Source organism: Candidatus Amarobacter glycogenicus, assembly GCF_016704105.1.
GTDB classification, from domain to species: Bacteria; Chloroflexota; Dehalococcoidia; order Tepidiformales; family Tepidiformaceae; genus Amarobacter; species Amarobacter glycogenicus.
Genome location: NZ_JADJAT010000002.1, coordinates 172,247 through 283,539, shown reverse-complemented (window position 1 = coordinate 283,539; position 111,293 = coordinate 172,247). Strand labels below are relative to the sequence as shown.

At 65.2% G+C, this 111,293-nt stretch carries 119 protein-coding genes and 1 tRNA gene (2 of these 120 running past the window's edge); 57 read left to right on the top strand and 63 right to left on the bottom strand.

Annotated elements, in window-relative coordinates:
• The 4 genes in view from IPG14_RS06145 to IPG14_RS06130 are tightly spaced (at most 46 nt apart) and all read left to right on the top strand, a layout consistent with a single transcriptional unit that may run on beyond the window.
• Positions 1–275, top strand: partial view of a TIGR03560 family F420-dependent LLM class oxidoreductase gene (locus IPG14_RS06145; protein WP_343384244.1) — the final stretch only. It extends 664 nt beyond the left edge of the window; only the last 275 of its 939 coding nucleotides appear in the window; the start codon falls outside the window, past its left edge; its stop codon occupies positions 273–275.
• A gap of 46 nt (positions 276–321) precedes the next feature.
• Positions 322–1,473 carry a 1-deoxy-D-xylulose-5-phosphate reductoisomerase gene (locus IPG14_RS06140; protein WP_343391212.1) on the top strand — a complete coding sequence of 384 codons (1,152 nt, stop codon included), beginning with the start codon at positions 322–324 and terminating at the stop codon, positions 1,471–1,473.
• A 20-nt stretch (positions 1,474–1,493) separates the two neighbouring features.
• Entirely contained in the window at positions 1,494–2,660 is a 1,167-nt protein-coding gene (locus IPG14_RS06135) for a M50 family metallopeptidase (RefSeq protein ID WP_343391211.1), read from the top strand.
• Positions 2,661–2,669: 9 nt separating this feature from the next.
• Entirely contained in the window at positions 2,670–2,954 is a 285-nt protein-coding gene (locus IPG14_RS06130; RefSeq protein WP_343391210.1) for a hypothetical protein, read from the top strand.
• A gap of 8 nt (positions 2,955–2,962) precedes the next feature.
• Here IPG14_RS06130 and nadC read toward each other — a convergent pair whose 3' ends face one another.
• Positions 2,963–3,817, bottom strand: a complete 855-nt coding sequence (nadC, locus tag IPG14_RS06125; protein ID WP_343391209.1) for a carboxylating nicotinate-nucleotide diphosphorylase — start codon at positions 3,815–3,817, stop codon at positions 2,963–2,965.
• Positions 3,814–5,373, bottom strand: coding sequence for an L-aspartate oxidase (locus IPG14_RS06120; RefSeq protein ID WP_343391208.1), 1,560 nt, complete (start codon positions 5,371–5,373; stop codon positions 3,814–3,816). Before IPG14_RS06120 ends, nadC begins: the two co-directional genes overlap by 4 nt.
• A 112-nt stretch (positions 5,374–5,485) precedes the next feature.
• On the opposite strand from IPG14_RS06120, the gene def reads away from it, so the two are divergent.
• The 10 genes from def to IPG14_RS06070 all read left to right on the top strand — a co-directional run bounded on the left by def (position 5,486) and on the right by IPG14_RS06070 (position 11,990).
• Positions 5,486–5,980 (top strand): peptide deformylase, encoded by a 495-nt coding sequence (gene def / locus IPG14_RS06115; protein WP_343384250.1) that lies wholly within the window; start codon positions 5,486–5,488, stop codon positions 5,978–5,980.
• Positions 5,981–5,989: 9 nt separating this feature from the next.
• Entirely contained in the window at positions 5,990–7,342 is a 1,353-nt protein-coding gene (eno, locus tag IPG14_RS06110) for a phosphopyruvate hydratase (protein WP_343391207.1), read from the top strand.
• Position 7,343: 1 nt separating this feature from the next.
• On the top strand, positions 7,344–7,937 hold the full coding sequence (locus IPG14_RS06105; RefSeq protein ID WP_343391206.1) for a maleylpyruvate isomerase N-terminal domain-containing protein: 594 nt from the start codon (positions 7,344–7,346) through the stop codon (positions 7,935–7,937).
• The gene (locus IPG14_RS06100; protein ID WP_343391205.1) at positions 7,934–8,506 is read left to right on the top strand and encodes a DinB family protein; all 573 of its coding nucleotides are present in this window, start codon (positions 7,934–7,936) and stop codon (positions 8,504–8,506) included. The genes IPG14_RS06105 and IPG14_RS06100 overlap by 4 nt, the downstream gene beginning before the upstream one ends.
• A 7-nt stretch (positions 8,507–8,513) precedes the next feature.
• Positions 8,514–8,639, top strand: a complete 126-nt coding sequence (locus IPG14_RS06095) for a hypothetical protein (RefSeq protein ID WP_343391204.1) — start codon at positions 8,514–8,516, stop codon at positions 8,637–8,639.
• Positions 8,636–9,493, top strand: a complete 858-nt coding sequence (locus tag IPG14_RS06090) for a hypothetical protein (protein ID WP_343391203.1) — start codon at positions 8,636–8,638, stop codon at positions 9,491–9,493. The genes IPG14_RS06095 and IPG14_RS06090 overlap by 4 nt, the downstream gene beginning before the upstream one ends.
• Before the next feature lie 37 nt (positions 9,494–9,530).
• Positions 9,531–9,953: a hypothetical protein gene (locus IPG14_RS06085; RefSeq protein WP_343384256.1), complete on the top strand. Its 423-nt coding sequence runs from the start codon at positions 9,531–9,533 to the stop codon at positions 9,951–9,953.
• A 76-nt stretch (positions 9,954–10,029) separates the two neighbouring features.
• The gene (locus IPG14_RS06080) at positions 10,030–10,956 is read left to right on the top strand and encodes a branched-chain amino acid transaminase (RefSeq protein WP_343384257.1); all 927 of its coding nucleotides are present in this window, start codon (positions 10,030–10,032) and stop codon (positions 10,954–10,956) included.
• A gap of 5 nt (positions 10,957–10,961) precedes the next feature.
• Positions 10,962–11,858 (top strand): PH domain-containing protein, encoded by an 897-nt coding sequence (locus tag IPG14_RS06075; protein WP_343384258.1) that lies wholly within the window; start codon positions 10,962–10,964, stop codon positions 11,856–11,858.
• Positions 11,859–11,915: 57 nt separating this feature from the next.
• Positions 11,916–11,990 (top strand) — tRNA-Arg (locus IPG14_RS06070).
• A 9-nt stretch (positions 11,991–11,999) separates the two neighbouring features.
• Here IPG14_RS06070 and IPG14_RS06065 read toward each other — a convergent pair.
• The 7 genes from IPG14_RS06065 to cofH all read right to left on the bottom strand — a co-directional run bounded on the left by IPG14_RS06065 (position 12,000) and on the right by cofH (position 21,199).
• Complete coding sequence (locus IPG14_RS06065) at positions 12,000–12,536, bottom strand: nitroreductase family protein (RefSeq protein ID WP_343391202.1); 537 nt, start codon at positions 12,534–12,536, stop codon at positions 12,000–12,002.
• Complete coding sequence (locus tag IPG14_RS06060; RefSeq protein WP_343391201.1) at positions 12,533–13,903, bottom strand: adenylate/guanylate cyclase domain-containing protein; 1,371 nt, start codon at positions 13,901–13,903, stop codon at positions 12,533–12,535. The genes IPG14_RS06065 and IPG14_RS06060 overlap by 4 nt, the downstream gene beginning before the upstream one ends.
• A gap of 6 nt (positions 13,904–13,909) precedes the next feature.
• On the bottom strand, positions 13,910–14,887 hold the full coding sequence (locus IPG14_RS06055) for an alpha/beta hydrolase (protein ID WP_343391200.1): 978 nt from the start codon (positions 14,885–14,887) through the stop codon (positions 13,910–13,912).
• Positions 14,884–16,200 (bottom strand): CoA transferase, encoded by a 1,317-nt coding sequence (locus IPG14_RS06050; protein WP_343391199.1) that lies wholly within the window; start codon positions 16,198–16,200, stop codon positions 14,884–14,886. The genes IPG14_RS06055 and IPG14_RS06050 overlap by 4 nt, the downstream gene beginning before the upstream one ends.
• Positions 16,197–17,399, bottom strand: a complete 1,203-nt coding sequence (locus IPG14_RS06045; protein WP_343391198.1) for a CoA transferase — start codon at positions 17,397–17,399, stop codon at positions 16,197–16,199. Before IPG14_RS06045 ends, IPG14_RS06050 begins: the two co-directional genes overlap by 4 nt.
• A 50-nt stretch (positions 17,400–17,449) precedes the next feature.
• Positions 17,450–18,676 (bottom strand): MFS transporter, encoded by a 1,227-nt coding sequence (locus IPG14_RS06040; RefSeq protein WP_343391197.1) that lies wholly within the window; start codon positions 18,674–18,676, stop codon positions 17,450–17,452.
• A 72-nt stretch (positions 18,677–18,748) separates the two neighbouring features.
• Positions 18,749–21,199 carry a 5-amino-6-(D-ribitylamino)uracil--L-tyrosine 4-hydroxyphenyl transferase CofH gene (cofH, locus tag IPG14_RS06035; protein WP_343391196.1) on the bottom strand — a complete coding sequence of 817 codons (2,451 nt, stop codon included), beginning with the start codon at positions 21,197–21,199 and terminating at the stop codon, positions 18,749–18,751.
• A 96-nt stretch (positions 21,200–21,295) separates the two neighbouring features.
• On the opposite strand from cofH, the gene IPG14_RS06030 reads away from it, so the two are divergent.
• From IPG14_RS06030 to IPG14_RS05995, 8 genes are all read left to right on the top strand, one after another.
• Positions 21,296–21,715, top strand: coding sequence for a helix-turn-helix domain-containing protein (locus tag IPG14_RS06030; protein ID WP_343384266.1), 420 nt, complete (start codon positions 21,296–21,298; stop codon positions 21,713–21,715).
• A 102-nt stretch (positions 21,716–21,817) separates the two neighbouring features.
• Positions 21,818–22,207: a VOC family protein gene (locus tag IPG14_RS06025; protein WP_343391195.1), complete on the top strand. Its 390-nt coding sequence runs from the start codon at positions 21,818–21,820 to the stop codon at positions 22,205–22,207.
• A 96-nt stretch (positions 22,208–22,303) separates the two neighbouring features.
• Positions 22,304–22,924 (top strand): dephospho-CoA kinase, encoded by a 621-nt coding sequence (gene coaE, locus IPG14_RS06020; protein WP_343391194.1) that lies wholly within the window; start codon positions 22,304–22,306, stop codon positions 22,922–22,924.
• Between the two features lie 4 nt (positions 22,925–22,928).
• Positions 22,929–23,813 carry a CbbQ/NirQ/NorQ/GpvN family protein gene (locus IPG14_RS06015; protein ID WP_343384269.1) on the top strand — a complete coding sequence of 295 codons (885 nt, stop codon included), beginning with the start codon at positions 22,929–22,931 and terminating at the stop codon, positions 23,811–23,813.
• Positions 23,814–23,819: 6 nt separating this feature from the next.
• Positions 23,820–24,431 carry a YfcE family phosphodiesterase gene (locus IPG14_RS06010; protein ID WP_343384270.1) on the top strand — a complete coding sequence of 204 codons (612 nt, stop codon included), beginning with the start codon at positions 23,820–23,822 and terminating at the stop codon, positions 24,429–24,431.
• Positions 24,432–24,507: 76 nt separating this feature from the next.
• On the top strand, positions 24,508–27,747 hold the full coding sequence (locus tag IPG14_RS06005) for a VWA domain-containing protein (protein WP_343388708.1): 3,240 nt from the start codon (positions 24,508–24,510) through the stop codon (positions 27,745–27,747).
• A 171-nt stretch (positions 27,748–27,918) separates the two neighbouring features.
• Positions 27,919–29,529: an amidohydrolase gene (locus IPG14_RS06000; protein ID WP_343391193.1), complete on the top strand. Its 1,611-nt coding sequence runs from the start codon at positions 27,919–27,921 to the stop codon at positions 29,527–29,529.
• 133 nt (positions 29,530–29,662) lie between these two features.
• Positions 29,663–30,304 (top strand): hypothetical protein, encoded by a 642-nt coding sequence (locus IPG14_RS05995; protein WP_343391192.1) that lies wholly within the window; start codon positions 29,663–29,665, stop codon positions 30,302–30,304.
• On the opposite strand, the gene IPG14_RS05990 is transcribed toward IPG14_RS05995, so the two are convergent.
• Positions 30,301–31,779, bottom strand: a complete 1,479-nt coding sequence (locus IPG14_RS05990) for a PLP-dependent aminotransferase family protein (RefSeq protein ID WP_343384275.1) — start codon at positions 31,777–31,779, stop codon at positions 30,301–30,303. The genes IPG14_RS05995 and IPG14_RS05990 overlap by 4 nt on opposite strands.
• 103 nt (positions 31,780–31,882) lie before the next feature.
• On the opposite strand from IPG14_RS05990, the gene IPG14_RS05985 reads away from it, so the two are divergent.
• Positions 31,883–32,689 carry a methyltransferase domain-containing protein gene (locus tag IPG14_RS05985; protein ID WP_343391191.1) on the top strand — a complete coding sequence of 269 codons (807 nt, stop codon included), beginning with the start codon at positions 31,883–31,885 and terminating at the stop codon, positions 32,687–32,689.
• A 74-nt stretch (positions 32,690–32,763) separates the two neighbouring features.
• Complete coding sequence (locus IPG14_RS05980) at positions 32,764–33,096, top strand: hypothetical protein (protein ID WP_343391190.1); 333 nt, start codon at positions 32,764–32,766, stop codon at positions 33,094–33,096.
• Between the two features lie 202 nt (positions 33,097–33,298).
• On the opposite strand, the gene IPG14_RS05975 is transcribed toward IPG14_RS05980, so the two are convergent.
• The 3 genes from IPG14_RS05975 to IPG14_RS05965 all read right to left on the bottom strand — a co-directional run bounded on the left by IPG14_RS05975 (position 33,299) and on the right by IPG14_RS05965 (position 37,007).
• Positions 33,299–34,582, bottom strand: a complete 1,284-nt coding sequence (locus IPG14_RS05975) for an alpha/beta hydrolase (protein WP_343391189.1) — start codon at positions 34,580–34,582, stop codon at positions 33,299–33,301.
• Positions 34,583–34,659: 77 nt separating this feature from the next.
• Positions 34,660–35,316 carry a hypothetical protein gene (locus IPG14_RS05970; RefSeq protein WP_343388714.1) on the bottom strand — a complete coding sequence of 219 codons (657 nt, stop codon included), beginning with the start codon at positions 35,314–35,316 and terminating at the stop codon, positions 34,660–34,662.
• Between the two features lie 344 nt (positions 35,317–35,660).
• Positions 35,661–37,007, bottom strand: coding sequence for an HD domain-containing phosphohydrolase (locus IPG14_RS05965; protein ID WP_343384280.1), 1,347 nt, complete (start codon positions 37,005–37,007; stop codon positions 35,661–35,663).
• Between the two features lie 263 nt (positions 37,008–37,270).
• Here IPG14_RS05965 and IPG14_RS05960 point away from each other — a divergent pair, with 263 nt between their 5' ends.
• The 4 genes from IPG14_RS05960 (at position 37,271) to IPG14_RS05945 (ending at position 41,321) form a co-directional block, all read left to right on the top strand.
• Positions 37,271–37,744 (top strand): CBS domain-containing protein, encoded by a 474-nt coding sequence (locus tag IPG14_RS05960; RefSeq protein WP_343388715.1) that lies wholly within the window; start codon positions 37,271–37,273, stop codon positions 37,742–37,744.
• A gap of 9 nt (positions 37,745–37,753) precedes the next feature.
• Complete coding sequence (locus IPG14_RS05955; protein ID WP_343388716.1) at positions 37,754–39,661, top strand: 2-oxoacid:acceptor oxidoreductase subunit alpha; 1,908 nt, start codon at positions 37,754–37,756, stop codon at positions 39,659–39,661.
• 3 nt (positions 39,662–39,664) lie between these two features.
• The gene (locus IPG14_RS05950) at positions 39,665–40,699 is read left to right on the top strand and encodes a 2-oxoacid:ferredoxin oxidoreductase subunit beta (RefSeq protein WP_343384283.1); all 1,035 of its coding nucleotides are present in this window, start codon (positions 39,665–39,667) and stop codon (positions 40,697–40,699) included.
• A gap of 91 nt (positions 40,700–40,790) precedes the next feature.
• Positions 40,791–41,321 (top strand): CBS domain-containing protein, encoded by a 531-nt coding sequence (locus tag IPG14_RS05945; RefSeq protein WP_343384284.1) that lies wholly within the window; start codon positions 40,791–40,793, stop codon positions 41,319–41,321.
• Between the two features lie 42 nt (positions 41,322–41,363).
• Here the strand turns inward: IPG14_RS05945 and IPG14_RS05940 are convergent, their stop codons facing one another.
• On the bottom strand, positions 41,364–41,798 hold the full coding sequence (locus tag IPG14_RS05940; protein ID WP_343391188.1) for a nitroreductase family deazaflavin-dependent oxidoreductase: 435 nt from the start codon (positions 41,796–41,798) through the stop codon (positions 41,364–41,366).
• 212 nt (positions 41,799–42,010) lie between these two features.
• Here IPG14_RS05940 and IPG14_RS05935 point away from each other — a divergent pair, with 212 nt between their 5' ends.
• The 3 genes from IPG14_RS05935 to IPG14_RS05925 are packed head-to-tail and all read left to right on the top strand — an operon-like array spanning position 42,011 to position 44,137.
• Positions 42,011–42,910, top strand: coding sequence for a LysR family transcriptional regulator (locus tag IPG14_RS05935; RefSeq protein ID WP_343384286.1), 900 nt, complete (start codon positions 42,011–42,013; stop codon positions 42,908–42,910).
• Positions 42,911–42,919: 9 nt separating this feature from the next.
• Positions 42,920–43,510, top strand: coding sequence for a PHP domain-containing protein (locus tag IPG14_RS05930; protein ID WP_343391187.1), 591 nt, complete (start codon positions 42,920–42,922; stop codon positions 43,508–43,510).
• Between the two features lie 57 nt (positions 43,511–43,567).
• On the top strand, positions 43,568–44,137 hold the full coding sequence (locus IPG14_RS05925) for a chloramphenicol phosphotransferase (RefSeq protein ID WP_343384288.1): 570 nt from the start codon (positions 43,568–43,570) through the stop codon (positions 44,135–44,137).
• Here IPG14_RS05925 and IPG14_RS05920 read toward each other — a convergent pair whose 3' ends face one another.
• Positions 44,138–44,638, bottom strand: a complete 501-nt coding sequence (locus IPG14_RS05920; protein WP_343391186.1) for a DinB family protein — start codon at positions 44,636–44,638, stop codon at positions 44,138–44,140.
• An 88-nt stretch (positions 44,639–44,726) separates the two neighbouring features.
• Here IPG14_RS05920 and IPG14_RS05915 point away from each other — a divergent pair, with 88 nt between their 5' ends.
• From IPG14_RS05915 to IPG14_RS05895, 5 genes are all read left to right on the top strand, one after another.
• The gene (locus IPG14_RS05915; protein WP_343391185.1) at positions 44,727–45,371 is read left to right on the top strand and encodes a transglycosylase SLT domain-containing protein; all 645 of its coding nucleotides are present in this window, start codon (positions 44,727–44,729) and stop codon (positions 45,369–45,371) included.
• A gap of 117 nt (positions 45,372–45,488) precedes the next feature.
• Entirely contained in the window at positions 45,489–46,952 is a 1,464-nt protein-coding gene (locus IPG14_RS05910) for an alpha/beta hydrolase (RefSeq protein ID WP_343391184.1), read from the top strand.
• On the top strand, positions 46,940–47,734 hold the full coding sequence (locus IPG14_RS05905) for an alpha/beta hydrolase (protein WP_343391183.1): 795 nt from the start codon (positions 46,940–46,942) through the stop codon (positions 47,732–47,734). The genes IPG14_RS05910 and IPG14_RS05905 overlap by 13 nt, the downstream gene beginning before the upstream one ends.
• Before the next feature lie 44 nt (positions 47,735–47,778).
• Positions 47,779–48,639: a M15 family metallopeptidase gene (locus tag IPG14_RS05900; RefSeq protein WP_343391182.1), complete on the top strand. Its 861-nt coding sequence runs from the start codon at positions 47,779–47,781 to the stop codon at positions 48,637–48,639.
• A gap of 103 nt (positions 48,640–48,742) precedes the next feature.
• A complete protein-coding gene (locus tag IPG14_RS05895) occupies positions 48,743–49,555 on the top strand; it encodes an enoyl-CoA hydratase (protein WP_343384294.1) in 813 nt (270 codons plus the stop codon).
• A 35-nt stretch (positions 49,556–49,590) separates the two neighbouring features.
• On the opposite strand, the gene IPG14_RS05890 is transcribed toward IPG14_RS05895, so the two are convergent.
• Together IPG14_RS05890 and IPG14_RS05885 are read right to left on the bottom strand one after the other, a co-directional pair.
• Positions 49,591–50,169 (bottom strand): AAA family ATPase, encoded by a 579-nt coding sequence (locus IPG14_RS05890; protein ID WP_343391181.1) that lies wholly within the window; start codon positions 50,167–50,169, stop codon positions 49,591–49,593.
• A gap of 6 nt (positions 50,170–50,175) precedes the next feature.
• Positions 50,176–50,481, bottom strand: a complete 306-nt coding sequence (locus tag IPG14_RS05885) for a hypothetical protein (RefSeq protein WP_343384296.1) — start codon at positions 50,479–50,481, stop codon at positions 50,176–50,178.
• A gap of 96 nt (positions 50,482–50,577) precedes the next feature.
• Here IPG14_RS05885 and IPG14_RS05880 point away from each other — a divergent pair, with 96 nt between their 5' ends.
• Both IPG14_RS05880 and IPG14_RS05875 read left to right on the top strand, forming a co-directional pair.
• A complete protein-coding gene (locus tag IPG14_RS05880) occupies positions 50,578–51,231 on the top strand; it encodes a hypothetical protein (protein ID WP_343384297.1) in 654 nt (217 codons plus the stop codon).
• Positions 51,232–51,274: 43 nt separating this feature from the next.
• Positions 51,275–51,484 (top strand): hypothetical protein, encoded by a 210-nt coding sequence (locus IPG14_RS05875; protein ID WP_343388725.1) that lies wholly within the window; start codon positions 51,275–51,277, stop codon positions 51,482–51,484.
• 65 nt (positions 51,485–51,549) lie between these two features.
• Here IPG14_RS05875 and erpA read toward each other — a convergent pair whose 3' ends face one another.
• Complete coding sequence (erpA, locus tag IPG14_RS05870) at positions 51,550–51,939, bottom strand: iron-sulfur cluster insertion protein ErpA (protein ID WP_343384299.1); 390 nt, start codon at positions 51,937–51,939, stop codon at positions 51,550–51,552.
• A gap of 134 nt (positions 51,940–52,073) precedes the next feature.
• Between erpA and IPG14_RS05865 the strand changes: the two genes are divergently transcribed.
• The 3 genes from IPG14_RS05865 to IPG14_RS05855 are packed head-to-tail and all read left to right on the top strand — an operon-like array spanning position 52,074 to position 57,898.
• Positions 52,074–52,523: a hypothetical protein gene (locus tag IPG14_RS05865; protein ID WP_343384300.1), complete on the top strand. Its 450-nt coding sequence runs from the start codon at positions 52,074–52,076 to the stop codon at positions 52,521–52,523.
• Positions 52,524–52,569: 46 nt separating this feature from the next.
• Positions 52,570–57,027: a DEAD/DEAH box helicase gene (locus tag IPG14_RS05860; protein ID WP_343391180.1), complete on the top strand. Its 4,458-nt coding sequence runs from the start codon at positions 52,570–52,572 to the stop codon at positions 57,025–57,027.
• Positions 57,020–57,898 carry a DNA-formamidopyrimidine glycosylase family protein gene (locus IPG14_RS05855; RefSeq protein ID WP_343391179.1) on the top strand — a complete coding sequence of 293 codons (879 nt, stop codon included), beginning with the start codon at positions 57,020–57,022 and terminating at the stop codon, positions 57,896–57,898. Before IPG14_RS05860 ends, IPG14_RS05855 begins: the two co-directional genes overlap by 8 nt.
• On the opposite strand, the gene IPG14_RS05850 is transcribed toward IPG14_RS05855, so the two are convergent.
• Together IPG14_RS05850 and IPG14_RS05845 are read right to left on the bottom strand one after the other, a co-directional pair.
• Positions 57,883–58,875, bottom strand: coding sequence for a hypothetical protein (locus IPG14_RS05850; RefSeq protein WP_343391178.1), 993 nt, complete (start codon positions 58,873–58,875; stop codon positions 57,883–57,885). The two genes, IPG14_RS05855 and IPG14_RS05850, sit on opposite strands and share 16 nt — an antisense overlap.
• A gap of 112 nt (positions 58,876–58,987) precedes the next feature.
• On the bottom strand, positions 58,988–60,421 hold the full coding sequence (locus IPG14_RS05845; protein WP_343391177.1) for a CoA-binding protein: 1,434 nt from the start codon (positions 60,419–60,421) through the stop codon (positions 58,988–58,990).
• A gap of 142 nt (positions 60,422–60,563) precedes the next feature.
• On the opposite strand from IPG14_RS05845, the gene IPG14_RS05840 reads away from it, so the two are divergent.
• Entirely contained in the window at positions 60,564–61,295 is a 732-nt protein-coding gene (locus IPG14_RS05840; RefSeq protein WP_343388730.1) for a TIGR01906 family membrane protein, read from the top strand.
• Here the strand turns inward: IPG14_RS05840 and IPG14_RS05835 are convergent.
• From IPG14_RS05835 to IPG14_RS05820, 4 genes are all read right to left on the bottom strand, one after another.
• On the bottom strand, positions 61,292–61,513 hold the full coding sequence (locus IPG14_RS05835) for an FmdB family zinc ribbon protein (protein WP_343388731.1): 222 nt from the start codon (positions 61,511–61,513) through the stop codon (positions 61,292–61,294). The genes IPG14_RS05840 and IPG14_RS05835 overlap by 4 nt on opposite strands.
• Positions 61,514–61,545: 32 nt before the next feature.
• The gene (locus IPG14_RS05830; RefSeq protein WP_343391176.1) at positions 61,546–61,797 is read right to left on the bottom strand and encodes a hypothetical protein; all 252 of its coding nucleotides are present in this window, start codon (positions 61,795–61,797) and stop codon (positions 61,546–61,548) included.
• A gap of 42 nt (positions 61,798–61,839) precedes the next feature.
• Complete coding sequence (locus IPG14_RS05825) at positions 61,840–62,631, bottom strand: alpha/beta fold hydrolase (RefSeq protein WP_343388733.1); 792 nt, start codon at positions 62,629–62,631, stop codon at positions 61,840–61,842.
• Between the two features lie 82 nt (positions 62,632–62,713).
• Positions 62,714–63,880, bottom strand: a complete 1,167-nt coding sequence (locus tag IPG14_RS05820) for an LLM class flavin-dependent oxidoreductase (protein WP_343391175.1) — start codon at positions 63,878–63,880, stop codon at positions 62,714–62,716.
• 322 nt (positions 63,881–64,202) lie between these two features.
• Here IPG14_RS05820 and IPG14_RS05815 point away from each other — a divergent pair, with 322 nt between their 5' ends.
• Genes IPG14_RS05815 through IPG14_RS05805 form a run of 3 tightly spaced genes read left to right on the top strand, consistent with a single transcriptional unit; the run spans position 64,203 to position 66,188 of the window.
• Positions 64,203–65,177, top strand: coding sequence for a M23 family metallopeptidase (locus tag IPG14_RS05815; RefSeq protein ID WP_343391174.1), 975 nt, complete (start codon positions 64,203–64,205; stop codon positions 65,175–65,177).
• Between the two features lie 53 nt (positions 65,178–65,230).
• Positions 65,231–65,518, top strand: coding sequence for a zinc ribbon domain-containing protein (locus tag IPG14_RS05810; protein ID WP_343388736.1), 288 nt, complete (start codon positions 65,231–65,233; stop codon positions 65,516–65,518).
• A 25-nt stretch (positions 65,519–65,543) separates the two neighbouring features.
• A complete protein-coding gene (locus tag IPG14_RS05805) occupies positions 65,544–66,188 on the top strand; it encodes a DUF402 domain-containing protein (protein ID WP_343391173.1) in 645 nt (214 codons plus the stop codon).
• 1 nt (position 66,189) lies between these two features.
• Here IPG14_RS05805 and IPG14_RS05800 read toward each other — a convergent pair whose 3' ends face one another.
• From IPG14_RS05800 to IPG14_RS05770, 7 genes are all read right to left on the bottom strand, one after another.
• Positions 66,190–67,059 (bottom strand): matrixin family metalloprotease, encoded by an 870-nt coding sequence (locus IPG14_RS05800; protein ID WP_343391172.1) that lies wholly within the window; start codon positions 67,057–67,059, stop codon positions 66,190–66,192.
• Between the two features lie 98 nt (positions 67,060–67,157).
• Entirely contained in the window at positions 67,158–67,640 is a 483-nt protein-coding gene (locus IPG14_RS05795) for a hypothetical protein (RefSeq protein WP_343388739.1), read from the bottom strand.
• 179 nt (positions 67,641–67,819) lie between these two features.
• On the bottom strand, positions 67,820–68,908 hold the full coding sequence (locus tag IPG14_RS05790; protein ID WP_343391171.1) for an acyl-CoA dehydrogenase family protein: 1,089 nt from the start codon (positions 68,906–68,908) through the stop codon (positions 67,820–67,822).
• Between the two features lie 144 nt (positions 68,909–69,052).
• Positions 69,053–71,017, bottom strand: a complete 1,965-nt coding sequence (gene acs, locus IPG14_RS05785; protein WP_343388741.1) for an acetate--CoA ligase — start codon at positions 71,015–71,017, stop codon at positions 69,053–69,055.
• An 82-nt stretch (positions 71,018–71,099) separates the two neighbouring features.
• A complete protein-coding gene (locus IPG14_RS05780) occupies positions 71,100–71,846 on the bottom strand; it encodes a class I SAM-dependent methyltransferase (RefSeq protein ID WP_343384316.1) in 747 nt (248 codons plus the stop codon).
• A gap of 115 nt (positions 71,847–71,961) precedes the next feature.
• A complete protein-coding gene (locus IPG14_RS05775) occupies positions 71,962–73,167 on the bottom strand; it encodes a CoA transferase (protein ID WP_343391170.1) in 1,206 nt (401 codons plus the stop codon).
• A complete protein-coding gene (locus IPG14_RS05770) occupies positions 73,164–74,363 on the bottom strand; it encodes a CoA transferase (RefSeq protein WP_343391169.1) in 1,200 nt (399 codons plus the stop codon). The genes IPG14_RS05775 and IPG14_RS05770 overlap by 4 nt, the downstream gene beginning before the upstream one ends.
• Positions 74,364–74,514: 151 nt before the next feature.
• Between IPG14_RS05770 and IPG14_RS05765 the strand changes: the two genes are divergently transcribed.
• Entirely contained in the window at positions 74,515–75,984 is a 1,470-nt protein-coding gene (locus IPG14_RS05765; RefSeq protein WP_343384319.1) for an acetyl-CoA hydrolase/transferase C-terminal domain-containing protein, read from the top strand.
• Here IPG14_RS05765 and IPG14_RS05760 read toward each other — a convergent pair.
• Positions 75,981–76,991 (bottom strand): lysylphosphatidylglycerol synthase transmembrane domain-containing protein, encoded by a 1,011-nt coding sequence (locus IPG14_RS05760; protein WP_343391168.1) that lies wholly within the window; start codon positions 76,989–76,991, stop codon positions 75,981–75,983. The genes IPG14_RS05765 and IPG14_RS05760 overlap by 4 nt on opposite strands.
• A gap of 98 nt (positions 76,992–77,089) precedes the next feature.
• Between IPG14_RS05760 and IPG14_RS05755 the strand changes: the two genes are divergently transcribed.
• Positions 77,090–78,067 carry a phosphatase PAP2 family protein gene (locus tag IPG14_RS05755; RefSeq protein ID WP_343391167.1) on the top strand — a complete coding sequence of 326 codons (978 nt, stop codon included), beginning with the start codon at positions 77,090–77,092 and terminating at the stop codon, positions 78,065–78,067.
• Here the strand turns inward: IPG14_RS05755 and IPG14_RS05750 are convergent.
• From IPG14_RS05750 to IPG14_RS05720, 7 genes are all read right to left on the bottom strand, one after another.
• Positions 78,049–78,849, bottom strand: a complete 801-nt coding sequence (locus tag IPG14_RS05750) for a protein-glutamate O-methyltransferase CheR (RefSeq protein WP_343391166.1) — start codon at positions 78,847–78,849, stop codon at positions 78,049–78,051. The two genes, IPG14_RS05755 and IPG14_RS05750, sit on opposite strands and share 19 nt — an antisense overlap.
• Positions 78,846–79,937 carry a chemotaxis response regulator protein-glutamate methylesterase gene (locus tag IPG14_RS05745; protein WP_343388747.1) on the bottom strand — a complete coding sequence of 364 codons (1,092 nt, stop codon included), beginning with the start codon at positions 79,935–79,937 and terminating at the stop codon, positions 78,846–78,848. Before IPG14_RS05745 ends, IPG14_RS05750 begins: the two co-directional genes overlap by 4 nt.
• A 10-nt stretch (positions 79,938–79,947) precedes the next feature.
• Complete coding sequence (locus tag IPG14_RS05740; RefSeq protein ID WP_343384324.1) at positions 79,948–80,304, bottom strand: response regulator; 357 nt, start codon at positions 80,302–80,304, stop codon at positions 79,948–79,950.
• Positions 80,305–80,315: 11 nt separating this feature from the next.
• Positions 80,316–80,822 (bottom strand): chemotaxis protein CheD, encoded by a 507-nt coding sequence (locus IPG14_RS05735; RefSeq protein WP_343391165.1) that lies wholly within the window; start codon positions 80,820–80,822, stop codon positions 80,316–80,318.
• A complete protein-coding gene (locus IPG14_RS05730) occupies positions 80,819–81,409 on the bottom strand; it encodes a chemotaxis protein CheC (protein WP_343384326.1) in 591 nt (196 codons plus the stop codon). Before IPG14_RS05730 ends, IPG14_RS05735 begins: the two co-directional genes overlap by 4 nt.
• A gap of 29 nt (positions 81,410–81,438) precedes the next feature.
• Complete coding sequence (locus tag IPG14_RS05725) at positions 81,439–83,541, bottom strand: chemotaxis protein CheA (RefSeq protein ID WP_343391164.1); 2,103 nt, start codon at positions 83,539–83,541, stop codon at positions 81,439–81,441.
• 63 nt (positions 83,542–83,604) lie between these two features.
• Entirely contained in the window at positions 83,605–84,114 is a 510-nt protein-coding gene (locus IPG14_RS05720; RefSeq protein ID WP_343384328.1) for a chemotaxis protein CheW, read from the bottom strand.
• Positions 84,115–84,330: 216 nt separating this feature from the next.
• Here IPG14_RS05720 and IPG14_RS05715 point away from each other — a divergent pair, with 216 nt between their 5' ends.
• From IPG14_RS05715 to IPG14_RS05700, 4 genes are all read left to right on the top strand, one after another.
• Entirely contained in the window at positions 84,331–85,383 is a 1,053-nt protein-coding gene (locus IPG14_RS05715; RefSeq protein ID WP_343388749.1) for a FliM/FliN family flagellar motor switch protein, read from the top strand.
• Positions 85,376–85,726 (top strand): hypothetical protein, encoded by a 351-nt coding sequence (locus tag IPG14_RS05710; RefSeq protein ID WP_343384330.1) that lies wholly within the window; start codon positions 85,376–85,378, stop codon positions 85,724–85,726. The genes IPG14_RS05715 and IPG14_RS05710 overlap by 8 nt, the downstream gene beginning before the upstream one ends.
• A 49-nt stretch (positions 85,727–85,775) precedes the next feature.
• Entirely contained in the window at positions 85,776–86,297 is a 522-nt protein-coding gene (locus IPG14_RS05705; RefSeq protein ID WP_343384331.1) for a chemotaxis protein CheX, read from the top strand.
• A 61-nt stretch (positions 86,298–86,358) separates the two neighbouring features.
• Entirely contained in the window at positions 86,359–86,616 is a 258-nt protein-coding gene (locus IPG14_RS05700) for a hypothetical protein (RefSeq protein ID WP_343384332.1), read from the top strand.
• On the opposite strand, the gene IPG14_RS05695 is transcribed toward IPG14_RS05700, so the two are convergent.
• The 8 genes from IPG14_RS05695 to IPG14_RS05660 all read right to left on the bottom strand — a co-directional run bounded on the left by IPG14_RS05695 (position 86,617) and on the right by IPG14_RS05660 (position 92,866).
• Positions 86,617–87,360, bottom strand: a complete 744-nt coding sequence (locus IPG14_RS05695; protein ID WP_343388752.1) for a DnaJ domain-containing protein — start codon at positions 87,358–87,360, stop codon at positions 86,617–86,619. It lies immediately after the preceding gene.
• Between the two features lie 54 nt (positions 87,361–87,414).
• On the bottom strand, positions 87,415–87,861 hold the full coding sequence (fabZ, locus tag IPG14_RS05690; RefSeq protein WP_343391163.1) for a 3-hydroxyacyl-ACP dehydratase FabZ: 447 nt from the start codon (positions 87,859–87,861) through the stop codon (positions 87,415–87,417).
• Positions 87,861–88,718, bottom strand: coding sequence for a PHP domain-containing protein (locus IPG14_RS05685; RefSeq protein WP_343391162.1), 858 nt, complete (start codon positions 88,716–88,718; stop codon positions 87,861–87,863). Before IPG14_RS05685 ends, fabZ begins: the two co-directional genes overlap by 1 nt.
• On the bottom strand, positions 88,718–89,485 hold the full coding sequence (locus IPG14_RS05680; RefSeq protein ID WP_343388755.1) for a TIGR00282 family metallophosphoesterase: 768 nt from the start codon (positions 89,483–89,485) through the stop codon (positions 88,718–88,720). The genes IPG14_RS05685 and IPG14_RS05680 overlap by 1 nt, the downstream gene beginning before the upstream one ends.
• 6 nt (positions 89,486–89,491) lie before the next feature.
• Positions 89,492–91,021 (bottom strand): ribonuclease Y, encoded by a 1,530-nt coding sequence (rny, locus tag IPG14_RS05675; RefSeq protein ID WP_343388756.1) that lies wholly within the window; start codon positions 91,019–91,021, stop codon positions 89,492–89,494.
• A gap of 124 nt (positions 91,022–91,145) precedes the next feature.
• Entirely contained in the window at positions 91,146–91,787 is a 642-nt protein-coding gene (locus IPG14_RS05670) for a TRIC cation channel family protein (protein ID WP_343391161.1), read from the bottom strand.
• 195 nt (positions 91,788–91,982) lie between these two features.
• Positions 91,983–92,408, bottom strand: coding sequence for a hypothetical protein (locus tag IPG14_RS05665; protein WP_343388757.1), 426 nt, complete (start codon positions 92,406–92,408; stop codon positions 91,983–91,985).
• A complete protein-coding gene (locus IPG14_RS05660; RefSeq protein WP_343384340.1) occupies positions 92,405–92,866 on the bottom strand; it encodes a MaoC family dehydratase N-terminal domain-containing protein in 462 nt (153 codons plus the stop codon). Before IPG14_RS05660 ends, IPG14_RS05665 begins: the two co-directional genes overlap by 4 nt.
• A gap of 117 nt (positions 92,867–92,983) precedes the next feature.
• Here IPG14_RS05660 and IPG14_RS05655 point away from each other — a divergent pair, with 117 nt between their 5' ends.
• On the top strand, positions 92,984–93,847 hold the full coding sequence (locus IPG14_RS05655) for a 3-hydroxyacyl-CoA dehydrogenase family protein (protein WP_343384341.1): 864 nt from the start codon (positions 92,984–92,986) through the stop codon (positions 93,845–93,847).
• Between the two features lie 69 nt (positions 93,848–93,916).
• Positions 93,917–94,204: a DUF1905 domain-containing protein gene (locus IPG14_RS05650; protein ID WP_343391160.1), complete on the top strand. Its 288-nt coding sequence runs from the start codon at positions 93,917–93,919 to the stop codon at positions 94,202–94,204.
• On the opposite strand, the gene IPG14_RS05645 is transcribed toward IPG14_RS05650, so the two are convergent.
• From IPG14_RS05645 to IPG14_RS05600, 10 genes are all read right to left on the bottom strand, one after another.
• Complete coding sequence (locus tag IPG14_RS05645; RefSeq protein WP_343391159.1) at positions 94,201–94,929, bottom strand: MBL fold metallo-hydrolase; 729 nt, start codon at positions 94,927–94,929, stop codon at positions 94,201–94,203. The two genes, IPG14_RS05650 and IPG14_RS05645, sit on opposite strands and share 4 nt — an antisense overlap.
• Before the next feature lie 8 nt (positions 94,930–94,937).
• Positions 94,938–95,462 (bottom strand): AAA family ATPase, encoded by a 525-nt coding sequence (locus IPG14_RS05640; RefSeq protein ID WP_343391158.1) that lies wholly within the window; start codon positions 95,460–95,462, stop codon positions 94,938–94,940.
• A complete protein-coding gene (locus IPG14_RS05635) occupies positions 95,459–96,607 on the bottom strand; it encodes an aminotransferase class V-fold PLP-dependent enzyme (protein ID WP_343391157.1) in 1,149 nt (382 codons plus the stop codon). Before IPG14_RS05635 ends, IPG14_RS05640 begins: the two co-directional genes overlap by 4 nt.
• A gap of 42 nt (positions 96,608–96,649) precedes the next feature.
• A complete protein-coding gene (locus tag IPG14_RS05630; protein WP_343384346.1) occupies positions 96,650–97,378 on the bottom strand; it encodes a Rieske (2Fe-2S) protein in 729 nt (242 codons plus the stop codon).
• Positions 97,379–97,444: 66 nt separating this feature from the next.
• Positions 97,445–97,756 (bottom strand): antibiotic biosynthesis monooxygenase family protein, encoded by a 312-nt coding sequence (locus IPG14_RS05625; RefSeq protein ID WP_343384347.1) that lies wholly within the window; start codon positions 97,754–97,756, stop codon positions 97,445–97,447.
• Positions 97,747–98,253 carry a flavin reductase family protein gene (locus IPG14_RS05620; protein ID WP_343391156.1) on the bottom strand — a complete coding sequence of 169 codons (507 nt, stop codon included), beginning with the start codon at positions 98,251–98,253 and terminating at the stop codon, positions 97,747–97,749. Before IPG14_RS05620 ends, IPG14_RS05625 begins: the two co-directional genes overlap by 10 nt.
• Before the next feature lie 10 nt (positions 98,254–98,263).
• Positions 98,264–98,548, bottom strand: coding sequence for a muconolactone Delta-isomerase family protein (locus IPG14_RS05615; protein ID WP_343384349.1), 285 nt, complete (start codon positions 98,546–98,548; stop codon positions 98,264–98,266).
• 1,420 nt (positions 98,549–99,968) lie between these two features.
• Entirely contained in the window at positions 99,969–100,682 is a 714-nt protein-coding gene (locus IPG14_RS05610) for a hypothetical protein (RefSeq protein WP_343391155.1), read from the bottom strand.
• A gap of 100 nt (positions 100,683–100,782) precedes the next feature.
• A complete protein-coding gene (locus tag IPG14_RS05605; protein ID WP_343391154.1) occupies positions 100,783–100,914 on the bottom strand; it encodes a LuxR C-terminal-related transcriptional regulator in 132 nt (43 codons plus the stop codon).
• 41 nt (positions 100,915–100,955) lie between these two features.
• Positions 100,956–103,883, bottom strand: a complete 2,928-nt coding sequence (locus IPG14_RS05600; protein ID WP_343391153.1) for an AAA family ATPase — start codon at positions 103,881–103,883, stop codon at positions 100,956–100,958.
• A gap of 259 nt (positions 103,884–104,142) precedes the next feature.
• Here IPG14_RS05600 and IPG14_RS05595 point away from each other — a divergent pair, with 259 nt between their 5' ends.
• Positions 104,143–104,331 (top strand): hypothetical protein, encoded by a 189-nt coding sequence (locus tag IPG14_RS05595; protein ID WP_343391152.1) that lies wholly within the window; start codon positions 104,143–104,145, stop codon positions 104,329–104,331.
• 29 nt (positions 104,332–104,360) lie between these two features.
• Complete coding sequence (locus IPG14_RS05590) at positions 104,361–104,909, top strand: hypothetical protein (protein ID WP_343391151.1); 549 nt, start codon at positions 104,361–104,363, stop codon at positions 104,907–104,909.
• Positions 104,910–104,985: 76 nt separating this feature from the next.
• On the opposite strand, the gene IPG14_RS05585 is transcribed toward IPG14_RS05590, so the two are convergent.
• Positions 104,986–105,747 carry a sulfite exporter TauE/SafE family protein gene (locus IPG14_RS05585; RefSeq protein WP_343384355.1) on the bottom strand — a complete coding sequence of 254 codons (762 nt, stop codon included), beginning with the start codon at positions 105,745–105,747 and terminating at the stop codon, positions 104,986–104,988.
• A gap of 47 nt (positions 105,748–105,794) precedes the next feature.
• Positions 105,795–107,246 (bottom strand): hypothetical protein, encoded by a 1,452-nt coding sequence (locus IPG14_RS05580; protein WP_343391150.1) that lies wholly within the window; start codon positions 107,244–107,246, stop codon positions 105,795–105,797.
• A gap of 74 nt (positions 107,247–107,320) precedes the next feature.
• Here IPG14_RS05580 and IPG14_RS05575 point away from each other — a divergent pair, with 74 nt between their 5' ends.
• On the top strand, positions 107,321–107,860 hold the full coding sequence (locus tag IPG14_RS05575) for a hypothetical protein (RefSeq protein WP_343391149.1): 540 nt from the start codon (positions 107,321–107,323) through the stop codon (positions 107,858–107,860).
• 44 nt (positions 107,861–107,904) lie between these two features.
• Complete coding sequence (locus IPG14_RS05570; RefSeq protein ID WP_343391148.1) at positions 107,905–108,954, top strand: LLM class flavin-dependent oxidoreductase; 1,050 nt, start codon at positions 107,905–107,907, stop codon at positions 108,952–108,954.
• Positions 108,955–109,378: 424 nt separating this feature from the next.
• Here the strand turns inward: IPG14_RS05570 and IPG14_RS05565 are convergent, their stop codons facing one another.
• The 4 genes in view from IPG14_RS05565 to IPG14_RS05550 are tightly spaced (at most 50 nt apart) and all read right to left on the bottom strand, a layout consistent with a single transcriptional unit that may run on beyond the window.
• Entirely contained in the window at positions 109,379–110,215 is an 837-nt protein-coding gene (locus tag IPG14_RS05565; RefSeq protein ID WP_343391147.1) for an amidohydrolase family protein, read from the bottom strand.
• 4 nt (positions 110,216–110,219) lie between these two features.
• The gene (locus IPG14_RS05560; protein ID WP_343389511.1) at positions 110,220–110,432 is read right to left on the bottom strand and encodes a DUF2283 domain-containing protein; all 213 of its coding nucleotides are present in this window, start codon (positions 110,430–110,432) and stop codon (positions 110,220–110,222) included.
• Entirely contained in the window at positions 110,420–110,689 is a 270-nt protein-coding gene (locus IPG14_RS05555; protein ID WP_343391146.1) for a hypothetical protein, read from the bottom strand. The genes IPG14_RS05560 and IPG14_RS05555 overlap by 13 nt, the downstream gene beginning before the upstream one ends.
• A gap of 50 nt (positions 110,690–110,739) precedes the next feature.
• Positions 110,740–111,293 carry the 3' end of a competence/damage-inducible protein A gene (locus IPG14_RS05550; protein ID WP_343391145.1) on the bottom strand. It continues 685 nt past the right edge of the window, so only the last 554 of its 1,239 coding nucleotides appear in the window; the start codon falls outside the window, past its right edge; its stop codon occupies positions 110,740–110,742.

The following is a 111,293-nucleotide window of genomic DNA, read 5'->3' as shown; positions in this document are numbered from 1 at the left end:
TCGAACGGAACGTGAACCTGAGTTTCCACATGGCTGCGACGGCATCCGACCTGGAGCGGACGGAGCGCCAGTACCGCGAAACATGGGGCCCTGCGAGCGACGCCATGCGCGGGCGGGGGGTCGTCCTCGGGCTACCCGACCAGGCAATCGACCTCGTGGGGCGCTTCAAGGATGCGGGCGCAGCACGGGTAAACATCGCGCAGCGCCCGCCGCTTGACTGGGACGCGTTGCTGGCCTGGTCGGAGCAGGTAATCCCGGCCTTCGCGGGGAAGTAGCCGGCCCCGCTGTCGCGCTGCTGGTGCGAGCCGTACGATCGAAGGAATGACTGATCGCAAGAAGGTCGCCATCCTCGGTTCGACGGGTTCCATCGGGCGGCAGGCGCTTGATGTGATCAGGCAGTTCCCGGACCGCTGGGAAGTAGTGGCCCTGGCGGCCGGGCGGAATCATGAGTTGCTCGCGGCGCAGATCGATGAGTTCCGGCCTTCGTGGGCGTCGTGGGAGGGAGCGGCGAGCGGCGCCCTGGCGGACGCCATGGAACAGGCACGCAGCAGGCGCTCAGACACGGTCGAGATGGTGCTCGCGTGCGATATTCCGCTTGTTGGGACGGCGGGCGCAGCCGGGCTGGCGCCGACGCTGACGGCACTGAGGGCGGGCAAGCCGGTTGCCATCGCGAACAAGGAAGTACTGGTCATGGCCGGGCACATCGTGCGGCGGGCGATGGAAACAGGAGGGGGCGCCCTCCACCCGGTAGACAGCGAGCATTCCGCGATATGGCAGTGCCTCTGGGGCGAGGAGAGTCACGGTATCCGGCGGATCTTGCTCACGGCGAGCGGCGGCGCCTTCCGGGACTTCGACCGCAGCGCACTGGCCGGCGTGACTGCTGAACAGGCACTTAACCACCCCACGTGGAACATGGGACGCAAGATCACCGTGGATTCGGCGACACTGATGAACAAAGGCATGGAGACGATCGAGGCGATGTGGCTGTTTGACGTCCCCATGGAAAAAGTCGAAGTGGTGTTGCACCGGGAGTCCGTCGTCCACTCGCTGGTGGAGTTCAGTGACGGGAGCGTGAAGGCCCAGCTTGGAGTACCGGATATGCGCCTGCCGATCCAACTCGCGCTGGCGTATCCGGAGCGTATGCCGGCCCCGCCAATGCCCACACTCGACCTTGGGGCGATCGGAACGCTCCACTTCGGGACGCCGGACACCGACCGGTTTCCCTGCCTGAAGCTGGCCATGGAGTCGGGCCGGCGAGGGGGGACGTTTCCGGCGGCGATGGCCGCCGCGGATGAAGTCGCCGTGGAGCGCTTCCTCGCGGGCGAGGTTGGCTTCCTCGACATCCCGGGTATCATCGAAGCCGTGCTGGAGAAGCACGAGCGTGTTGCCGATCCTGATCTTGAGACTGTTCTCGAGGCCGACCGAATCGCTCGAGAGGCAGCCCGCCGGGTTGCCGTGGGGGTTAGCGCTTGATGTTCCTAGCCTTTGACGCCGTGGCAATTGTCCGAGCGGCCGTGCCGTTCCTGAGCCTTCTTCTCATCCTGGTGCTCATCCACGAATTCGGGCACTTCCTTGCGGCGAAGGCCTTTGGGATCAAGGTGCTGGAATTTGGGATCGGCTTCCCGCCGAAAGCGAAGACGCTGTTCACCAAGGGCGGGACTGAGTACTCACTCAACTGGCTGCCGATCGGCGGTTTTGTCCGGCTGCTGGGCGAAGAGGATCCGTCCGACCCGCGGTCACTCGCCGCGGCGCCGCGCTGGCAGCGATTGACGGTGATGGGCGCCGGCGTGGCTATGAACCTGGTGCTGGCCGTCTTCCTGCTCTCGGTCGGGTTCATGATCCCACGGGAGCGGTCGCTCTCGATGGCCCAGATCGTTGAAGTCGCACAGGGCTCGCCCGCCTCCGAGGCGACGATCACCGGCGAAATGCGCGATGGGACTGCCCCGGTGCAGGGGATCCAGCCGGGGGACCTGGTGATCGAGGTCGCCGGCCGAGAGATCAAGAACACCTCGGAAATGGTGTACGCGAGCCGCCTGAACCTCGGTGAGACGCAGGAGTGGATCATCGTCCGGGCAGGCGCGACGCTGACCGCGGAGGTTTACGCCCGCTGGCATCCGCCGGCCGACGAAGGCCCGACCGGCGTGCGAATCGGCGCGCCGCAGACCTGCACGTACAACGAGAACTCCGAGCCTATTTCGTGCGAACTGAAGTACCCGCAGACGGAGAGCGAATGGTTCTGGCCATGGGAGGCATTCCCGAAAGGTGCGAGCTCCCTGGTTGATACCATGGTGCTCACCGTCAACGAGATCCGTGTGCGGGTCGGCGGCGGAGGTGGCGCGAGCGTCGGGGGGGAAGACCAGCCGGCATTTACCGGTCCGGTGGGGATCGCCGATACGACGGGGGACCTGATCAAGGAGGCGGGCTGGCGGCCGCTGATCGAGTTCGCGGCGTTGCTCTCCTTGAACCTCGCCATTTTCAACGCGCTGCCGATCCCCATGCTTGACGGCGGCAGGATGTTCTTCGTCTTCCTCGAGATCGTCCGCGGGGGACGGCGGATTTCGCCGGAGAAGGAAGGCCTGGTCCACTTCGCAGGATTCGCCCTGATGATGGTTGGCGTATTGATTGTCACGTACTTCGACATCGCCCGCCTTGTGACCTGACAGGACGCGATGTTTGCGTTCATCTTCGTGTCGCTCATGGTGGTGACCTGGCTGGCGCTGGGTTTCCTGCCATGGCTGGCGTGGTCGGTGGCGACACGCGGGAACGCGGGGATCGGCATGCTGCCGGTGTGCATGTTCGGGGCCGTCGTCGCCGGACTCGCGGTACCGATGCTGGGTAGATCCGACGGCGCCGGGATGGGGATTAGCGCTGCCGCAGCTGTGGCAGCGGCAGCGGCGTTGCTGGCCCTCCGGCGATTCGCCAGGGCGCCGGAACCCGCTTCCGCGGACCGCTGAGGCGAAGCTCAGAATTCCAGGTCGAGGGAAATGTCGACGCTGCCGGCGCTGTGGGTGAGGGCGCCAACGGAGATCGCGTCGACGCCGGTTTCGGCGATAGCGCGGACGGACTTCAGGTTTACGCCGCCGCTGGCTTCGAGCTTTGCGCGGCCGTGAGTGCGCCGCACCGCCTCGGCCATGTCCGCGTTGGACATGTTGTCGAGGAGAATCCACTCCGGTCTCGCGGCCAGGGCCGCTTCCAGCTGATCGAGGTCATCGATCTCCACTTCGACGGCGACGCCGGGGGTGCGCTGGCGGATGGCGGCAACGCCGTCGGCGAGGGACATTTCGGCGCGGGCGAGTGCTTCACGGTGGTTGTCTTTGATCATTGCCATAGCGGCGAGATCGCGCCGGTGGTTCGTGCCGCCGCCGCAGCGAACCGCGTATTTCTCAAGGTCGCGAAGGCCGGGAGTGGTCTTGCGGGTGTCGAGAATGACGGCGCCGGTGCCGGCGACGGCATCAACGAAGGCGCGCGTGTGGGTGGCAGTGCCACAGAGGCGCTGGAGGAAGTTCAGGGCGACGCGTTCGGCCTGGAGCATGGCCCTGACGCTGCAGGTGACTTCGGCAAGGATGGAGCGCGCCGCGAACCTTCCACCTTCCTGGACGTGGACCGCGAGCCCGGCGGTGGGGTCGAACACCCTGAACGCTTCGAGTGCGACCGGCAGGCCGGCGAGGACGCCATCCTGCTTCGCGAGGAAGCGGGCAGTGCCCCGGAGAGAAGGGGTGACGGCGGCGAGCGTGGTCACATCTTCAGCTGCACGGTCCTCGGCGAGGGCCGTTTCAACAGCAAGACGGATGACGCCTTCCGGAGGCGGCTGGATCATTCGCGCACCCATACCTGCTGGCGGCGCCAGCGAGCGTCGTCACGCGATGGATAGTCACTGCGGTAGTGTCCGCCGCGGCTCTCGGTGCGGGCGAGGGCGGCATGGAGCATGAGGGCGCTGAGCCTCGCCATCTGGCGGCGTTCGAAGGCTGGCCGGGTTGTGGGGGTTCCAGGGTGGTCCCAGGAGTTGATGGTGTCGAGCCCGTCCTGCATCGAGCTGGCGTCGCGTTCGATACCTGCGCTCCGCCACATCAGGTCCTGTAACCGGGCATGAGTCGGGGGCGCCCCCTCGCCGGGTGAGATGGGCGAAAGCGAAGGTGCGGACCGGGCGGCGCCGCCTTCACCGCTTGCGATGTGTTCGACGACGCGCTTCCCGAATACGACGGTCTCCATGAGGGAGTTGCTGGCGAGGCGATTTGCCCCGTGGACGCCGGTGCAGGCCGTCTCGCCGCAGGCGAAGAGGCCAGGGAGCGTTGTGCGGCCGCAGATGTCCGTCCGTACACCACCCATGAGGTAGTGAGCGGCCGGTGCGACCGGGATGGGCTGTGTACGCATATCGATGCCGACACTGCTGCAGAAGGCATGGATCCCGGGGAAACGGGCGGCGAGGTCGACCGATTTCAGGCCCGTGCAGTCGAGGAACTGGCCGTCGGCGTTTTCTCTGCGCATTTCGGCGACGATGGCGCGTGCGACGACATCGCGGGGAGCGAGCTCGCGGAGCGGGTGGTAGCGGGCCATGAAGGCCTCGCCCGCGTGGTTACGGAGGATAGCCCCTTCGCCGCGGACGGCCTCGGAGATGAGGAAAGTCGGTGCGCCCTCGAGGCGGAGGGCGGTTGGGTGGAACTGGTAGAACTCGATGTCGGCGACTTCGGCGCCGGCATCGAAGGCCAGGGCAATGCCGTCCCCGGTTGCCACCTGGGGATTCGTGGTATGCGAGAACAGCTGGCCGGCGCCGCCGGTGCCGAGCACCACAGCGTCGGCTTCGTAGTACTCCGTGGCGCCGGTCTGGAGGGCGATCGCTTCGACGCCGGTCACGCGGCCGCGCTCGACTGCCAGGGAAGTGACGAGGGTGTTATCGAGGACCGTGATCTGAGGGTCGCGGACGGCGGCGCTCAGGGCGGTCTCGATGGCGGCGCCGGTGCGGTCGCCGCCGGCGTGGAGGATGCGCGAGTGGCTGTGAGCGGCTTCCCGCCCGAGTGCGACTTCGCCGCCGAGGGAGTCGAAGGAGACACCGTACTGGACGAGGTCCCTGATCCGGGCCGGCGCTTCTTCGCAGAGGACCCGGGCGGCTTCTTCGTCGACCAGGCCGTCACCGGCCGCGATGGTGTCGGCGAGGTGCTGGGCGGTGGAATCGAGCGGGCCGACGGCGGCGGCGATGCCGCCCTGGGCCCAGCGGGTGTTGCAGTCATCGATGCTGCCCTTGGTGAGGACGAGGACGGGCCCGAGCTTGCGTGCTTCGAGAGCGACGAAGAGGCCAGAGATGCCGCTGCCGATGACGATCAGGGAGTAGCGGCTTCGCGCCGGTGCGGAGACTTCGCGCGGGTTGGGAGCGGGCATGAGAGTTAGTGTAGATCAGACACGAAGTCGTCCGCCAAGGGCGCATCAGGCCCAGTGGCGATACACTACGGCAGGCGCAGCGGCGCACCAGATCGTCCCGGAGCTCGTCCCTTTGGCCATCCTCCCCATTTGCCGTGCAGGCGACCCCGTGCTGAGAGAAAAAGCACGGCGAGTACGGACCATCGACAAGTCGATCCACAAGCTCGTCGAAGACATGTGGGAGACGATGTACGACGCACCGGGCGTTGGCCTTGCCGCGCCACAGGTCGGCGTTTCCCTGCGCGTCGTTGTGATTGACGTTGGGGACGACAACCCGATCGCCCTGGTGAACCCCGAGATCGTGAAGCGTTCGGGCGAGCGGCGATGTGACGAGGGTTGCCTCTCGGTTCCCGGCTACCGCGGGGAGATCACCCGATCAGTGAAAGTAGTAGCGCAGGGCGTCGACCCGTACACGGGCAAAGAAGTCCGGATCAAGGCGGAAGACAACCTGCTGGCTGAAGCGCTTGAGCACGAAATCGACCACATCAATGGAATCCTCTACATCGACTACCTCGCGAGCCCGGATTCGCTCATTCCCCTGAGCGATGCACCGGAAGTGCGGGGCTAAGGAGCAGGCATGTTCATCGAATCCATCGAGGCGCGGGAGATCCTTGACTCGCGCGGGAACCCGACCGTGCATGTCACGGTGATGCTCGCCGACGGCGCCACAGGGACCGCGGCGGTGCCCTCCGGAGCCTCGACAGGAGCCCACGAGGCGGTCGAACTGCGGGATGGCGGAAAGCGGTACAACGGCAAGGGCGTTTCAAAGGCCGTGCGCAACGTGAATACGGAGATCGCGAAGGCCCTCCAGGATTTCCCTGCGACCGAGCAGCGGGCGATTGACCGTGTGCTTTGCGAACTGGACGGGACACCGAACAAGGGCCGGCTGGGGGCGAACGCGATTCTGGGTGTTTCGCTGGCCGTGGCACGCGCTGCGGCAGAATCGCAGGGCCTGCCGTTGTACCGCTACCTCGGCGGGGCGGGCGCACACCGGCTGCCCGTGCCGATGTTCAACATCCTGAACGGCGGGAAGCACGCACCCGATAGCACGGACTTCCAGGAGTTCATGGTCATGCCAGTTGGCGCCGAGACTTTCTCGGAGGGCTTGCGGATGGGAGTGGAGGTCTACCACGCGCTGCATGCGATCCTCCACCAGCGAGGTCTGGCAACATCGGTCGGCGACGAAGGCGGGTTTGCGCCGTCGTTGCCCGGCAACGAGGACGCCGTCCAGGTGGTGGTCGAGGCGATCGAGCGGGCAGGGTACAAGCCTGGGAGCGACGCGGTGCTCGCCCTGGACCCTGCCTCGACGGAGCTGTTCAGCGGCGGAAAGTACGCGCTCGCCAAGGAGAAGCGGATCCTGACTTCGGCAGAAATGGTCGATCACTGGGCTGGCTGGGTGGAGAAGTACCCGATTCGCTCTATTGAAGACGGCCTCGCGGAGGACGACTGGGAGGGCTGGGCGTCGCTCGTCGCGAAGGCCGGTGACCGCTGTCAGCTGGTTGGCGACGACCTGTTCGTCACCAACGTCGAGCGAATCCGGCGTGGCATTTCAGAGAAGTCCGCGAACAGCGTCCTCGTGAAGCTGAATCAGATCGGGACGCTGACGGAAACGATGGAGGCCATCGAGATGGCGCAACGCGCCGGTTGGACGGCGGTAATCAGCCACCGATCGGGCGAGACCGAGGACACGTTCATCGCAGACCTCGCGGTGGCGACTGGTGCCGGCCAGATCAAGACCGGTGCGCCGGCGCGGAGCGAGCGGACGGCAAAATACAACCGCCTGCTGGAGATTGAAGCGGAACTTGGGCCCGGTGCGAGCTATGCGGGCTGGGACAGCATCAAGCAACTCGAGGCTCGGCCCGCCCGCGAGGCAGCGACCCGCGGCCGCGCACCCCGGACCGACCGGCGTCCTCCGCGAGCCCGGCACTGAGATGACTCCCGAAATCCGGGCGATAGCCGACCGGTTCATGTACGAACAGGCGACCGTGAAGCACATCGCGGCGCTGGCGCCGGAAGGCGGCCTCGACCGGGCGGCGCCGGGCACCAGTTGGAGCGTCCGGCAACTGCTTGGTCACCTGGCGCAGTCGCTGAACGACTACGCGGCAATGATCGAGAGGTGGGTCCGGGGAGAATCCCCGATTTCGCCCGGATGGGACCCGGACGCGGTCAACGCGGAGACGGCTACACGGCTGGCCAACGCCAGTCTCGGGGAGTTGATGACGCTGTTCGGCACGGGGATCAATGGGCTCGTGGCGGCGCTTGAATCGATCCCCGATGAGCGGGTGGGTGACCAGTTCGGGCCGGCGCCGCTGATGGAGACCCTCCGCGTGTTCGGCGGTCATTGCCTGGGCCATGCCTTCCCGCTTGTTGATGCCTTGCCGGAGGTGCGCATGGACGCCCTCGTGTTGAACTGGTTGCTCGAGGCGGAAGTGGAAGGGGAAGACCGGGAGGCATGGCAGGCGGGCCTGCTGGCCGAGGCCCGGGAGTACGTCGCCAGCCTGCCGGACGAAGAGGAAGACGAATGACGACACCGGTAGTCCTGGAAGTCATCACGGAACTCGACGGGCACAGGGCACGTTTCGAGGAGTTCTGCCGGTCGCTGTCTCCGGAGGAGCTCGATCGGCAGGCGCCGAAAAGCACCTGGTTCGTGCGCGACTTCATCGCCCACCTTGCGACCATCGACATCCCCGTCGGGGAGATGTTCCGCGCGATCCACCGGGGGGAGGACGCCGGAATGCGGACTCCGGACGGGGCCCGGGTCGACATCGACAATTGGAACGAGCAGCAGGTGGTGGAGCGGCGGAAGGCCGGCGTGGAATCACTGTTGGAGGAAGCGGCGCGGGCGCGACGGGAATTGACGGGTCACCTGAAGGCCCTCACTGAGGAAGACCTCGCGCGGATCCTCAAGTTCGCCGGCGACTCGAAGCGTGCGGCGGCGGAGATCCCCCTGGGCGCGTACCTGCGCGGCTGGTGCAAGCACGACCCGATGCATGCGATCGATATGTGCCGGGCCCTGCCCCACTGGCAGTCGGAGCTGGCGCCGTGGTTCGATGATCCCGTCGTCCAGGGCTACCAGCGGGCGATGAACAAGTAGGGTAACGATGACTCGCCGATTCGCACTCGTTCCCAGTCCGCTCGTCGGGGACGCGACGTTCGGGCCGCTCCAGCCCGAGTCCGTCGTCGATCGGCTCGATGCCCTCGAGGAGATGCTGGAGGTTGACTCATGAGTATTCGCATTTCGCCGCCGAAGGTCTTCCCGATCGCGACGGGAGCAGGCCGCCCGGCTGCGGACGCGGGCGGCAGTCTCGATTCGCACCGGCAGACTTCGTTCGTGCTGGATGGCGACCTCGCTGCCGTTCTCGACGGATTGAACCTGGAAGGTGGAGTCGCGGCGGCCTCCACCGGAGCGAAGTCCCGGACGCAGGCGATGGTCGCGGCGCTCGGGCTCTGGTCCCGGTCCTGGTTGTGCCGGCTCGAGGCGCTGCACGCGGTGCAGTGGGGAAACTATGCAGCGGCGACGCCGCTGGTGCGGTCTGCCGCGGACTTCCAGTCATCGATGCTCTACCTGTTGCGGACCGGCGCGGCGGAGTGGCAGGAGTGGCTCGATGGAGGCGGCATCGCGATCGCACCGGAACACCATGCGACGCAGTTCGCCCTCCATGCCTTTCGCGCCGGTGAAATCCTCGCCGCACACGAGGTTCTCGGGCCACTGTACCGGGCAGCGACTGACCTCTCGCTTTCGCACTTTGGTTCGACGCTGCTCGTCGCGGGGAACGAATCGGGGCCGGACCACGTGGCGATGACCTTCGGCGACCGGGACTTCCACATGGGACTGGCCGAGATCCACCTTGGCTGGTTGACCGACCTCGGGATTGCCCAGGCGGACGCACTGCGCGAGTTTGATGCGGTCTTCGAGATCGGCGACGGGCATTCGCTACAAGGCTGGCGCGAGCGGGCGGGCGCCCTCGCGACGACCTCCCGCTGCCGGATCGAGCCAGTTGAGGTTGATGGGGTGCGGCGGTACCTGGTGCACAATTGGCGAAGGGAGCCGCGTTCGGCGCCCAAGAGACTGCTGCTCTGAACGTCGCCTAACGCCCCGAAGATGTAGCATTTTGCCGATGCGACGTTACCTGTTCGCGGCTGCAATGCTCTTGCCCGCACTCGCCCTGTTCGCCAGCTGCGGTGATGACGACGACACGCCGAAGAGCGGCGGAAGCGACGAGGAGTACCTTGCAGCCATCTGCAAAGGCACCTCCGACTTCTCGAATGCGCTGTTGAGCAAGACGACCGCGGCGGAGATCGCCGACGTGATCAAGGAGTTCATCAAGACGATGAAGTCCACCAACCCGCCGGCCGACCTGGCGAAGTACAACGACGAGTTCGTGCAGTACCTGGAGGACGCGGTCAGTGAACCGACTTCGCTGGTAACGCGGACCCCGCCGTTGCCGCCGGACGATGTGCAGCGGCGGTTGGCGGCCAAAGAGCTGACCGTTGAAGAGTGCAAGGATGGGACGTTCTTCAGCCGGTCGCTGGAGGACTGACCCGACCGGGGAACCGCGGGCTGCCGCTGGTTATACTCATCGCGAACCCGACCATTCCCAGAGGCGAAGGAGCACCATGCCAACACCGTACGCGTATTTCCAGGGCGACATCGTCCCGCTCAGCGAGGCGAAGATCGGGATCATGACTCACGCCTTCAACTACGGGACAGCCGTGTTCGAGGGTATCCGCGGCAACTGGAACGAAGAGGCGCAGACGACCTACCTGTTCCGCACGCGGGAGCACATGCAGCGGCTCGGCCAGAGTTCACACATCCTTGGCATGCAGATGCGAGAGCCGGTTGAGAAGCTCTGTGAGATCGCCGTCGAGCTCGTGGAGCGGAGCGGGTTCACCGAGGACGTCTACCTCCGGCCGATGGTGTACCTCTCGGGGGAAGTCCTCGGAGTGCGGTTGCACAACGTGGACGTGGACACGCTGATCTTCCTTTCGCCGTTCCCCGCCTACCTCCCGGAAACGGCGCGTTGCCACACGAGCACCTGGCGCCGTGTCCAGGATACCGGCATCCCCCCGCGGGCGAAGGTAACGGGCATCTATGTGAATAGCGCCCTGGCGAAAACCGAAGCGAACGCGAACGGCTTCGACGAGGCGATCATGCTTAACGAGAACGGCCACGTCTCGGAGGGCAGCGGCGAGAACATCTTCATGATCCGGCACGGCCAGCTGATCACGCCGGGGCCGGCCGACAACGTGCTGGAGGGCATCACTGCGAAGAGCGTGATGCAGATGGCGGCCGACGACCTTGGCATCCCGATTGTCCAGCGCGAAATCGACCGGACGGAGCTATACATCGCCGATGAGGTGTTCATGACGGGCACCGCAGCGCACCTGACGCCGATCGTGGAGATCGACCGGCGCAAGGTTGGAGAGGGGCGGCCCGGGCCGATCACGAGCCAGCTGAGCGAGCTGTTTTACGACGCAATTCGCGGTAGGAGTGAGAAGTACCGGGCATGGTGCACACCGGCACGCGCACGCATCGCACGCTAGGGCCGGTGGAATTCCAACCGCCGCGGGCCCTTGGCGTGATCGTCGGGGGTGCGTTCGCAGCGTGGGCATTCGTGGCAGCGTTGCTGGCGGGCGCGGTGGCGTTCGGGGCGCCGGCCGAGTTCAAGACGTTCGTGGCGTGGACTGTTTGTGCGTCGGCGGCGGGGCTCGGATTGTTGTTCGCGAACTGGGCGTACGGAGTGTTCGCGCTCAGCTATGTTATCGACCGCGATGCGCTGACCATTCGATGGGGCTTCCGGCGGATCGTCGTGCCGATAGCGGCGATCCAGAGAATGGTCCCCGGGCGGACGCTCGATTCGGCAAGCGTTAAGGGGCTTAACTGGTGGGGCTGCCACGTTGGCGCGGCCGATGTGAAGCGGCTGGGTTTCACGCTGTTCTTTTCGACGCACAGCACTCCCGACGAACTTCTCTACCTGGTAACGACGGGCGAGGCCTACGCGCTGACCGTCCTGGACCAGGCGGCGTTCGCCGAGGAGATCCAGTCGCGGGCGGCGCTGGCCCCAGTTGAAGAGTATTCGCACCGTTCTGCTGCGACGGGGCTGGCGGCAATGCCGTTCTGGCGGGACCGGGTTTCGATGCTGGCGTTGGGGATCGCCGCGCTGGCCTGCGCGGCACTTGGGGGCTACGTGTTCGCCCGGTATCCGGACCTGCCGAACGTGGTGGAACTCAGCTTCCCCGAGCTGGGTGGGATTGTCCGGGTGGGGAACAAGGGGGAGCTGTTGCGCATGGCTTACCTTGGGGCGGGGATACTGGGCTTCAACGCAGCCGCGGGAGTCGTCCTGCATGCGAGGGAGCGGGCTGCCGGCCTCTGGCTGATGGCGGCCTCGGGGCTGCTGCAAGGTGTGCTCTTCGGGGCGGCTGTCCTGGCGTACAGCAGGGCCTGACATGCGCCCGGCGGGCGTGCGGCAAAGCAGCGCAAGGGCTACCATCGGTGGAGAGTTGCCCCCGTAGCTCAGCGGATAGAGTGTCGGCCTCCGGAGCCGAAGGCACAGGTTCGAGTCCTGTCGGGGGTACCAACGATTTGGCTATTCGCCCCACCGGTTTCGGTGCACGTAGTCGGTGGCCGGCAGCCGCGGGCGAGTACCCAGCACGGGGTCGGGGTCGTCGGCGGGGTAGCCGAGAGCGATGACGTTGGCCACCACGTGGCCTTCAGGGAGACCGAGCACTTCGGCTGCCTGTTCAGCGTGATGCATGGACGCCGGGCAACTGGCGATGCCTTCGGCCCAGGCGGCGAGCATCAGGTTCTGGGCGGCGCGGCCGGCATCGAAGGGTCCGCGGAAGATCGCGAACGGTGCGCCAACCACGCCAGCTTCCGGGACGAGTACGAAGACCACGGCAACCTGGCAGGTGGGGATGTGTGGCGTGAAGTTGCCGCACGCGGCAAGACGTTCCTTCTGGGCCTGATCGCTGACGAGGACGAGGCGCACCGGCTGAGCTGCCTTGGCACTCCCGGCCATGCGGGCCGCCTGGACGAGGCGGGCGAGGGTATCGGGAGGGATTGGGCGGTCGCTGAAGCGGCGCGTATCCCGCTTCGAAACGATGGTGTCGTATGTCTCACTCAACGGGGAACCGCCTCTCGCCATTCGACTTTGTACAGCTGTACCGGGGACTCGGCAGCGGCGACATGGGCCTCGCCGCCTTCGACGAAGTGGAAGCCCTTGCCGGACACGAGTTCGCGGACGACGCGCGAGACGACGATTTCGCCGCCCCGGGCGAACGCTGCGAGCCGCGAGGCGACGGTGACAGCATTGCCGTAGAGGTCATCGCCTTCGGCGATCGGCTCTCCCGCATTGATTCCCACGCGGATCGAGAGATGCTCCCCGTGGAGGGGAGCTGCCGCCGAGTTCGCGCGCTGCAGGGCAATGGCGCAGCGGATCGCCTGCTGGGTGGATTGGAACGCGGCGAGGACACCATCGCCGAGAGCTTTCACCTCGTCGCCGCCATGCTCGCGGAGCGTCTCGCGGACGAGGCGCTCGTGCGCACGCAGCACCTCGCGTCCACGAACGTCACCGAGCCGCTGAATCATGGCGGTGTGGGCCTCGAGGTCGGTGTAAAGGATGGTGCGCATGGCGCAGTCATCAACCGCTGAAGGAGGTTGCTGGTCTTCCGCCAGAAAAGCGAGGGAAGCCTCGACGATTGTCTCAGAATCGCCCACGAATGGTGCGACGGACTCGCCGGGCACCAGCGCGAGCCTTGCATCGCGAATCTGGCCTGCCAGGCCCTTCGCCACATCGACGTTCGAGCCGACGAACGCAGGGCGATGGAACACGAGGGTGGGACAGCGGACGTTGGGCAGGTCTTCCCTCGCATCGAAGGCCTGATGATTGGCGAGGTTTTCGAAGAACCGGTCCGGGTCGATGCTCTTCTTGGCCACTTCGACGAAACGGTTTGCGGTATCGCCTTCGGTCCAGCCCACGGCCCGGTGAAAATAGGTGCGGATGTAGAGGTCCTGGTCGACAGCGGCGAGCTGGTTGACGGCCTGGCGCTGCTGGTTCGCCTGTTGCGGGAGCTTGCCGACGACGTCGGCATAGGCGGCGTGGGTGCACCAGAGGATCATGCGTGAGACGCGGGATGGATTGCGGGCGGCGTAGCGGATTGCCATCGGGCCGGCATAGCTGGCCGCGAAGATCGCGAACCGGTCGAGTCCGGCGCGTTCGACGACAGCTTCGAGATCGAGCAAGTGGGCATCGAGCGAACGGTCGGAATCTTCGCGGTCGGAGAGGCCGAGCCCGCGGGCGTCGAATCGCACGACCTGGTGGTGTTCGGCGAACCGTTCGAGGAATTCGCGGAGGCCCGGCATCTCCCACTCGACCTGGAGGTGGCTTAGCGGGAGCACAGGGAGGAACACCACCGGCGGGCCTGCGCCGAGGGTGCTCATTGCGATGTTTACGCCATCACGGGCGACCGCGTATTGGATGATCGGTTCCACAGATCGTCACATGGTACGCGAAGCGTCACACACCGCGTTAAGGAATTCGAGCAAGAGTTGAGTGACTTCTTCGGGGCGCTCCTGCTGCGTCCAGTGGCCGCAACCTTCGAGCACCGCGGACACGCGGAGGTCGGGGACGACCTCGTGGAGGCGGTGAATCGCGGTGGGATTTCGTGCGGGATCTCGCGAACCGGTGACGAAGAGCGCCGGTTGAGCGACGACGGCGTCCGCGAGGTCCGCGGCCTGTTCCCAGTTGCGGTTCACGTTGCGGTACCAGTTCAGTCCGCCGCGAAATCCGGAGTGCCGGAATGCGGCGACGTAGGTCTCGAGGTCTTGGTCTGTGAGCCACACAGGCGGGGCCGCCGGGACGGTGAGCGAATCGAGGAAGCGCTTTCCACGCTGTATCGGCTTGAAACGTTCATCCCGCGGGGCATCGCCGGAGATGGCCCAGATGAATCCCAGGAGGGAGTCACGGACGTTCTGCTCGAACTCGGCTTCGACCAGGCCAGGTTCCTGGAAGTAGTCGACATAGTGGACGAATTCCGGCCCGGCGGCGCTGCGCATCAGTTCGAGGGGCGGCGCCGGCGCCCTTGCGGCGTGAGGCACGCTCAAAGAACCGACAGCGTGGATGCGGCCGGGAAAGCGGAGGGCGCTGTGCCAGGCGACCGGCGCCCCCCAATCGTGGCCGATAACGGCCGCCGGCCCGCCTCCGAAGTGATCGATGACAGCCGCGACATCGCGGGCGAGTTCTTCGAGAGCGAATGCTTCGATGTCCGGTGGCGAGCTGCTTTCGCCGTAGCCGCGCTGATCCGGGGCGACGACCCGGTAACCGGCGGCAACGAGGGGCCCGAACTGGTGCCGCCAGGAGTACGCGAGCTCGGGGAAGCCGTGGAGCAGGACCACGAGCGGTCCGTTGCCAGCGTGATGGACGCGCAGACGGACGCCGTCGCGTTCGACCCAGGTTCGTTGGGTCCCGGGGATCACGCGCCCGCCAACGCTTCCGGCGCGAAGGTCTCGGCGATGTGCCCGGCCTCCCGGAGCTGCGCGATTTCCTCTTCGGAGAGTCCGAGAACCTCCCGGTAGACGTAGTCGTTGTGTTCGGCGAAGAGGCACGGTGGTTCGCGCAGGTCAACTTCGGACTTCGAAAACCGGTAAGCCGGCCGGAGCCAGTCGACCTCGGGATAATCCTCGGTGGCAGGAAGACGCTTCCACGTGCCGGTTGCCGCGAGATGCGAGTCTTCGGCGGCTTCTTTGGCGTTGAGCACGGGACCAGCGGTGACACCGGCTGCTTGAAGGGCGTGGAATAGGTCGTCGCGGTCCTTGTTGGCGGACCACTCGGCGATGCGTGCTTCGAGCTCATCTTCGCGGGTGGCGCGGCCGGTGCGAGCCGCGAGGTCAGGCGTCGTGGCCCACGAGGGACTGCCCAACGCGCCGACCAGCGCGTGCCATTCCGCATCTGAGCGGCAGCTGATGGCGATCCAGCGGTTCGTGCCCGCGGCCGGGAACACACCGTTGGGCACGAACCCCTCGACGCTGCGGTTACCGACGGAACCCTGGGCGCGGCCGTTCCAGGCGGCATCGAGCGCGGCCTGCGGGAACATGTGCATGGACGACTCGACCTGGGCCATCTCAATGACCTGGCCTCGGCCGGTCCTTCTGCGGTGGCGAAGGGCGGCCATCACGGCAACGGCACCGTGCATGCCGCCCCAGAAGTCGCCGGCGAAGATGCTGGTGTTGTCTCCCGGGGAAGAATCACGGTAGCCGCGCAAGACCGACGAACCGGCGACGCTATCGATGTGGGCGCCGTAGCCGCGGCCCTCGGTGTATGCCCCGGTACGCCCGAAGGCGGGCATATGGAGGATGATGGCGTCGGGCCGCAAGTCGCGGATGGCGTCGTCGGTGAGCCCGAGCTTGTCGAGCGTCCCGAGGGCGAGGTTTTCGGCGACGATGTCGCTGATGCGCACGAGCTGGCGGACGATGGCGAGGCCTTCCGGGCGGCGGCTGTCGACGGTGAAGGATTTCTTGTTGCGGAGGACCTGGATGAAGGCCGGGCTGTTGTTCCACGGTCGCGGCCCCGGGTCCGTGGGGTGCCCGGCGATCCATGGGGGGAGCATCTGGGCGATCATCCCGTTGATGCGCGGCGATGCTGCGCGCGTCATCGGGTTCCAGATGTAAGGGTTCTCGACTTTGATGCACTCGGCGCCCATGTCGGCCAGGTACATGGTGGCGGTCTGGCCGGCCCAGACGGCGGTAAAGTCGCAGATGCGTATACCGGAGAGTGGCAGGCGGTCGCTCACGCGATTACTCCTTCGCTGTGCAGGCGATCGATTTCAGCGCTGGGGATCCCTGCTTCGGCGAGGACGGGCCTGGTGTGTTCGCCGAGGCAGGGTGCTGCGGAGCGGATGCGCCAGGGAGTCTCTTCGAGTATGTACGGACGTCCGAGCATGGGCAGCGTGCCGAGCAGAGGGTGGTCAACCTCGGTCCAGACGCCGCGCCCGTGGAAGTTCGTATCCTCCCAGATGTCCAGGCCGGTATTCAGGGGTGCGACCATGGCGTGAGCCTTGCGCCCAGCCTCCCAGACCTCGGCGCGCGTATGAGAGAGCATCCAGGGGTAGACGATGGCGTCGGCTTCTTCCTTGGCTGCCGGGTCGAGGGCGATCATGGGGTTCTCCCACTTCGGGTCGCGCAGGGCATCGTCGTCGATCATTTCGACGAAGCGGCGCCAGTAGTTGCCGGCCGAGGCAGTTAATTCGATGTAACCATCGGCAACGGGGTAGATGCCGCCGGCAATACCCGCGGAGGCGCCGGTTGGGCGCTCCTGGATTCGGCCCGAGAAGCGGTAGCCGAGGATGCTGGAACTGCGCCGATCGATGTTGCTGACCTGGACGGTGAAGAGCGGGACTTCGACGAGTTGGGCGAGGGCGTCGAGTTCGTAGGCGTGGATGGCGCCCATGGCGGCCACCGACGCCATCGCGCCACCCTGGAGGAGCGCTGCCGTGCCACCGAGCTTCAGCGGCTCGCGGTCGGCGAGACCGTGCGAATACATTTCGGCGCCCATGGCGTAGAGGACGGTGTCTGAGAGGCGGTAGTCCCGGTAAGGCCCGGAGTGACCGAAGTTCGTGATAGAGAGGACCGGGATGGGCGCATAGGCGCTGAGGGTCGGGTAGTCGAGCCCGAGGTGCTCCTCCTGAGATGGCGAACTGGCCGTCACGATGAGGTCGGCCATTCCGGCAAGGCGCCGGACGATTTCGCGGGCGGCAGGCGACTTGAGATTGACGACGACCGACTCTTTGTTGGTGTTGAGGTAGTGGAAGGTGGCTGAGCGCTCGGGACCGGAGATGTCATCCTTGAAGGGAGGGAGAGACCGGGAGACATCGCCGCCGGGGCGTTCGACTTTGATGACGCGCGCGCCCATATCGGCGAGGAGCTTGGTGCAATAAGGGCCGGCGATATGGCCGGTAAAGTCGAGCACGGTGAGCCCTTCGAGTGCGTCCATCGATCCTCCGGGTTGGTTGGGCTCGAATCTACCGGAGGTTTCCGCTGTTGTCAGGCAGATGGCGCGGGGGCGGTGCGCTCGGCACGGGCCATGGTGAAGGCGAGGGAGACCACGGGCACCGCTACGAAGCAGACCGCGAGACCAGCGATGACGAGCGCCGAACGTGGGCCGAGCCACTCGATGAGTGGTCCGGCGACTGCGTATCCAGCGATCTGGGCGAGCGAGGCGACCATGCCGACGAGTGCCATCACGCGTCCGCGGAAGGCGTCCGCCGCCTCGCGCTGGAGGTAGCTCGAGAGGGCGACCTGGAGGGCGACGACGCTGGCTCCCTGGAGGAGCAGGGCACCGGCCGCCAACTCGAACCCACGGGCGCTGCTGAGGAGCAGCGTCGTGGCACCGGTCCCAATGAGTGCGAACGCACCGGTGACGAGGAGCTTCCGCCCCGGGCCTACGATGACGAAGAGCACGGCCAGCACCATCGCGCCGACGCCCTCGATGGCGAGGAGGGTGCCATAACGGCTCTCGGGTAGGGCGAGTGACTCGGAGACAAGTGGGAGCGTGCCGGTATTCACAAGCGTGCCGACAAGCATGACGACACCGATCGCCAGCGTGACCGTGCGGATGGGTCCGTGGCGGCGCACGTAGGAGAGTCCCGCCCACGCATCGGGAAACGGATTTCGGCGGCCGCCGTTGGCCTGCTGGGCTGGCACCCTGGTGATCATCAGCACGAGACCGGCGGAAACGAGGAAGCTGGCGGCATCGGCGGCGAGGACGAAATCGAGCCCGCCCCGTGCGATCATGAATGCGGCGAGCGCGGGCCCCACGATGTTCGCCAGACTGGTCGCCAGCCGAAGGGCGCTATTCGCCCGTCCCAGCTGGTCCCGCGAGGCGAGGGCGGGGAGGAGGGCCTGGGCGGCGGGGCGGTAGAACGCGCCGAGCGAGGCAACCGCGGCTACAGCGACGAAGGCTGTGGTTGTGGTTGAGGCGCTGGCGGCGAGCCCGAAGGCCGCGAAGCAGGCAAGGGCCGCGGCAAGGTCGGCGCCGACGAGGATCCGCCGACGAGGGAACCAATCCGCGAAGGTGCCGCCGATCGGGCCGAGGAGGAGCGTGGGGATGGCGGCGAGGCCGAGGAGGAGACTGACCGAGGTGGCCGAACCGGTGACACGATAGATGGCGATGGAGGCCGCCGTTAGCAGCACCATGTCGCCGGTGACGGAGATGGCCTGGGCAAGGATGAGGAGGGCGAGGCCCTGCCGATTACTGCCCGATTGGGTCACGCGGTGCCTCCGCCCGAGTGTTCATCGCGGCACTGTACACCGGCGCATGCCGGGCGCAAGACGACCGGGGAATCAGGCGGTGACTGGGGACTTCCGCTCGTACTTCTTCGCCGGTGTGAGGACGAGAGGAAGCAGTTCCGGCGCGTTGAAGCTCGCGATCTGGCGTTCTTCGGGGGCGGGTCCGTACTCCGTTGTGCGCTGCCGCGGGTTACGAGCCATGACGCGGATCGTTCGTTCCATCTCCTCCGGTGGAAGCTCCTGTCCGAAGCCGGCGCCGGCAGCGCGAGAGATGCTCTCGTTCATGAGCGACCCGCCCATGTCGTTGACGCCGGCCGCGAGGCATGCCTTGACGCCTTCGACGCCCATCTTGACCCACGAGACCTGGATGTTCGTGATAAGTGGGTGAAGGGCGAGCCGGGCGACGGCATGCATCAGGACGGCTTCGCGGAAGGTCGGGCCCTGGCGCGCCTTGCCTTTGAGATAGAGAGGCGCCTCCATGTGGACGAACGGGAGGGGGACGAACTCGGTGATCCCGCCCGTTCGCTCCTGGAGTTCACGGAGGCGCACGAGGTGGCGTGCCCAGTTCAATGGGCCATCGATGTGGCCGTACATGATTGTCGAGGTGGTGCGGAACCCGGCGTGGTGGGCAGCCTCAACGACATCAAGCCACTCTTGAGTCGAGAGCTTGTCGGGACAGAGTGTGGCGCGGACTTCGTCATCGAGGACTTCCGCAGCGGTGCCGGGGAGCGTCCCGAGGCCAGCGGCCTTCAGCCTGCCAAGGAACGCCGGCACGGAGATGCCCAGAGTTTCGGCGCCCTGGGCAACCTCGAGCGGACTGAAGGCGTGGATGTGCATGGCGGGAAGCGCTTGTTTCACGGCGCCGAGGATGTTCAGGTAGGTCTGGCCCGTGTACTCGGGGTGGATACCCCCCTGCATGCAGACCTCGGTGGCGCCGCGCTCCCACGCTTCCTGCGAGCGGCGGACGATTTCGTCGAGGCCGAGGTCGTAGGGAGTGCCGCGCAGGCTTTCGCTCATCTTGCCCTTGGCGAAGGCGCAGAACTGGCAGCGGAAGTAGCAGATGTTGGTGTAGTTGATATTCCGGTTTACGACGTACGAGACGGTGTCGCCGTTGACCTGCTTGCGGAGGCGGTCGGCGGCGGCGCAGACCAGGTGGTAGTCATCGCCGCGCGCCTGGAAGAGACGGGCGATCTCGGTTTCAGAGAGTCCGAGGCCAGCCTCGGCCCGGGAGAGTATCTCCGGGACATCGCGAGAGGCCGTGTTAACCACCCGCGCGGCATCGAGTTTCCGGGGCAAATCGACTACCGGCGGCGGCGTCTCGGCATCGCCGGGGGACCAGGGGTCGACCCTGGCGAAACCATCACCATCGATCGAGCGGATGACGGCGGTGGCCATTTCGGGGGACTGCCAGCGGGCAGAATCGAGCGCGTGGGCGGGGTAGACGGCGAGCCGTTCGGTTAGGACTTTGCCGCACTCGGCGGTGTGGTCGCGGAGGGACTCAAGGTGGGGCCAGGGGGCCTCCGGGTTGACATGGTCCGGGGTGACGGGCGAAACCCCACCCCAGTCGTTCAGGCCGGCGGCGACGAGCTTCGGATACTCGTCATAACTCAGGTTGGGCGGAGCCTGGATGTTCATCTCGGGGCCGAAGACAATCCGGGCGACGGCGATGGACCAGAGAAGATCGTCGAGGTCCGGTTCGGGAGCGTTGGCCATCTTGGTGTCCGGCTTCGCGCGGAAGTTCTGGACGATGATCTCCTGGATGTGGCCGTATTCGGCGTGGAGCGCGCGCAGGGCGAGGAAGGACTCGATGCGTTCGCGGCGGGTTTCGCCGATGCCGATAAGGATACCGGAGGTGAACGGGACCTGGAGTTCGCCGGCATCGCGCATCGTTTGGAGTCGCGGGGCGGGGTGTTTATCGGGCGAGCCGTAGTGGACCTGGCCCTTTTCGTGGAGCCGGCTGGTGACGCTCTCGAGCATGATGCCCTGGGAGATGGTGACGTTGCGGAGGGCCGCGATTTCTTCGCGCGTCATGACGCCCGGGTTGGCGTGTGGGAGGAGGCCGGTTTCTCGATAGACGAGTTCGGCCATTGCCGTGAGGTAGGCGATGGTGCTGGCATAGCCCATTTCATCGAGTTCGCGGCGAGCGACCTTGTAGCGCAGCTCGGGCTTGTCCCCGAGGGTGAAGAGCGCTTCCTTGCAGCCCTGAGCCGCGCCGGCGCGGGCGATTTCCAGCACCTGTTCCGGCGTCATGTAGGCTCGCTCTCCCGGGACCGGGGGTTTCGCGAAGGTGCAGTAATGGCATACGTCCCGGCAGAGTTGGGTCAGCGGGATGAAGACTTTTCTCGAATACGAAACGATGTTCCGGTGGTAGGAGTCGCGGAGGGACGAAGCAGCTTCGAGCAGTGGCTGGAGGTCGGTTTCGCCGGCGAGTGAGAGTGATTCCTCGTCGGTAGGTGAGACTCCGCTGAGGGCTCTTTGCAGGAGCGGTTCGGTGGTTGCGAGCATCTGGTGCCTCCGTTCGCCGCGGCAGTCAGTTCAGAAGTTGAACTTACCCCCTCGCGTGCGTAGCATAACCCAGAGATCCTGCGGGGGAAAGCCAGCATGGCGCGAAGCGTGAAGTGCCCGGTTGCGACGACACTCGACCTCGTCGGGGACAAGTGGACGCTCCTTGTCGTGCGCGATTTGCTCCGCGGGCGATCGCGGTTTTCGGAACTTCGCGACTCGGTCGAAGGGATACCGCCGGCGGTGCTATCCCGGAGGCTGAAGGACCTGGAGGCGGCGGGCGTGCTTGTTCGGCGGTTGTACAACGACCACCCGGCCCGCTATGCGTACCAGCTGACGGCGAAGGGCCATGGCCTGGGCGTGGTGGTTGGGGCGCTGGCGGACTTCGGGGAGCAGCATGCCGAGAGCGACCTGACGCTCGTCGACGACGAGTGTGGCCATGGCATCCGGGTGGTGTACCACTGCCCGACTTGCGCTCGCCGGGCGCCGCGGAACCGGGCTCGCCTGGTCCAGTCCTAAGGGGCGAACGGGCGTCGAGGGCGGGTCAGGGACCACCTTGCGGCACAGCGGAGCCCGGGTCGTGGGAGTGCTGACGCGACCCCGCGCGTGTAGGCTGCCGGTGTGGTCACTCGGGCGCATTTCATCCTCTTCGTGGCAGACCAGGCGAGGAGCACTGCGTTCTACGCCTCCGTACTCGAGACCGTCCCGCGGCTGGATGTACCCGGGATGACCGAGTTCGAGCTCCCCGGTGGAGCGGTGCTGGGACTCATGCCGGTCGACGGCATCAACCGGCTGCTCGACCTGCCACATGCTGTGCAGGCGGGTGGCGGACCGCGCTCTGAGCTGTACCTGATGGTCGATCGGCCGGACGAGTGGTTTGGGCGAGCCGTCCGCGCGGGAGCCGCTGCCATCGAGCCTCCCGTCCTTCGCGATTGGGGGCATGTCGCGGGATACGCGCTGGACCCGGACGGCCACTTGGTGGCGTTCGCGTCCGACGCCCAGGAACTGTAGCGACGAAGAGTCGCGCGCGGGCGGCCCGTTTGGCGCGTTTTCGATGACGGGGATAGACTGAGTGTTCCATTACATTCGTTCCTCGCGGAGTACCTCGTGCACGTCATTGGGCTGACGGGTGGGATCGCCAGCGGTAAATCAACCGTGACCCGCTTTTTCAAGGATCGCGATATCCCCGTAATCGACGCCGATGTACTCGGCCACCGTACATACGACCCCGGCACCGACACGTTCGCGGCCGTGGTGAAAGCCTTCGGAGATGACCTCGTCGCTCCCGATGGGACCATCGACCGGCGTGTGCTGGGTGGCAAGGTGTTCGGCAAGCCGGACGAATTGAAGCGGCTCACGGACGTCGTCTGGCCGGGCATCCGGAAACTCGCGAGCGAAGCGCTTTCGGAATTTGAAGCAGCTGGCAACACGCTGGTCGTGCTTGAAGCGGCTGTGCTCTTTGAGGCCGGCTGGGAAGACCTTGTGGACGACGTATGGGTCGTGGTGGTGGAGCCGGACCTCGCCGTCCAGCGACTGGCCACGCGGAACGGCCTCGATGAGGCGGCGGCGAGGGCGCGGATCGATTCGCAGCTCTCGAACGCGGAGCGCATGGCGCGCGCGGATGTCGTTATCACGAACAACGGGACGCTGGAGGAGCTCGAAGCGGGCATCCAGCGAGCCTGGGACGAACTTCAAACGAAGCTGCAGAGCGCGGCCGGGAGGAAATGACAGCATGACTCAGGGAATCGAAGGTTCAGCCACCATCTACGCTTCCGAGGAATACGCGGTCCACGACGAGCCGTATTACCTCCCCATCGCCGACGAAGTCGAGCTGTTTGAGACGGCGTATGCGCAGCGCATCCCGGTCCTCCTGAAGGGCCCGACGGGGGCAGGCAAGACGCGGTTCGTCGAGTACATGGCCTACAAGTTGGGGCGGCCGATGATGAAGGTCTCAAGCAAGACCGGGCAAGAGGCCGAGCATCGGATGCCACTGATCACGGTGGCCTGCCACGAAGACTTGACGGCCAGCGACCTCGTTGGCCGGTACCTGCTGGACACAGACGGCACTCACTGGACGGATGGCCCGCTGACGCGAGCGGTGAAGGTGGGGGCCATCTGCTACCTGGACGAAGTGGTGGAGGCACGCAAAGACACCACGGTCCTGATCCACCCGCTCACGGACTACCGGCGCCTGCTCCCAATCGAGAAGCTCGGGCAGGTTATCGAGGCGGCCGATGGCTTCCTCCTCGTGATCTCCTACAACCCCGGGTACCAGAGTGCGCTGAAGGACCTGAAACACTCGACGCGGCAGCGCTTCATCGCCATCGAGTTCGATTACCCTCCGCGCGAACAGGAAGCGGAGATCATCGCGCACGAAGCTGGTTGTTCGCGCGAGGCCTCGATCGACCTGGCCCGGCTGGGCGAGAAGGTCCGAAACCTGAAGGAACACGGGCTTGGAGAAGGCGTGAGCACGCGATTGCTGGTGTACGCCGGCAAGCTGATGGCGCAGGGTGTGCCTGCCCGGCGCGCCTGCCAGGTGGCAATCACCTGGGCTCTCACGGACGACCAGGAAGTGCAACGCAGCATCGAGGAAGTAGTCACCTCGATCTTCGAGTAGTGCGCGGTGCGCCTTGGAATCGTCTCGGACATTCACTGCAACCTCGCCGGGCTGGAGAAGGCTCTTGAGTTGATGGCGCCTTTCGACGAGTTGTGGTGTGCGGGCGATTCCGTGTTCCAGTTCCGTTGGTCGAACGAAGTCGTTGGCAGACTTCGCGACCTGGGGGCGAATGTGATCCTCGGGAACCATGAGGACACGATCCTGAGCCGGGACGGCGAACGGGCACTCGCGTCGCCGAAGGTGGACCAGGAACTCGTCGACTGGATGCGGAGCCGGCCGTACCGGCTGGAGAGGGATATCGATGGCAAGCGGGTGGTGATGACGCACGGTTCGCCATGGGAGCCATGGAAGGACTACCACTACCCACACGAGTCGGTCTGGGCGAAGGCGGCGGCGCTTGAGTGCGACACGCTGATCGTCGGGCACACGCACTACAAGATGGCCCAGCGCTTTGGGCGCGTCCTGGTCATCAATCCTGGTTCGGCAGGAGACCCGCGGGATCACCGCAACGATTTCCAGCTTTCCTGCGCGACCTGGGACACGACAACCGAGGAGGTTGTCTTTTACGATTACAAGGATCCAACCAGGAACTTCGTGAAGCATTCGGGAGAGGCATGAGGCGGCCACCATCTCGGTCCCGCCGGTGCGCAACCCGGGTTCACCATGGCTCAATATCGGAGGCTGACCAGGACTTATGACGATCGTTGGAGAACTCCTGGCGCGCCATCACGAACGGCTATCCGGATTCCCGGCCCCGCTCGAACAGCACTATGAAGCCGGCCTGCGCGCGCTATCGCCGCGGCTTTCGCCCAACCAGCTGCAAAGCTGGGCAGAAACCGGGGTGGAACTGACAGCCCTGAGCCTGCGCTCCTGGGAAGCGGCAGTTGAGTATTTCAAGGCTGGCGCAGAGCTTCCCCAGAGCGCGACCTGGGACGCGATTGAGACGCTCGGACGGGAGTCGGTGCAGATGGCCGGGGAATCGGCGCCGTTGGCGGTGAGCTTCCTGCGCTCTTCGGCGGCGACGATGGAGGCTGTTGGGCCTTCGCACGTGCGCCAGTGGGCGGACCTCGGGAGGCGGCTGTACAAGGGGAACTGGAAGAGTTCTTCGCTGGCGGCGCAATTCTTCGACCTGGCCCCAACGGTGTTTCATGTGCTGCGCATCGGCCAGGCGGCACGGCTCGTCTTGTTCATCGACGAACTCTCGCGGCACAGTTACGAACTCGCTTCGGCCTGCCTCGCTTCGGCGCCGACCGTCCTCCAGAAGCTGGATGAAGACGACCGGCTGCCGTTCATCGCCTTCGCGGTCGAGCTGGCCCAGTCCAGCTGGGCGGACTCGCGCCTGTACTTCGAGCGCGGCTCCACGCTCATCCAGAAGGTGCACAGCCCCGTCCGCGAGCGATACCTGATCCTGTCGGCGCAGGTGGCGAGGGGCCACAACCGGTCGGCCTTCCAGTACTTCGAGGAGGCATCGGCCTCGCTTGGGGAATTGGAGCCGGATGACCACCACCGGGTGATTGAGCTGGCAGAACAGCTGGCGCCGTATTCCGCTTACGCAGCGATGGACTTCGTCACGAGTGTGCCGCGCGTCCTGGAGCGGATCCGAATCGATGAGCTGGAACCATGGCACAACGCCGGGTTGCGGATCCTGGAGGCGAGCCACGACGGTGGGGAGGCCTACTTCCGCCTGCAATCAACGCGCGGCGAGGACATTCTCGAGACACTGTCGGCTCGCATAGAGCTCTCGAAGATCGGCGAGATCATGCGGCTGTACTGCAAGGCGCTGACGGGCCGGAACGTCAGCATTCAGACGGCGGAGTCGCTGGCCGAAAAAGGCATCGGCTGGGTAGAGGAGCACCGGGCGAGTACGGATGGAAGCACGATCTTCCTGCCCGAGGTAATGGAGCGCTTCCACGAGAAGGACGAGAATTTCGCCGCAATGAAGGTGTTCGCCACGCACCAGGCGGCGCACATCGAGTTCGGGAGCTTTGATTTTGTCTTCGACCGGCTGGGCGGAGTGTTTCCGTTGCGGCGAGTGGCTTTCGCACTTGCCCGGGAGAAGCCGGCGACGACGGACATGGAGGAGTACTTCGACCTCTTCCCCGAGCGGAAGCTGGCCTCGGACCTGTTCACGATCGCGGAGGATTCGCGCATCGACTCTCGCGTGAAGCGGGAGTATGGCGGGATCCGGCGGCCGCTGGCGCGGATGCAGCAGGAGGAGCTGGCGAAGCGCCCCGATGTGCGCCAGCTACCTCTGCGGAACGGGTTCGTGGAGAACCTCGTGCGCGCCAGCCTTGACGGGGTCGACGCCATCCGTTGGCCGAAAGACCGTGCCGAAGCGATGTCGCGCGCGCTGGGCCTCTTGAAGGCGGTGCACACTGACGAAGCGATGGTGGAGGACGCCGCCGAAGCGACTCTCGCGCTCTACGAGATAGCTATCTCCATCCCGAACGTGTACGAAAACATGGACGAAGGCGCGTGGGACTCGGTTGAGCCGATGGACGCGGGCCAGGCAATGCCCATGGAGGGTGGGGAATCCGGCGGCGATGGGTCGCAGATGCAACTCGGGAGCTCCGAAGGGAGCCCCGATGATGCAGAGTACGAAAGCCCGCAGGAGATCGATTTCCGCGGCGACTTCAAGCCGGAACTCGTGGACCTGCTGATGAAGCTCCGCGAAGACGCGAAGATGGGCCAGGGCGGTGAGCAGTCGCCGGCGCAGCTCACCCCGGAGCAATTGGCGGAGCTCCTGGCGAAGAGTGTCGAGATCGACCTGGACGCGATGTACGACGGGGACCTCGACGCTTCGACGGGCATGTTCATGAACAACCTCATGAAGGAAGCCGGCAACCCGGCTTCTGAAAAGGGCGACCAGAACCAGCCGACCAGCGACAACAGCACCGGCGCAGGGGAAGGCGAAGAAGAACTCATCCCGATCGTGACCGTGTACTACTACGACGAGTGGGACTTTCGGGCGCAGGACTACAAGCCGCGCTGGTGTGCGGTCAAGGAATCCAAGCTCGAAGAGGGTGACGACAACTTCTACGAGAATGCCCTGCGTGAGCATGCCGGCCTGGTCGCTCAGACGCGGAAGCAGTTCGAACTGATGAAGCCCGAGATGTTCCGGAAGATCAAGCGGCTGCCGGACGGCGAGGATTTCGATCTCGATTCCGCGATCGAGTGGATGGTGGAGAAGCGGGCCGGCGCCAGCCCGAACGAGAAGATCTACTGGCGCCGGAACAAGATCGAGCGCGATGTCGCCGTTGCTTTCCTGGTCGACATGTCGGCCAGCACCGACGAAGAGATCAACAAGCGCGAGAAGAAGTACGACGACGACGATTACGACGACGACCCGCGGAAGTACCTGAGCTGGTGGGTTTCGAAGCGGCGCCAGGAATTGACGAGCCCGCCGAAGCGGATCATCGACCTCGAGAGGGAGTCGACGGTCCTCCTGATGACGGCGCTGGAGACCATCGGCGACCAGTACGGGATCTACGGGTTCAGTGGTTACGGCCGGGACAACGTGGAGTTCTTCGTCATCAAGGACTTTAACGAGACGCTGGACACGAAGATCAAAAACCGGCTGGACAAGGTGACGCCGATCCGCTCGACGCGGATGGGCCCGGCGATCCGGCATGCGACCTTCAAGCTGATGGAAACCGACGCGAAAGTGAAGATCCTCGTGCTGCTCAGCGATGGGCGGCCGCAGGACCACGGGTACGGCCGCGACCGGACGGAGAAGGAATACGCGATCCACGACACCAAGCAGGCGCTGAACGAGGCGAAGCGCGAGGGCATCACGCCTTTCGCGCTCACCGTCGACCGGGCCGGCCACGACTACCTGAAGACGATGTGTGAAGACATGGGCTACGAGGTGGTCGCCGACATCGAGGCGCTGCCCAGCCGGTTGCCCGCGCTTTACCGGCGGCTCACGGAGTAAGAGCCGGGAGCCGCCCGTGGGCGATTCACTCCGCCGATTCGTGCGTGTCCGGTAGCGGCCAGCGCGGGATAGGCACGTCTCCATCCGGCGCTGCCTACGAGGGTGGTCCGCGCCGCCGTCGCCGATTCCACCTAAGATGCGCGCCTAAGACCACTTCTCTGGAGCGCCCACATGCCCGGCGATCGCGCGGAACTCATCTTCACCAACGGCATCGTCCACACCGTTGATGCGAACAACAGCATCGCCGAGGCGGTCGCTGTCTCCGATGGGCGCATTCTTGCCGTCGGCTCGAACGCGGAGGTGTCGGCGACGGCCGGACCGGCGACAGAGCGCGTGGACCTTCGCGGCCGGTCGCTAACGCCGGGGTTCATCGATGCGCACCACCACTTCACGGGCCTCGGGTCGGGCTCCGAGGCCATCGACTGCAAAGCCGCGGGGATGGATAGCATCCGTGCGATCGTCGAAGAAGTGCGCAAGCGGGCGGCGGCGCTCCCCGCGGGCACGTGGATCCGGGGCCGTGGCTACGACCACTCGCGATTGGTGGAACAGCGCCACCCCAACCGGCACGACTTCGACGCTGTCGCGCCGGAGCATCCGGTGATCTTCACGCGGACGTGCGGACATATCCTGGCTTTCAACACGAAGGCCATCGAACTCGCGGGACTTTCCCTGACTGCACCGGATATCGACGGCGGGCGCTACGACCGTGACGGCGACGGGAGGTTGCTGGGGGTTTCGTACGAGCGTGCGAACGCGCCAATCCAGATCGCCGCGGCGGCGTCGCGCGACGAACTGCGCCAGTGGTTGAAGGCGGCCAACGACAGCGACCTCGCCAGCGGGCTGACGAGTATCCACGATGCCGGCGGGCTCACGGGGGTTTCGCTCGACATCGCGAAGGAACTGGTGGATGCGGACGACATTCAGGTGCGGATCTACTCCTTCGTCACCGTGAACGCGCCCGACCACCCGCATGTCGGAATCCTCTCGACGGGCGTCCGTACCGGGTTGGGCGATGAGCGGCTGCGCATCGGGGCTTTCAAGGTCGTAACTGATGGTTCGAGTTCGGGACCGACAGCGGCGACACGCGAGCCCTACGCCTCGAACTCAGACGACCGCGGCATCGCGTACTGGAAACAGGACGACCTCGACAGCCTCATCGGGCGGGCACACCGGGCAGGCTGGCAGTGCACCGTCCACGCCGTGGGCGACCGCGCCATCGAACAGACGCTGGACGCGATGGCGCGTGCACAGGCCGAGTACCCGCGCCAGGGGTTGCGCCACCGCATCGAACACTGCGGTATCACGCCTCCCGACCTTCAACGCCGTGTGAGGGCGCAGGGAATCGTCCCCGCGATGCAGCCCGCGTTCTTCTGGGAGTTCGGCGATGGCTACATCCGCAACTACGGCCGCGAACGAGCCGACGTGATGTTCCCGGCGAAGTCGTTGCTCGAAGCCGGGGTCATCGTCGCGGGCTCTTCAGATTCTCCTGTCACCGACTACCGTCCGCTCTTTGGCATCGAGCAGGCACAAACGCGGGCTACGAGCGGCGGCGATGTGTGCGGCCCGAACGAGCGCGTCGACCTGGCGATGGCGCTGCGGATGCATACGATCAACGGGGCTTACGCTTCGTTTGAAGAGCGCATCAAGGGAAGCATCGAGCGAGGGAAGCTGGCGGACGTGGTCGTGCTGTCCGGGGACATTCGCAAGGTTCCCGTGCGCGAGCTGCGCGATCTTCCCATCGCGATGACGGTTGTTGGCGGGCGGGTCGTTTACGAGGGGTGAAGCGGTCGGAGCCCGAGCCGGCATCGGATGGGTGGTCATGACGCCACGGCGGTGCGAGTATAGATTGAATACGACGAACTTTTGTCGCGCCGAGTGACGCTGGAATCGCCGGTTGTTTATGGTTCGTTCACTGATGAACTCACCCGTCCTTGGGCTCTTAGCACCGACACGGAAGGCGCTTGTGTTGGGCTTGAAAGAGCGCGGCGAGGCGACGGCGGAAGTTCTGGGTGTCGCGACATACCTTTCAGTCGCGGCGGTCCGCGCCCATCTGACGGCACTGGAACGGTTGGGCATCGTTTCGCACACGAATCAGCGAAACGGCCCCGGGCGGCCGTTGCATATCTACCGGCTCACTCCTGCGGGCGAGACGCTCTTCCCGCAGAGCTACGCACCCCTCCTGAGAGCGGTCTTCGATGCCGTCGCCGAGGACCGTGAGTGCGAGGCGAAGATCATGCGGTTCGTGGAACAGGCGCAGGTTTTCGAACTCCAGCAACACGTCCGTGCCCCCAGCGTCGGCGGGCGACTGCGGGAGCTCGTGCGGGCGCCAACGTTCGCACCTTTCTTCCCCGAATATGAACAGACGGCGGAGAGGACGTGGTGTCTCCGGTTCCGCCACTGCCCTCTGAAAGAAGTCGCCAGCGAGTATGCGCAGTGCTGCGAACTGGAACAGCGGGTGGTCCAGGTGGCGCTTGGCGAATCTGCAACCGTTGAGGTCCAGAGCCGGATGACCGATGGTTCGCCAGTCTGCGCGTTCAACGTGCGGTCTGGCGGCTAAGGCCGGGTGCCGGCGACTTTCGCGAGTATTTCGATTCCACGGCGGATGCCGTCCTCGTTGACGCTCGAGTAGCCCATGAGAAACGAAGCCCCAGCGGGCGGCGAACCGAGGTAATAGCTCCGCGCCGAATAGATGCCGACGCCGCTTGCACGCGCGGTTTCGATGAAGCTGTCGGCATCGGAGACACCCTGGATGTTCACGAGTACGTGCATGCCGCTTTCGGTGCCGGTGATCGCGGCGCGGCTCCCGAAGTGTTCAGCGAAGGCGGTGAGCAGGGTAGAGCGGCGGGTTTCGTAGACCTTTCGCATCCGGCGGAGATGCCGCTCGAAATGGCCTTCATCGATGAAGAGTGCGAGGACGGCCTGGTAGAGCAGGGCGACGTGGCGGTCGGTCAGCCACTTGGCTCCGGTGATGGCGGGTTGAAGGCTCGGAGGGGCGACCATATAGCCGAGGCGAAGGGCGGGGAGAAGGACTTTGGAGAGGGTCCCGGTGTAGATGACACGGCCACCTTCATCCAGGCCCTGGAGGGCGGCGAGGGGCCTGCCTTCGTAGCGGAACTCGCTGTCGTAGTCGTCTTCGATGATGACGGCGCCAGTACGGGATGCCCGGGCGAGCAGTTCGAGGCGGCGCGAGGCAGACATAACGGCACCGGTTGGGAACTGGTGGGAGGGAGTCACGTAGATGACCCGGGCCTCATCGGGGATCGCGTCGACGACGATGCCTTCGTTGTCGCAGGGAACCGGCATGACTCGCGCACCCATTGCCTGGAAGACGGCGCGGGCGCCCCGGTAGCCCGGATCTTCAATGGCGACGACGTCGCCGGGGTCGATGAGCACCCGGGCGCCGACATCGAGCGCCTGTTGGGAGCCATTCACGACGAGGACCTGGTTCGCATCACAGCGGACGCCCCGCGAACGCTGGAGGTAGCGGGCGAGGGCCTCGCGGAGCTGTGGCAGGCCCTGTGTGGGACCGTATCCCAGCAGCTCTTTCGGCGGATAGTCGAGGACGCGCTTGGTCAGCGTGCGCCATGCGTCGATGGGGAACTCGTCGAACGAGGGCGTCCCGTAGCGGAATTCGAAGTCAGTCGGTCGCTGCGTCTCTTCGTCGATGGCGGTTGGCACTTCGCCGGCGACGAGCCTCCTGGCGAACCCGGAGAGGCGGGGAGGGGCCCCTTGTCCGTCCCGGGCAACGTTTGCAGCGATCGATTCAGCCCTGAAGGCGCGATCGGGCAGGTCCGGGGCGACGAACGTGCCTGAGCCGTGACGGGCGGCGAGGTAGCCCTCGGCGATGAGCTGTTCGTAGGCTTCGAGGACGGTATTGCGGGCAAGGGAGAGATTCCCGGCGAGCACACGCGTCGGGGGGAGGCGCTCGCCAGCCCGGAAGCGTCCGCCGAGGATGCTTTCACGGATGGCTTCGGCCAGGCGCTGGTAGGCGGGGCGGGCCGGATCGTCGGGGAGTTCGATGACGATGTCCAAGAGTGAATGGTATCAGCCCCGCGTGAGAACAGAATCCGTCGAAAGGGTGAGGCGCTCACGGGCCGGTCTATACTCCCGGAATACTCGAAGCGAGGTGCCGCCGATGGTCAACGAGGGAATGCAGCGACAGTGGAATTCGCCGGAGTTCCTGAACATGTGGCGTGGCCTCGAACCTACGGTTTCAGGACTCACCGCGCCCCTGATGGCAGCGCTCCAGCCCAAGCCGGGCGAACGAGTACTCGACGTCGGCTGTGGCGGTGGGTTGCCGACGCTTGAGGTAGCCGCGGCCGTTGGGCCGACCGGGAGCGCGACCGGCGCGGATATCTCCGAGGACCTGCTCGAGCTTGCGCGTTCGCGCGCAGCCGAGTCCGGCCTCAGGAATGCTACCTTCGTGAACGCCGACGTTCAGGTCGATAGGGTCCCCGGTGCACCGTTCGACGCGGTGTTCAGCCGCCTCGGCGTGATGTTCTTCTCCGACTTCGTCGAGTCGTTTTCGAACATTGGGCGGCATATGAAGCCGGGCGGACGGCTGGTGTTCGTGTGCTTTCAATCCGCGACGGCGAACCCGTGGTTTGGCGCGAACATCCTCGCGAAGTACGCGCCGCCGCGCCCGCCCTCGCGCTTCCCGCCGCCAACGCCCCTCGCCCTGGGCGAAGAAGCGCTGACCCGCGAGTTCCTGGCGGAAGCGGGTTTCCGGGGTGTTTCCTTCGAGGCATTCGACGACCCCATGGATGCGCCTTTCACGGGAGAGCCGATGAGCGGCGGCATGCTCGCGCCCATGGGCCTGGCGCCGGACGTCCGGGCGAAGGCGATGCAGGAACTGTTGGCGAATGACCAGCGGTTCGTCGAAGGCGACCGGGTGAAGACGATTCGGAAGATGTGGATCGTTCGCGCGAACGCTAGAGGGTGAACCCGACGTGGCTCCGTCGGTCTGGGTTGCGGTGGCCCTGCCGCGGCCCACATCGTCGGACGCACAATCGGCGCATGGAAACGCTCCTCTGGGAATCGGACTTTCGGTTGGCCCCTGCCGCTGTGATTGTCGCGTTCGGCGCGTGGTTAACGTTCCTCGGTGGGTGGAGGCAGGGCCTGCAGCTCCGGCTGCCGTACGAGGCGCGAGGCAAGAATTACGGCTGGATCCGCGCCATGCGCCAGATGATCCAGGGAATGTCGCTGCTGGCGATCGGGCTGGGGTGGTGGTTCCAGTGGCCGGTTGCGATCGCGGCGGGCGCGATCTTCGGCTTCGAAGAGACCATCGAGACGAGCATCGCGACCTGGGCGCTGAAGCAAGAGGCGGAGGGCCGGGAGGGGTACGCATAGGGGAGTTGTGAGTTGCGAGTTGCGAGTTGAGCGGCGCCCTGCGTTTAGCGGCCATAGTGCTGTGTCACCTCGACTATCGTCACAGAGAGAAAACGCCCGAACTTCGCGCCGACCACCGGACCACACAGTCGAAATCGAACGGCGTCAGACCGGCTGAGATAGCAACGCTCGAGCTGACGCTGGCCGAACTCGACTTCCATTCCTACCTGCTGCCGAGCCTTTCCTCGATCCACGGGATGATCATCTCGATCAGCCGCTCGCGCGGATCGGCGAGCTTCTTCCCTTCTTCGCCGACCGGATAGAGATAGTGGTCGGCCCAGGGGAGCGTGCGAAGCAACTTGTCCTCGGCGCCGCTCTTCTCGAGCAGTTCCTCTTGCTCGGCCGGGAAGATGTCGCAGTCGCCATCGGCGAAGACGATGAGCGTCGGGACGGTGACGTGGCGGATGGTGTCGGGCAGCTCGGCCTGGGAGCTGGTGCCGCTCCAGGTGCTAAGCCAGCCGCGCGGCGTCATCGTGCGGGCGAGGCCGCCGGGGCCGTAATTGCCGATGATCGGGTCGGCGGGACTGAAGATGCTGCCGACTGGCCGATTGCTGGGGTCGATTGTGGGGTCCAGGTAGGCGGGGTTCGCGAGTGTCCGGTAGATGACCATGTACTTCCAGAGGCGGGCGCGCCGGGCGACCATTCCGCGAGCTGCTTCGGGCAAGGCGGCATGCCCGGGGTCGCGGAGCTGGTTGCGGAAGTAGGCGTGTTCCGCGATGTGTTCGCGGGCGATCGTGTCGAGCCGGTGTGAGCGGGCGACCTGGCGCTTGCGGTACTCGGCCAGCCACTGCCGGTCGTAATGGCTTGGCTCCGGGAACGGCCGGTAGCCGTTCGCCGGGTTGTACATGTCCCATTCGTGGTCGACGGCCGTTGGGTCGTTTTCGTCGAGGACGCTGGGGTCGATGACGTTGAGCATGAAGCGGCCCTCGCCCAGGTGGGCGGCGACGGCGATGTAGAGGTCGCCTTCCGGCATGACTTCCTGCGTGAGGTCGATGGGCTCGCCGCCCGGAGTCATCGCCAGGCGTTTTGCCGGGGCCCGGGAGGCCTGGGACTGGTAGAAGCCGAGGAGGGAGCCGCCGCCGCTGTTGCCGAGGAGGACGATCCGCTCGAATCCAGCTTCCTTCAGGTAGCGCAGGCCTGCGGCGATATCGAGCAGGAGCCGCTCGTGAACCATGTCGGTGTCGTTATTGATATAGCGGCTGTTCTGGCCGAAGACGGCGTAGCCGCGGGCGGTAAAGGGTGGCACGACATAGTGGCGAGTGAACTCGGCGCGGGGGTGCATCAGGTAGACGACGGCCTTCGGGGCGCGGTTCGCGGGCCGGTAGAGGATGCCGAAACTCTGGGCGGTGTCGGTGGCCTCGAGGTACACCGCTTCGCGGCGGACTGAGGGGTCCAGGCGGGTGAAGGCGAATGGGAGGCGGCGGGCGCGCTCTTCCGGGTGGGTCATGGTGTTCAATCCTGCGTATGGCTGGCCGCGGATTGTACGAGCGGCGCGGATGAGCCGCTCACGCGGGGGCTGGAACGTTAGCGCGGCGCCTTCGCCGCCAGCTGCTCCGCGACCTGCTTCCGGACGTTCGCGGTCTCCGGTATGTCGGGCCCAATCGTGTAGACGATGACGACTGCGCGTCCGAACCGGTGGATGTCTGACCAGACGTAGGTGCCCTGGTTGTCGGGCTTGTCGGTCCTGTAGCTGCGCGATTGGTCCGCCTGGTAGGCGGGCGTGCCGGCAGTCTGTTTCGTGTTGGCGCCGAAAAGGTCGGGCGGAGGGTTCTTCAGTGCTTCGGCGAGGGTGCCGAAGTTCGTCGTCGCAGTCTCGATGTTGGCGAGGATGGAGACTTCGAGGCGGAGCGAGGACACTTTGCTAGCGGGATTTTCGAAGAGCGCGACCCTGGAAGTGGCGGTTTCGGCGAAGCCGGCGGCCTTGCCGTCGGTTACTTCCTTGTAGCCGAGCTTCGGGATGTCGGCGACCAATTCGGCGGCTGTCGCTACGGTTTGGTCCGAGGCTGCCGGCGTCGTGGCCGAGTCGTCGTCGTCATCGCCGCCGCAGGCCACGAAGGACGCCCCCGCGAGGGCTGCGACGGCGGCGAGGGTGGCCACCGCGATTCGGCTGTGTTTTCGATGAACTCGCCGGGTCGTTCCGAGCCCGGGCGATGCGTAGTAGTAGAGGGGTCGTAGGTGCACGGAGTCAGCCATCCTGTGTCGTGAAAGGGGTGAACACCACGGCGCTGTTCGCTGCCGTTCCCGGGATGTTGCCGGGCGCCCTCTTTTCGCATGGACGCCCGTGCCGGCCGGGATTCGTCGTACGGGTGCGTATTCGAAACCGCGGCCAGCAACCCTACAGTATCGAATCGAGGGGAAAGGATCACCTGCCAGGCCATGACGGAATCGCCCGTCGCTGCGCCGGTGAAGTGCTCGGTGAGCGGCGGTAGCTGTTCGGAGCGGGGATCGGCCGGGACACGAAGAAGGCCCGTTTTCCGCCGGGCCTTCTCCTGAGAAGCGGGTTGCCAGAGCGCTCCGGACGCTCGTTAGGCCTCGGTCGGGCTCACGATGTCTTCAAAACGGGTGAAGAGGTAGGGGTCGAAGCGGGTACCGGCGAGACCGCGCATCACTTCGATCGCGTCTGAGTGGGTCATCGCGCGGCGGTAAGGCCGGTCGCTTGTGAGGGCGTCGAAGGCTTCGCACATGCCGATGACCTGGGCCTCGGCCGGGACTTCGGCGCCTTCGAGCATGCCGGGGTAGCCCTTGCCGTCGATCCGTTCGTGGTGGCAACCGACCCACCATGCGGTGGCGCCAAGGCCGGGTATCTCACTCAAGATGTCGCGGGCGTAGACGGGGTGCATCTGTACTGTCGACATCTCGTCGACGCTGAGGATGTCGGGTTTGCTCAGGTAGTGGACGGGCACGCCAAGCGTCCCGATGTCCTGCAAGAGCGCCGCGACCTTCACGAGGTCTGCGCGGCGCTCCGTCATGTCGCAAGCGAGGGCGACGCGGCGGGCGAGTTCGGCGACACGTCGTCCGCGCCCGTACTCGCGACCGTTGCGGACATCGACGACATCGCTCAGGACAGCGATGAAGTCGAAGAGTTCCTCCCTTGCCATGATGCCACCGTAGTTAAGCGACATAAGGGCGGAGGCGAGATCGTTGTCGTAGAGGCCGAGCCAGAATTCGTCGCGGCCGGCGATGTCGGCCATCTTCTCGGCGAGTTCCGGGTCGATTTCGTGGCCGGCCATCTCGCGGACGAGGGCGGGACCGCGGCGGCGAATGACGAGTGGCGAGGACTCCGCATCGATCAGTGACTCGACGCGGTCGGCGATTGAGACGATGCGGGAGATCAGGGGGGCTCGCTCGCCGGGCTGCGCCTTCGGCGAGCCGGAGCCGTCCCAGCAGTCGTGGTGGCCGGCAACGGCGTTGACGACGGCTTCGCCGAATCCCATCTTGCGGACGATCCGGGAACCTTCGTCGCAATGCCTGGCGATCGCCTCGACAACCTCATTCCAGGCGCCGGAGGGGACCTGGTCCAGCATGTCGGTGACGCGCGCCCCGCCGGCAATCATCTTGCCGCCGCGGTTGGCATCGAGGCGCGGGACTGTAGCGGCCGCGGCCATGCCGGCATCGTGGAGGAGGCAGCCGAAGAAGACTTCCTCGATTCGCTGCGGTTCGAGGCCGAGCTCGCTGGCGAGGAAGACGCCGACATAGGCAACGCGTTGGGCGTGACCCGGCCGGCGGCCTTCAGCGAGATCGAAGGCGCGGCTCAGGGCGGCAAGCACTGTGCCGCGGCTGAGGCGAGGGAGACCGCTGAAACCCGGATCGTCGTACAACGACGGGTCGAGGAAGTCTGCTTTGACCGTTTGGATCTGCGCCCTTGAGGCCATGAGCCGTGTTCTCCAGCGGATAGCACCCGGTGACAGGAATATCGGCGTCACGCTGGTGACGCTTCAGGGATGAGATGGTGACGGGGCAGCGAAATAGGGAAGAGTCGTAGGGGGCATTCAGGGGATCCCGGTGAGAGAGGGCGATCGGGGGTTTTCCCGGCCTGCACAAGCGAAGCAAACGGGGTAGACTTGAGGCAAAGCGCGCGCCGGGGAATCGAGGGGTTATCCGGCGCTAATCTGCCCAGGCGACGACACAGAACGAGATGGATCGCTCCCGGCTCAGCCGGTTCGTCAACCAGCGCCTGAATGAGCTGCCGCTCGAAGCGCCAGCCGTGGTTTCCCCGTCCACTTCCGTCCGAAGCGCCCTGGCCGTGATGCAAGAAGGTTCACGTTCGTGCGTGGTGGCGGTTGATGAGGGGAAGCTCGAAGGTATCTTCACGGAGCGGGACGTCCTCAACCGGTGCATGGACGAGAGCTTCGATTGGGACCAGCCCCTGGGGGCGTCGGTCCTGACACGGGAGCCACGGACCATCGCCTCCAGCCGCACGATCGCCGAGGCCATCATGCTGATGCAGCAGTTCCACTACCGGACGCTGCCGGTGATGGAGAGTGGGACGGTGGTGGGACTGGTGCGGCTTGGCGATGTGTTGCGCCACCTGGCGGAGGAATACCCCGAAGAAGTACTAAACCTGCCTCCACGCCCTCACCAGGTGATGGAGAGACCAGAGGGTGGATAGCAGAGCCTCATGACCACTGAAACGCAGATCAAGCCCGAGCACATCGTCGAAGAACTCGACCGTGTGACGATTCGCTTTGCCGGCGACTCCGGCGACGGGATGCAGCTGACGGGGACCCAGTTCACCAAGACGGCGGCAGTCTTCGGCAACGACCTGGCGACGCTCCCGGACTTCCCGGCGGAAATCCGGGCCCCAACCGGTTCCTTGCCGGGCGTCTCCGGTTTCCAGCTTTCGTTTTCCGGAAGCGACATCCACACACCCGGCGACCGGCCGGATGTGCTGGTGGCGATGAACCCGGCCGCGCTCAAGACGAACATCGGCGACCTGCGTCCGGGCGGACTCTTGATTGTGGACGAGAACGAGTTCGAGCCGACCAACCTGAAGAAGGCCGCGTACGTTTCGAACCCGCTTGAGGACGGCTCGCTTTCGGCCTACCAGCTGGTGCCGATCGACATCACCCGCCAAAACGAGCTCGCGCTCGAAGGCCTCCCGCTGAACGCGAAGGACAAGTTCCGTAGCCGGAACTTCTATGCCCTCGGTCTGATTCTCTGGCTTTACGGCCGTTCGATGGACACCACGGTCAAGTGGGCGACAGAGCAGTTTTCCCGCCGGCCGGACATCCTTGACGCCAACCTTCGGGCGTTGAAATCCGGCTACAACTTCGGCGAAACGACCGAGCTCTTCCGAGTCCAGTACCGGGTGCCGCCCGCGGTGGTCCCGGCGGGGACGTACCGCCACATCAGCGGGAACGAAGCGACCGCCCTGGGTTGCGTCGCGGCTTCCGTCCTGAGCGGGCTTCCGCTGTTCTACGGGAGCTACCCGATCACTCCGGCGTCGGACATTCTGCACGAGCTTTCCAAGTTGAAGGCGTTCGGTGTGAAGACGTTCCAGGCTGAGGACGAGATCGCGGCGATCGGCGCGGCGATCGGCGCCGCCTACGGCGGCCATCTCGCCCTCACCGGCACGAGCGGCCCCGGCCTCGCGCTGAAGAGCGAGGCGCTCAACCTGGCCGTGATGACCGAACTGCCGCTGGTCGTCATCGACGTCCAGCGAGCAGGCCCGAGCACCGGTATGCCGACGAAAACGGAACAGTCCGACCTCCTCCAGGCGATGTTCGGCCGGAACGGCGACAGCTACGTTGCGATACTCGCACCGGCGACACCTTCGGATTGCTTCCTGATGGCGATCGAGGCGTTCCGGATCGCGCTGAAGTACATGGTCCCGGTCATCCTGCTGAGCGACGGATACGTCGGGAACGGGTCTGAGCCGTGGCGCATTCCAGATGTGTCGACACTCCCGAAGATCCCGTGGAGTTACGCGAAGGAAGGGGAGGAGTACAGCCCGTACTCCCGCGACCCAAAGACACTGGCTCGGTCATGGGCAGTCCCCGGTCAGAAGGGTCTCGAGCACCGGATCGGTGGTCTCGAGAAGTCCGGCCAGACCGGTGACATCAGCTACGATCCGCGCAACCACCACGAGATGACGCTCGCCCGCAAGGGCCGTGTCGATCGCATCGCATCGGATATCCCAGACCTGGAAGTGCAGGGACCGTCGACGGGCGACATCCTCGTCCTGGGATGGGGCGGCACCTATGGCGCCATCACAAGCGCTGCCGAGAACGCCCGGAAGAACGGACTGAGCGTCGCGAGTGCTCACCTGCGCTACCTGAACCCATTCCCGGGGAACCTGGAGAAGGTGCTCCGAAGCTACAAGCACGTGCTCATCCCCGAGCTGAACACGGGGCAGCTTTCGCTCCTCGTCCGGGGGAGGTTCGTTATCGACGCAGTGCCCTTTAACAAGATCTCCGGGCAACCGTTCAAGATCGCCGAAATCGAAGGGAAGATCGACGAGGTGCTCGGACGGAGCGGGCCGTACGTCTTCGAATTCCCCCAGAGCTCCGGGCTGTCGGGAGGCTAGACCGTGACCACACCTACCAGTAATGGCCTTATCGCCGGTGAACTGCCGGTCTTGACACGCAAGGACTTCGTTTCGAACCAGGAGGTGCGCTGGTGCCCCGGCTGCGGCGACTACTCGATCCTGGCGCAGATGCAGAAGATGCTGCCGGAGTTGCGGATCCCGCGTGAGAACGTGGTTTTCATCAGCGGCATCGGCTGCTCCAGCCGCTTTCCATACTACGTGGAGACGTACGGCTTCCACAGCATCCACGGGCGTGCACTCACGATCGCGAGTGGGCTGAAGACCGCGCGTCCGGAACTGTCGGTCTTCGTCGTCACAGGTGACGGAGACGGACTCTCTATCGGGGGGAACCACCTCCTGCACGCGATGCGGCGGAATGTGGACCTGAACGTGGTGCTCTTCAACAACCGCATTTACGGCCTGACCAAGGGGCAGTTCTCCCCAACTTCGGAGTTCGGAAAGGTGACGAAGTCATCGCCGTATGGGACGACGGAACGTCCTCTCAACCCGATCCGCGTGGCACTGGCAGCGGGCGCCACGTTTGTTGCCCGATCGATCGACCGGGACACGAAGCACCTGGAGGAGACGCTCTACCGGGCGGCCCAGCACAAAGGGATCTCGTTCGTCGAGGTGTACCAGAACTGCAACATCTTCAATGACGGCGCTTTCGCAGCCTTCTATGACAAGGACGTGCGACAGGACAAGATGGTGTACCTGGAGCACGGCAAGCCGCTGCGCTTCGGGAAGGAAAACCAGCACGGCATCCGCCTGAACGGCTTCCAGCCGGAAGTGGTGGAGAACGCCGCCGGCGATGACGGACTGCTCGTGCACGACACGAAGCAGCAAAACCTCTCGTTGGCGAACATTCTCGTTGGGATGGACTACCCGGAGTTCCCGGTGCCGATCGGCGTCTTCCGCGATGTGGACGGGCCGGTTTATGACCAGCTGGTCCAGGAGCAGGTAGATGCGGCGCGGGCGAAGGGCCCCGGCGACCTCGCGGCGATACTGCATGCGGGCGAAACCTGGGTTGTGGACTAACCGATACATCCATAGGCGTCGACAATCTGTTATCTTTCAGAGCCCCGGGCCACCTGGGGCTCTGTCTGTTTCGCTCAGGAGGCGCCGAGCCATGACCACAGACCTGCGCAACATCGTGATCTGTCCCAGTTGCGGAACCGAGAACATCGAAGGCAGTGACGCCTGCGAACGCTGCACGATGGACTTGAGCGGCATCGACGTGCCGGAGTCGGTCCAGGTCGTATCGGAAAGCGACTTGAACGTTTCCATCTCTGCCGTGCGGATGACGCGTCCGCGTACCGTCGCGCCGATGCAGACGGTCCGCGATGCCGTGCTCGAGATGAAAGGCGACCCGACGGGGGCCGTTGTCGTCGTGGATAGCGGGAAAGTCGTCGGTATCTTCACGGACCGGGACGTGCTCAAGAAGGCAGCGGCGCGGCTCGCGGTACTGGACGATCCGGTCGCCTACTACATGACCGCAGACCCGGTGGTGCTGCGCGAAGACGACACGATGGCGTTCGCCCTCAATAAGATGGGCGACGGTGGGTTCCGTCACATCCCGGTCGTCCGCGACGGAGAACTGGTGGGGATGATCACAGTGAGGGACATCATGAGCTGGGTGCTCGGCCGGTACTTCGACTGAGAGAGTCCCGGGCGACCGTGCGGGCGGCAGGGTACGCGGAGGTTAGATGGGTTCCGCGACGAAGAGCGGGATCGTGCGGGTGGTGCGCTTCTGGTAGTCCGCATACGGCGGGAAGGCAGCGACCGCGAGCTCCCAGAGGCGTGCGCGCTCGGCGGCGTCCTTGACTTCCCTGACACGCATCGCCTGGACCGTGGTCCCATCACGGAGCTCGACGGCGGGGTTGGTGCGGAGGTTGTAGACCCAGACCGGGTTCTTCGGCGCCCCGCCGACACTGCCCACGAGTACGTAGTTCGCGCCGTCCTGAACACGCATGAGCGGCGTCTTTCGAATCGCGCCGGTCTTGTTGCCGGTGTTGGTGACGATGATCACCGGCAAGCCGGTTTCGCGCAGGGTCGTCCCCTGGGTGCCGCCCGAGCTCTCGTACAGCTCAACCTGCTTGCGTACCCACTCGACGGGGCTCGGGATGTAGTCGGCCATCAAGTTCTCCAGTCTGATCGATTCCCGCGAGGGAACCCACGCAGTATAGGCCAGGCTGACGCAGAGGGCGCCGGACAGGCGATCGGCCGGGCGGCTCCGTTCGCCGGGTACACCCCGCCGTTGCCTGATACATACCAATCTCTAGCCTATGGCTGGCCGAACCCGTATGGTTCTGGCATAGCGAAGACTTATCGCTAACGGGTGAGCCATCCATGGAACTGGCCCAACTGGACGCATTTATCGCTGCCGCCGATTGCGGCAGCTTCAGCCGGGCGGCCGAGCTGCTGAGCGTCGCACAACCGTCACTGAGCAACCGCATCCAGTCGCTCGAACGCGAGGTCGGTCAGTCGTTGTTCGAACGCATGGGCCGAGGCGTGAAGCTGACCGATGCGGGCCGCTCATTTCTTCCTTACGCCCAGCGCGTCTTGCGGACGTTGAATGATGGACTGATGGTGCTTGAGGGCACGCGCGACGGTACTGCCGGCCGCCTGATGATTGGCACGGCGCCAGCCGTCGGGACCTACGTCTTGCCGCGGCTGTTGAAGGTGTTCTGCGACAACCACCAGGGCGTCGACGTGCTGGTGCGGACGGGTCACAGTGACGAAGTCCTCCAGATGGTCGTCGATGACGATGTCCAAGTCGGGTTTGGGCGCCCGATCAACCATCCCGATGTCCGGACGGTGACGCTCTACCACGACGAACTGGTGCTCGTGGTGTCGTCGCAGCACCGCTACGCGAAGCGCGGTTCGGTGAAGGTTGAACAGCTCGCGGACGATTCGCTGATCTTGTTCGACCGGGACTCGGGATACTACGGGATGATCCTGAGTCTCTTCCGGGACCTCGGTGTGGTCCCGCACCAGCAGATGCAGCTCGACTCCATTGAAGCGACGAAGAAGATGGTCGAAGCGAACCTGGGCATCGCGCTGTTACCGGAGGTCTCGGTAGAGCGGGAGATCCGCCTTGGGACGCTGCACAAGGTGCATATCGAGTCGGCCGAGCCGGTCGAGCGGGACATCGCGGTGATGTACCGAAGGAACAAGCCGCAGTCCGGCCCGATGTCTGCCTTTCTCGACCTGCTGGGCGAGATTTACGGCATGAAGCTCCCGCGGTAGCGAAGGCCGGTGCTGATCGATCTGCACTGCCACACCCGCCCGCTCTCGGCGTGCAGCGCGTTGACGGCGGCGGAGCTCGTCTCGCTGGCCTGCGAGCGGGGGTTGGATGGCATCTGCCTGACGGAACACGACCGTGCCTGGGATGCCGGCGAACTCGCCGAGCTCCGTGAGTCCGCGCCGATCCGGGTCTTCTCCGCGGTGGAGCTGACAACGGACATGGGACACGTGCTGGCCTTCGGCCTCGATCCGTCTGGATTCTCGGCAATCGCGCGGGCGGTCTTCGCGGCGGCGGAGGCATCGGGCGGGGTACTGTTCCTCGCCCATCCGGCGCGCGACGGCCTCCTGCGGGTCACGCACGAGACCGTGCAGTACTTCGCCTCGGTCGAGGCGGTGAACGGCTCGGATACGAAGTTGCAGAATCTCGCGGCGAGCGGCCTGGCCAAGGGATTCCGGCTGCCGGGGATTGCGGGTTCGGACGCTCACACGCGGGACGAGGTGGGGCGCGCCGCGACACGATTCGCCTATCCCGTGACGACCGACGCCGAGTTGCTGCGCGAACTCCTGGCGGGCCGGTACGAGGCGGCGGCGGTGGAACGGTAGCCGGGGGCCCGGTGCTGCGGGTATCGTTCGGCGCTACGCCCGGAGGGCAGCGACCGCTTGCAGTCGACCATTTTCCACCTGATCGGCAAGCCCGGTGTGGGCAAGTTCACCATTGGCAGCGCACTGGCAGCGGCGACCGGAGCGCGACTCGTCGACAACCACTCGATCGCGAACGTCATCTTCAATGTGCTGGACCAGGACGGGATCAAGCCGTTACCCGAAGGGGTCTGGTCGTACGTGCGAATGGTCCGGCGCGCCGCGCTCGACGCGATCATCGACCTTTCGCCAGCTGAACTGTCGTTCGTGTTCACGAACTACCTTGCGGGCGAGAGTGAGTCGGAGATGGCAGTGTTCGACGAGGCGGTGGCGGTGGCCGAAGCGCGAGGCAGCCTGTTCGTGCCGGTGATCCTGTCCTGCGAGACTCCGGAGCTCGTGCGCCGGATCGTGTCGCCCGCCAGGAAGGAGCGGATGAAACTCATCGACCCGGTCCAGGGCGCCCGGCTCAACGACGAAGTCCCGCAGTTCTCAACGGACCACCCGAACGTGATCTGCCTGGATATCACGCGGATGCCCCCGGAGGAATCCGCCCGCATCATCATCGACTGGGCGTCGTCGCGGAGGAGTTGATCAGGCCATCCAGCGCCGGGCCTGGCGCTTCTCGAATTCCCCGTGCAGGTCGAGAAGCACCGCAAAATGGTCCAGGGCGTGCCAGAGGACCTTTTCCGCCAGCCACGCGAGGTCTACTTCCTGACTGTCGGGCCAGATCCCGGTCCGTAGCCACTGATCCGGGGAAAGGCTCTTGAACATCTCGACGGTTTTCGTGCGTTCTGCCATGAAGCGCTCGGCGAGGTCATCGATGTCGCCGTCGGGCCTGTAGCGCTCGTTGAATGCCTCTGTGTCCCAGGAGACGAGTTCGGGGCGGTCTTCGGCAAGGATGCGCCGGATGCGCGGCTGGAAGTTCTCTGTCTCGACGGCGATGAGATGCGCGACCTGGTGGTGGGCTGACCAGACGTCTTCGATGGCTTCGTGCTGCCAGGGTTTCACGAGGGAGGCCGCCCAGTCGACTCCTTTCACGCTGAGCTGGAGGCGTGCCATCAGGGTGGGGTCGGGAATGCGCTGCTCGGCCACGTGAGTGCTCCGGTAGGGGATTCGCCGCCCGAGGATACGGCATTCGATGGATAGATCGACCGGCAGGGGCGTCCTACGGTGTGCCAGGATGGCCATCGATCCGACTGCCAACGGTACGGTCTCGAGCGCGCACGTTTCACTTCGCGAAGCTGGCGAGATCGCCCGCAGCCGTCCCTCCGGAGGCTTCTCGGCGGCGGCATCGACGTACCAGCCGCCGACGGCACAGGCTGCCCCGAGGGCGGCTTCGGCACGATCTGCCAGCGCCGGCGCCGCCAGCCGGGCGTCCCGGACTGCCACACCGCACACGCCGGTCCAGTCGAACAGCGACGCAGACCCGGACCAGTGGGACAGCATGCTCAACCGGATGGGCCAGAAGTACAACGTGCCGCCGCTGTTCCTGAAGGCGGTAATGCTCATCGAGAGCGGTGGCCGTCCGGATGCGGTGGGCGACGCCGGGCACTCGGTGGGGCTGTTCCAGTTACACGACCAGGGCTATGGCCACGGCATGGGAGACAGCCGATTCGACCCCGAGGCGAATGCCGACCGCGCGGCCCGGGGCCTGGCCGAGGCATGGCAGGCGGGTGACCGCGCCGGGTATTCGGGCGAATACGCCGTGCGCGCTGCGTACAACTACTCCTTCAACCCCGGCGGCGGCTTCGCCTACCAGGGTGATGCCCTCGTCAGCCAGTACAACGCGCTGCGCCAGGAACAGGGGCTGCCGCCGGTGTCCTGAGGCCTTCACCAGTATCACGCGCGCCGGGGAGCGGAGCCTCGCGGGTTCCCCCGCGGTGCTATCATCGAAGTTCGCCACCGCCGCGGGGTGAGCGAATTCTCGATGGGAGAGCACGCCATGGTGACTGCCGGGTATCTCGAACGCAGCGTTAAGGTCGGAAACCTGAAGCTCAGCTACCAGGAGTGGGGTAACCCCCAGGCGCAACCCATCATCATGCTCCATGGGTTCGGGGTTTCCGGGCACATGTTCGATGAGTTTGCGGGGCGTATGCAGGACCGCTACCGCCTGATCGCGCTGGACCAACGCGGCCACGGGGACAGCGACTGGGCGGAGGACGGCGATTACACCCGCACGGCCTTCGTCGAAGACCTGGAAGGGTTCCGGCACGAGCTTGGGATCGACCGGTTTATCCTTATGGGCCACAGCATGGGCGGGCTGAACTCGGTCACGTATACGAATCGCTACCCCCAGCACGTGAGCGCGCTGGTGCTCGTGGATGTCGGCCCTGAATCCGCGAAAGAAGGCGTAGACAACATCGTCCGCTTCACGCGGGGGCCGGATGAACTGGAGTTTGAGGAGTTCGTAGAGCTCGCGCATCGCTTCAATCAGCGGCGCACGCTGGAGAACATCCGGGAGCGGATGCGCCACCGGCTGAAGCCCACCGAAACCGGGAAGTACACGTGGAAATTCGACAAGCGCTTCCGCCAGCCCGATAGCGGCCTGCGTATCGGCGGCGAAGCAGCGAATGACGACTCCTGGGCGCTCTTCAGGGGCGTGCGCGTGCCAGCGCTCCTGATCCGCGGTTCGGAAAGCGATGTGCTCCCGCAGGAAGTTGCCGAGCGGGCAGCGAGCGAGATGCCGCGAGCCCGCCTGATCGTGATCCCGGGAGCCGGCCACAGCGTGCCCGGAGACAGCCCGGACGCGTTCACCGACGGTGTTCGGGAGTTCCTCGGCGACCTGGAACACGGCGAGTTCGAACCCGCCGCGGCGGCGCCACCGCTCGAACGGCTGATGGAAGAGCACACGGCCGCCTCGCGTCGTGGTTCGAGCCTCATCCTCCTGGCAGCGGCCGGAGCTGCGGCTGTCCTGATTATCGCGGGGGCAGGCTTCGCAGCCCGCCGATCGAGCCAGAAGCGGTCCGCCGCTCGCGCCGAAGCCGCTCAACGGCGGACCGTCCGAGGCCGTGCTGCCACAGCCGCGGGACGGCTTCCCCTCCATTCAGCCGATGTCGAGCATGCGCGTGAACGTGCCGCGGAAGTCGTCGCACGGCTCGGTGTCGCCGGGGCAGAAGGATCACGGCGGGCGCGCGAGTCGCTCTCGCAGATTGACCTGGATCATGCCCGGCTGGCGGCTCAAGACGCGTTGGCCATCCTGAGCGAGGGGTCGCGTCACGCCCCGGCGAACGTCCGCGCGGCCGTTGGACGCGCGGATCGAGGGAGGGCGAGGCAAGGCGGCTCCATGGCACTGGCGGTAACGCGCGGGGCGAGCCTCGCAACGATCCACACGGCGGCAAGGCTCCTCAATCGGAAACGGCAGCCCACGCCGAAACCCGCCCGGCGCATCGCTCGATGGCGAAACTGAACGTCAACGGTGCGACGATTGCCTACGACGACCGGGGAAGCGGATCGCCGGCGTTCGTCTTCATCCACGGCTGGGCGTGCGACCGGACCTGCTGGTCCGAACAGTTGGCCGAGTTCTCGAAGAGGCATCGCTGCATCGCCGTGGACCTTCGCGGGCGCGGCGAATCGCCTGCGGCGCCGCCGTTTCGCGCAGGACAGGCCCTGGAGGACGTGGCAGCCATTATCCGTGAACTCGCGATCGGTCCGGCCATCCTGGTTGGTCACAGCCTCGGTGGGATCATCGCCCTCGCGCTGAACGGGCGCTACCCGGAACTCGTTCTCGGAGTGGTGACGATCGACTCGCCGATAACGGCCCAGACGGGGGCCGGCTCACCTCGTTCGGTCTCGCTGATCCGGGAGGCTGGTTCGATGCGCGCCGTCGAGGGCTTCATCGGCACATTCGCCTACGACCCGCCTCATGCGGGCGCGGCCGAATACGTCGAACGGGTCATGCTGGGTTGCCCCGCCGATGTTGGGGCGGGAATGCTCGAGGATTTGCACCTGGTGGGTGAAGACATGCCGCGACTGATCCGGGAAGCAGACGCCAAGCCCTTCATGGCGATCTGGGCAGAAAAGCCGCTTGGTGACCCCGCCTGGCTGCGTGAGCACACGACCTTCCTCCGCCAGGAGCCCGTCGCCGGCAGCGGCCACTTTGTCCAGATGGAACAGGCAGAGATGACGAACTCGTTGTTGCGGGCGTTTCTCGATGATGTTGCGCGGGATCCGCGGGTTAGCGCGGGGTAATCCGGCGATAGGCCAGAAGCACCGCCGGCGCTAAGGTTTCTGCGATGAGTGATACGAGGAGCCGGCCTGTCCGCCGTGCGGGGGGCAAGGCGAAACGCCAGACCGTCGGCGGCTCCGAGCGTGGCTCCAACTTCCCGGTCGTCTTCATCGGTGCCCTGATCGCGGTTGTGCTTGCGGTCGTCTTGCTGCTCACCGTCGCCGCCGACTCGATCTCCGGCGACGGAAAGCCGGCTGGCCCATCTGGTGACCCGTCCAGCACTGCGACGGCCGAAGCCACGGCTACAGCCGGTGGTCCGACATCCACCGTTGGCGCGCAGACTTCCACGAAGACTCCGGAGCCCACCCCGGGCGCCGATGGCAGCATCCTGGTGGCGTGTGGCGACATTCTCGCTCCCCTGGACAAGCAGCACCGGCTCGCTGCGGATTGCGCACCGAATGACCTGCGCCAGGTTGCCGGAGGGGCCTACCTCCGCGCCGAGGCTGCCGTTGCACTCGGCGAGATGTTCGCCGCGGGGAAGCAGGAAAAGGGATTCGACTTCTACGTGAACAGTGGCTACCGGAGCTACCAGGAGCAGGTGAACACCTACAACTACTGGGTGCAGACCAGCGGGCAAGCGTACGCAGACCGCACGAGTGCCCGTCCGGGCCACAGCGAACACCAGCTCGGCACGACAGCTGACGTAGCGGCGCGCGGTCTCGAACTGGAAGCGTTCGGGGGCACCGCCGAAGCGGCCTGGGTCGCCGCCAATGCCTACAAGTTCGGGTTTGTTGTCAGCTATCCGGATGGCAAGGAAGCCATCACGGGATACGCGTCGGAACCGTGGCACCTCCGTTACGTCGGCAAGGGAGTCGCCCAGCAGGTGAAGGACAGCGGCCTGACGCTCCACGAGTTCCTGTTGAAGTAGCCAGCCGTGGCGCGGGTTCGTTGAAAGCGTGTCGGTTGCAGCGTCAGTGCTGTGATGCAACACTCGCCCGACATTCTTTGACGTCAAACGGAGTAGCCACACCATGATCCCTCCATCCCCGACCGACGAGCTGCTGCTCGAACAGGACGGCAACGTCCTTACGATCACGTTCAACCGCCCCGACCGCCTGAACGCTATCACCGGGCCGATGCTGGCCGCACTTTCCACGACACTCCAGGCGGCGAACGTAGACCGGGACGTGCGCGCCATCATCATCACCGGCGCGGGGCGCGGATTCTGCTCGGGTCTCGACCTGAAAGCACAGGGAGGCGACAAGAGCGACGGCGCCATCCAACTCGGTGGCCGCGGCTACCAGATGTTCGACCTTCACAACTCGCCTCCGATCGTCATCAACCGGATGGACAAGCCGATCGTTTGTGCCCTGAACGGCGCCGCCGCCGGTTACGGGATGGACCTCGCGCTCGGCTGCGACATCCGCATCGCAAGCGAGAACGCGAAGATGGGCGCGGTCTTTGCGAAGCGCGGGATTGTCCCGGAGAGCGGTGGCTGCTGGTACTTGCCGCGGCTGCTCGGTTGGGCGAAGGCCGCCGAAGTTGCGTTCATGGGCGACGTCCTGGACGCGCAGCGCTCGCTTGAGCTCGGTCTCGTGAACAAGGTGGTCCCGCACGATGAGCTGATGACTGAGGCGAAGTCGTGGGCTCACAAGATCGCCAACAACGCACCCCTGGCGGTCCAGGCGACAAAGCGCATGATGCGTCTCGGACAGGATGAAACGTTCGAGGCGGCCGTGGACCACATCCTCCTCCAGCTCCTGCCGCTGGCCCAGACGGAGGACTTCAAGGAGTCGTTGAGCGCGTTCGCGGAGCGTCGCGAGCCGGCGTTCAAGGGGCGATAGGTCTTTCGCCGAACGCGAAATCTCGCCGTCCGGGCCTAGACTGCCCGGGCGGCGCGCGCGAGCAAGGTGCTGACTTCACCCTGTGAAGTCAGCCGGAGGAAGCGGACCTGGCGGAACTGCGGGTCGGTCATTGCTTCGAGGAAGGCTGCCCGGGACTGGCGACGGCGGGAGATGGTGTAGCCGATGAGCGATCGTTGCGGGCTCCAGATCATCAATTGGTCCCAGAACTTCTCCGCGTTCGTGCCCCAGAGCAGTTCGCGGCTCCGCCACCGCCGCCAGGAGCGGACGACGACGCGCCACGACGTCAGGTAGAGCGGGAAGTCCAGCCAGATGATAGTGTCGGCCCGAGGCCAGACCGTGGCCAACGTGTGCCGGAGATAGTTGCCGGCGGTGACCCACGTGTCCGCGGCGTGCGCCTCCACCAACCGCATCCGGAACTCCTCCGGGTCGCTCTCTTGCCAGTTGGGCTTCCAGAAAAGGGCGTCGAGTTCGATGAAACTCGCACCGCTGAGGGCGGCAAGCTGGCTTGCCAGGGTCGATTTGCCGGAGCAACTGGGTCCCACGACGACAATTCGGTGGCCGAGACTGCCTGGGTGTGCGCCTGGCGTGTCCATCGGAGACTACATCCTGGAGCGGAGTTGTTCCGGCAGGTCTTCGGGAATCTCCGAGACCGGCAGGCTGGCGAGGGACGTCTTGATATCGAAGATGTCGCCCCAGGCGGCATCGTAGTAATCGGCGGGCCCTTCATCTTCGGCTTCCCACACGACCACGACCTGCGGGTCGCCTTCGGGGGCATTCACCCAGTACTCGCCCAGGACCCTGGCCTGTGGCGGGTGCTGGAAGGTCTTTCGGCGTTCGAATGCCATCAGGCCCTGGAGCGCGTTGGTGCCGGGCTTGAAGCGAAAGTAGGCGACGAAGAGTGACATCGTGCGGATTATAGTTCCGTTGCTGGAAGGAGGACGGCCTTTCTCTCTGGTACACTGCGCCCGCCGGGTCTGCGAACCCGGGCATTGGAGTCATGAATGTACCGTCGGATCTTGGTTGGCGTTGTCGCGCAGGGGCAAACCCGAGACTTCTTGAGCGCCATGCGCGAGGCGAACACATTCCAGACCGAGCGGGGCATCCGTGCGCGGACGGCGGTCTGGGGCGCCATGACCGGCCAGAACAACTCCGTCGTCATCGCCGCCGACTTCAACACGCTCGAGGACCTGGAGAAGTGGACCGACCTGGCGACGGAGGACTCGCGGTTCGCGATTGTCCGCCGCGAAGTGCGTTCGGCGATGATCTACGAAGACTCCGAAGTGTCGATCCTGCGCCTCGCCTACCACTCCGAAGGGCTGATGACCTCCGAGGATGCGACTGCGCCGCGGAAGTACATGCGCGTCCTGCACGGAGACGTGAAACCGGGCAGCCACCGGGAATTCGTCCTCTCGGTATCGGTAGCGCTTGATTACCAGAAGCAGCGCGGAATTGATGCGCACACCAGCGTTTGGTCGAAGATGACGGGCCACACCAGTGGTGTCTCGATCGTGGCGGAGTTCGACTCGCTGGGGGAGCTCGAGAAGTTCGACGAGATGGCCGTGACCGACGCGGAGTTCGGCCGCCTGCGGGCAGCCACCCGGGCTTCGATGGTGTTCCTCACGAGTGAGACGCAGTTGATGCGCAACCTGATGTAACCGGCCAGCACTGCCGATCCTCCTGGTGTACGGAGGAGCGGTAATGCGGCTGCCCTGGCGGAAGCCCCCCGATGGTCCGGCATTTGATCCGTTTGCCGGGGAGATCCCTGAGCACCTGGAACCATTGGAGCCACTCACTCCCATCCGATGGCGCCGCGTGATCGTGTTCCTGGTCGTCGTTCCGGTCGCTGTGATCCTGCGCCCGATGCACCATCTGTTTGAACTCTTCCGGGTTCTGTACGGTGCGTGGTGAGCACGAAAAACGGGGCCAACTTGAATCGGCCCCGTTCGTGATTTCGAAGTGGGATTAGCCGGCGATCAGCTGCCGCAGGCGCGGGGCTGGCCGCTTCCGTCCGCAGTCTGGAAGCTGGAGCCGCAGGCGCATGACTTGGTGGCGTTGGGGTTGAAGATCGAGAAGCCGCTCTTCATGATGTCGTCGACATAATCGATCTCGGCGCCGGAGAGGTACTGGGCGCTTTCCGGGTCGATGACAATCTTGATGCCGGACTGTTCGAGGATGATGTCGTCTTCTTCAGCGGCGCGGGCGAGCGCCATGCCGTACTGGTAGCCGCTGCAACCGCCGCCGGCGATGAAGACGCGGAGCGCGCCATCCGTCAGTTCGCGGGCTTCGAGCAGGGCCTTCGCCTTCTCGGCGGCCTTCTCGGTGATGTTGACGAGGACTACGGGGGCTTCGGATTCGGTCGTCATGGCTGAGGCCTCCAGCGGGATGCTGCTTCTTATTGTCGACGCTTGTCGCTATGAAAATCATAGCCATTGCGGCGTCGCGCGTCTATGTCGCTTGCTCAGTTGTCACCCGGTCGCGCATTACCTACGCTCCGCGCATGACTCAGCAGGGATCTCGCGTTATCTACCTCCCACCCGGTGTTGTTGCGCCGATGCCCGCCGGAGGAGGGAACAATGGCGTCCCGTTCGACCGCGCGTTTTTCGAACAGGTGCTGCCTCCGGCGATCGCGGGGTTCTGCAAACAGGTGGCGTGTGTCGCTCCCGTCGTGGAGCTGATGACGGTCGATGGCGTGACCCACTACGTGAACGGCATCTCGGGCGTGGCGGAGGAATGGGTCGCGCTCCAGACATCGATCCCGGACCACGAGCACCCGATCCAGAGCTTCATCCCTTACCAGACGATCTACCGCGTTGAGATCCACCCGGAAGGCGATGAACGCCGGGCGCACCTGGGGTTCGTGACGACGGCCGTGCAGGGCCTGCCGAAGATCGATCCCGACGAGCCCGTTGCTGCCAGGGTCCGGCGGCGGGCTCCCACGAAGAAGTAAGCCGAACACTTGTGCTAACGCCTGGGCTTTCTGTCACAATGCCCTGATGGCGCGCGTGGCGAACCCCGTCCCGGCCCTCGAACAGTTCAGCCCGGCAGCGCGTGCCTGGTTTGCGGATTCGTTCGAGGCGCCAACGAAGGCCCAGGAGCTCGGGTGGCGTGCGATCGGGAGTGGCGAACACACGCTCCTCCTGGCGCCGACGGGGTCGGGCAAGACGCTGGCGGCGTTCCTGTGGTGTCTCGACCGGCTGGCGAACCGCCCGCCGCTTCCCACCGGGAGGGGAGGCAAGGTCGTCCGCGCGGGCGTCTCCGTCCTCTACGTTTCTCCGCTGAAGGCGCTGTCGTATGACATCGAGCGCAATCTGCGGGCGCCCCTTGCCGGCCTCCGAATCGCCGCGGCCCGGGAAGGACTACCCCCTCCGGACATCGCGGTTGCAACGCGGACGGGAGACACCCCTTCGCGCGAACGCGAGGACCTGCGCAAGGACCCGCCGGACATCCTGATCACCACACCAGAATCCCTCTACCTGATGCTGACGTCACGCTCCAAGGCGATCCTTGAAACGGTGGAGACGGTCATCATTGACGAGATCCACACGATGGCGGGGACAAAGCGAGGCGCGCACCTGGCCCTATCGCTGGAGCGGCTGGAGCGGCTGACTGGACGGTCTTTCCAGCGGATCGGCCTCTCGGCCACGCAGCGGCCCCTCGAAGAGGTCGCGAAGTATCTCGGCGGTGATCGGCCGGTGCGCATCGCCGATGCCGGAATGCAGCGGTCGTTGGACCTTGAAGTGGTCGTCCCGGTGGAGGACATGACGCGGCTCGGCGAACTCGTGGGATCGATCCCTGAGTCAGAAGTCAGTCCCGAAGCGCGAACGTCGATTTGGCCGGCGCTCTACCCGCGGATGCTCGAACTCGTCCGTTCCCATCGTTCGACGCTGCTCTTCGTGAACAATCGTCGCCTGGCGGAGCGGCTGGCTGCGCGTGTGAACGAGCTTGCGGGCGAGGAACTCTTGCTCGCCCACCACGGTTCGGTGTCGCGCGAGCAGCGGCTCGAAGCGGAGGAACGATTGAAAGCGGGGACGATCCCGGGCCTTGTGTGCACCAGCTCGATGGAGCTGGGCGTCGACATGGGCGCGGTCGACCTCGTCATCCAGGTTGAATCGCCGAAGTCAGTCGCTCGGGGGCTCCAGCGAGTTGGCCGCGCGGGACACCAGGTGGGCGCCACCAGCATCGGGCGAATCTTCCCGAAGTTCCGGGGCGACCTGCTCGAATGCGCTGTCGTGACGGAGCGCATGCGGAAGGGTCTCATCGAAAAGACGGAGGTTCCGCGGAATCCGCTCGATGTGCTCGCCCAGCAGGTGGTGGCGGCCTGCGCGTCGGAGGACCTCACGGTCGAGGAACTGTTCGCGATGGTCCGCCGCTGCTACAACTTCGCGGACTTGAGCAGAGAACAGCTCGAAGGCGTGCTGGGCATGCTGTCGGGTCAGTATCCGTCGGATGAATTCGCCGACCTGAAGCCACGGATCCTCTGGGACCGCGAGACGGACGTACTTTCGAGCCGCCGCGACGCCCGCATCGTCGCCCTGGTCAACGCGGGCACCATCCCGGACCGGGGGCTCTATGGCGTGTTCCTGGGAGTTGGCGGGCCGCGCGTCGGCGAACTCGACGAGGAGATGGTGTACGAGAGCCGCCCGGGCGAGACGTTCCTTCTTGGCGCCAGCACGTGGCGGATCGAACAGATCACGCGCGACCAGGTCATTGTGTCACCGGCGCCGGGCGAGCCCGGGAAGATGCCGTTCTGGAAAGGTGATGGCGTCGGACGGCCGTTGGAGTTCGGCCGGGCGGTGGGTGCGTTCACCCGGGAGATTGACGCGATACGGGACCCGGCAAGGGCGGCGTCGCGGCTTCGTGAAGTGCACGACCTGGATGAGAACGCCATCACGAATCTCCTGGCCTATCTCGCGGACGAGAAGGAGGCGACGGGGCACCTCCCGACGGACCGAACCGTCGTCGTGGAGCAGTACCGGGACGAACTGGGCGACTGGCGGATGGTGATCCTGTCGCCGTTCGGCGGACAGGTACACGCGCCATGGGCCCAGGCGATCGAAGCTGTCCTGGCGGATCGCAGTGGCTTCGAGGTGCAGACGATTTGGAGCGACGACGGCATTGCCATCCGGTTTGCCGGGGGCGACGAATTGCCCCCGGTGGAGTCGCTGTTCCCAGGGCCCGATGAGGTCGAAGAGTTGGTGGTATCACGGCTGGCGAACACTGCGCTTTTCGCGTCGCACTTCCGCGAGAACGCCGGCCGCGCCCTCCTGCTGCCGAAGCGGCGGCCAGGCGCGCGTTCACCGCTCTGGCTCCAACGGCAGCGGTCAGCGAACCTCCTGGCCGTCGCCAGCCGCTACGGGTCGTTCCCAATCATCCTGGAGACCTACCGTGAGTGCCTGCGCGACGTGTTCGACATGCCGGGTCTGGTCCAGGTGCTGCGCGAAGTCCAGAGCCACGAGATTCGGGTGGTGCCGGTGCAGACACGGGAGGCATCACCGTTCGCCCGGTCGCTGCTCTTCGACTACGTGGCGGCGTACATGTACGAGGGCGATGCTCCACTCGCGGAGCGCCGGGCGCAGGCACTGACGCTCGACCGGAACCTGCTCAGAGACCTCCTGGGTGAGGCGGAGCTTCGCGAACTGCTGGACGCGGGAGCCGTTGAACAGGTTGAACTCGAGCTGCAGTGCCTGGTCGAGAATCGCAAGGCGAAGACCGTGGACCACGTCCACGACCTGCTCCGTCGCCTGGGGGACCTGGACGTCGAAGAGGTCGCCGCCCGTCTGGCCGCAGTGGGGGCCGCCGAAGCATGGTTGGGAGAATTGGAGACGAGCCGGCGAGCCTGCCGGGTGAGGATCGGTGGTGCGGAGCGTTGGATCGCCATTGAAGACGCGGGCCGCTTCCGGGATGGGCTCGGGGTTTCGATTCCGGTGGGCGTGCCAGAGGTGTTCCTTCGACGGAGCGAGAACGCGCTTGAGGGCCTGCTGGCCCGCTTCGCACGGACGCATGCACCGTTCGTGACGGCAGCACCGGCGCGCCGATGGGCACTGCCCGAGTCGCTGATCCGGGAGACGCTCGAGGAACTCGATGCCGGGGGCAAACTGCTCCACGGTGACTTCCGTCCCGGTGGCAGAGAACGGGAATGGTGCGACCCGGATGTGCTGAGGCAGATCAAGAGCCGTTCGCTCGCGCGGCTGCGGAGAGAAGTCGAACCGGTGAGCGGGGCAGCCTATGCCCGGTTCCTGCAACGCTGGCACGGGATCGGATCGGCGGCCCGGGGGCTGGAACGGCTCCGGGATGTGATCGGGCAATGCGAGGGTGTCGCATTGCCGGCGAGTGCTCTGGAACGGGAAGTCCTCTCTGTGCGGGTTGGGGACTACCAGCCGGCCATGCTGGATTCACTGATGGCGGCCGGCGAGGTCGCGTGGTTCGGAGCGGGGAGGCTGGGACGAGACGACGGCCGGATCGTGCTTGTCCGGCGAGAGATGCTCAGTACGTTCGCTCCAACGTCTCCGGAGGCGCCGGGTCCGCTCCCGGCCGCGATTCTCGCGGCGCTGGAAGCCCGCGGCGCCCTCTTCTTCAGCGATCTGGTCATGGCGACGTCTGCTCCGCACACCGAGGTGCTGGAGGCTCTCTGGGACCTGGTCTGGGCGGGTAGCGTTACGAACGACACGATCGCACCTGTCCGGGCACTCGCGTGGGGCAGGCGCGGGACCACGCCAGCTCCTCGCGGCCGCATTGGCAAGCTGCCCCCCGAAGCGGCCGGCCGCTGGTCAGTTGTGAGGCCGAGTGCGGTCGATGAATCGCGGACAGCGACAACGGCCCGTTCCCATGCTCGCGCCCAGTCACTCCTCGATCGGCTGGGGATCGTCACGCGTGAAGGGGTCGCTGCGGAGGAGCAGCCGGGTGGGTTCTCGGCGGTGTACCCGGTGCTGAAGGCGATGGAAGACGCGGGACGCGTTCGGCGGGGGTACTTCGTGGAGGGTCTCGGCGCTGCGCAGTTCGCGCTGCCCGGTGCTGCGGAGCGCGTCCGGGCCGAGCGTGAAGCGCCAGACGAACAGACGGCGGTTGTCCTCGCTGCAACGGACCCGGCGCAACCGTACGGCGCGACCCTCGCATGGCCGCGTGACGACGAGAGTTCGCGAAAGGCGTACCAGCGCGTGGCTGGCGCCAGGGTCGTCCTGGTCGACGGTGTGCCGGTGCTCTACCTTGCCCCTGGGCGGAGGGCGCTCCTCGCTTTTCCCGCGGCAGCGGATGAATCGCCACTGGCCGTGGCCGCGGAGATGCTGGCGAGCGACCCGGCTTCACTCGGCAGCAAGGGGCTGTCGATTGAGCGCATCGACGCGGAGCCGGTTGGCGATTCGGCGATCGCCCGGGCCCTGCTTGCTGCGGGCTTCGCCCGCGGGTTCCGTGGTCTCACGCGGCGGTCTGAACGTGCGGTGGTGCGCAATGCCTGAAGGAGACGCGCTGTACCGCTTCGCAGAGAAGCTCCGGCCAGCGCTCGACGGCAAGATCATCCGAGCTGCCAGGAGCCATGGCCCGGGTCCGGTGCCGCGCGTCGAGAAGATCGTCGGTCAGCGCTGCACTGGTGTCCGGTCGCAGGGGAAGAACATGCTCATCGGATTCGAGAACGGGCTCGCCCTCCGAGGGCATCTGCGGATGTATGGGACGTGGCACGTTTACGAACCCGGCGAGCGATGGACGCGCCCTGAGCGAGAGGTTCGCCTGGTGCTCGAAGTCGACGGTGCAGTGGTGGTGAATTTCGGCGCGCCGGTGATCGAACTCGTCGAGGAACGCAGCCTTGGATACCACGCGCCGGTTTCCAACCTGGGGCCGGACCTTCTTGACGACGCCTTCGACGCCGAGGAGGCGCTGCAGCGGTTGCGCCATCCGACTCGGGCGATGCTCACCATCGGCGACGCGATCATGGACCAGCGAGCCGTAGCGGGGGCGGGAAACATCTGGAAGCACGAGGCGCTCTTCCATGCGGGAGTGAATCCGTGGCGGCGCGTTTCCGACCTGAGCGACGACGAACTGCGAGGACTGCTGGGGAAGGCCCAGGGCCTGCTTCGGGCCAGCGTGGGCAAGGAGAATGCGCTGGGACTCACGCGCAGGCCGACGATGAACGTCTATATGCGCGGGGGCCAGCCGTGCCGCCGTTGCCGGACAACCCTCCGGTCGGCGCCACAGGGGGTGGACATCCGTCACACGGCATGGTGTCCGAAGTGCCAGCCGGTGGTCGAAGGGCAGCTTGAACCGCCGCGAAGCCGGCGCGATCGTCCACTCGTGGTACGCCCGGGGGAGACTAACCGTCAGCTTTCGAAGTAAGAGGTGAATTCGCGGGCGCGCTGCTCGTCTGACAGGCCGCGAATTCGGGCTGTCGGCCGATGGAACACTTTGTCGATGAGCGATCGGGTCACCGCATCGAGGACTTCCGCGGGGACCTGTGGGTGCAACTTCCGTGCTCGTTCGAGTTCTTGCTGGCGGATGGCTTCGACCTCCGCCCGAAATGCTCCGAGAGGGGAGCGTGAGTTCTCCCCGAGGCGCGCGAGCCGCTGGTCAAGTATCTCGCCGAGGCGGGCACGGAGCTTCCGACGCCGCGCCGTCGCATGCGGGCGTGTGGCTTCTTCATCCAGCATGTCGGCGATGGCAACCACGCCGGGCGAGGATGGCACGTTGAAGTTGCGCGGCGTGCCCAGGTCGACCAAGAGACGGCAGGCTGGCAGGACACGGGGCGCGATTTCCCCGGCGCCAGAGCCCAGGCAGCCGACAACGACATCGAATCGCGGGAGGCCGGGCACCCGCCCGAGTTCGACGAATTCGTCCCCGAACGGCGGTTCCGGGGGACGCCGGGCAGCGACAGTGACCCGGAAGCCGAGTTCATGGCCGCGCTCAGCGATGAGCCGGCCCATCGCACCAGCGCCGAGGACCAGGAGCAATCCGCCGGGCTGCATCGTGGAGAGCCGAAGCGCCTTGTCCAACAGGTGGCCCGCGTGGCTTTCGAATCGCGTCTCGGCGCGAAGGGCTCTGGCGGTAGCGATGGCGATGTCCGAAGCCGCGCGCAACTCGTTGCTGGCTGCGGCGAAGGCAGAGCGTACCTGGCCGGTGATCTGGTCTTCGCCGAGGACGACCGATTCGAGGCCAGCGGTGACTGCCGCCAGGCGTTCGAGGGCGGCGTGGCCGGTGAGCCGTTCAGGAGCTGCGCAATCACAAGGGCCAAAACCGTAGGCTTCCAATCGCTGGCAGCTCGTAACGACCGCATCGCCATCGTGGTCGCCGCCTATCGATGCGCGCGCAGCGGCCATTTCGGCAGCCCGGTAAGAAACTGTGCGCCATGCGCAACATCGCAATTGTTCGAGGCTTTCGCGATTCATGGTTGGCAACCAGCGTATCAACGCGATGTTACGAACGCGAGAACTACGCCTGGCGGCGGCGCCACTCAACGAGGTTCGCCAGAGCGATACCCGCCCGGGCAATGCTGGGGAAGGTGGCGAGGCCCTGGCGCCAGCACAGCTCCTGGAACTCTGAAGACTGGTCGAAGGCATCGCCGGTGACGGCCGGCCTGATGGCGACAACCAGCGGCTTACCAGTCTCCCGCTGGATGCGACCGAGCGTTTCGGCCTGGCGAACCATTCGCTCGCGGACGTTCTGGTTCCGGGCGACGGGGCCCCCTCCGAAGCTCGTATGGAAGAGCACGACGTCGATGTTCTCGGCAGTGGCACAGGGTCGAACGGTGGCTTCGAACGCCGCGTCTTCCCAGAGGCTGGTGGTGTCGATCGGGTTGCGAATGCTCGTCCCGGCTTCGTGGGTGACCTTCGCCAATTGCTCCTGGGTTTCTGTGAGCAATGCCGGGAGCTGGAGCCCGGCGGCGTCCAGGTCGTCGGCCGCGAGCACACTCGCGCCTCCGCCACCGCCAACAACGACGACGCGCGGCCCCGCGAGCTGCTTCACGAAGCGGAATGCGACGGCCGTGTCGACGAGCTCTTCGAGGCTTTCGACGCGGAGTGCGCCGGCCTGCTTGCAGAGGGCATCGAAGATCTGGAGTGAGCCGGCGAGCGATGCCGTGTGGGAACTTGCCGCTCTCGAACCGGCCTCGGTGCGGCCGCTCTTCAGGATCGCGACAGGCTTCTTCTGGGCAGCCCGGCGGATGGCCCTGGCGAGGCGGGGTCCATCCTGGATGCCTTCGAGGTAGGCGACGATGATCTCGGTCTTCGGGTCGTCGGCGAGGTATTCAAAGAAGTCCGCGGCCTTCAGGTCCGCGCCGTTGCCGAAGCTGATGACTTTCGAGCAGCGGATGCCGCGAGGGACGGCGTAGCGGATGAATTCCCCGGCGTTCATCCCGGACTGTGAGACCATGCCCACCGGACCCGCTTCAGCGATCTGGCCGTTCATCATTGCGAGGCGTGAGTCCGGGACGTAGAGGCCCATGCAGTTCGGGCCGATGAGGCGAATCCCGGCCTCCCGCGCCCGTGCGACGACGGCTTGCTCCATCTTCGCCCGCTCGGCGTCGCCGGTCTCTGTGAAACCCGCGGTGAACAGGTGGAGCACCCGGACGCCCTTCGTGATGCACTCCTCCAGGAGCTGCGGCACGAAGCGGGCGTTGACCGACGAGATGACGTAGTCGACCTCGTCGGGAATCTCCAGGAGCGTCTTGTAGCAACGCAGGCCCCGAATAGCGGGGGCCGTCGGATGGATCAGGTAGATCGGGCCACGGAACCCGATTTCCTGGAGGGAAGAAACGAATCCTCCGCCTCCGAAGGCAGCGGTCTCCTTGGCCGAAACGCCGGCGATGGCGATCGAGCGGGGATTGAAGACGAACTCAAGTTCGGGCGTCGTGGCAGGCGCAGTCATAGAAGGCTCCGGTGAGATCTTGCGGCAGCAAGACCCGGCGGGAGACGCCGGGAAAGTGGGCTGAGTTTACCAGAGGTTCGCGGATACGTTTGACCGTGCCGCAGGGCGTGGGCACGATGCCGCATGTCGCACCGCGACAGCTATGAACGTCCTCACCCGTCTCGCTACCGCCGGATTCATCTTCTCGATCCCCGTCTTCCTGGTGACGGCGAACGTGCGCTTCGCCGCGGGCGACGCGTGGTTCTACGAGCAGGGCTTCCGGCGGTATGACGCCGACCAGGCGACCGGGGTCTCGTTCCCGGACCTGGACCGAGCGGCCGAAGACCTGATCCGCTACTTCGAAGACGACCGTTCCAGCCTGCGGACGCAGGTCACGATCGACGGACAGGAGACGGCACTGTTCAGCGAGGAAGAGACGTCCCACATGCGCGACGTCAAGGGACTGATGCGTGCGGTGTTCCGGCTGAACGAGGTTTCGCTGGCCATCATCCTGGCTTACATCGGCGGGGCGGTGCTATGGACCCGGGAACGCACGCCGCGGCAACTGGCGGCCTATTCCCTTGCGGGTGTGGGCGCCGGCCTCGCCGCTATCGGCGCCATCGGCGCATTCGCCGTGACGGGCTTCGATTCAGCCTGGACGAGGTTTCATGAGATCGCGTTCAGCAACGACCTCTGGCTCCTGGACCCGGACACCGATCATCTGATCCAGATGTTCCCCGAGCCGTTCTGGCAAGACATGACGTACCTGGTGGGAGGACTGACGGTTGTCGAAGCGCTGGCAGTCGTGTCGCTCTCGGTCAGCTACCTGGTGTTTGGGCGCGCTCGGGACGGAGCGCCAGAGACGGCCCGGGCGCGCAGCGGGGCCGGCGACTAGTTCGCGCAGGCGCAACCGCCGCCGCCGCAACAACCACCGCCAGACGGAGCTTCATCCAGCATGAGGCCGCCCGCGGTGCGCGACATCGCGAAGGCGGAGACGGTCCGTTCGGCGCGGTGACCGCTGGCGCACTTCGTCGCGACGGCGGCTTCGGACATTGGCCGGCGTTGCTCGAACTTCGCGCGGCAGGTGGGGCAGTAATACTCGTAGATGGCCATGCGGGCAGTATAACGGGCGCGGGGCTGGCCGATCAGGCTGCGCGGCCGGCCCGGCGACGGCGTGTGCGCTGCGCAGTGCGCGTGGCGGGCTGCGCCCGGGCAGGCAGTGTGACGACTTCGGCAGGCTCGCGGAGCGGGACGGACATCGGCAACTCGGCGAATGAGCCAGTCATGATGGCGCGGGTGATGGCGTTCGAAGGCTCGACCCAGCCAGCGCCGGAGGCACGTTCGGAGCCGCGGAGCCGCGCGAGGAATGAGTGGAGCCAGCGGAACTTCCAGACCATGGAGGTAGACAATAACTGGCGTGTTCCCCTAATGGCAACCGCCTATTTACCCGCTGTACCCCTGCCGGCACGCCGGAGAAAGTCGCCTACAACCTGGTTCCACTCGCCGGCCCGTTCGAAGTAGCAGGAGTGCCCGGCGCCTTTGACCTCGTGGTACTCGGCGCCCGGGACGAGTGACTTCGCCTGCCGGATCATTTCCGGCGAGGTGATGAGGTCATGCTCGCCGACGATGTAGAGCACGGGAACGGCAAGGGCGGCGAGCATCTCGTGGGTGCTGCCCCTGTAGGTGGGTGGCGGGCGCCCAAGCATTCCCTTCGGGCGGGGCGGGTTGATGGCGTTCAGCTGGCGGTAGAGCAAGGCCATGCCGGGGTTCGCTTCTTCGTAGCCGGGGGCGAGCGCGTGTTCGCGGAGGCCGCCATCGCCGCGTTCGTCTTTCAGCTCGTCCTGCAGTTCACGCACCCGGTCGTCTGTTGCCCCTGCAGTGGTGCCGCAGAGTACCAGGGAAAGGGCGCGTTGCGGCGCCAGGCGAGAGAGTCCCGCGACGGCACGGCCGCCCATGGACTGAGCGATGATGTGTGCGCGCCCGATGTCCAGCCGTTCGAGCAGCGCCACGAGGTCGGTGCCCAGGGAGAACCGGCCGACGGCCATTTCACCCCGCGAGAGACCCCAGCCGCGGGCGTCGAACGTGGTGCAGCGGAACTCGCGGGAGAACGCAGCGACCTGCTGCCACCAGACGAGGTGGTTGCCGCCGGCGCCATGGAGGAATACCACATCGGGCCCGCTGCCGTGCTGCTCGTAGTAGAGGCGGGCGGCGTTTACGGTCACGTAGGGCATAGCCGCATTGTATCCGGTGGGCAGGGCCCCCGCGCTGGCGTTCCGTGGTGGTGTGGTTAGGTATTTCCTCGCTGCATCCGATTCAGCATCGCATCCGGGAGGGAGACACCAGCATCGATGAAGGCTTTCCTATGGCTGCGGCGTTGGGGCCGAAGATGGTCGTGCGATTGCTGGCGACGAACTCCTGGCTTTCTTCGATCCGGCTGATCTGGCCCTGGAATCTCGGTGCGACGTAGCGGGCGAAGAGTTCGTAGCTGTGCCGCGTCTTCTCCCAACTGGTCCATTCGTGGGCGAGGCCGAGCAGCGCGCCGAAGCCGCCGCTCATCTCCTGCATCCGCTCGATGGCGGCGATGGCGTCATCGGGCGTGCCGACGATGGCGCCGCCGCGTTCGACCTGGCTGGCGACGTCCGGCTTCACGCTCGGGTCTGCGGGCCGGCCGAGGGTGTTTTCGAAGTAGTCTTTGTTGAACTGCTGGTTGCCCTCGTCGACGTCGCGGATGGCTTCCTCGCGGGTGTCGGCGAGGTGGATGGGGAGGACGAGGCGCCAGTCTTCGCGGCTGAGGCCCTTGTCGGCTTTGTCGGCGGCCTCCTGAGCCATCTCCCATGTCCTGGCGAGGGAGATCAGGCCACCGGGCTGTGAAACGGCGACGGAGAGGATGCCGACGCCGTGCTTTCCGGCGGTCTGCGGGCCTGCGGGTGAGAACGTCGAGGCGACTGCGACCGGCATGTGCGGGAAGGTGTAGGGGGCGATCTGGAGGCGGGCCTCCTTCATGGTGAACCAGTCCGACTGGTGCGTGACGGTCTCGCCGCGGAAGAGGCGGAGGATGACGCCGAGTGCTTCGTCCATGCGTTGGCGCTGGGTAAGGGCATCGATCCCGAGCATGTAGGCGTCGCTGGTGAGGGCACCCGGCCCCACGCCGAACATCGCCCGGCCCCGGGTCATGTGGTCCAACTGGACCATACGGTCGGCGAGGATGAACGGGTGGTGGTAGGGAAGCGAACTGACGCCGGTGCCGAGGCGGATCGTTTTCGTGCGCTGAGCGGCGGCAGCGATCATGAGTTCGGGCGAGGCGATGAGTTCCCAGCCAGCGCTGTGGTGTTCGCCGAACCAGGCTTCATCGTAGTTCAGGCGGTCCAACAGCTCGACGAGCTCCAGGTCGCGGTCGAGGGCGACGGTCGGGTTCTCCCCGACGCGATGGAAAGGAGCGAGGAAGATGCCGAAACGCATCCGCGGCGGTTTGTAGGTCACTGTGAAGTCTCTCCGGAGCCACTGGTGTGTGACAGGCGAGATACTACCCACCTGTCAGGATTTTGCACCTTCGGGAGCTCCGAGGCTGGCGACGCCTGCTCAGGCCGGTGAGCGCCGGGAGACGAAATTGAGCCGTCCGTTAACCCCGATTTTGCCTTGCGTTTGCTGATGACGCCGGTCGGGCGCGCCGATACATACCCAGGGAGGGTCATTCGCTTCGGCCGATCCGATCTGATCAGCCCGCGAAATGCAGGGGAGTTCCCGAGAGAACACGGCGGAAGGTAGCCCGAAACTGGGCAATGGCTGCTGTTGAGGTGTGAGGATGCCACCAGGCAAGGGGTTTTACGGTCCCAAGTACCGGGAGAAGCGATCGGGAGACCGGAAGCTTGCCCCGTTCGCCCTGCTGGCGGGTGTGCCGGTACTGGCATTCCTCGCCTGGATCGGCGCCTGCGCTTTCGGCGGCGGTGGGGCTGGGGAAGCGCCAGCGGAGGGCCGCAGCGGCGAGACGCTGACCAAGGCAACTGAGTCACCGAAGATCGCGCCGACGCGCGACCCGGCGAATAAGGTCGCGGGGGAGAACGAAGGCGCCGGGACGGTGGCCGCCAACCCCGCGAAGCCCGACATCAAGGAGTACCTGATCGCAGGCGGCAAGCGATTTGAGTTGCCGCTCAACACGCACGCCGGCGTGGAGGACTATTTCGGGACACCGCGCGCGGATGACAAGGTCCACACCGGGGTGGACTTCTCGCTGGTCGGGCTCAAGAACGTACCGGTGGAATCGGCGTGCAGCGGTTTCGTGATCGAGGCCGGTGTTGACGAGGTCTACGGGACCCACGTGATTATCGATTGCGGCGGCGACTTCAAGGTGGTCCTCGGCTGGCTGGAGAGCCTGCGCGTGACGGACGGCAACAACGTCTCGAAGTCGACTGTCGTCGGGACTGGCGAGCCGGACGGGTTCGTCCACTTTGAGATCCGGTACAAAGACGTCCCCTTCGACCCGAAGGAGTTCGTCCAGATCCCGGGGAAGGAGATCGTCCCGTGGACGCCCACGCCGACTCCAACCCTGCGCCCGGGCGAGACACCAACCCCGGAGCCGACCGAGACTCCGGAGCCGACGCCGAACTCGGGGCCAACACAGAGCGGCCCGGAACCTACGGCTACGCAAGGGCCGCCGACTTCGACGCCAACGATCACCCCGACGCCGACGATCACGCCGACGCCGACTCGGACGCCGACACCGACGAAAACGCCGGCGCCCCCGAAAAAGACACCGACTCCGCTTCCTCGCCAGCAGTAGAGCGTGTGGCGCCGGGCTTGACCGCGCGGCGCTTCACCTCCGACGATCCGTGCATGGCTCTTTACGAATACCTCTGTGCCGCTTGCGGCACTCGCACTGATAAGCGGATGCCGATGAGCGATGTCCTCCAACAGATCCCCTGCCCGAAATGCGGCAAACAGGCACGCAAGACCATGGGCTCATGGTCGGTGGTGGGCGGAACCCAGGCCGGTGTAGAAGACGGGCCTGCGCCGTGGGATTCCGATGGCGGCGGCGACGACTTCGGGGGCGAGGGGTTGGGTGGCGGCTTCGACATGGGCGGACACGGCCACTCCCACGGAGCGGGCGGTCACAGCCACTAATCCAAACAGGGGAAACGGCCTGCAAATGCGCGACAGGTTCTCGCCCGGCGCTGAAGTCGTGGTTCGCTACATAACGCGGTTGGGCAGTACCGTCGGCATGACCTGGCCGTTCCGCGTGGTGCGGGACGACGATGACTTGCTCGCGTTGTGGTTGCCCCGGGGTTCGTTGGGCCGGCTCTGGAGGAATTCTCCGGGCCAGGCGCGAGAACTCGTCGAGGGCGAGTGGCGGCGGGACACGCTGCGCCTGATGTACCCCGGCAAGCCCTACTCCGTCTGGCTCTTCTGGGAGGGCGAACCGCGCCGGTTCACGACGTACTACGTGAACTTCGAGGAGCCGTTCCGCCGGACGCCAGTTGGCTTCGATACGAACGACCACACGCTGGATATGGTGGTCGCACCAGACCTGACCTGGACGTGGAAAGATCGCGACGAGTTCGAGGCGCTGGGTGTTTCCGGGCACTTCTCGATGGAGTTTTCGGAGACGGTGGAGGCAGCGAGTCGGGAAGTTCTCGAACTCATCGAGAGCGGGGCCGCACCGTTCGATGGTTCCTGGGTGGGGTGGGCGCCGCCGTCGGACTGGACCGTGCCGGTGCTCCATCCGCGCTGGCAGGAGGAACCTCCGACGCCCTGGAACCGCCGCGAATGGGCGTACCCTTTACCCTACCGATGAGTTAGTCCCGGGCAAGCAATGGTGTGCGCACGCGGTTGCCGAGCGGGGGCAGAGTGGCGGTCGCGGTAGGGGTTGTGGCTGGCGGGTAGGCTGACTGGAGCCCTGCGATGTCGTCGGCCGTGAGTTCGCGCCGGGACTCGCCCGCGGCGATCTGGCCATACATCACCGATTTCAGGTACACGCTGGAGCAGGCCGGCGCGCCCGCGTCTCCGCAAGAGTGGCCGAGGCCGAGGGCGTGGCCCAGTTCGTGGAGGACGGTGGTCGGCAGGTCGTACGCTCCCGGCGCGGGAGGAGTGGAGCTTGACCACGTCCCATCGCCGTCAAGTTCCATGTCGAATTCCTTGATCTTCCCGCCGGCGAAGATGGTGCAGGTGATGCCGAGGGTGAGCCCGGGGAGGTTTGCGAACCGCACGGTGTTGGTGCCGTCGGTGACAAAGTTCGGCCCGTCGGCGCAGGAGCCTGTCCCGTTTGTGGTCGTGCCTCCCCAGGTGAAGGCGAACGCGGAGGGGACGGCGTTCCACTTGGCGATCGCATCCTGGATGACCTGGGCAGTGGCGATCCCGCCTGGCGCGCCAGAGGGGTTGAAGGCGACAGCGACGGGGATGGAGGATGCCGGCCACCGGGAGGAGTTGACTTTGAAGGCGGCGCTCACGCCGGTGTGGATCTCTTCTTGCTCGATGGCGACTGTCCCGTCGCTCGCGATCGTCAGGACATGGCGGACGACGGTAACTTCCTCGTCGACGGCGGTGGCTGCGGCTGGTCCCCTGGCGATGAACAACAGCGCCAGCCCGCCGGAGAGGGCGATCAGTGCCGCCGCTACCCTCAAAGCGGGGTGATGGACCCCACCGGCAGCGGCCGAGCGAGATGTCATGCTCGAAAGGGTCGCATGTTTGAGGTAACGGCGCGAAAAGAAAGGCCCAGGCACGTCGGCGTGCCCGGGCCTTCTATTTGATTCGATTCCGGTAGGTGTCAGCCCCCGAAAGTGAAGTCCGCGTCCTGACAATCCTTGTTCTTGTCAGCGACTTTCGTCAGCCGATCGGAGATGTCCTTGGGCGGGTCTGGCATCAGCTCGTCGCCGAGGGCGTCGAAGTTGCCATCCTTGAGGCCCTTCACGGCCTTGTCGAGGGCATCGGAAGCGTCGTCATGCCACTCCTTGAGATCCTTCGGCGGGTTGGCCTTGGCGAACGCCTTGGCGAAATCCTCGAACGGTTCGGCAGCCTTCTCGGCTGCTTTTTCGAGGTCCTTCTCGCTGGCGAGATCCTTGGACAGCTTTTCCATGGCGGTCGCGAATTCGGCGCCTGCCTTGCAGATTGATGCGACGTACTTCTCATCGGTGCCGGTCCCGCCACTGCCACCGTCGTCGTCGTCGTCTCCGCCGCACGCCGCGAAGACGCTGGCGCCGAGCACGGCCGGGATCATCCCTGTTACGAGGACCAGTTTACGAAAGTTCATTGTTTCTCCCATCTATTTCCGCTGCGCAAATTCTTGCTGTATTGGCTGTTGGGCGCCACCCGCGGAGTCCGGCGGCCCTCGTTAGGGTCTTCGGCAGTCGTCGGTTCAGCCTGAAGGCACGAACCAAGCAAGAGGGGCGCCTTCAGGCGCCCCTCTCGTGGTTTTCCCGTAGGTCGAGACTAGATCTCGAGCATCTGCGCGACGCGCTCGCGGTGGAAGTCGCCGTCACCCCAGAAGAGCTCCGCACGCTTCTGGCGGCGGAAGAACAGCTGGATGACGTAGTCCTTGGTGAAGCCGATACCGCCGTGGATCTGCTGCCCGTGGGCGACAACGCGGCGGCTGGCATCGGAGCACCAGGCCTTGGCCATGGCGACGTCCATCTGGGCGGAGTCTTCGCCTTCGCTGGTTGCCCAGGCGGCCTTGTACATGATGAACCGCATGCCATCGACATCGGTGACCATGTCGGCGGCCTTGTGCTGGATGGCCTGGAAGGAGCCGATCGGGCGACCGAACTGGACGCGCTCCTTGGCGTAGTTCACGGAGATCTCGAAGTCCTTCTGGGCGAGACCGACCAGATAGGCGCATTCGAGCACGGTTGCCTGGTTGCGGATCGTATCGCCAACAGCCTGGGGAACCGCCATGACGTCGTCATCGGCGACGGCAACGTCCTTGTAGACAACTTCCGCTTGCTTGTCGCTGGCGATCGTCTTGAGCACGGTGACCTGGACGGCGGAACGCGGGACCACGACGGCCACCATGTCGTTGCCCTTCCGGGCAGCGGTGACGATGTAGTCGGCGACGGCGGCATCGGGCACGAAGAGCTTGGTGCCGTTGAGCTTCCCGCCTTCGAGCTTCATCTGGACGCCATCGCGATCCCAGCGGCCGCTGGGTTCGGTGAAGGCGTAGGTGAAGATGGAGGAACCGTCGGCGAGCTTCGGCAGGTACTTCTTCTTCTGGGCGTCGCTGCCGGCGGCGAGGAGGATGGCAGCCGCGACCTGGTTCGGGATGAACGGCCCGGGGACGAGCGCGCGGCCGAACTCTTCGACCAGTACTGCCAGATCGAGGAACGAGAAGCCGGCACCGCCGTGCTCCTCTGGGATCATCAGGCCCTGCCAACCGAGGTCAGCCATCTTCTTCCAGAGCTCGGGGCTGTAGCCCTTTTCGTCCTCTTCCATGGCGCGGACGTGCTCTTCCGGGCACTCCTTCTCGAGGAATTCGCGGGCTGAGTTCTTCAGCAGTTCCTGTTCTTCACTGAGGCCAAGATCCATTCGGTTTGCGTCCCTTTCGAAATGTTGGAGTCTGCGCGCGGGGCGCAGACGAACGAGCCCCGGAGTGGCCGGGAGCCGGTGTGCGGCGGGATTGTAGCAGGATATTTCGCGTGCTGCGAACGTCCTTCGAGAATCCCGCCTGGTTCAGTCCGCCTTCGCCGAGCCGACGATGATGTCCTGCACGACGGCCGGGTCGGCGAGGGTCGTCACGTCGCCGACGTTCTCCGGTTCGCCCTCGGCGATCTTGCGCAGGATGCGGCGCATGATCTTCCCCGAGCGGGTCTTGGGGAGGCCCTCCACGAACTGGATCTTGTCCGGGGTCGCGATGGGGCTGATGTCCTTGCGGACAGCGTCGCGCAAGGATCTCGCCAGTTCCGGTGAGCCACTGTAGCCCGCTTTCAGCAGGACGTAGGCGTAGATGGCGTTGCCCTTGACGTCGTGGGGGTAGCCGACGACGGCGGCTTCGGCACACGCTTCGTGTCCCACGAGAGCGCCTTCGATTTCAGCCGTGCCCAGGCGGTGGCCGGCCACGTTCAGGACGTCGTCGACGCGCCCGGTGATCCAGTAGTAGCCGTCCTTGTCTCGATGGCAGCCGTCGCCGGTGAAGTACTTGCCGGGGTAGGTGGCGAGATACGTGAGGATGAAACGCTGGTGGTCGCCGTAGACCGTGCGCATCATTCCGGGCCAGGAAGCCTTCATGCAGAGCCGGCCGGTGACGTTGTTGCCTTCGAGTTCGAGGCCGGCTTCATCGACGACGCAGGGTTCCACGCCGAAGAACGGCAGCGAGCCAGAGCCGGGCTTCATGTCGGTGGCGGCGGCAAGGCCGGTGATCATGTGGCCCCCGGTTTCTGTTTGCCAGTAGGTGTCGACGATGCTGCAGCGCCCTTCGCCTACGACGTTGAAGTACCACCGCCAGGCTTCGGGGTTGATTGGCTCTCCCACGGTCCCGAGGACACGGAGCGAAGTCCGCCTGTGTGCCTTCACGTGCGCGTCGCCTTCGCGGGCGATGGCCCGGATCGCCGTTGGGGCGGTGTAGAAGACGTTTATGCCGAGGCGGTCGACCATGTCCCAGTAGCGCCCGGGATTGGGGTAGGTCGGGATCGATTCGAACATAACGCTCGTCGCACCGTTGCCGAGGGGGCCGTAGACGATGTAGCTGTGACCGGTGATCCAGCCCACGTCGGCGGCGCAGCAGAAGATGTCGTCGTCACGCAGGTCGAATACGTACTTGTGACTGACCATGGTGTGGAGGAGGTAGCCGGCCTGGGTGTGCAGCACGCCCTTCGGTTTCCCGGTCGAGCCGGAGGTATAGAGGATGAAGAGCGGGTCTTCGCTGTCCATGGACTCGGGGGCGCAGACGGCGGATTCGGCCGCCACGACTTCGTGCCACCACACATCGCGGGAGGCTTCCATGCCGACGGCGGAGCCGGTGTGCTGGAAGACGACGGTGAACTCGACAGTGTGGCCGGGTTCCTGAAGTGCCTCATCGACGTTGGCTTTGAGAGCGACCGGGCGTCCACCGCGGCGTCCTTCGTCCTGGGTGATGATCGCCTTGCAGGTGGAATCATCGACGCGGTCTCGTATCGACCTCGGGCTGAAGCCTCCAAAGATGACCGAATGGACTGCGCCGATGCGCGCACAGGCGAGCATGGCGACGGCGAGTTCTGGGACCATGCCCATGTAAATGGCGATGCGGTCGCCCTTTTGCACGCCTCTGCCGCGCAAGTAGTTTGCGAGGCGGCAGACCTCGTCGTGCATCTCGCGATAGGTCATGGTCCGGTTCGAGCCGGGCTCGTCGCTTTCCATGATGATCGCGGCTTTGTCGCCGTGGGTGGCGAGGTGGCGATCGAGGCAGTTGACCGAGACGTTCAGTTTGCCGCCAAGGAACCAACCGATTTCGCCGGTTGTGAGGTCTTCTCTGGACACGCGGGTAAACGGGGCGTCCCAGGTGATGAACTGGTTTGCCATCTCCGACCAGAACCCGTCGCGGTCCTCGATACTGCGCCGGTAGAGCCGGTCGTATTCGGTGCGAGACGCCACAAGCGCGCCTTCGCGGACCCCAGGTGGTGGGGCATACGACTCATCAACGGGGAGTCCAACTTCAGCCATCGCGGTTCTCTCCATGCGTGGTTCCTTCCGTTGGGAAGGCAGTGCCTGCAAAGCGGCATTGTAACGAGTGGGACGCTGAGCCTCAGACCGGCCGCCAGCCGGTGAAGACTTCGCTGTAGCCTTCCGGGACTTCGCTGTGGACCAGCGGTACCGCGGCGGGGTGGAAACCTGCATCAGTCAGGGCGGAGAGCCAGGTGTCGCGTGGCAGTGCGCCGTTGACGTGGCGGTCGAGGACGACGCGAGGCTCATGGCCGTCTTCGTGGAGGACGTAGGCGTAGTCGACGGCGAACTCGTAGGTGTCCGGCGGTCCCGGCGAAGTCCACTCGAGGTAACGCAGCGCGCGGCCGACGCCGTCATGGCCGCCGTGGTCGGTTTCGTAGACGAGATTCTCGGCGGTGTGGTCCGGACAGAAGACGGCGACGCCGCCGGGCAGGCAATGTTCAAAGGCAGTCGCCGCGAGCTGGCGGATGTCCTGTTCAGTGGTGAGGTAGGAGCAGGCATCGTGGACGAACACCGCTTCGAACCGGCGGGCGAGGCGGAGGGTGCGCATGTCGCCCTGGATGTGCTCGAGCTCCGAGTTGATCGTGCGGCTGAGGGCCAGCATTTCCTCCGAACGGTCGCTGAGCACGACGTCGGGAATGTGCGCCTTGTAATGGGAGGCGTTGTTGCCGCCGCCGGAGCCGAGCTCGAGGAGGCTCGCAGGCGAGCGCCCGATGATGTTCCTCATCAGGGTCAGATAGTAGGCAGCCTCTTCGGCGTAGTCTTCGGGAGCCGTGATGAGGTGAAACCACTCGGCGAGTTCGTGGTACATCCTCGGGCGGGAACTCATGGGACGCTCGCATCGTATTCGGTGGCGATGTGGCCACCGGCTTTCAGCGCTTCGAACTCGGCGTCCGAGACCTCCAGGACGTCCCGGTACACGTAGTCGTTGTGTTCGCCGAACATCACCGGTGGCTGAAGGTACTCGACGGGAGTACCCGGGATTTCCAGAGAGGCCCAACGTACTCGTAGGCGCCGGAGGCCGGCTGGGTCTGCGTCTTGAAGAAGTCGCGCGCCCGCAAGTGTGGGTCGTCGAACATGCGCGACGCTTCGAGAACGGGCGTGGCGGCGACGCCGGCGGCCTGAAGCCGGTGCATGAGTTCGTAGTCGTCCTGGGTGGCCGTGTAGGCGGCGATGTGCGCGTCGATCTCGGCATGGTGTTCCAACCGGCCGGCGTTCGCCGCGAATCGTGGGTCAGTTGCCCATGGCGGGCTTCCGATGGCCTGCCCGAAAGCGCTCCACTGCTCGTCGGTGTCGATACTGATGGCGATCCAGCGGTCGTCCGAAGTGGCGGCCGTGCCCGGCGAAACGGTGGGGTAGACGCCGGAAGGCGAACGGCCGTCGATGTCGCGGTTCGTCATGGCGCCCTGGACATTGCCGTTGAGGCTGTAGTCCATGATCGCCTGGGTGAACATGGCGGCCGCATTCTCGGCCTGGGCGATTTCGATGAGCTGGCCTTCACCCGTGCGGTCCCGGTTCCAGAGCGCGGTCATCACGGCGAACGCCCCCTGTGCGCCAGCCAGGTAATCGCCGGAGTAGATGGCGGTGTTCGAGCTGGGGTCGGCGTCGTCGTAGCCGCGGAGGAGACTGTGACCCATGACCGCCTCGAGGTGGACTCCCAGGGCACGGGCATGGGCGTAGGGTCCGTTGCTCCCGTAGGCGGGGACGCGCACGAAGATGATCTTCGGGTTGGCGGCTTTCAGCCATTCATAGGTGATACCGAGGCCCTCCATGGTCCCGGTGGCGTTGTTTTCGTAAACCACGTCGGAGACGGCGACGAGCCTTCGCAGGATATCGAGCCCCTCCGGCCTGCGGAGATCGACCGTGAAGCTCTTCTTGTTCCGGTAGAGGCTGACGAACGTCGGGTTGTAGTCCCATGGCCGGTCGCCGACCTCGTTGTGCGGGAGGCCCCCGGCCCAGGCGATAGAAGCGCCGATGAGCATCTGTGGCGGGCGGGCCATTGCCCCCCGCGTCATCGGCTGGAACACGAATGGGTTCTCTGGCTTGATGACTTCCGCCCCGAGGTCGCCGAGCAGCATGGTTGCGAACGGCCCGGCCCATACGACGCAGAGATCGATAACACGAACACCTTCGAGCGGTTTCTGCGTCACGCCGCACCTCCGGAAGCCGCAGTGATGGCGGTCGAATCGAGGCCCGATTCGGCGAGCAGTGCTTTCGTGTGTTGGCCGAGGAGCGGGGCGGCTCGTCGCAGTTCCCAGCCGTTCTTCTCCATGATCAACGGCCGGCCCGGGATAGTGAGTTCACCCATCTCCGGGTGGCTGGTCCTTGTCCAGAACCCGCGATTTCGGAAGCTCTCATCGGTGAACAGGTCTTCCATGGTGAACATGGGTCCGCACATGACCTTCGCGCGACGGGCTTCTTGCCAGACTTCCCGTTTGGTCCGTTCGATGCACCAGCCGATGAAATTCCCGTTCCACTCTTCGATGACCGCCGGGTCCATACGCTGCATGGGGTCGCTGTAGCGGGGGTCGTTGAGCCAGTCGGCATGGTTCAGCATGTCGGCGACGCGGTCGGGGCGGAGGCCTGCGTTAGTGAAATCAACGTAGCCGTCCGCGCATGGGTAGATGCCGCCCGGCATGCCGCCGCCGTGACTGGCGACGCGCAGGGTCTTGCGGCCGCTGAACTGGAACGCGATGGCCGTCGCGTGGCGGCGGTCGACGCCACCGAAGTGCGTCTCGGCCAGGGAGATATCGACGTGCTGGCCGATGCCGTGACGCTTCGAAGCGAACAGCGCGCCCATGATACCGACGGCGGAGGCGGCGCCGGATTCGAACAAGGCGGCAGTCCCGGCCATCTTCACGGGTTCCCGGTCCGTTTCGCCCATCGAGTACATCTCTCCGGCGAAGGCGTACAGCGTCAGGTCTGTGAGCTTGAAGTCGCGATACGGGCCATCCTGCCCAAAATTCGAGATCGAGACGACCGGGAGCGATGGCTTGAGGGCCTTGAACCACTCGTAGCCGATACCGAGGCGCTCCTTCGTCGCGGGCGCGTAGCTTTCGACGACGATGTCCGCCGTCTTGGCGAGCGCGGCCAGAGCGAGTTTGCCCTCCTCAGTGCGCAGGTCCAGCACAACCGAACGCTTGTTGCAGTTGAGATAGAAGTAGAGACCGCTCTTTTCCGGGTGGGCCTGGCCAGCTTTGAACGGGCCCATGCGGCGGGTGACATCGCCGCCCGGTTTTTCGACTTTGATGACGTCGGCTCCGAAATCGGCGAAGAGCCGGGTCGCATAAGGCCCGGCGATATGCTGCGTGAGGTCCAGGACCCTCACGTTGTCGAGTGCCTGCACGTGTACCTCCGTGGCTTGACGGTTCACGTAAACGCTGAACGCGGACGAACTCTAGCAGAGGCAGGAAACGGGAGCATCCCGACGCGCGGCACCATTCGCGCCGGGCCCTTACAATCCCGCCACAAGCAATATCACTTCCGGGGTGCCCCAAATGAGCGTCCGCTACCAGAACTGGCGCGATGACTACCAGTCGCGTCTGAAGACTCCTGACCAGGCCTGCGAGGCCATCAAGGAAGGGGACCTCGTCTCCATCACGATCCTGTGCCCCGCACCGCTCGTCGGGGCCTTCGTCAACCGGGCGAAGCAGCTGAACAGGGTCGACTTCCGCACGCTGGCGCCGAACAACCCCGACCTGTTCAACCCGGCGATCGTGAAGGGCGAGAAAGAGATCGAGATCTTCATCGGCGATGCGATGCGTCCCTCGCACGATGCGAAGATCTCCACGTACCTGCCCAACACGTTCATGCTCGGTATGAAGGCGACGGACAACAACCGCGAAGAGGCGCGCCTGCCCGATGTCTTCTTGACTCCGTGCAGCGTGCCGAACGAACAGGGGTACGTTCACTTCGGACCGCACATGTGGATGCGGAAGTCGTACGCGAAGCGGTGTCCGAAGACTATCGCCATCGTAGACCCCAACATGTCGAAGGTTCACGGCGACGTCTGGATGCACGTCAGCGAGATTGACACGTTCATCGAGGGTGCGATCAAGCTGGTCGACCGGCCCGGGGTTGAGGAGCGCGTGCGGACGCTTTCGCCGGAGCCGCTGCGGCCGCAGCTGTTGGAGCTGCTGGAGAAGGTGTCGAACGAGCAGCTCGCGCTGGTGGAGGCCATGTTCCACGCCTTCCCGCCGGAGCTGCTGAAGACGTCACTTGGCATGGTCGAGATCGACCCCGCTGCCCAAGGAATAGCCAACAACCTGCGGGGCCTCATCCGGGACGGCGACACCATCCAGGTGGGTGTAGGTCAGCCCAGTTCGCTGATGTTCCTGGCCGGTGCGTTCGACGATGCGAAGCACCTCGGTGTGCACACGGAGCTCGGTTCGCCCGGGCTGGCGAAGCTGTGGGCGCGCGGGATCGTCGATGGGTCTCGCAAGACGCTCTTCCCCGGAAAGTCGGTTGCCGTGGCGTGGACCGGCTGCGACGGTGAGGACCTCAAGATCATCGCCGACAACCCGGCGTTCGAGCTGCACCTGCCGGAGAACATCCTCAATCCTGCCCTGATGTCCCAGAACCGCCAGATGACCTCAATCAACAGTGCGATCGCGGTCGACCTGCTGGGTCAGATTGCCAGCGAGGATCGATTCGGGGGCCACATGGTAAATGGGACCGGTGGGCAGCCGGACACGCATATCGCCGCGGCGCTTTGCAAGGACGGGCGGGCGATCACCGTCATGCGCTCGACGGCGATGGAGGGATCGATTTCGAAGGTGGTGGCGCGGCACGATGCCGGCACGCTGGTCACGATCCCCCGGTACCTTGCCGACACGATCATCACCGAATTCGGGGTCGCCAGGCTGCTGGACAAGAACCACCGGCAGCGTGCCGAGGAACTGATAGCCATCGCCCACCCGGACTTCCGGGGCGAACTCCGCGAGCAGGCGAAAGAGCTCTGGGGTTAGGCGACCGCTTCGGGTTCGGCCGCCTGTTCGGCCTGCTCGCCTCGCAAGGCGCGAAGATTCAGGTTTATCTGGTCATGGCCGAGCAAGAGGAAGACCGCGCCGATCAGGCTCACCGGCACGACGTTCACGAGGTGGGCGAGGATTGCGAAGCTCAAGGCTGGTCCGCTCGCGACATCGAAAGGTAGGAGCGAGAGCGTCGCGGCCGCGTGGAAGACACCGATGTACCCCGGCGAGGAGGGGATCAGCATCGCCAGGTTGGTCGTGCAGGTCAGGAGCACCGCGACCGGAAATGGCGCGTCGATGTGGAGCGCCTTCATCAACAGGTAGTTGATCGCAAAGGCGCCGATCCATGCTCCCCAGGACCAGCCCCAAATCGGGACGAGGCGCTGACGGGAAAAGAGCTGGCGGAACCCTTCGCCAAATGACCAGACCTCTTCCCGCAGCCGCTGGTTCCCGGGGAGGCGCGCGACGATCCGCTCGTGCCTGGCCAGAAGTCCGATGCGCTCGCGGAAGAGTGTCGCTCCCAGTGCGACGCAGGCCATCGCGGCGAAGATCACCCACGCCGCCCGAAGCCAGGGCTCGTATCCATCGGGCACAGGGAGGAATGGACTGATCAGGAGGAATCCGGTCAGGAGGGTCACCATGTCGGTCACTCGTTCGGTGAGCATGGACGAAATGACGTGGCCGAACCTGATCCCCGGCTGGCGAGTCGTCATCGCCACGCGTGCGACGTCGCCAAGGCGCGCAGGGAGGACGTTGTTCAGCAGAAAACTGATGTGGAGGATGCGATAGAGCCTGGTAGTTGAGACGGCGGAGCCTTCGGGCAGGAGGAGGCGCCAGCGCACGGTTTTGGCGACGAGCGAAGCGACGAGACAGGTGACGGCGAGGGCGATGAACCTGGGGTCCGCAGCCTGAAGGGCTGCCTCGGTGCTGGACCAGGGAATGAGACGGAAGAGCAGAGCGGCGCAAACCGCAGTAACGACAAGGCCGATGAGGAATCGTCGCATCGGGGGGTGAGCCTTCAGGGGATCCTTGCCCCTCGGGGCAAAGAGTGCCACACAATCGTCCTTCCGTCAGTCCTTCTTCCCCCGTAATCTGGAAACCGATGCGCGTCCAGGACCCGTCGCTCGAGGCGAGCGCCCGCAGCGACCCCCCGAATGAACGGACGACCGCCGGCAGGATTGAAGTCGCCGTCCTCGTCCTCCAGGCGGCGAGTTTGGTGGCCATGACCGCCACAGTCGCCACCCGTGTCTGGCAGCAACACCTCTGGTTCGGATTCTTGCTGGTGATCCTGACGACGGCCGCGTGGGCGCCGGAAATCCGGTATCGGCGTGAGCGGATGGTGTGGTTTGCCTACGTAGCCGGGATCTTCGTCTACACACTCTTGCGAGCACTCGCTGACGAAACAGCCATCCCCGTGAGGACCGATTACGTCATCCGGGTGGACGGGTGGCTTCCCGGGAGCAACCCGGTCCAGTGGCTCCAGGAGTGGCGCATCGACAACGGCGTGCCAAAGGTCCTTGACTACCTTGCTATAGCCACCCACTGGTCGTTCTTCGTGACTCCGCATGCCGGAGCCGTCGTTGCGTTCGTCTACTACCGGGCGGCATTCCGGCGGTATGTTGGGCTCATGGTGGGGACGATGTGGCTCGGACTGACGTTGTTCTTCTTACTGCCCACAGCGCCGCCCTGGCTTGCCGGCGAGACGGGCGACCTGCCCGGAGTGACCCGGGTGATGGACGCGACCATCCGCGACGTGCTGGGGGATGCGACGGAAAGCGGCGCGGCAACATACGACGAGCTCTACAAGGCCCTCGGCGAACCGAACTCAGTCGCTGCCATGCCTTCCATCCACATGGGGATAACGTTCGGGATGTACCTGTGGGCCCGGAGCCACGCCCGCCGGCTCGCACTGGCTCTGCTGGTGTACTGCGGGCTCATGGCCGCATCGCTGCTGTACCTCGGCGAACATTACGTGGCGGATGAGTTGGCCGGCATCATCTGCGCGCTCCTGGTTTGGGCCGGCGTGCGCTGGTACTTCCCGGTTGGCGAGGCGGGCGTGGCTCAGGCGGCGCGCAGGTAGAGATTGGTGCCGGCCGAGCGGAAGCCGATGTCGCTTGAACGCATGATCATCTCGCTACCGCCGATGAAGAGCAGGCCGCCCGGGCGCAAGGCTTTGGCGAAGCCGTTGTAGATGTGCGTCTTCGCTTCGTCCGTGAAGTAGATGACGACATTCCGGCAGAGGATGACATCGAGGTCTTGCGGGTACGGGTCGCTCAGGAGGTCCTGGCGGCGGAAGGTGATGCGCCGCTTGAGTTCCTCCGTCACACGGAAGGTCCCAGCCGGCTCTTCGATGAAGTACTTCTTGACGAGCGGAGCCGGGACTGACCGGACTTCGGAGGCAAGGTAACCCTTTCCCTCACGGGCGCGGTTGAGGATGGGGACATCGACATCCGTCGCCACGATGCTGTGGGCGCCGGTGGGATCGATTTCGTTCAGGATCATGGCCAGGGAGTAGGGTTCGCACCCGATGGAACATCCGGCGCTCCAGAACTTCAGCTGCTTGCGCCCGGCGAGGAGGCGAGGGATCCATTCCTTCTGGAGTTCCACGAAGCGTTCGGGCTGGCGCCAGAATTCGCTGACGTTGATGGTCAGGGTGTCGCGGACGTCTTCGAGGAGCTTCTGGTCCGCGGCGATTGCCCTCTCGAAGGCGGGCCAACCGTCGATGCTCCGCCGGGTCATGACGCTGGCCAGGCGGCGTTTCATCTGTGCTTCTTTGTATTGCGCGAGGGGAACACCGATCGCTTTTTCGAGTGAACGCCGGAACGCCATCCATTGCGGGTCTTCCGGGACGGACTCTTTCACCTGGTGCTCCTCAAGCCGGGCAGGCTGGTAGCCAGTGCCGCGGCGATCTGATCGAGTGGGAGTTGGGTGGCATGGGATGTGCGCTCCAGCGCGACTCGCGGCATGCCATAGACGACCGAGGTTGCCTCGTCCTGGACGAAGACCCGCCCGCCCGCGGCTTCGAGTTTGGCCGCGCCTTCGGCGCCGTCCTTGCCCATTCCAGTGAGGATCGCGACGTTGGCGGAACGCCCGTAGACGGCCGTCACCGAATCGAGCGTGATGTCGACGCTGGGACGGACGCCGTGGAGCGAGGGGCCGTGGTCCAGGTGGATGCGCTTTTCCCGGGTCACAACGAGATGGAAGTCGCCGGGAGCGATGTAGACGTGGCCGTTCACGATCGGTTCGCCTTCCTCGGCCTCTGAGACGCTGAGCGGAGAGAGGGAGTCCAGCCGCCGTGCAAGGGCGTTCGTGAAGCCGGAGGGCATGTGCTGGACGACGACCACGCCTGCGGGAAGGTCGCCGGGCAAATGCGGGACGACTTCGGTGAGTGCGGGCGGCCCGCCGGTGGATGAACCAATGACGAGCAGATTGTGGGCCGGTATGCGGGCGGTGGCGGAAGGCCCTGGGGCAGCCGGGAGGACTACCATCGGGCGACCGGAGACCAACCCGGGCTTTCGGCGCTGGAGCCGAGTGAGGCTCGCCCGGACGACCGCTTCGTGGAGCTTCTCGCCTACGTTGGCGAGGTCGGTGCTGAGGCCGCTCGGCTTGCCAACACACTCGACCGCACCAGCTTCGAGCGCACGAATGGCGGTTGCCGTGCCATCGTGTGTCAGCGTCGAGACCATGACGATCGGGGTGGGAACCGCCTGCATGATTTCGCCAACTGCAGAGACGCCGTCAAGCCTGGGCATTTCCACGTCCATCGTGATGACGTCCGGACGAAGTTCGAGGGCGCGTTGGACGCCCTCGAGGCCGTCCGCCGCCGTGCCGACTACGGTGATGCCGGGTTGGGCCATCAGGAGCCGTTCGACCGCGCGCCGCATGAAAGCGGAGTCGTCGACGATGAGGACGCGGATCGTGCGCCCTGGGGATGGGGCTGGGAATGCCACAGCCGTCCTCCTAGGCGCAGAGCTTGCTGACGGCGGCGAGCACGCGGTCGCCTTCGCACGGCTTCACGAGGAAGTCCTTGGCGCCGCTCTTGACGGCCTCGAGGACGATCTGTTGCTGGCCGAGGGCGGTGACCATGGCGACTCGCGCGGCCGGGTCGTGGCTCTTGATTTCCTTGAGGGCGGTCAATCCGTCCATTTCGGGCATCGTGATGTCCATGAGCACGGCATCGGGGCGCGATGCCTTGTACTTTTCGACTGCTTCCAGGCCATTTTCGGCCTGGACAACGTCGTAACCTGCTTCGGAGAGGATCTTCGACATCCGCATCCGCATGAACGCGGCGTCATCGACCACAAGAATTGTTGCCATGATTGGACTCCCTACAGTTCGATGGCCGGTGAAGCCGCGGTACGGACGAACGTCTTGCCGGTGGCCGGGTGCATTTCGAGCGTGCGGCCCTTCGTGCCCCCGAGATCCATGCCGGCAGGCGTGAGCCCGTGTCGCTTCAACCGTTCCTTGATTGCTTCGGCATTTCGCTCGCCGATCTTGAATTTCTCTGCGTTCGCAGGACCGAGCACCGCTGCTCCCCCGGCGACCTTCACGACGAGCCTGCGGACCACGGCGCCGCTGGCCGTCATCCGAGACATAAGCAGGTCAATACCGGTGTCGGCGAAGCGTGCCGGCTCCCGGTCTTCGCTGCGCTTGCCCTCCGAGTTCGGGAGGAGGATGTGGACGAGCCCCGAGACGCGTGCCTGTGGGTCGTAGCAGCTGATCCCGATGCAGGACCCGAGCCCATATGCGACGAGTACTTCGCCAGGGTCTTTGCTGATGGCGAGTTGTCCGATGCCGACGGAAACGCGGCGGGCATCGGGTGGGGGGGCTGTCATGCGGCCACCCTCTGCAACCGCTCGAGGGAGACCGGGTCGGGGGCGACGAGAAGCAACCCCGCAGTCTTTCCAGAGTGGTCTTCGAAGATGGCATCCATCATGACGACATCGCTCCCCTGGGAGAGCACTTCCGCATACACAGACTCGACGAGGGCGATGGCCATGTCGTTGATCACGCTGGGCGGCGATGGATGGAGGATGAGGTTGAGGTGGTCGGCGAGGGCGTTGATGAACGCGGAGCCGACGATGTTGCCCAACTCGCCGATGGCGGAGTCGGACAGTTCATCGGGTTCCTGGGTCGTCCCCGGGGGTTGTCCGCACATCAGGTCCACACATTCCAGAGCACGGGGGACCGGGAAGAGCAGCATGACGTGACCGGTGATGTCGCCGCTGATGGAGAGGTAGGCGCCGAGGACGATGGTTTCCTCGCCGCCGACGGCGTCGCAGGCGTCAGCCTTCGTGCCGATGCGGACGTTCGGAACGTGGATGGCGATCTCCTGGCCCATGAGTCCGCTCAGCCCGCGCCCGGCGCGGAAGGCTCCGTCTTTGGCGACGGTTGAAAGCGTCGAGATGAGTTGTTCGTGCATACGGTGCTCCTCGGTGGCGCCGGGACGGGTCAAGCCGTCGCCAGCATGGCCTGTTCGCTCACAAGACTGGCTGTATCGACGATCAGCCCCAGGCTTCCGTCGCCGAGGATGGTTGCCCCGGTGAGGCCCTTGCGGTTTCCCACGAGGTCCCCGAGTGACTTGACGACGACATCCTGCTCGCCGAGCAGACGGTCCACGGTGAAGGCGACCTGGCGTTCGCCATGGCGGGCGGCGACGACGAAGCGGCCGGCTTCGATGCTTCTCGGCCGCGAATCGCCAAGCGCGTTGGCGAGGTCGATCATCGGGAGGAGGCGCTGGCGGAGGCGGAGCGTCTTCAGGCCATTCACCGAATGGATATCGGCTTCATGGTCGGCGAGGGCCTCCGTGACGGAGACGAGCGGGATGGCATAGACGGTGCTGTTCGCCACCACCATGAGCGCCTTTGTCGTCGCCAGAGTCAGGGGGAGCTGGATGATGACTTCAGACCCTTTTCCGGGGGTCGATTGGAGCATGATGCTGCCGTTCAGGCGCTCGATGTTCGTGCGGACGATGTCCATGCCGACGCCTCGCCCGGAGACATCGGAGATGGTCTTCGCCGTGGAGAGCCCGGCCATAAAGATCCACTGAATGGCCTGTTCTTCGGTGGCTGCTTCGGCGGCGTCGCGGGACATAAGTCCCTTCTCGACGACTTTTGCGCGAAGGGTGCGGGTATCGATTCCCTTCCCGTCATCCTTCACCGAAAGGTAGATGTAGGTCTCCTGGTTCCATGCGGTGACCGTGACGGTGCCCGTTTCCGGTTTGCCGGCGGCCCGGCGCTCTTCCGGTGTCTCAATGCCGTGGTCCACGGCGTTGCGGAGGATGTGGACGAGGGGGTCCGAGATCTCCTCGATAACGGAGCGGTCCAGCTCGGTTTCTTCGCCGGCGGTGAGGAGCTCGACCTTCTTCCCGCACTTGGTCGCCACATCGCGGACGAGACGCGGCAGGCGGGTGAGCACCGAGCGGACGGGGAGCATGCGGCTTCGCATGATCTGTTCCTGGAGTTCATCGGTTACGCGGGCGAGGTGGGAAGTGGTTTCTTCGAAGTTCTCGGTCAGCTCGGTGAGGTTCGCGTCCTTGAGGACGGCGGAGAGCTGGTCGCGAATCTGTTGCAGGCGGGTCCGGTCGATCACCAGCTCGCCGACGAGGTTCATCAATCCGTCGAGCCGTTCGACATCGATGCGGACCGACTGAGCGGCGGCTTTCTTTGGCGCCTTGCCGCCGTCGGTTCCCGGCGCTGCGGACTCGACAAGTGCGAGCTGTGCCTTGCCGGGAGCGGCGGCAGCGGCCGGCACCCGGTGGGCCGTCATCGGCTGGCCGAGGGCTTCTGCCGGGACGCTTCGGACATGGACGGCGCCGACGTCCATCACGACTTCGACGGCTGCCTGCAACTGTTCATCGGACTGGCGTGAAAGCAGCGCGGCAGTGAGCGCGAACTCTCCCGCGCCCGCCTCGACGACATCCCGGTCAGGCCATGTTTGGAGGGTCGTGCCGAGGGCATCGAGTTCCTGGAGGACCTGGAAACACCGGATCGATGGCAACTGGCAGTCCGGACTGATGGAGACTTCAACGAAGTAGCAGGAGCTTCCCTGTCCCATCTCCGCGAGAGCGGCCTGGACCGAAGCGTCGCTGAATTGGTAGCCGGCGCCGGCCGGCGCCGACGGCAGTGACTGGGTGTCCGGGTCGTCGGCTTCGAGGGTGGCGAGCAAGTCAGCTTCGAGGGCTGCGGTCGCGATTCCTGAATCGACGCGAGTCACGACCTCCCTTGCGAGTTCGCGGAGGGCGTCGAGGCCGGCCAGCAACGCGTCGACCATCTCCGCATTCGCCGACTTGCGGCCCTGGCGGACAGCATCGAGCACGGTCTCCATCGCGTGGGTGAGATTGGCCATCTTCTTGTGGCCGATGGTGGCGCTTGACCCTTTGAGGGTGTGGGCAGCACGGAAGATCTGTTGGACGAGGTCCGGGTCGGGGTCGCCTTCCAACTGGACGAGGGAAGCATCGAGCAACTCGATCTGTTCGTCTGCTTCTTCGCAGAAGAGCTTCAGATCATCGTCATCCAGGTCAAACTGAAGTCGTTGTCCTTTGGTTGTGGCCATGCAGTGGCTCTCCTCGGGCCGGGAAGGCTGAGTTGTCTTGTCGAAAGGGCGGTGTCTGCAGCGCTAGGCGGCGGCGGCGCTGGCGTACTCGAACTCGCCTTCGGCGCTCGCCGGGAGTACCCCGTCGAGGTCCATCAGGGAGACGAGCCGGTCTTCGAGCTTGGCGATACCCCGTAGGTAGGTGTTCTCTGGCACCGAGACAATCGCACTGGGCTGCTCGACCTGGTCACCGGGGATACGCATGACTTCCGAGACGGCATCGACGATGAGCCCGACCATTCCGGTGGAGCTGCTGACGACGACGATGCGGGTTTCGGCGGTGTATTCGCCGGAATCGACGCCACAGCGCTTGCGCAGGTCGACGACGGGTACGACGCGTCCCCGAAGGTTGGTGATGCCTTCGACCCAGAAGTCGGAACCAGGGATCGAGGTGATCGCCTGCATCCTGACGATCTCCTGGACGGTCTGAATGTCCAGGGCGTAATACTCATCGGCGAGCCGAAAGATGACGACGTGCTCTTCGATAGCGGGCTGTCCCGTGACCTCAATCGTGGAATCCAACCTGGTAGCCACAAGTCTCTCCTGTATCGCGGGCAACTACGCTGCCGGCGCTTCCAAAAGCTACGTGCAGATGGCGTCTTCAGGGCATTGGGCGAGGCCCCCAAAAGCCATATGGGATTCCCCTTATGCCTGAGGGCGAGATGCAGGGACGGTCTGAGGGGGACCTAGGGAAACCGCGTATATCGTGCCGATAGTCATATTGGAGAGACTTGCCGCGAGGAGGAGTTCGTGGCTTCCGAAAACGCAGTCCTGAGCCAGCGGGAAATCGACGCACTGTTTAATAGCGACGTCGCTTCCTCGTCCTCGGAAACGGCCAGTGTCGTGGCCATGCCGGTGGCTCCACGCCAGGATGCTGGCAAACGAGTCAAGCTCTATGACTTCCGGCACCCCGAGAAACTCTCCAAGGAACAGTTGCGGGGACTCCAAATCATCCAGCAGGGCGTGGCGGGAGCCATGGCCGCCAACTTCTCGGCGCGCCTGAGAGCGCCCGTCGAGGCGCGGCTGAGCGCGCTGGAGCGCGGGATCTACGAGGAGTACGTCACGCAGATCGGTGCGACTTCGGTGGTCGTCATCATCGACATGTCGCCCCTCCAGGGTTACGCGGTCACCGCCTTTGGGCTCGATGTCGCCTTCGGGATCATCGACCGCCTGCTGGGGGGAAAGGGCAAGCGGAACGCGCGCGTTCTGAATCGAGACCTGACAGACATCGAGATCGCGCTCATCCGCCACATTGGGATGGATATCGCCCGTTCCCTGGTCGAGCCCTGGACGCGAGTCGTGGACCTTACGCCCGATGTCTCCGAGCTGGCGCTTGGGCCGCAGGTGATGCACGCGATACCGCCCTCGGAGTTCGTCATCACCGCCTGGTACGAGGTGCGCCTGGCCGACCAGACCGGCGGGATTTCCCTCTGCTTCCCGCTTACGGTGCTGGAGCAGATCCTGCCGAAACTGACCGGGCAGAGCATCTTCGAGAATCGCCCGATCCGCGGGCTACTGGAAGCCAACAAAGTCCAGAACGACCAGCTGATGCCGGTCTCTGTCCTCGCGCGGACGATGCTCGGGGAGGCTCGCGTGGATGCGGTGGACCTGGCGGCTCTGTCGCCCGGGGACGTCATCGTGCTCGACAGTCTCGCAGCCGACCCGCTGCGCTTGCTCATCGGGAACTGCGAGCGGTTCGCCGGATTCCCGGGCACGAAAGGCCGAAAGATGGCGCTACAGGTTTCGGCTCGGGTTGACGATGATGGTTGGGTGAAGTCCTTCGAGGATGCTGAGAATGAGTAACACCATTCCCATTCGTGCGGTACTCATGTCCTCCGAGATCATGAACGGTGGCTCGGGTTTCCATCGCATGGTGTTCAAGGTGGATGGCGGGCGTGCCGGCATGTCCAGTGTCACTGTCCTGATTTCGCAGGACGCGCACAGGAAGCTGGTGCAACAGATGAGCCGGGCGCGCTTCCAGGTAGTTGAGAAGGCCGCGTTGCTGAAGATGTGGGCGAGGTGGGAAATCGCTTTGCGCTTCAACGAGACGGGCGTCCTTCCGGGAACCGTGACGATCACCGCGCGGGATATCGACGACTTCGGGGCATACGCCTCGGACCTTGGGCGGACACTCCAGGTGGGCTAGGCCCGGACAGATTCGAAAGAACGACGCCGAGCGACGGCGAGGAGGAATTATGCTCGCAAAGATCACCGTTGCCGAGGCCGCGCAGGCTGCTTCGCAGGCGCCGGACCGCGCCCGCGTCGAACTCATCGGCCCGTTCGTGGAGGCGGCGGCGAGAGTCATCCAACAGGAATGCGGAGAACAGGTCCAGCGTGGGCAGCTTCACCGGGTACGCTCGCCCCAGACCAACAACGAAGTGAGCGCACTTATCGCGATTACGGGCGGAGTCGCGGGGCTCGTCATCTACTCGATGACGCAGGATGCGGCACTGGGTTTCGCCTCGAAGATGATCGGTGAGCCGCTGAGCGAACTCGATGCGCTGGGTCAGAGCGCCATCGCTGAGCTGGCGAACATGATCACCGGCCAGGCAGGGATCGCGCTGGAGAAGAACGGGTTCCCGAGCGATATGTCTCCGCCCGTCCTGCTCCTCGGCAAGGGGAGCACCATCGCGACCCTCAACCTCACGCGGCTACTGGTCCCGCTCGTGGTGAGCTTCGGCGAGTTCACGATCGACATCGCGGTGAAGGAAGTCTAGGCAGCGGTGAAGGCGAGGCGGTTGCTGTACCGAACCCCCGGCCGGCGCTAGCATGACCGTGATGACCGCCCGCCAACCTCGCCGTCCCCGCCGCCGCGTCGCCCCCGCGGCCTCGCTTCCACGTCCGGTCTCCGGTCTCGACGATGCAGCCATGGACGCGCGCAGCCAGCTGGTCCGGCGCTCAAGCGACAGCCTTCACCATCGCCAGCATCATGTGAACAAGGACTACAGCTACGTGCACCGCGACCTTGTCACGGTCGCCGTCGTCGGAAGCGCGGTTATCGGCTTCATCGTCGCGATGTCCTTCGTGGTTGGTTAGTCAGCGCAGATTTTGATAGGCGAAGTAGCAGGCCACACCGGCAGCCACCAACCCGTAGACGGCAACCCCGGGGGGAACGAACAGCAGCTGCATTGCCCAGGCGATGCCGATGCCGAGCATGGCGAAGCCGACCATATATGGGCCGCGCTTTCGCCGCGTGACGGCCTCCAGGATCCGGGTGAAAACCCAGCCAAGCCCGGCGCCGACGAAGATGGAGAACCAGCCGAAGGTGAAGGGCATCAGGACGAGGCCCCAGACCAGACCCATGGCCACGCCACCGACAACGGAGGCTGCTGCGGCCTTTGCCGCATTGCCCGCGGAGAGCGTGTAAACGGGGCTCCTGGCGATGCGCGCGCAGTCTTTGCAGCGTGCCCCAACGGGCGTCTGGATCAGGCATTTCGGGCAAATCGGGGTGTCGCAACGGCTGCACCGAAGTGCAGTGGAGACCTCGGGGTGGCGTGCGCACTGGACGATCGTGGCGCCGCCGAGCCGGATCGGCGCTTCGGGCGCCGGGGCTGGCCTGAAGCCGTTTCGCGAACCGTCGTACTCAGCCCGGCGAGTGGTGTTGCCAATGACCGCAAAGGCCTCTTCGACGGCTCTGCGGCGTTCGCGTACCGCCGGGTCGGGATCCTCGCCGTACTTCCGCATGAGGCCCTTGTAGGCGGCCTCGATGACTTCCGGGCTGGCCGAGGGTGAGACCTCGAGGACGTCGTAGTGTGTGGTGGTGGTATTGGGCGCGCTCATGTGGTCTTTACGATACTAGACCGTGGCGGGTAAAGGCGCGGAGATGCGGGGTGACTATTCGGTGGCTGCGGCGCCCATCTCGACCAGCGCGAACATGATGTTGCCTTCTGCAGCGACCTTGCCGTCGACGGTCGCTGTGACATGGCCTTTGCCTACGGGGCCGCGCAGCTTTTCGAGCGTGAACTCCATCCGGAGCTGGTCGCCGGGAACGACAGGTTTGCGGAAGCGCATGTCCTCGATGCCGCCGAACAGCGGCGTCTTGCCGCCGGAGCCAGTTCCTTTGAGAAGGGTGACGGCGGCGACCTGGGCCATTGCCTCGACGATGAGAACGCCGGGCATCACCTTGTTTCCCGGGAAGTGGCCCTCAAAGAACCATTCGTTCGCGGTGACGTTCTTGATGCCGACGCCGCGCTTTCCCTCTTCGAGCTCGAGCATGCGGTCGACAAGCAGGAACGGGTAGCGGTGGGGGATGATCTGCTCGATCTGGTCTGCTTCCAGCATCAGCGGGCCTTCTTTCCTGTGTGAGCACAGTTCGCGTCGATGAATCGCAGGAACGCCTGGACATGGTGGTCCGGGAAGTCGATGTCACCGATCTCGCGGTCGTCGGGATTGCCGAGGCCGTGGTAGTCGCTGCCACCGGAGCGGGCGAGGCTGTGCTTGAGGGCCAGCTCTTCGTGGTAGCGTACCGCTTCCGGTGGGTAGTTCTTGTAGTAGGTTTCGATCCCATCGGCGTGCCAGCCGGCGAGCTGGGCGACGGGAGCGCCGTAGTCTTCGCCCATGAATATCGGGTGCGCGATGAAGATGACACCGCCATGGCGGTGGACGAGGCTGATGGAATCCGCAGGATCAAGGCGCTCGCGGTTCACATCGGCGGGTTTGCCGTTGCCCAGCCAGGTATCGAATGCCTCCTGGACGCTAGCGACGTAACCCTTTTCGACGAGCGCGCGTGCGACGTGGGGGCGCCCGACGGATGCCTCACCGGCGATCTCGAGCACGCGCGACTCCTCGATCGGCATCGCGTTTTCGCGAAGGATGCGGACCATCTTCGTCAGCCGCTCTTTCCGTCCATCGCGCATCGTCCGCATGAACTCCTGAAGTTCCTTTGCCGCGGTGTCGAACCCGTAGGCGAGCAAGTGGGCATCTACTTTGCCAACATCGGTCGAGATTTCCATCCCGGGGATGAGCCGCAGGCCCAGGCGGTCGGCGGCCTTTCCGGCTTCCGCTAGGCCTTCAGTTGTGTCGTGGTCGGTGAGCGAAAGGAAACGCACGCCATTCCTGGCTGCTGTTTCCATCACCCAGGTCGGACTGTGGACGCCGTCGGAGGCGGTGCTGTGGAGGTGAAAGTCGCCGGTGGCCATCAGCAGGACACCCGGTCACAGCGAGTGATGCTGATCGCGCGCTTGGTTGTGTCGTCGGCTTCGATGAGGAGGCCGTTGAGGACCGCAGGGCCTTCGGCAGCGGGCAGCCGCGTGGGCATCTGGGTAAGGAAGCGGGAGATGACCGCCTGGACTTCATCGCCAATGACGGAGTCGCGGGCGCCGCACATACCGGCGTCGCTGCAGAATGCCGTCCCGTGGGGGAGCAGCCTGGCATCAGCCGTCGGCACGTGTGTGTGCGTGCCGACGAGCGCGGTGACGCGGCCATCGAGGTACCAGGCCATGGCTTGTTTCTCGCTCGTGGCCTCGGCGTGGAGGTCAACGAAGATGAAGCGGTTCGGGTTGATCGAGGCGATGGCTTCATCGGCCGCCCGGAATGGGTCGTCGTAATCCGAACCCATGAAAACGCGCCCGATGAGGTTCAATACGACGAGGTTGCCGGCTTCGGCGATACCGTGCCCGGGCGCTCCCGGAGGGTAGTTGAGTGGACGTGTGACTCCCGCGGTCGAATCGAGATAGGGGTAGAACTCGCGGTGCTGGAAGGTGTGGTTCCCGCCCGTGATGATGTCGATCCCGCAGTCGAACAGCTCGTCGGCGTGGCGAGCGTTGAGGCCGCGGCCGCCGGTGCAGTTCTCGCCGTTCGCCACGACATAATCGAGGTCGAGTTCGCGCCGCAACTTCGGCACGTTCCGGACCACCGCTTCGCGGCCGCAGCTCCCAACAATGTCGCCAAGGAAGAGCAAGCGCATCGGGGGTTAGCGGGCGTACTCGGTCGCCCGCGTCTCGCGCACAACGGTGACCTTGATTTGACCCGGGTACTCCATAGTCTCCTCGATTTGCTGGCTGACATCGCGAGCGATTCGCATGGCTTCGAGGTCGTCGATGACTTCTGGGCGAACGATGATTCGGACTTCGCGGCCGGCCTGGATGGCGAACGCGCTTTCGACGCCTTTGTGGCTTTTCGCGATGTTCTCCAGCGTCTCAAGCCGCTTGATGTAGGCCTCGAGCGACTCGCGGCGTGCGCCGGGGCGGCCGCCGGAGATGGAATCGGCCATCATGACGATGACTGCTTCGACGGTGCGCGGTTCCACTTCTTCGTGGTGCGCTTCGATGCAGTGAGCGATGGAGTCCTTCACCTTGAAGCGCCGGGCAATGTCCGCGCCGATGATGGCGTGGGTGCCTTCGACTTCGTGATCGACGGCTTTGCCGAGGTCGTGGAGAAAGCCGCCGGCGCGCGCGACTTCGACATCGGCGCCGATTTCGCGCGCGATCATCGCCGCGATGTGGCCAGTTTCGATGCAATGGCGCATGACGTTCTGGCCGTAGCTCGTGCGGTAGCGCAAGCGGCCGAAGACCTTCAGGACTTCGGGGTGGAGGTTGAGCACGCCTGCTTCCACGGCTGCGGCTTCGGCAGCGTCCTGCATCGTGGCTTCGACATCGCGGCGAGCCTTGTTCACGGCTTCCTCGATGCGGGTCGGGTGGATGCGGCCGTCCTGCACGAGCATGGAGAGCGCCTGGCGGGCGACTTCCCGGCGGACGGGGTCGAAGGCGCTAACGGTGACGGCGTCGGGGGTGTCATCGATGATGAGGTCGACGCCGGTCGCGGCCTCGATGGCGCGGATGTTCCGGCCTTCCCGGCCAATGATGCGGCCCTTCATGTCGTCACTCGGGATCTGGACCACCGATACCGTGTTTTCAGCGGTTACTTCCGAGGTGTATCGCTGGATGGCCGTAGCGAGGATCTTGCGGGCACGAGGGCCGGCCGTAGCCTCGACTTCTTTTTCCATTTCGCGGACGCGGCGACTCGCTTCATCGCGGATTTCGCCTTCGATCGCACCGAGGAGCTGTTCGCGGGCTTCATCGACGGTCAGATTACTGACGCGTTCAAGCTCGGTTGCCTGGCGCAGCCGGAGTTCTTCGGCTTCCGTCCGCAACTGTTCGATCGACGCTTCGCGGTCCCTCAGGGACTGCTCCCGGCGTTCGAGGGTGTCGACCTTGCGGTCGAGATTCTCTTCTTTCTGGGCAAGGCGTTGCTCGCTTCGCGCGGCTTCTGCCCGGCGGTCCCGCATCTCCGCTTCGAGTTGATTACGAAGGGTGAGCGTTTCTTCTTTGGCTGCCAGAAGCAGCTCTTTTTGGTGTGTCTCGGCCTCGGCGAGGATGCGGCTAGCCTGTTCCTCCGCCTGTTGCAGCGATGTCCCATCGGAACGCTTGCGGAGCACAAAGCCCGCTCCCGCTCCGATCAGCAAACCCGCGAGGCCGACGATAATCGAGACTATCGCCAGCATTGAACGACTCCATGGTGGTCAACAAAAATGCCACGTATTCACGCACCGTCAGGTGCGAATGCACCGTGATTGGCTGGTGGCATCGTACGCCCGGCGGCGATCGGCAGTCAAAGTTACCGGGCGGTTAAAGGAGGCGCCCCTGGTGGCCTTCGTCGCGCCCGGGGTGGGGGAGGTGGAGGTCGAAAGCGAGGCCTGCAACCCGCACGAGGGCGGTGACGCCCACGGCCAGGAGGGCCGCGCCGCCAGTCGACACCGGCTCCGCGAGCCAGAGACACAACCCACCGAGAGCGGCGGCCGTGGCGTTGACTTCGGAGCGCAGGACCAGCGGCACGCGGTCGGCCATCAGGTCGCGGATGATGCCGCCACCGGTCGCGGTCAGGACCGCGAGCAGGATGACCCCCGGGACTGCGAGACCGGCGCCCAGGGCGGCCAGTGCGCCGGCGGCCGCGAAGGCCCCCAGCCCGGCCGAATCGGCGATTGCGAGGAGCACTCGCGGGACGGTCCTTCGCCGCCAGAGGAGGACGATGCCCAGGACCGAACCGCCGGCCGCCCAGAGGAGATAGTCCGGCTTATCCAGGACGAGGGGCAGGCGACCGAGGATGACATCGCGCATTACTCCGCCCCCGGTTGCGGTTACGACACCCATCACGAGCAGGCCGAATACGTCCAGCCGGCGGCGAGCGCCAACTTCCACACCGGAGAAAGCGAAGGCGACAAGCCCGACCCGATCGAGGATGCCGATGATCTCGGAGGCGGAGAAATCCACGACTGGACTTTACCCCTGTGGGCGACTACCTCCGAGTGACGCACCGGGCATCGGGCCGGACCATGGGCGAAAGAGGGCCGTGAGTTCCCGGTCCGGGGACTGCAACGGCTTCGGAACCGGTACCAGGGTGACTGCGAGCGACCAAACCTTCGCGCCGGCTCCCGGCAGAGCGGCGCGGGGCGAAGGTGCTTGGCGTTACCCCTTCGCCGGGAGCTCGACCTGGACGTTCGCCCGGGTGCTGGGCTGTCCGTCCGCGAGCGTGACCACTTCGAGTTCGACGATGTGCTTGCCGTCTTCCACGCGCTTGTCGACGACGCGGCCCCCGAGGACCAGTGGGCGGTCCGCGACGTCCGGGCGGCGGTAGGCGGCGCGGAGGTTCTTCACGTGGCCCTCGGTTCCGGCCCAATCGCTCACGTACTGGGTGATCCACGAGAGCTTCAGCAGGCCCGGGACCAAAGCGCCACCGACGCCGAGCCGCTTTCCCGCTTCGATATCGGAGAAGGCCGGGTTCGTCGGGTTGTCGCGCCCGAAGAAGTCGATCGCCATGTCGGTCGTTGGCGTCCGCTCGAGGGGTTCGAGTTCGTCATCGAGGTTGGTGTCTTCGTAGTAGCGCTGGCTCATTCGTCGCCCTTCCTCTGGGACTTCGGGTCGAACTGGGTGATGGTGATCATCGCCGAGGCGACGTGGTGGCCGTCGGAATCGAAGTATTCGGTGCCCTGGGTGACGAGCACGCTGTAGCCGTAACGGCCTCCGAGGCGGTCGCGGATGTCGAACACCTGGCTGACCGCACTGAGTTCTTCGCCGATTTTGAAGGGCCGGGAGAACTTCCACTCTTGCTGGGTGAGAAGCCCGCCGGGCAGGATCTGGGGCATTCCCCGGCGTGGCCCGCCGCCCATCCCGGCGATGACGTAGGACGGCGCGAGACCAGTACCGTCGGCCCAGCGGGGATCCTTATCTTCGAGGACGTCACGCATGCGGTGGGCGTCGACTTCGCCGATGACCACCTTCACGGGGTCACTCTTGACCCCGATGGCGGCGCGATGTTCGTCGGTTATGAGGCTCTGTTCGGGTACAGACATGGCTACTCCTAATTGTGGCCGGAGTTTAGCATCGGGCGAAATTTCGCGCCTGCAGGCGGCCGCGGCTATCATCCGATAGCGCTATCGATCGATAGCAGCGAACGATGGAGTGCCTGCATGCGTATCGAACGAGTTGGAGTCATCGGTTCTGGCCTCATGGGGAGCGGCATCGCCCAGGTGGCGGCCTATCACGGGTTCAACGTCACGCTCGTCGATATCGACCAGGCGCGCGTTGACGCCGCGATCGATGGCATCCACCGGCGGCTCCTCCGCGAGGCTGAACGCGGCAGGATCACGACCGAGGATTGCGAGGCTTCCTACCAGCGCCTCCATGGCGTCGCCGATATGGACACGCTGAACTCGATGGCGAGAGTGGATGCGGTGATCGAGGCTGTCGTCGAGGACCTGGAGGTGAAGGGCAGCGTGTTTCGCCGCCTCGGAGAGGTCTGCACGCCTGGCACTCTGCTTGCGAGCAACACCAGCTCGTTGCCGTTGAGCGACCTTGCGGCGGCGAGTAAGCGTCCCGAGCGAGTCATCGGTCTGCACTTTTTCAACCCGCCGTGGGCACTGAAGCTTGTTGAGATCGTCTCGACCGCGAGCACGACTGACGAAACGCTCACCGACGCAATGCGTTTCTGCGAGAAGCTCGGACGCGTGCCGGTGCAAGTGAAGGACACCCCGGGGTTTATCGCGAACCGGCTGTTGGTGCCGTTCATTTTTGACGCGATCGACCTGCTGGACAGCGGGGTCTCGAGCGCGGAGGACATCGACAACGCGTGCAAGGTGGGCCTGAACCACACGATGGGGCCGCTCGCAACCGCCGACCTGATCGGGCTGGACACGCTGAAGCTCATCGCCGAGAGCATGTTCGAGGAGTACGGCGAGCCTCGCTTCAAGGCGCCGACGCTCCTCCGGCGGCTGGTGAGCCTGGGACACCTGGGACGGAAGACCGGGCGGGGCTTCTTCAGGTACGCCGAGTAGCCTCCCGGAATTGCGGCTGGGCGCACTGGCCCTAACGCGTGACGCGGCAGGTACGATTGCCCCGATGTGATGCAGCTCGAATTCAGCGGACGGATCTGGTTCTGGAAAGGGCCGGCGCCGTGGTATTTCGTCACCGTCCCCGGGGAGCAGTGCGCCCAGCTCAGCGCCGTCGCGGGCGCCGTCACCTATGGCTGGGGCATGATCCCGGTGAGCGCGGAGATCGGCCGGACCAGGTGGACTACTTCGCTCTGGCCCAAGGATGGCAGCTACATCGTGCCGCTGAAGTCGGCCGTCCGAAAGGCTGAAGGTCTGGACGAGGGAGGCGTAGCGCGGGTGAGGATTTCCCTCTCGATCTAGACGTGGACGACCAGGCCATCCGACGCCCGTTCCATCTCCACGTCCGCGGCAACGATCATTTCCTGCGTCATGTGGGTAAGGACGATGCGCCGGCACCCGAGTTCGCCCCGATGTTCGAGTAGTTCGCCATAGCTCAAATGGAACGGCACGCGGCGGTCGCGGAAGTATGCCTCGCAGATGAGCAGGTCGGCGCCGGACGCAGCCTGGACCAGCGCCGGAGTCCAGGCGGTGTCTCCGGAGTACGCGATCGTGCGACCGCCGATTTCCAGTCGCAGGTGATGTGCCGGAGCGCCGCTGGCGTGGTCGGCCGCGAAGACCCTGACGGTTGCGCCTGCGAGCGAGGCCGCCGCTAAAGGCTCGAGCTCGTCGACTACGAGCTTGAAGCGGCGCTCGACGCGGCTGGAGCCTGGGTACAGCACCTCCATCGCGAGGGCGATGCGCTCCCGGGAGCCAACCGGCCCGACCACACGCAAGTCGGCCTCACGCCGCGAGAACTGCCCGTCGAGGACGAGGAATGGGATGCCGCCGAAGTGGTCGCCATGCAGATGGCTGAGCAGGACGATGTCGATGGAATTCGGGTCAATGCCGAGCCGCTTCATACCGATGAGTGACGACGTGCCGCAGTCGAGGAGGACTCGCTGGCGGCCGTCATCGACGAGAATGCACGCCTGAAGCCTGCCGCCGCTCCCGAAGGCGTCGCCGGAGCCGATGAAGGTGACGGTCACCGGAGGGGTCACTCCGTTGCGGCGCCTGCGAGGATCGCGTCGACCGTTTCGCGGGTGGTCAGATGGGAAGAATCGACCCAGAGCCCGATCTGCGCCGTCTCCTCGCGCAGGACGCGATCAAACGCATCGATCTCCCCGCGGTTCCGGTAGCCAGACTTCCCCCGCTGACGTTCGCGCACCGAGACGGTCTCCGCGTCCGGGCAGAGGACGGTGACGAAGAGCGGGTAACTCGCGAACTTCGCCACGACATCTGCGAGGGCCGGGCCGAGGATGATGTCCTGGTAGACAACCGAGAATCCAGCGTCGCAGTACGACTTGGCCGCGGCGATCGCCAGGTCATAGCGCAGATCTAGCTGCGCTTTCGCTTCGTCGGAAAGTTCAACGCTCATCGGCGCCTGGCCGTTCACGATCATCCTGCGGAAGGCGTCGCCGCGGAGGTGGACGCTTCGTGGAAGACGCTCGGCCAGCGCCTGCGCGACCGTCGATTTGCCCGAGGCCATCAGGCCGGTGATGAGGAAAATGCGCGCGCTCATCGTGCCGCCACGGAGGCGATGTCCGCGATCTCATCGAGGATGGCGCGGCATTCGTCGTCCGTGTTGTAGAAGTGTGGCGCGATCCGGATTCCTGCTCCGGGGCGGTAGTCGATGACGAAGCCTCGCCGGATTAGTTCATCCTTCACGAGCTGAGCGTTGGGCAAGTCGACGGTGACGTGGTTGCCACGCCGGGCGAACTCAAGGGGTGTGTTGACCGTGAAGCCGCGTTCGAGCGCCCCATCGACAAGGATCTGAGTCTGGCGGCGAGACTGTTCGCGGATGGCTTCGACGCCAACTTCGCGAATGATCTTGTAGCCTTCGCGGGCCTGGTAGTAGGCGGGCATGTTGGGGGTGCCTCCGGTGAAACGGCTGATACCCTCAGCGTACTCGATTGGCGGCGATTCGAAGCCGAACGGCCGCGCATGGGAGAACCAACCCGCCAACCGCGGCTCGAGCCGGTCGACGATATTGGGGTGAGCGTAGAGGTAGCCCGCGCCCGGGCCGCCGCAGAGCCACTTCACCGAACCGCCGACGAGGAAGTCGACGTCCAGCTCCGTGACATCGAACGGGACCGATCCCATGGACTGGTATGCATCGAGGAGGACGAGGGCGCCGTGAGCATGGGCCTTCTCCACGAATGGCCGAATGTCAACGAGTTCCGCGGTCCGGAAGAGGACATGGGAGAGGACGACAAGGACGGTGCGGTCGCTGATGCCGTCGAGCAGTTCGCGAGCGGGAAAAACGAGAGGGTCGTTTCCGACACGGACGACCTCCGCGCCGATGCGCCGCTGGCCGTCGAGGAGGTACTCGACGGTCGGGAACTCGCCGGCGCAGTGAAGGATCTGGTTGCGCGGCAGTTCGTATTCGAGACAGGACAAGATCTCCGCGAGTGCATTGGTGACGTTCTGGCACATCGTCATGCTGCCGCGGGGTGCGTGGACGATGTCTTCGAGGATGGCTGCCGTGTTCGCTACCTCCGGCAGCCAGGTGTCCCAGGCAACTACCCCCTGGGAGGCCCAGAGCTCGGTGTACTCGCGGAGCGACTCCGTGACGGAAGCGGGCATCGCCCCGAGGGAGTTGTTGATGAGGTAGGTCTTGCTGGCGAGGATGGGGAACTTCGCCCGCCAGGAAAGCAAATCGGGCATGCCCGAAAGCATGCCCGATGCGGTGATTCGTGGGAAATACGCCTAGCGCGGGAGGCCGACGAGGATCTCGCCGTCTTCGACTTTCACAGGGTAGGTCTGCATGTCCTCGGCATTCATGCTCGGCCGCGCGAATTTCGGCACGGGGAACGCCTGGTACGGCATTGGGATGAACTGGATGAGGTTCCAGAGCTTCGATTGGATGCCGCCGAGGAGCGGGTGGTCGTTGTTCCACTGGGAGGTGAACGGCTGCCGTACGGCTTTGCCGCTGCTCACTTCAAAACGGGCGCCATGGAACGGGCAGGTTACGCAACCGTCCTGGATGGCCATTGCCTTGATCGGTGAGCCGGGGAGCCCTGCCATCGGCAGGCGCGCGTGCGAGCAAAGCGCGTTCATCGCGTAGATGTCGTCGCCGCGGCGAGTGACGAGGACGCGTTGGGCGCGGAGGCGCATCTCTTTCGGCACGCCGTCGGTGTAATCGCGGACGAGGCCGGCCTTTGCCCACCTGGTGAGCTTGGCGTGGGCCTTGTTGTCCTTCGCACGGAACGGCACGGGTGCATCGAGGCCGAGAAGCGGCGACACGACGACCTGCATGAGTCCCATCGAGGTGAGCCCGAGGACGAGGAAGAGGATGCCGCCGAGGGTGTTATCGGACGACGTTGTGGGGTCTCCCGGGAAGAAGAGCATGATGATTCCCGCAGCGATCATTCCGATGCTGGCGAGTCCCCAGGTCCCAAGGATTGATACTCCCAGGACAGCAAGCGCAGGTGACACAGGCCGAACCTCCCGGAGGTGGATACTACCCCGATTGTGCAGAATTGCGCAAAGTCACTATTCGCCTCAAGCGCCGGAATGGTGTTCTGTCAGGCCCTCGAGGAGGACGCGGACGCGTTCGGGGGCGGAAAGATGCTGGCGAATGCGCGTTTCGAAGTCCTGGCGATCCCTGGAAGCATGCCATCGGCGCCAATCGCCAAGGCCGAACCATGTCGAAATGACGACGAGGTTCTGAGGATCTTCGCTATCGCGAAGCGTTTCGCCGCTGATGTAGCCGGGTTCATCGAGACAGCGGACGCGGAGGGCGCGCAGCACCTCGAGCACGCGCCGTTCTTGCCCGGGGAGTACACGCCGTTCGATGACTACTTTTACTGCCATTGCCCGTCCATGTTGAGCGCGCGGTAAGCGCGGCGGAAGTACACGAGTGGGAGTCTGGTGGCATCGAAGGTGGCGCCGACGACCCGGCCGATGGCGATGGTGTGGTCTCCGCCGGGAACGGCTTCTTCGAGTTCGCAGTCGATCTGGGCGATCGCCCCGGAGATGAGGGGGCTGCCGGTCCGCATGCTCTCCGTCGCAAATTCGCCGTCGAAGGCAGTTGCGGGGTCTCGCCCGGACGTCGAGAAGTAGGCGGAAACGCCCTCCTGGCCAGCGGCGAGGATGCTGACTCCGAAGTGCTTCGACTTTCGAATCATGTGGGGCAGGTGGTTGCTGTCCTGGAGGCTTACGAGGATCAGCCGGGGTTCCATGGAGAGGGACGAAAAGCTCGACACGGTAATGCCGTAGACGAGCCCGTCGAGTTTCGTGGTAACGATGGTGACGCCCGAGGCCCACGAGCCGAGCGCGCCCTTGAAGTCCTCCGGGGTGACGCTCGTCATTTCCGGCGGCCTAGAGCGACTGGAGGCTGGGCACCATGTCCCAGAGGGCATGGACGGTGGTATCGACGAAGTAGCGGCTCATCGGCAGCGAGGCGATGAGCTGGTCCATTTCTCGCGGGTCAGCGGCGTCATAGATAGCGAGTACACCGAGGCCGGTCTCGCGGTAGATGGCGCGGATCTTGCCCTGGTCGTACTGGGCCTTCACGGCCTTGAGCTGTTCGCCGACGACGGCCTGCCATGCCTCTGGCGAGACATCGGTAGGCTGGCGGGAAACGAGACGGACGGAAAACAGCATGGAGGGCTCCTGGAGCGGGGTGGAGCCAGATTATAGGGGATGGGCGGGGAAGGGGGTTCAGGTCAAGAACTTGCGGATATGCAAACGGCAGACCTTACAGAACGGCGCGGCGACATTCCGCATCCTGCAGTTGCGCGTGGGGCGAAAGAATCCGCAAGGAGAATGGTTCGCACCCTGAAACACCCCAACACCATCCTCAAGCCCATCTTCGTGGCGCTGGTCGCACTGGCCGCACTCAAGCTTGGGGCGAAGGTCCGTGGGATACGGAGGTTTCAAGTTCCATGGGGTTTGCGCGGCCGAACTCGACACATTCGAGTAGAAAACCGTGCCGGTCGCCCCCCCGTCATTCACCTCGCATCCATCCCAGTAGTCATACTCGTCAGCGAGATCCATCGAGTGACCCAGTTCGTGCAACGCAAGCCCGACAGAATCGCAACTGGAGGATGCGGCCCAGCAAATATCGGTATGCTCTTCGTCGGAGAAGGCACCACCGTAGTGGGCAGTATTGACTAACACTAAGATGGCTGCAAAGTTCTCTGATGAGTCAGACAGAGGGAACACACTCCTGAAAGCATCTCGTCCATGGCTTATAATCCTAGAATTCGTGTTTGTCGTAGTCCCTGCTAGTAACCGGCAATCAGCTGAAAAGCCAGAGTCGAAATATGTCTTCGGGTGGGCTACATTGAATCCATGAGCGCAGCCTTTAGGAATATCAGCACCTGACTCTTTAGACCAATAGGGCTGGGCATATATCTTGAGTTTGCGGTTCTTGAATTTAAACTGTTTGTTGATCGATTTAATGAGCGTTGCACAATGCTCTTTTTACAAATACTGAAACCGCTTCAGCCTTTGTATACCCGTCGCCTATGATCAAGATGGAAAACAAGAATTTACTATTTCCAGTATCGTCGACGAGAGTGAGCAGTGGACCGACTTTACCGCCGTGTTGACTTGTCATTTGCTCTTCGACCTCGGTATCTGACAGGCACGGTCGCCACGAAAGGCTCCGCGACTCCATTGGGCCTCGGGCCACCTGGGCCCTCATTCGACAGATGAATCTGGAGTTCGTCCGCAATCAAAGCTGTATTGAGCGGAACAACGACCCGGAAACGACGACGACGTTCTGAACCTTCTATGTGACCGAATCCAGCAATACCGAATGTCTCCGCATACTGGTTCAATGGATCTCGAGGTGCGGCGAAGTAAAGCAGTCGACCGCGTTTTGTTAGAGCAAACCAAAACGCTGAGCGAGCGCCACTGTCAGCGTCCGGGAGCTTCTTGACGCGCTTCGGCGGGGGGATGCGAGTGTACGGTAGTTCAGCGTATTTGCTGACCTTGATTTCGTTGCCTTCCAGGCAGAGGAAGATACCCAACGCCCGTTCGGCGGGTCCTGCGCCGGGCGTCGGGATAGGCGGATGGGTCAAATGTCTTGCCTCGATACTTTCCGCGTCTCAAGCCAAAAGACATTGGCGAGCGAGGCGCACGTTATTCCATTGAGATTTCTGCCCATGTGCCATTCCAGCTTGATGGTTTGGAACCCAGCTTTGAACGGGGGCGCCGACGCCAGTTTGGCTTTGTCCGGCCAGTCTCCGCCGGTCGTTCCGGGTGGCCACGTCCAGTTGGCCGGGTTTACGGGACTTGGGCCGAGACTCACGGAATCTTCGAGGAACCATAGCAGCCTCTCCGCGACGTGTTTCTCGGCTGCAGCACCGCTAAAGTTGACACTAGGTGGGAGCATCCACCAGTGGGGGAGTGGGAAATCGAACCAGTCAACATCGAGGTGAGCACGATTGGAACTGATGCGAGTCACCCCGGCTCTTGCGCCAACTACGGACAGCCGAGCGTCCAGCCAAACGTCCATCATCTTCTTGGATACGCCCGAGTTCGCGAGTTTCATCATCTCGGCGCCAAAAGTGAGGCTGTTCCAAGTGCCCAGTCGGAAGCGCAAGGCTCTCAACATGAGGATGGTCTCCCACCGGGCCTGTTGGTCGGCCAACTTGGTTTCCAATTGCGCCAGGGTCTTCTGAAAGTAGTCGGTGTTGGGTATGTTGCTCGACGTCCAGGTGACGAAGGCGACGCCTCCGACGTTGGAGTTGTCGGCCGGAAGCTTGGGCGGTCCACCGGGCACTGACATCGCGACATCCTTTCTCACGTGACGGCAGCTAGGGAGCGGATGCGGACTATGCTCCCGACAGAATTATCTTGTCAATACCTGAATAGTATTCGCCTGGGAATCAGGTTCTGGCCGCCAGGTGCGCGGCTTCTGTCCGGTTTGCCGCCCCGGTCTTTCCGAGGATATTGGCTACGTGGCGGATCGCGGTGTGGAGGCTGATCACGAGCTCGTCGGCTATCTGCTGGTTCGTCATGCCACGCGCGACCAGGCCCAGGACTTCAATTTCGCGGGTGGTCAGCTCGTCGAGGGCCGCGCCGTGCGCCCGAGCTGCCGTTGGGGGGTGTCTGCGGCGCGGCCTGCGAGGAATGCCTGTGCGTCCCTCGGGCTGTGGACGCCGATACGCCGGGAAAGGCGTTGGAGATGTCCCTCGACGGTTCGGGAGTGGATGAGCAGCCGTTCTGCGATACCGGGAGGTGGAGTGCCGCGGGTGTATTCCTGCAGGACTTCGAGTTCGGTCGCAGAGAATTCGTCCGGTGCCGGTTGCAAACCGGATGTCGACGCCGGGACGCCCGCTGCTGCGGCAAATTCCCGAAGCAGCTCGGCCGCTCCTACAAGGTCGAGGCGGCGGAACTCCCGGGCGGCACTGGCGGCGGCTTCGGCAACTTCACTGGTTGGCGCTGCCAATGCCGCGAGGAGCCTGGCCCGTTCGAATGCGACGAGGCCGACTTCCGGCGGAGCATTTGACTCTCTCGCGACGCGCTCAGCGATGTCGAGGTAGCCGGCAGCGAGCGCCGGGCGACCGGTGAGGCGCATTGCGATGGCCAGCGAACGCGGAAGCAGCAAGGGCGGTGCGATGCTGAAGTACACACCTCGGTCGACAACTGGCTGCAAGATGTCGGCGACTCGTTCTGCAAGCTCGACCGCGGCGGATGCTTCGGCGACCTCGGCGGCGACGGCGACGGCGCCCACGCTGGAGAAGTCGACAGGTTGCGTCGATAGCCGCAAGCCAGGCTCGCTGCCATTCATGGCCTGTCCGGCACGGATCCTCGGAAGTGTCTGGAGCGGGCGGGCGATGGTCGGGCCCGCCAACTGCGCCCATGAATCGGCAGCGTCGGCGGCTTCGTCGAACTCGCCTCGAAGGAGCCGGTCCCAGGACGCAGAAGCCAGGAGGATGAAATTCGCCATTGGATAGGTGGCACGCCGCGCCAGGGTGGCGGTCTCGTCCCTGAGCATGGTGGCGAGTTCCGGCTCTCCAGTGCTCACTGCGATCGAGTGGAACACGGCCGCCGCGAGGGCGCCGTTGCTGAGATCGTCGCCCGCGCGGGCAAGATCCCGAGCGTATGCCGAGGCCGCCCGCGCCCCGGAGAGGTCGCCCCGCTGCATCAAAGGCATCGCGAGGCGGGCCGCACCCCATCCTTTGATGCGAGGATTCGGGATGGCCTGCGTGTGCTCCATCGCCAAGAGGAAGTGGGTGATGGCGCGCTCTGGTTCGAGGTGGCGGTTGCGAATCAGACCCATCGTGGTTTCGGCGTAGGCGCGGGTCTCCGGGCCTTCCGACATCATGGCGGCGGCGTGGGCGTCTTCGCCGGCGGCGATGTCGTTCGGGTCACGGGCGAAGCAGAGCGTCTCCGCGCGGTGGACCAGCAGCTGTGCTCGAACGTCGCGAGCGTCGCTCCCCGCCGCCGCAGCGAATGCCTCGTACGCGCCATCGTCCGGTATTGGCTCACCGACGTTCGTGAACGTCCGCCACCAGCTCAGCAGGGAAAGCCCCCAGCCGTCGATGTCTCCCGCCTCCTGCAAGGCGTCAATCGCGCGTTCCTCCCATTTGCGGCAGCGAGTTCGGTCACCGTTGACGCTGCTCGCCCTGGCTGCACGGGCGAAGAGGTGTCCTTGCTCCCGGCGCCCCAGACTTTCGACATAACCGGGAAGGGCGAGAACTGCTTCGAAGAACCGCAGCCCCCTGGCCCAGGAGAAGCGGCTCATCGCTGCGTCGCCGGCGCGTTCGAAGATGGCGGCGGCCTCCGCTTGGTCGGGCCAGTCGCCGGCGGCGAGAACATGTTCGGCGATCTCGATCGCGTGGTCGGGTGAGGCGCCGAATCGGTCGATGAGGCTGCGGGCGATGTCGGCGTGGAGATGCTGGCGGCGGAGGGGGCCGAGCGAATCGACCACGGCTGCGCGAACCGTGCCGTGGGTGAAGGCGAATCCCCCGGGGACTTCGGCCAGCAAGCCCGCTGCGACCGCCGCATCTACCGCCGTTTCGGCCTCGTCGGAGGCGTGGTAGGGGGCGAGGTCAGTGGCGGAAAAGTGCTCGCCGACCACAGCGGCAGTCTGCAGGACCTTCAACGTCGCCGGCGCCAGATCGCCGAGTCGCCCGGCGACTGATGCTGGGGCGTTGGCGGGGAGGTGGACCGGGACGAACGTGGACGAGATTTGCAGGCGGTTGTCCGCGCGAGAGATCAAGTCGCGCCGCCGCAGCGTCTCGACGATCTCCCGGACAAAGAGCGGGTTGCCGCGGGTCGCTTCCATCACGGTTTCGAGCAGGAGCGGCTCACATGTGGCGTCTTCGATGACACGGACGAGCTCGTGGACCTCGCTGGCCGAGAGGCCTTCCAGCTCTATCCCGGCGCAGAAGGGCTCACGGCGGATCTGGTCCAGCGTGATACCGAACGGGTCGTTCGGAAGCGGAGGATGGTGCGTTACGACGAAGAGGGCGGAGAGCGGGCTGCGGCGGTCAAGCTCGGAGAGGTGGCGGAAATAGTCGCGAAGGAGCGTGCGGGTGCCGTCGTCGCCGAACTGGAAGTCATCGACAACGAAAATCATCTGCCGGCGGTTGGCGAGGTCGACGGTCTTGTCGGCGAGTCCTGCCGCGATGGACGCGAGGTTTTCGCCGCGGAGAATCGCCAGGCTGTCCCCGTCATCCGGGGAAACAAGCCCCGCACGGACCAGTTGCGGGATCAGGCCGGTCGAGAAGGGGAGATGGGGCGCGCCGGAGTCTTCGGAACAGCGGCCCCAGACGGTTTGCCAGCCCTGAGCGTCGGCTTCGGTGAGGAATTCCCGGACGAGTGATGTCTTGCCGACCCCCGGCTCACCTTCGATTAGGGCCAGCCGCGCTTCGCCGTTGGCGGCCATGGCGAGCTGCTCGCGCAACCATGCCAGCTCGCGTTCCCGTCCAACGAAGGCTGGCTTTCCGCCCGGGGCCAAAGTGCGTAAGGCGCTGGCCATCCGGTTTATTCCCAGGCGCGATGGTACTCCGGACGTAAAGGCCTCTCAATCCCCGGCCTCGAAAGCCCCTGGGACCGGGGGATGACCACTTCGCGGTCCGGCGGCAATGGCTATCGGAAATAGCAATTTCTGGCCATGAGAACGCGTTCCGGGGGGCGCACGATGCGAGCACGTCGAAATGACGGCCCGGGCCACCAAAGAGGACGAGCAGTCGCCCGCCGAAATGGCCACACACACCCGGTTTAAAAAGGAGACCGACATGAACCTGGAACCCATCAGCGAACTCGCCCTGGCCCATATCGCGGACTACGAACGGCTCGTAAACCGCCTGCTTCTCGAGAGGGAAGCGAAGGCCGCCAACGCAGAAAGCCGCGCCCGGAACCCGCAGCCAAACCGGCGCTACCTCCCCTGGTCCGTGGGATGGCACCGGCACGGCGCGACCAACTGATCCGCTCGATAGCTCAAGGAGAAACAGCAGTGACTACTCAACACCACCCGCGCCCGGCATCGTTCGCCGGCCCCATCGTCTTCGTTGCCGGCCTCGCTGCCGTCGCCGGAATCGCGGCCGTCGGCCTCACCCGTTACGACCGCGGAAACGACAGCGGTCCTTCGACAAGAGAGGTCTCGCAGAGCGTCTGGGTCGCCCCAGCGCCGCCAACCGCCGAGGAATTGCTCCAGGCCGCGATGGCCCTCCACGAAGCGCAGACCGACGCCATCTTCGGGCCGCTGCGCCGCCCGGTGAACCCGACCGACGAAGTTGCGCAGGCCCAGGCCGAGCACGACAACGCCGTGGCCGCGTACCTCGCACAGTCGCAGGGTTCGACGGACGGAGTCAGCGTGGCGAACACGGTCTCTGCGGACGCCGTGATCGCCCAGGTCGTGGCCGAGCATGATAACGCCATCACGGCGGCCACCGGTGTCGGGCCTTCGGGCGAGACTACGGGAGTGACGCAGCCCGACTACGAGCAGGCGCTGGCGAATGCCATCGCTGAGCACGAGTACCGGATCGCGCAACTCGGCTGGTGAGCATTGCACGGCACGGTAAGTCCCCGAGGCGGGGCCGGAGTTTCCCGGCCCCGCCTTTCTTTGGGTCGAAACCGCGTCAGCGGATGAAGAGGACGAGTGCCACGAGCAGCCCGTAGCTAATGACGGAAACGCGCAGCCAGCGTTTCCCGAGGCGGCGTGCGACACCTACACCGAGGTAGCCGCCAGCGAGCGCGGCGACCGCCATGACGGCTGCCGGCAACCACTCCACCGGGCCGAAGGCGGCGAAGTACACCACGGCAACGAAGTTGATGAGCGCCGAAAGCAGGCCCTTGAGGGCATTCGAATGTTGCAGGTCGTCGGGGAGGAGGATGCCGAGGACGGCGAGCGTGATGATCCCCAGCCCGGCGCCGAAGTAGGCCCCGTAGATGGCGAGGACGAAGACCGCGCCGTGGAGGAGCGGCGGAACGCGGTCGCCGGGCTGAGCGGCGAGGCGATGGTGTTGCGCCCAGGCCCCGAGCCGGTCCTGGAAGGCCATCAGCCCGCAGGCAAAGAGGATGAGGAACGGGACGATCCGATCGAAGAACGATTCGGATGTGGCAAGCAGGATGATGGAACCGGCGACGGCGCCAAGCACGCTGGGCAAGGTCAGCGCGACGATCCGGCGGCGCTGCCGCTGGAGTTCACCGCGATACCCGTACGAACCGCCGACGTAGCCCGGCCAGAGGGCTACCGAATTGGTGACGTTCGACGTCTTGGAAGGGTAGCCGGCCGCGAGGAGGGCAGGAAAGCTCACGAGCGAGCCGCCGCCGGCGACAGCGTTGATGGCTCCGGCAGCGAACGCGGCAGCGGCGAGGAGTAACGCCTCAAGCGGCGTCACCGCCTGTTACCGTGGCCGGAGGCAGAGTCGAGGCGAGGATGCACCAATCAGTCTTTCGCCACCAGGGGCAGCGTCAGGACGAACTTCGCCTGGAAGGGGAGCGCGCCGACATCGCCATCGGCGTCGGCCAGTGGCACCTGGTAGAAGAGGTTCTCGTCAGAGCAGGTATTGGATGAGTTGAAGTCCTTGCAGGCCACGCTCGCGGCGTCGGGCACGGCATCGCCGACGGCGCCCATGGCGTCGCCCGCGAAGGTGAATGTGAACACGCCAGCGGTGACCGGGCCATTCCACATGCAGCTGGGGGCGCCCCCGGATCCGACAACATCGGCGCTGCCGTTCGTGGTGCTGGTGCAGGTCAGCGTCCGATTGGCCAGGTCGGGATCACCGGCGAGTTGGATCGTCAAGGACTGGTCCTGGGCAACCGTGAGGTTGACGGTGGCCACGTAGGTCACGCGGGTGCTCTTGGAGACGAGCGTGCCAGCGACCGGGACCTGACTCACTTCGGAGGTCAGGACGGAAGCCGGGATAAGGGTAAGGGGCCCAACGTTGGCGTCGGCATCGCCCAGGGCGACGAGGTTGCCGGAGTCCTCATCGCTGCAGAGGTTGTCGGCATCGGTATCGGTGCAGACGACGCTATCGACGGACGGGCCCGCATCGGTCACCGGGCCGGTCATCTTGCCGGTGAAGGTAAAGAGGAAGGTCCCGGCCAGAACGGGCGCGTCCCATATGCAGGATGGGGCCCCGGAGGTCCTCACATTGTCCGCCGGGCCGTTGCTCGAGCTCGAGCAGGTGAGCGTGCGCTCGGTGAGGCCAGGCTGGTCCTTCAGCTGGATGGTCAAGGGCCATGTTTGCGGAACCGTCAGGCTAACGGTCGCGGTATACGTGACGACGGCGCCATAGGCGGCAGCGCTACCGCCGGGAGGCGCCTGGTTGAGTTCTGCGGAAACGAACGGAGGGGCGAGCAGTGCGATGGGGCCGACGTCGCCGTTGCCGTCGGACAGGGCGAGCTTGTCGCCGGGCGCTTCGTCGTTGCAGGTGTTCGACGAGTTCGTGTCGGTGCAGACAACGCTCCCCGGAAGGAGGCTGGCGATCGGCCCGGCGGCCTTACCGGAGAAGACGAAGGTGAATGTGCCGGCAAGTACGGGCCCGTTCCACAGACAACTTGGCGCGCCGCCCCAGCCGACGGTATCGGCCGCGCCGTTGGTCGTGCTCGTACATACGAGCGCGCGGTCGGTGATGTTGGCACTTCCCGACATCTGGACGGTGAGCGATTGTGCCTGGCCGGCCGAGAGGACGACGGTCGCCGTGTAGGTAACGGTTACCCCGGCGGCAACGGCGGATCCAGCGGGGGGCACCTGGCTGACTTCGGTGGTGGCTGCCGGCGCTGCCGCCTGGGCTGGGCGCAGCGAAACGACGCCGAGGGTGAGGAGGGCCGGGAACAACAGGAGCAGCATTGTCCGAGTTGATAGTCGTGGCATCCGTCTCACCTCGCCGTTCATGGCGGGAGTATAGGTCGGAGGGAGGCTTGCCGCGAACGGCGCATGAGCGGCCGCGCCGGGTACGATTGCGGGCGATGTCCCCCGAGAGACCGTTGCTGACGTTCGACATGGATGGCGTGCTCTGCCGGCCGCCGTTCGGGATCAACCCCGGGAGCGGACGGCACAAGCGCCGCGACGCACCCGGCCAGAAGGGCCTCCTCTGGGCGACCGAGAGCTGGCGGTACCACTTTCGGAAGCCGATGCCTGGAGCCGTCGAAGGCTACAAAGAGCTGGCACAGGTGTACGCGTGTGCGGTGGTAACGGCGCGGGGAGAGCCGGCCGGGGGACTCACGCGTGCGTGGTTCGAACGCTACTTCGGCTTTGTCCCGGAATTGCACATGCGGCCAGGCTGGGGCGAGACCTCGGCGCAATTCAAGGCCCGAAAGATGGCCGAGCTGAAGCCGGTGGCGCACTTCGAGGACGACCCGTTCACCGCCCGGTGGGTCGCCGAGCTGACTGGTACCGTCTTCCTCATCGACTGGAAGCGGAACCGCGGGCTTTCGGGCGACGGGATCCAGCGGGTGCGCACCATCGCGGATGCTGTGCCGCTGCTGGAGCGGGCCGCGCACCCCTAGCCACGTATACTCGGCGCCAAACCCCAGGGGCGAGGTGCAGCGCGATGGTCGAGATCTGGACGAACTCCGCCGGGATGCCTTCGGCAGTTGCCCGCCGGGCGGAACGCGCGGAAGCCTCCGGGTATGACGGCGTGACCACGGTTGATTCCCAGAACCTTTCGGGCGATTGCTACGTCGCGCTCGCCCTGGCTGCGACGGGGACCGGACGGATCAAGCTCGGGACGGGGGTTACGAACCCCTTCACGCGCCACCCGGCGGTCACCGCGTGCGCCATCGCGACGGTGCACGCGGTCTCGCAGGGACGGGCGGTCCTGGGTATCGGCCGCGGCGATTCGGCGCTCGCGCACCTGGGTTTTTCGCCATCTCCGGTAAAGCAGTTCGAAGACTACCTCTGGCGATTGCAGGGATACCTGAACGGCGAAGAGGTGCCGTTCGAGGCGAGTGGCAACGTCGATGCGCTGCGGCTCGCGAACCAGCCGACGGCAAGCCGGATCGAATGGTTGCGGCCCGGCCGCTACCCGAAGATCCCGGTTGATGTTGCGGCCACGGGACCAAAGGTCATCGCCGCGGCGGCCCGGCATGCGGACCGCATCACCTTCGCCGTGGGGGCCGACCCGGCGCGTATCGCCTGGGGCATCGAAACCGCGCGGGCGGCACGCGTGAAGGCCGGGCTTGATCCGGAGATCCCCTTCGGGGCGTACGTGAACGTCGTGGTGCATGACGACCCGGAGGTTGGCCGACGGCTGGGTGAGGGAGGCGTTTCGCTCTTCGCTCGCTTCTCGGCGATGCATGGCAGCGCGGTCGGCCCGACCACCGAGGAGGAGAAGCGGGTGATGGAGGGAATCCACGACGCGTACGACACGACTCGGCACAGCCGCGCGGGGAGCCCCCAGGCCGCGGTGATCACCAGCGAGTTCGCGAGCGAGTTCGGCATTTTCGGACCGCCGGCGTACTGCCTTGAGCGGCTGAAGGGCCTCGTCTCGCTCGGGCTGGAGAAGTTGGTCGTGGTGGGGAGTTCGGCCGGGGCGAACCCGGACGAGGCGGCACGGGCGGAGCAGCGTTTCGTGGAGGAAGTGCTGCCGGGGCTGCGGTAGGGGCTGTTTCGCACTAGCAGCAGCGATCGCGGGACGGCCCGCGATGGAACCCAAGTGGCGATTCAGTGCCCTGGAAAGGCTGCGATTCTCGGGATTGGTGCATCGCGACCGTCCGTTCAACGGACTCTCTAAGGCTCATCGACATCTGGAGGCCGTGAACAAGCACAGGTCAAATGCGCTGCGCGTGTTTCAGGCATTCGTGGGCCCCCGACCGCGCGCCCCCGGCCCCCCGATCTTCGGCTCCTCCGTCACAGGTTTCCTGGACGGGTCGGCGGAGCCGGACCGCGTCGAAATCTCCCGGGCCCTGACGGGCTTCGTCACTCCTGCCGGCCAATAAGCTCCCGAGCATGGGCAACCCTTCGCTGCCTCGCAGCTCACACGGCGCGATCCTCCTCGGCCGCCTCGAAACAGGTCGGGAGCCGGGTCAGCCCATTTCCCACCCGAGCCACTCGCAGACGCCCCGGCCCATCACCCACTCCAGGTCGTCGCCGCGGAGCCAGGGGAGGTGGTCGGTGAACATGTGGATGCACTCGTAGTAGGTGCAGGGCATGCGGGTGAGGTCGGTGCCCCAGAACATGCGCTTCGGTCCGAAGGCGTCGAAGAGTTGGCGGAGGTGGCCGTGGAGGTCGGCGAAGGGGTAGGCCTCGCCCGACCAGTGGGGTAGGCCGGAGGCCTTCACGGCGACGTTCGGGTGGCGGGCGAGTGCGCACACCGCAGGCAGTTCGTCCCAGACCGAAGGGTCGTTGGGGCGAAGGCTGACGCCGACGTGGTCGATGACGAGCCTGAGGCCGGGGTGTTTCGTGGCGATGCGGTCCAACACTTCGAGATGACCGGGCACGAGGACCATGAGCGGGATGCCGGTGGCCTCGGCCGCAGGCCAGAGCCAGTCGGCCGAGCCGTCAGTGAGCATGTGGCGGTAATGCCGGTTGTGGAAGGCAAAACGCATGCCGAGCATGCCAGGCTGGTCGCGCCAACTCGCAACCTGGTCGCGGCTGGCCGGGTCGGTGAGCGAAAGCCTGCCCATGACGCCGAACCGGTCGGGGTAGGCAGCGGCGGCTTCGAGGGCGAGGTCGTTCCGGTCACCTTCCCAGGATGGAGGCACGAGGACGACGCGTTCGACCCCGGCCTGGTCCATCTGGAGGAGCAAGGTCTCCTTACTGATGGGGTAGGGGCGCTGCGCGTCAGCTTCGCGACCTGGCGGCCAGGGGCGAGCGGGGGTGTCCGGCCCCCAGAGGTGCACCTGGGAATCGACGATGCGCACGGTCTTAGCCGACCGCCGCCTCGACGTTGATGGCTGGCTCGCCATCGGACGCGGGAGAAAAGTTCAGTTTTTCGAAGCCGATGACCGCGCCCTCTCTGTCTTTCATGAGGATGACGTCGTCTCCGGCCTCTTCGCAGATGTAGGAAGTGCTCGGGTCGCCAAACCAAACCGTGAGCGTTTCCCCGACTGTGTCGTAGTAAACCTTCACTTCTGCCATGCCAAATCTCCTGACTTGATGTTAGTCGATTCGTACGTGGTGACCAGATAGCCCTCTTCTCCCTCGCGCCTCGTGACTGCAACGACCCAACGCCTCTGGCCGGTCGAGCGGTAGAACATGAGCGTGTGCCGCCGCGAAACACTGAACCGAATGATGTCCGGATTGGCGAGGGTCTCTTCAACCTCGGTCTCCCGGCCGCGCATTTCGGGATGCTTCTGTTCCATGATCGCGTCCCAAGCAGAACGCACGACGACCACGCGAAACCCCAGTGGAGTCGCTGCGTCGATGAGGACGTCGGTCGGCCGAGTCAGCGAACTTCGCCGAGCAACGCTCTCCGCAGGAGGAGGAGGGCGGTGGTGACGGCGCGGCGCTTCACGGCCTGACGGCCCTGGTTCATGGTCATGCTCAGGGCATGGGAGCCGCCTTCCGGAGTGGCGACGGCGACGTGGACGGTACCGGGCGGAATGCCGTCTTCAGGGTCCGGGCCGGCGACTCCGGTGATGCCGACTCCATAGTCAGCGCCGGCTCGCTGGCGGGCGGCCTGGGCCATGGCCTTGGCCGTTTCCTGGCTGACGACGCCGAACTCCTCGATGACTTCAGCGGAGACGCCGAGGTCGATCTTCTGCTGGGTGGAGTAGCTGACGTAGCCGCCGAGGAAGTACTCGCTCGCGCCGGGGACGTCTGTGAGGGTGTTCGCCATGAGGCCGCCGGTACATGACTCCATGACCGCGAGCGTCGTCCGCCGTTCGTGCATCTGGTCTGCGATGTAGCCCTCCATGGTGTCTTCATCACGTCCCCAGATGGCACTGCCGAAGATACGGTTCATTTCGTCTTCGACCGGGCGGATGAGTGCCCAGGCTT

Bases quoted from the DNA above. Each gene is read 5' to 3' on its own strand.
- IPG14_RS05935 (WP_343384286.1), top strand. From the start codon at position 42,011: ATGGAACTGGCCCAACTGGACGCATTTATCGCTGCCGCCGATTGCGGC.
- IPG14_RS05665 (WP_343388757.1), bottom strand. From the start codon at position 92,408: ATGAGCCAGCGCTACTACGAAGACACCAACCTCGATGACGAACTCGAA.
- IPG14_RS05710 (WP_343384330.1), top strand. From the start codon at position 85,376: ATGAGTAACACCATTCCCATTCGTGCGGTACTCATGTCCTCCGAGATC.
- IPG14_RS05780 (WP_343384316.1), bottom strand. From the start codon at position 71,846: ATGAGTTCCCGCCCGAGGATGTACCACGAACTCGCCGAGTGGTTTCAC.
- IPG14_RS06015 (WP_343384269.1), top strand. From the start codon at position 22,929: ATGACTCAGGGAATCGAAGGTTCAGCCACCATCTACGCTTCCGAGGAA.
- IPG14_RS05850 (WP_343391178.1), bottom strand. From the start codon at position 58,875: ATGGCCGCTGCGCGCGCATCGATAGGCGGCGACCACGATGGCGATGCG.
- IPG14_RS06140 (WP_343391212.1), top strand. From the start codon at position 322: ATGACTGATCGCAAGAAGGTCGCCATCCTCGGTTCGACGGGTTCCATC.
- IPG14_RS05855 (WP_343391179.1), top strand. From the start codon at position 57,020: ATGCCTGAAGGAGACGCGCTGTACCGCTTCGCAGAGAAGCTCCGGCCA.
- IPG14_RS05940 (WP_343391188.1), bottom strand. From the start codon at position 41,798: ATGGCCGACTACATCCCGAGCCCCGTCGAGTGGGTACGCAAGCAGGTT.
- IPG14_RS05695 (WP_343388752.1), bottom strand. From the start codon at position 87,360: ATGAGCGCGCCCAATACCACCACCACACACTACGACGTCCTCGAGGTC.
- IPG14_RS05625 (WP_343384347.1), bottom strand. From the start codon at position 97,756: ATGGCAGTAAAAGTAGTCATCGAACGGCGTGTACTCCCCGGGCAAGAA.
- IPG14_RS05895 (WP_343384294.1), top strand. From the start codon at position 48,743: ATGATCCCTCCATCCCCGACCGACGAGCTGCTGCTCGAACAGGACGGC.
- IPG14_RS05840 (WP_343388730.1), top strand. From the start codon at position 60,564: ATGAACGTCCTCACCCGTCTCGCTACCGCCGGATTCATCTTCTCGATC.
- IPG14_RS05615 (WP_343384349.1), bottom strand. From the start codon at position 98,548: ATGCTGTTTTCCGTCCGTCTCGTTTCCCGCCAGCCTACCGATGTCTCG.
- IPG14_RS06105 (WP_343391206.1), top strand. From the start codon at position 7,344: ATGACTCCCGAAATCCGGGCGATAGCCGACCGGTTCATGTACGAACAG.
- IPG14_RS05985 (WP_343391191.1), top strand. From the start codon at position 31,883: ATGGTCAACGAGGGAATGCAGCGACAGTGGAATTCGCCGGAGTTCCTG.
- acs (WP_343388741.1), bottom strand. From the start codon at position 71,017: ATGGCTGAAGTTGGACTCCCCGTTGATGAGTCGTATGCCCCACCACCT.
- cofH (WP_343391196.1), bottom strand. From the start codon at position 21,199: ATGCTCGCAACCACCGAACCGCTCCTGCAAAGAGCCCTCAGCGGAGTC.
- IPG14_RS05900 (WP_343391182.1), top strand. From the start codon at position 47,779: ATGAGTGATACGAGGAGCCGGCCTGTCCGCCGTGCGGGGGGCAAGGCG.
- eno (WP_343391207.1), top strand. From the start codon at position 5,990: ATGTTCATCGAATCCATCGAGGCGCGGGAGATCCTTGACTCGCGCGGG.
- IPG14_RS05730 (WP_343384326.1), bottom strand. From the start codon at position 81,409: ATGCACGAACAACTCATCTCGACGCTTTCAACCGTCGCCAAAGACGGA.
- IPG14_RS05660 (WP_343384340.1), bottom strand. From the start codon at position 92,866: ATGTCTGTACCCGAACAGAGCCTCATAACCGACGAACATCGCGCCGCC.
- IPG14_RS05600 (WP_343391153.1), bottom strand. From the start codon at position 103,883: ATGGCCAGCGCCTTACGCACTTTGGCCCCGGGCGGAAAGCCAGCCTTC.
- IPG14_RS06130 (WP_343391210.1), top strand. From the start codon at position 2,670: ATGTTTGCGTTCATCTTCGTGTCGCTCATGGTGGTGACCTGGCTGGCG.
- IPG14_RS05830 (WP_343391176.1), bottom strand. From the start codon at position 61,797: ATGGTCTGGAAGTTCCGCTGGCTCCACTCATTCCTCGCGCGGCTCCGC.
- IPG14_RS05965 (WP_343384280.1), bottom strand. From the start codon at position 37,007: ATGGCCTCAAGGGCGCAGATCCAAACGGTCAAAGCAGACTTCCTCGAC.
- IPG14_RS05955 (WP_343388716.1), top strand. From the start codon at position 37,754: ATGACCACTGAAACGCAGATCAAGCCCGAGCACATCGTCGAAGAACTC.
- IPG14_RS05740 (WP_343384324.1), bottom strand. From the start codon at position 80,304: ATGGCAACAATTCTTGTGGTCGATGACGCCGCGTTCATGCGGATGCGG.
- IPG14_RS06000 (WP_343391193.1), top strand. From the start codon at position 27,919: ATGCCCGGCGATCGCGCGGAACTCATCTTCACCAACGGCATCGTCCAC.
- IPG14_RS05650 (WP_343391160.1), top strand. From the start codon at position 93,917: ATGCAGCTCGAATTCAGCGGACGGATCTGGTTCTGGAAAGGGCCGGCG.
- IPG14_RS05875 (WP_343388725.1), top strand. From the start codon at position 51,275: ATGCGGCTGCCCTGGCGGAAGCCCCCCGATGGTCCGGCATTTGATCCG.
- IPG14_RS06085 (WP_343384256.1), top strand. From the start codon at position 9,531: ATGCGACGTTACCTGTTCGCGGCTGCAATGCTCTTGCCCGCACTCGCC.
- IPG14_RS06095 (WP_343391204.1), top strand. From the start codon at position 8,514: ATGACTCGCCGATTCGCACTCGTTCCCAGTCCGCTCGTCGGGGACGCG.
- IPG14_RS05575 (WP_343391149.1), top strand. From the start codon at position 107,321: ATGTCCCCCGAGAGACCGTTGCTGACGTTCGACATGGATGGCGTGCTC.
- IPG14_RS05915 (WP_343391185.1), top strand. From the start codon at position 44,727: ATGGCCATCGATCCGACTGCCAACGGTACGGTCTCGAGCGCGCACGTT.
- IPG14_RS05860 (WP_343391180.1), top strand. From the start codon at position 52,570: ATGGCGCGCGTGGCGAACCCCGTCCCGGCCCTCGAACAGTTCAGCCCG.
- IPG14_RS05980 (WP_343391190.1), top strand. From the start codon at position 32,764: ATGGAAACGCTCCTCTGGGAATCGGACTTTCGGTTGGCCCCTGCCGCT.
- IPG14_RS06080 (WP_343384257.1), top strand. From the start codon at position 10,030: ATGCCAACACCGTACGCGTATTTCCAGGGCGACATCGTCCCGCTCAGC.
- IPG14_RS05610 (WP_343391155.1), bottom strand. From the start codon at position 100,682: ATGTCAGTGCCCGGTGGACCGCCCAAGCTTCCGGCCGACAACTCCAAC.
- fabZ (WP_343391163.1), bottom strand. From the start codon at position 87,861: ATGCTGGAAGCAGACCAGATCGAGCAGATCATCCCCCACCGCTACCCG.
- IPG14_RS05760 (WP_343391168.1), bottom strand. From the start codon at position 76,991: ATGCGACGATTCCTCATCGGCCTTGTCGTTACTGCGGTTTGCGCCGCT.
- IPG14_RS05825 (WP_343388733.1), bottom strand. From the start codon at position 62,631: ATGCCCTACGTGACCGTAAACGCCGCCCGCCTCTACTACGAGCAGCAC.
- erpA (WP_343384299.1), bottom strand. From the start codon at position 51,939: ATGACGACCGAATCCGAAGCCCCCGTAGTCCTCGTCAACATCACCGAG.
- IPG14_RS05810 (WP_343388736.1), top strand. From the start codon at position 65,231: ATGGCTCTTTACGAATACCTCTGTGCCGCTTGCGGCACTCGCACTGAT.
- nadC (WP_343391209.1), bottom strand. From the start codon at position 3,817: ATGATCCAGCCGCCTCCGGAAGGCGTCATCCGTCTTGCTGTTGAAACG.
- IPG14_RS06045 (WP_343391198.1), bottom strand. From the start codon at position 17,399: ATGGACGCACTCGAAGGGCTCACCGTGCTCGACTTTACCGGCCATATC.
- IPG14_RS05910 (WP_343391184.1), top strand. From the start codon at position 45,489: ATGGTGACTGCCGGGTATCTCGAACGCAGCGTTAAGGTCGGAAACCTG.
- IPG14_RS05685 (WP_343391162.1), bottom strand. From the start codon at position 88,718: ATGGCCACCGGCGACTTTCACCTCCACAGCACCGCCTCCGACGGCGTC.
- IPG14_RS05725 (WP_343391164.1), bottom strand. From the start codon at position 83,541: ATGGCCACAACCAAAGGACAACGACTTCAGTTTGACCTGGATGACGAT.
- IPG14_RS05805 (WP_343391173.1), top strand. From the start codon at position 65,544: ATGCGCGACAGGTTCTCGCCCGGCGCTGAAGTCGTGGTTCGCTACATA.
- IPG14_RS05945 (WP_343384284.1), top strand. From the start codon at position 40,791: ATGACCACAGACCTGCGCAACATCGTGATCTGTCCCAGTTGCGGAACC.
- IPG14_RS05975 (WP_343391189.1), bottom strand. From the start codon at position 34,582: ATGACCCACCCGGAAGAGCGCGCCCGCCGCCTCCCATTCGCCTTCACC.
- IPG14_RS05995 (WP_343391192.1), top strand. From the start codon at position 29,663: ATGAACTCACCCGTCCTTGGGCTCTTAGCACCGACACGGAAGGCGCTT.
- IPG14_RS05635 (WP_343391157.1), bottom strand. From the start codon at position 96,607: ATGCCCGATTTGCTTTCCTGGCGGGCGAAGTTCCCCATCCTCGCCAGC.
- IPG14_RS05735 (WP_343391165.1), bottom strand. From the start codon at position 80,822: ATGACAGCCCCCCCACCCGATGCCCGCCGCGTTTCCGTCGGCATCGGA.
- IPG14_RS05765 (WP_343384319.1), top strand. From the start codon at position 74,515: ATGAGCGTCCGCTACCAGAACTGGCGCGATGACTACCAGTCGCGTCTG.
- IPG14_RS05835 (WP_343388731.1), bottom strand. From the start codon at position 61,513: ATGGCCATCTACGAGTATTACTGCCCCACCTGCCGCGCGAAGTTCGAG.
- IPG14_RS05640 (WP_343391158.1), bottom strand. From the start codon at position 95,462: ATGAGCGCGCGCATTTTCCTCATCACCGGCCTGATGGCCTCGGGCAAA.
- IPG14_RS05655 (WP_343384341.1), top strand. From the start codon at position 92,984: ATGCGTATCGAACGAGTTGGAGTCATCGGTTCTGGCCTCATGGGGAGC.
- IPG14_RS05885 (WP_343384296.1), bottom strand. From the start codon at position 50,481: ATGTCACTCTTCGTCGCCTACTTTCGCTTCAAGCCCGGCACCAACGCG.
- IPG14_RS05560 (WP_343389511.1), bottom strand. From the start codon at position 110,432: ATGGCAGAAGTGAAGGTTTACTACGACACAGTCGGGGAAACGCTCACG.
- IPG14_RS05755 (WP_343391167.1), top strand. From the start codon at position 77,090: ATGCGCGTCCAGGACCCGTCGCTCGAGGCGAGCGCCCGCAGCGACCCC.
- IPG14_RS05700 (WP_343384332.1), top strand. From the start codon at position 86,359: ATGACCGCCCGCCAACCTCGCCGTCCCCGCCGCCGCGTCGCCCCCGCG.
- IPG14_RS05580 (WP_343391150.1), bottom strand. From the start codon at position 107,246: ATGAACGGCGAGGTGAGACGGATGCCACGACTATCAACTCGGACAATG.
- IPG14_RS06120 (WP_343391208.1), bottom strand. From the start codon at position 5,373: ATGCCCGCTCCCAACCCGCGCGAAGTCTCCGCACCGGCGCGAAGCCGC.
- IPG14_RS05705 (WP_343384331.1), top strand. From the start codon at position 85,776: ATGCTCGCAAAGATCACCGTTGCCGAGGCCGCGCAGGCTGCTTCGCAG.
- IPG14_RS05570 (WP_343391148.1), top strand. From the start codon at position 107,905: ATGGTCGAGATCTGGACGAACTCCGCCGGGATGCCTTCGGCAGTTGCC.
- IPG14_RS05800 (WP_343391172.1), bottom strand. From the start codon at position 67,059: ATGACATCTCGCTCGGCCGCTGCCGGTGGGGTCCATCACCCCGCTTTG.
- IPG14_RS05815 (WP_343391174.1), top strand. From the start codon at position 64,203: ATGCCACCAGGCAAGGGGTTTTACGGTCCCAAGTACCGGGAGAAGCGA.
- IPG14_RS05960 (WP_343388715.1), top strand. From the start codon at position 37,271: ATGGATCGCTCCCGGCTCAGCCGGTTCGTCAACCAGCGCCTGAATGAG.
- IPG14_RS05795 (WP_343388739.1), bottom strand. From the start codon at position 67,640: ATGAACTTTCGTAAACTGGTCCTCGTAACAGGGATGATCCCGGCCGTG.
- rny (WP_343388756.1), bottom strand. From the start codon at position 91,021: ATGCTGGCGATAGTCTCGATTATCGTCGGCCTCGCGGGTTTGCTGATC.
- IPG14_RS05880 (WP_343384297.1), top strand. From the start codon at position 50,578: ATGTACCGTCGGATCTTGGTTGGCGTTGTCGCGCAGGGGCAAACCCGA.
- IPG14_RS05790 (WP_343391171.1), bottom strand. From the start codon at position 68,908: ATGGATCTTGGCCTCAGTGAAGAACAGGAACTGCTGAAGAACTCAGCC.
- IPG14_RS05845 (WP_343391177.1), bottom strand. From the start codon at position 60,421: ATGACTGCGCCTGCCACGACGCCCGAACTTGAGTTCGTCTTCAATCCC.
- IPG14_RS06030 (WP_343384266.1), top strand. From the start codon at position 21,296: ATGGCGCGAAGCGTGAAGTGCCCGGTTGCGACGACACTCGACCTCGTC.
- IPG14_RS05680 (WP_343388755.1), bottom strand. From the start codon at position 89,485: ATGCGCTTGCTCTTCCTTGGCGACATTGTTGGGAGCTGCGGCCGCGAA.
- IPG14_RS05595 (WP_343391152.1), top strand. From the start codon at position 104,143: ATGAACCTGGAACCCATCAGCGAACTCGCCCTGGCCCATATCGCGGAC.
- IPG14_RS06100 (WP_343391205.1), top strand. From the start codon at position 7,934: ATGACGACACCGGTAGTCCTGGAAGTCATCACGGAACTCGACGGGCAC.
- IPG14_RS06005 (WP_343388708.1), top strand. From the start codon at position 24,508: ATGACGATCGTTGGAGAACTCCTGGCGCGCCATCACGAACGGCTATCC.
- IPG14_RS05890 (WP_343391181.1), bottom strand. From the start codon at position 50,169: ATGGACACGCCAGGCGCACACCCAGGCAGTCTCGGCCACCGAATTGTC.
- IPG14_RS06090 (WP_343391203.1), top strand. From the start codon at position 8,636: ATGAGTATTCGCATTTCGCCGCCGAAGGTCTTCCCGATCGCGACGGGA.
- IPG14_RS05905 (WP_343391183.1), top strand. From the start codon at position 46,940: ATGGCGAAACTGAACGTCAACGGTGCGACGATTGCCTACGACGACCGG.
- IPG14_RS05605 (WP_343391154.1), bottom strand. From the start codon at position 100,914: ATGACGAACCAGCAGATAGCCGACGAGCTCGTGATCAGCCTCCACACC.
- IPG14_RS05865 (WP_343384300.1), top strand. From the start codon at position 52,074: ATGACTCAGCAGGGATCTCGCGTTATCTACCTCCCACCCGGTGTTGTT.
- IPG14_RS05620 (WP_343391156.1), bottom strand. From the start codon at position 98,253: ATGACGAGCGTCACCCCGGAGGACTTCAAGGGCGCGCTCGGCTCGTGG.